Consider the following 115343-nt stretch of genomic DNA (forward strand, 5'->3'; position numbering starts at 1 on the left):
GCTTCGTACTGCTCAGCGACGGCGTCTGGTCGACCTTGGGCGATACCGCGATCGCGGCAATTCTGCGCGATCAAGCGGATCTGCCCAGCGCGGCGCAAACCTTGGTCAACGCCGCGCATCTGGCCGGCAGTCAGGACAACGCCAGTGCCCTGCTGGTGCGCGTCGATGCGCTGGGCGAAGCGAGCATTGGCGATGCGCTGGTGCAATTGCAGCAATGGCCACTGCCGCCAACGCTGAAACCCGGGCAAGCGTTTGAAGGCTGGCAGGTGCAAGGCATCATCGGCCAGAGCCAGCAATCATTGCTGTATCGCGTGCTCGATAGCCAGGGCCAGCCTTGGCTGCTGAAGACCTTGCCGACGCGGCTGGCCGACCATCCGCAAGCCGGTCAGGCGCTGCTGTCGGAAGAATGGTTCCTCAAGCGCGTGGCCGGCCGGCATTTTCCGCAAATCCATGCCTGCACTCAGCGTCAGCATTTGTATTACGTCATGCGCGAATACGCCGGGACGACGCTGGCCGACGTGTTTCAACACAGCGGCCCGTTGCCTTTGGCGCAGTGGCAGGACATCGCCGAGCGGCTGTTGCGCGCGGTCGGGTTGCTGCATCGACGGCAGATTCTGCACCGCGACATCAAACCGGAAAACCTGCTGCTGGGGGATGACGGCGAACTGCGCCTGCTGGATTTCGGCCTGGCTTATTGCCCGGGACTGTCCGAGGACGCGCCGTCGACCCTGCCAGGAACGCCTAGTTTCATCGCCCCAGAAGCGTTTCGCGGCGAACCACCGAGTGCACAACAGGATTTGTATTCTGTCGGTGTCACTCTCTATTACCTGCTCACCGGGCATTTTCCCTATGGCGAAATCGAAGCGTTTCAGCGGCCCCGATTCGGCGTGCCGGTGAATGCCAGTCGCTATCGCCCGGACCTGCCGGACTGGCTGGCGCAAAGTCTGGAACGCGGCGTCGCCGCCGATCCGCAGCAACGCTTCGAAACCGCTGAAGAGTGGCTGCTGGTGCTGGAACAGGGTGAGCGGCAAAGTTTGAGTGTGCGGCCCCGGCCTTTACTCGAGCGGGAGCCGTTGAAGGTCTGGCGGACGATGGCGCTTCTGGCATTGATGGGTAATGTGGTGCTGCTGGTTTTGTTGTTTCACAGTTGAACCGCGCCGCGCCATTCGCGAGCAGGCTCGCTCCCACAGGGAATTTGTGTCGTTCGCAGACACCTTGTGGGAGCGAGCCTGCTCGCGAAGGCATTCGGCTTCACACCGCATAACCCCAAGAATTAACGCGCCACGAACGAGCAACACGCCTCGATTCGGTGCAAAAAAATCTCCTGTCACAACCCCAATCCCCAATAAATCCGCGTCCCCCCGAGTTGGCACAACCACTGCATTACCCTTTTCACCATACATAAAGCCCAACCTTCAACGACGAAGGCTGCGCTTCCCGAGAGAACGGGACCAGGACAAAGGCGTCCTCGCTAGGCAACTAGCGGGACGCCTTTTTTTGTTTGCGCAAAATTTGTCGAGCAAGGCCCGACGGCCCACCAGAGGCCAGCCGCAGCTCCCGGAGAACCTGATGAAAAAACTCAAACTGGTGATGATCGGCAATGGCATGGCCGGGGTCCGTACCCTGGAAGAACTGCTCAAGCTGAGCGACGAGCTCTACGACATCACCGTCTTCGGCGCCGAACCGCACACCAACTACAACCGCATCCTGCTGTCGCCGGTGCTGGCCGGCGAGCAGACGTTCGAAGAGATCGTCCTCAACGACCTCGACTGGTATCTGGAAAACAACATCAAGTTGCTGCTCAACCGCAAAGTGGTGGAGATCGACCGGGTCAAACGCCGAGTGATTGCCGAGGACGGCACCGAAGCCGAGTACGATCGCCTGCTGATCGCCACCGGCTCGACCCCGTTCATCCTGCCAATCCCCGGCAACAATTTGCAGGGCGTGATCGGTTACCGCGACATCGCCGACACCCAGGCCATGATCGACACCGCCAGGACCCACAAGCACGCCGTGGTCATCGGTGGCGGCCTGCTCGGCCTCGAAGCGGCCAACGGCCTGATGCTGCGCGGCATGCACGTGACCGTGGTGCACCTCGGCGAATGGCTGCTGGAGCGGCAACTGGACAAGACCAGCGGCCAGCTTCTGCAATCGGCGCTGGAATCCCGTGGCCTGCATTTTCGCCTTTGCGAACAGACCCAAGCCTTGCACGATGCCGGCAATGGCCGGGTCGGTTCGGTGCAGTTCAAGAACGGCGACATCATTCCTGCCGATCTGGTGGTGATGGCCGCCGGCATCCGCCCCAACACCGAACTGGCAGAAAAGGCAGGAATTCCGTGCAATCGCGGGATTCTGGTCAACGACACCCTGCAAACCTACGACCCGCGCATCTACGCAATCGGCGAATGCGCCAGTCATCGCGGCATCGCCTACGGCCTCGTTGCGCCGCTGTTCGAACAAGCCAAGGTCTGCGCCAATCACCTCGCGCAACTGGGTTTCGCTCGCTATCAGGGTTCAGTGACTTCGACCAAATTGAAAGTCACCGGCATCGACCTGTTCTCCGCCGGCGACTTCATGGGCGGCGAAGGCACCGAGACCATCACCCTCTCCGACCCGATCGGCGGCGTGTACAAAAAACTGGTGATCAAGGATGACGTGCTGGTCGGCGCCTGTCTGTACGGCGATACGGCAGATGGCGGTTGGTATTTCCGGCAGATTCGTGAGAATCACGCCATAGGCGAGATCCGCGATCACCTCATGTTCGGCGAAAACGCTTTAGGCGACGTAGGACATCAGGGCCAGGACAAAGCCATGGTCATGGCCGACAGCGCCGAAGTCTGCGGCTGCAACGGTGTGTGCAAGGGCACCATCGTCAAGGCGATTCAGGAACACGGCCTGTTCAGCGTCGATGAAGTGAAGAAACACACCAAGGCTGCCAGCTCCTGCGGTTCCTGCGCCGGCCTTGTTGAACAGATCCTGATCAATACGGTGGGTGGCGCGGCCGACGTCAAACCGAAAAGCGAAAAAGCCATCTGCGGTTGCAGCGATCTCAACCACGGGCAGATTCGTCAGGCGATCCGCCAGGAACACCTGCTGACCATCGCCGAGACCATGAGTTACCTGAACTGGCGCACGCCCAATGGCTGCGCGACCTGTCGCCCGGCGCTCAACTACTACCTGATTTCCACTTGGCCGGGCGAGGCCAAGGACGACCCGCAATCGCGTCTGATCAACGAACGCGCCCACGCCAACATCCAGAAGGACGGCACCTATTCGGTGGTGCCGCGCATGTGGGGCGGCGTGACCAACCCATCGGAACTGCGGCGGATCGCCGATGTGGCCGACAAGTACAACGTGCCGATGGTCAAGGTCACCGGCGGTCAGCGCATCGACTTGCTGGGGATCAAGAAACAGGATCTGCCCGGCGTCTGGAAAGACCTCGACATGCCGTCCGGCCACGCCTACGGCAAATCCATCCGCACCGTGAAAACCTGCGTCGGCAGCGAGTTCTGCCGCTTCGGCACGCAGAACTCGACGCAACTGGGCATCGAACTCGAGCACGACCTGTTCAACATGTGGTCGCCGCACAAAGTGAAGCTGGCGGTGTCCGGTTGCCCACGCAACTGCTCGGAAGCGGGCATCAAGGACGTAGGAATTATCGGCGTCGACTCCGGCTGGGAGATGTACATCGGTGGCAACGGCGGGATCAAGACCGAAGTCGCCGAGTTCTTCGTCAAACTGAAAACTGCCGAGGAAGTCCGCGAATACAACGGCGCATTCCTGCAGCTCTACCGCGAGGAAGCCTTCTACCTCGAACGCACCGTGCATTACCTGCAACGGGTCGGCATGGAGCACATCAAGAAGAACGTGCTCGAAGACGCCGAGCGGCGCAAGGCCCTGAATGAGCGCCTGCAATTCTCCCTGTCGTTCGAACAGGACCCATGGAAAGAACGCCTGGCGCAGCCGCAACTGAAGAAAGAATTCGACGTGATCCCCGTGAAAAACCTGGAGGTGCCGGCATGAACTGGCTCGACATCTGTGCGCTGGAAGAGATCAACGCCCTCGGTTCGCGGATCATTGCCGGACCGAAAGGTGACATCGCGATTTTTCGTACAAGCGACGACGAGGTGTTCGCCCTCGATGACCGCTGCCCGCACAAGGGCGGGCCGCTGTCGCAAGGCCTGATCTATGGCAAGCGCGTGGCCTGCCCGCTGCACAACTGGCAGATCGACCTCGAAACCGGCGAAGCCCAGGCGCCGGACATCGGCTGTGCCCATCACCATCCGGCCCGGGTCGAGAACGGCCGGGTGCAACTGGCCCTGCGGGACGCCATCTGATGAACCGCCAGACGACCGCCTCGACCTGCTGTTACTGCGGGGTCGGCTGCGGCGTACTGATCGAGCATGACGGCGAGCGCATCCTCGGCGTCAGCGGCGATCCGGCGCACCCGGCCAACTTCGGCAAACTGTGCAGCAAAGGCTCGACGCTGCACCTGACCGGCGACCTCGCCGCCCGCGCCTTGTACCCGGAACTGCGCCTGGGCAAAGGCCTGGCGCGCAGCCGTACTGACTGGGATACCGCCCTCGACCACGCGGCCAACGTGTTTGCCGAAACCATCGCCGAACACGGCCCGGACAGCGTGGCGTTCTACATCTCCGGGCAGTTGCTCACCGAGGACTACTACGCCTTCAACAAACTGGCGCGGGCGCTGGTGGGCACCAACAACATCGACAGCAATTCGCGGCTGTGCATGTCCTCGGCGGTGGTCGGCTACAAACGCAGCCTCGGCGCCGACGCGCCGCCGTGCAGTTACGAAGACCTGGAGCTCAGCGACTGCGTGATGATCGTCGGCAGTAACATGGCCTACGCCCATCCGGTACTTTTCCGTCGGCTGGAGGAAGCCAAATCCCGTCGCCCGCAGATGAAAGTCATCGTTATCGACCCACGTCGCACCGACACCTGCGATTTGGCTGACCTGCATCTGGCGATTCTTCCGGGTACCGATGTCGCCTTGTTCCATGGGATTTTGCATCTGCTGCTGTGGGAAGACTGGGTCGATCGCGATTTCATCAAGGCGCACACCGAAGGCCTCGCCGAACTCAAAACCCTGGTGCGCGATTACACCCCGCAGATGGTTTCGCAACTGTGCGGCATCAGCATCGAGCAACTGCAGCAATGCGCAGAATGGGTCGGCACTGCGCCGAGCTTCCTGTCGCTGTGGTGCATGGGCCTGAATCAGTCCACCGCCGGCAGCGCAAAGAACAGCGCGCTGATCAATCTGCACCTGGCCACCGGACAAATTGGCCGCCCCGGTGCAGGACCTTTCTCACTTACCGGTCAGCCGAACGCCATGGGCGGGCGGGAAACCGGCAGTCTGTCCAATCTGCTACCGGGCCATCGCGATGCCGCCAACCCAGAGCATCGCGCCGAGGTGGCGGCGTATTGGGGCGTGGAGAGCTTGCCCGAGGCGCCGGGCCTGAGCGCCATCGAACTGTTCGAAAACCTGCGCAGCGGCAAAATCAAAGCACTGTGGATTGCCTGTACCAATCCGGCGCAATCGATGCCTGATCAGAGCGCAGTCCGCGCAGCGCTTGAGGCCTGCCCTTTTGTGGTATTGCAGGAAGCCTTTCGCACCACCGAAACCGCTGCATTTGCCGACCTGCTGTTGCCGGCCGCCAGTTGGGGCGAGAAGGAAGGCTCGGTGACCAACTCCGAGCGGCGCATATCCCACGTGCGCAAAGCGGTTGTCGCACCAGGCGAAGCGCGGCCGGACTGGGCCATCACGGTGGATTTCGCACAGCGTCTGGAGAAACGTCTGCGCCCCAGGCAGCCAAGCCTGTTCGCTTTCGATCAACCTTCGCAGTTGTTTGATGAATTCAAAGCGCTGACCCGTGGCCGGGACCTGGATCTGTCCGGGATCAGTCATGCCTTGATCGACGAGATCGGTCCGCAGCAATGGCCCTTCCCTGCCGGCGCCCGCCAAGGCACGCCACGCTTGTACGGCGACGGCATTTTTCCTACAGCCAATGGTCGCGCGCAGTTCATTGCTGATCCGTACCGCGCCGCCAAGGAACAACGCGACGCGCGCTTCCCGCTGACTTTGATCACCGGTCGCCTGCGTGACCAGTGGCACGGCATGAGCCGCACCGGCACCGCCGCGCAATTGTTCGGCCACGTCAGCGAAGCCGTGCTGAACCTGCATCCTGACGAAATGCGTCGGCACCGCTTGCAGCCCGGCGATCTGGTCAGTTTGAAAAGCCGCCGTGGCGCGGTGATTGTTGCGGTCGGCAGCGACGACAGCGTGCGTCCGGGCCAAGCGTTCCTGCCGATGCATTGGGGCGATCGCTATCTCAAGGGCGGCGTCAACACGCTGACCTTGCCAGCATTTGACCCACTGTCCAAGCAACCGGAACTCAAGCACAGCGGCGTGCGTCTGGAGGCAGTCAATCTGCCTTGGCAACTGTTCGCCTTGATCGAGGGTGATGTTCAACGGCATTTCGAGACACTACGACCGCTGTGCGAGGCGTTTTCCTACGTCAGCCTCAGCCTTGTCGGGCGTGAGCGGCCAGCGTTGCTGATACGCGCTGCACACGGCCAGGCGCCGGATCCACAGCTGCTGGGTGAGATCGACCAGTGCCTGTCACTGCTGGATGGCCCGGTTCTGGCCTACGACGACCCGCGCCGCGCCATCGGCAAGCGGGTGCGCATCGAAAACGGCCGAATCACCGCAATTCGCCTGGCCGGCGAAACCCTGGCGCAACATTGGCTGCAAAGCCTGTGGCTGGAGGGCCGCGCCGACCAACAACTGCGGCGCTGGCTGCTCGCGCCGATGAGCGCGCCGCCGGGCGCTGTCGGCGCCATTGCGAGCGACAAGACCTTGTGCAACTGCGAAAACGTCAGCCTCAACGCAGTCTGCGCCGGCATTCGCCAGGGCCTGGATCTGCAAGGCCTGAAAAACAATCTCCGATGCGGTACGCAATGCGGTTCCTGCGTGCCGGAAATCAAGCGTCTGCTGGCTGCCGAAGCGCGGCCGGTCGCGGTCATTTAACGAGGACAACACCATGAATGCGAAAGTCTGGCTGGTGGGCGCAGGCCCTGGAGATCCGGAGTTGCTGACGCTCAAAGCGGTGCGCGCATTGCGCGAGGCCGATGTGGTGATGATCGATGATCTGGTCAACGACGCGGTGCTGGAGCACTGCCCGGCTGCGCGGGTGATCCCGGTGGGCAAACGCGGCGGCTGCCGTTCGACCCCGCAGGCATTTATCCATCGGCTGATGCTGCGTTATGCCCGCCAGGGCAAATGCGTGGTGCGCCTGAAAGGCGGCGATCCGTGCATTTTCGGCCGCGGTGGCGAAGAAGCGCAGTGGTTGCGCGAGCGTGGCGTTGAAGTGGAACTGGTCAATGGCATCACCGCTGGGCTGGCCGGGGCGACCCAGTGCGATATTCCGCTGACGTTGCGGGGCGTGGCGCGCGGAGTAACGTTGGTGACTGCGCACACCCAGGATGACAGCCAGTTGAACTGGCAGGCGCTGGCGAAAGGCGGGACGACGCTGGTGGTTTACATGGGCGTGGCCAAGCTGGGCGAGATTCGTGATCAGCTGCTGGCCGGAGGGATGGCGGCGGATACGCCGGTGGCGATGATCGAAAACGCCTCTTTGGCGCATCAGCGTGAGTGTCGCAGTGATCTGAGTGCGATGGCTGAGGATGCCTCGGCGTTTGAATTGAAGAGCCCGGCGATTCTGGTGATTGGTGCGGTGGCTGCTGTCGTGGAAGAGCAAAAGATCGCAGCCTTCGGCAGCTCCTACAGGACACATATGATCTGAATGTAGGAGCTGCCGCAGGCTGCGATCTTTCAAGATCCAAAGCCAAATCGCAGACAAAGAAAAGCCCGGCCTGAGCCGGGCTTTTCCATCAGCGGCAGCTAATTACTTAGCTTGAGCTTCAACCTGCGCTTCTACGCGACGGTTTACAGCGCGGCCAGCGTCAGTTTTGTTGTCAGCAACTGGGCGGGATTCGCCGTAGCCAACAGACTGAACGCGGGACGATTCAACACCGTACTGGTTGGTCAGAACTTGCTTAACGGCGTTTGCACGACGCTCGGACAGTTTCTGGTTGTAAGCGTCAGGACCGACGGAGTCAGTGTGACCTTCAACAGTAGTGGTGGTGGATGGGTACTGCTTCATGAAGTCAGCCAGGTTCTTGATGTCGCCGTAGCTGTTTGGCTTGACTACCGACTTGTCGAAGTCGAATTTCACGTCCAGCTCAACACGAACAACTTCAGCAACTGCTGGGCAGCCATCAGCGTCAACGGTTACGTTGGCTGGGGTGTCCGGGCACTTGTCAACGTTGTCGCAAACGCCATCGTTGTCGCTGTCGGAGCAGACTTCAGCAGGTGCTGGAACTGGAGCAGCAGCTGGCTTGGAGCCGCCACCGAAGTTCACACCGATACCGACGCTAGGAGCCCACTCGGTGTCGCCCTGGTCGATGTTGTACTGAGCTTCAACGCCGGCACGGGCGTAGAAGTTCTCGGTGAAGTACAGCTTGGCACCGCCGCCAACGTTGGCGAAGGTGGAACGGTTACGACCGTTCGAACCGTTCTGGTCGATGCTCTGGTCAGAGAAACCGGCCGAAACGTATGGACGAATCATGTCGCCTGGGTTGTTGAAGTGGTACAGAGCGTCCAGAGCGGTGTTAGCGCCTTTGACGTTCTTGCCATCGTCGGCACGTACGTTGTGCACTTCGTCGTAGCCCAGACGCAGTTCAACGTCGTCGGTCAGGAAGTAACCGATCGAACCGCCGAACAGGTTGCCGTTGTTCTTGAAGTTACGAGCGCTGTCGAATTGTTCTTTCTTAGCGAAGCCTTCGATTTCAACTGCGCCTTGGCCTTGTGCCAGAGCGCCGAACGAAGTGGCGGCAATCAGAGAACCAATGGCCAAGCCCAAGGTGTTTTTCAGTTTCATCCGTTAAATCCCCATCTGGTGATTGTGAAGCAGTCCCGCAAACCGGGGGACAACTCGGCGGCAAGTCTATCAGAACTTGCCTACACGTAAGAGATATTTGCGCTGAACTAAGTTTCAGCAATGCCTGCAAATTTCTCACGCAATTTATCTAGAGCGCGTTTGTAACGCATTTTTGTCGCACTCAAACCCATGTGCATGATGTCTGCGATCTCCTGAAACTCCAGCTCTGCGACAAATCGTAGCACCAGAATTTCGCGGTCAATCGGATTCACATACACCAGCCAGCGATCAAGCCCACCCTTCTCCTCCGGCTTCGGCGCCTTTTCTTCAGACGCTTCTTCAAGAGGGTCCAGACTGAGAGCGTCCATCAAGCGACGCTTACGCCGTTCCTTCCGATACTGCGTGATGCATTCGTTGTAAGTGATGCTGTAAAGCCAGGTTTTGAACTTCGATTTCCCCTCGAAGTTCTTCAGGCCGTACAGCACCTTCAGCATCACTTCCTGACAGACATCGTCTGCGTCGCGATCGTTCCCAAGATATCTCGCGCAGACGTTAAATAATGTTCGCTGGTAACGCCGCATCAACTCTTCGTAGGCGCGCGTTACGTGAAACAGCTCGGTATGCGAGCGCGCGACCAACTCCTCATCAGAGAGCTCGCGGGGGTCGTAGCGCGTGGATAGCGGTTGGGCTTTATTCAAAACAAGTCGTGCCGACAGTCAGGTCAATGTCCGCCACAACCAGCCTCGGCTGGCATTTTGCGGCGGCATACATTAGCAGGGTTTGCCGGTTTAGCGGCTACTCACATGCTGTTCCAGCAGGATCCGATTGGAGAGAGAGACTAGCTCACCCTCATCGGTCAGCAATGTGGTTTTAACCGTGCCGATCTCTTCGATCTGGCCTTCGACCTCGCCAACACGCACTTGTTGCCCAACCTCGTACAGCTCACGCACATAGATTCCCGCAAGAATCTGACCGGCAATTTCCCGGCTTCCCAAACCCATGGCCAGCGCAACTGCCAGACCAACGGTAATCAATACGATAACAATCACATGGTTCAGCAGGTCGGTCTTGACCTCGAGCTGGCTGATCGCCACGGAGATGCTGATGATGATCACCAGCCCCTGCGCGATCCGCCCCAACCCCGAAGCGTAGTCCAGCCCTACGCCTTCTGCTGCGCCGCGCACCAGCCCGTTGGCCAGTTGCGCCAGCAGGACACCGACCAGCAGCACCAGCGCGGCGCCAAATACTTTCGGCAGATACAACGCCAGCATGTCCAGCGTAGCTGAAACTCGCTCGAGGCCAAGGGATTCTGCCGCAGAAACCAGAAAAATCAGCAGAACGAACCAGTAGACGATTTTACCGATCAGCGTCGAGATCGGCACCTGCAGCCCGGCACGCGACATCAGCTTGGTCAGCCCGGTGCCGCCCATCAGGCGATCGAGGCCCAGTTTGGCGAGCAATTTGGAAAGCAAGGTGTCGAGCAGCTTGGCCACGACGAAACCCAGCAGCAGCACAACCAGTGCGCCGAACAGGTTCGGAATGAAGTTAGCGACTTTGGTCCACAACGCAGTCATTGCAGTGACGAGGCTCTGAGTCCAGAGATCAAGTTCCATATTCAATCAGCCTTATCAGCAGTGCGAGCAGTGGTTTTACGAAGACGGGAAACCGGCGAGACATGCGCCGAGCCATTGTTCAGGGCGATCATCAGCGCGGGCAGCCAGCGGCCCAGCAGGCTGAACAGATCACCGGCGCCGACCTGGCGGTTGGCGGTTTTGAGTACGCGGCCCAGGCACGCATCGTCGTCGCGGCTGGACGGCGAAGCGTTGAGCATGTCGCGCAAAGACTGTTCAAACGGATCGTGCATACGCACCTCTCGTGATGTCTGTGAAAGACGCGGGCAGATTTACTCGGGTCACATGCGCCATGTTCACACCCAGCGCAATCGACGGAACAACCACCACTGGCCGAACGCCAGGGCGAGCACCGTCAGGCAGGCGATCAGGAAGCCATACGGGCTTTCGGCGAACGGAATACCGCCGACATTGATGCCGAGCAGACCGGTGATGAAACTCATCGGCAAAAAGATGCAGGTAATGATGCCGAAGCGATACATGGTGCGGTTCATGTGCACGCTCAAACGCCGGTCTTCGGCCTCCAGCACAAGCCCTACGCGCTCTCGGGTCAATTCGAGCTCTTCCAGATAACGGGTCAGGCTGTTGTTCAATTCGTTCCAGTAGTCGGCGTCGTCTTCGACGAACCACGGCAGTTTGATCCGCGTCAGCTGTCCGAAAATATCCCGCTGTGGGGCGAGAAAACGCTTCAGCCCAGCGGCTCTGCGGCGGATGTGCAAAATGGCCCCATGCTCCGGGGTATACCGTTCGTCGGCGTCGAGTTTTTCTTCCTCTTCATCCACCACTTCCGACAGGCACGTGACCAGATCCTGCACTTTATTGGTGAGGAACTGCGCCAGATACAGCATCAATTCCGAGGAAGTTTTCGGCCCTTTGCCCTCGCCAAGCAGCGTCATCAGCTCATCCGTGGCGCGCAACGGACGCAAGCGCAGGGAAATCACTCGCTGCGCAGAGGCGAAAATCCGCACCGAGACCATGTCTTCCGGCTCGGCGCCCGGGTTGAGATTGACCCCGCGCAGAAACAGCAACAGCTCGGAGTCGGGCAATGGCAACAGACGCGGGCGGGTATTTTCTTCCAGCAACAGATCGCAGGTGAATTCATTGAGCCCGCTGGATTTGCGCAGCCAGGTACGGGTCTGCGGATGGCTGCGATCCCAGTGCAGCCAGAGGCTTTCATGGGCCTGCAGCTGCAAATCGTCGAGCTCAGTCCGGGCTATCGAACGCGCACCGCCCTTGCCGTCCAGCACCAGGGCATGCACCAGCCCCCATTGCGCGTTTTCTTCCTCGAACATCCGCATCCCTTGTCGAAAAGCTTATTCAGGCATTTTCAGCGGGCTCGGCGATACGATCACGCCGTTGTTGTCCGCATAAATGTACTGGCCTGGGTGGAACGTCACGCCGGCGAAAGTCACCGGGACGTTGAGGTCGCCAATGCCGCGCTTGTCGGTTTTCATCGGATGGCTGGCCAGCGCCTGCACGCCGAGATCGGTCTGGGCGATGACGTCGACGTCACGGATGCAACCGTAGATCACCAGCCCTTCCCAACCGTTCTGCGCGGCCTTGGCGGCGATCATGTCGCCCAGCAGAGCGCGGCGCAGCGAACCGCCGCCATCAACCACCAGCACTTTGCCTTTGCCGTTGAGTTCGGCCTGCTCCTTGACCAGCGAATTGTCTTCGAAGCACTTGATGGTCACGATTTCGCCGCCGAAGGAATCCCGGCCGCCGAAATTGCTGAACATCGGTTCCAGCACCTGCACCAGCTCCGGGTAGGCGTCGCACAGGTCAGGCGTAAGGTAATGTTCCATCGAAAAACTCCTGTAACAAGGAAGACGATCAAGGATGCCGCATTATGATGAGACGAGTTCCGGCGGTCGCTGTTTACCTTAGTCCATGCCATGGTCGCTGAGCGAACCTGAACCGCGGCTGAAACGTTATCGCTAAACAGTCACGAAATATGACTGGAACCGCACAATGCGTCATATCTTAGCCGCAAGCCAGGCTGAACGGAACGCCCCTCACACCGCAGCGGCCAGATCCGTCGCCTGCGCCAGCAATGGCGTCTGCTGATCGTTCAACCAGCGCGCCACCAGCGGCCATACCTCCGCCTGCGCTGCTTTGCTCACCAACATTTCGACATGACCGAAATTATCCGAGAAGCCCTGCTCGCGGCCCAGGTTGATGAACTGCTTGTGCTCGGAGCCGATCTGCTCGAACAGCTTGCGGCAGGCCCACGCCGGATCCTGATGATCGCCCGCTGCCGTCACCGCCAGCACCGGCACCTGCACCTCGGCAAGTCCGGCCCACCAGTCCTTGTCCTTGTCGCCGAAGCGGCCGAACAAGCCGTACCAGCGCATGCTTTCGATGGCAAGGCCGATCGGTTCGTCTTCCGGACCGCGTTTGAGGCGTGAGCCGGACAACTGCGCGAACCGCTTGAGAATAAAGCGCCCGCCCCACTCCACCGGTGGAATCTTCAGCGGCCAATAGGTACGGCTGACCTGGGTGCCGAAAAACGCCGCCGAGGCCACGGCCGGTTCGCCGAGATATTCGCCACCGAGCGCCGCCGCCAGGGTGATGCCGCCGAGCGAATGGCCGATCCAGTGCGGGATCTGTCCGCTCTGCTCACGCACGAACGCGGCAATCGCCGGCAGATCGTAACGGGCATAATCGGCCACGCGGTTGCGCCGATAGTCTTCGTTGCGCTGGGACAGGCCGTGACCGCGCATTTCCGGAATCCACACGTCGAAGCCCAGCCGCGTCAGATACGCGCCGAGCCCGAGGCCTTTGGGGGAAAACCAGAAGCGCCGATTGGAAAAGCTGCCGTGCAACAGAATCACCGGCACGCCGCGTGGCGCCGTGTCATCGGCCATGCCCAGGCGGGTGACGGCGATCTCCACGGACCAGTCCGGGCTGTTGCCGGGTTTCAATCGATAGACGTCTTCGCTCAGATCGCCGCGCCGCTCGGCGCTGATCAGCGCGACAGGAAACAGGTTGCTGCTGCTTTGCATAATGCTCTTGCACAAAAAAGGGCGGCATCCGCTGGAGCCCGCCCTACTTCAATCTCAAGGCCCGCTCCCACATGGGGCGCGGGCCAATTACATACTGATCAAGCCTGACCTTCGGCGAGGAAGAACCAGGTTTCCAGCACGGTGTCCGGGTTCAGCGACACGCTTTCGATGCCCTGTTCCATCAGCCACTTGGCCAGATCCGGGTGGTCCGAAGGACCCTGACCGCAGATGCCGATGTACTTGCCGGCCTTGTTGCAGGCCTGAATGGCGTTGGCCAACAGCTTCTTGACCGCTGGATTCCGCTCGTCGAACAGGTGCGCGATGATCCCCGAGTCACGGTCCAGACCCAAAGTCAGTTGGGTCAGGTCGTTGGAGCCGATCGAGAAGCCGTCGAAGAATTCGAGGAATTCCTCGGCCAGAATCGCGTTGGATGGCAGCTCGCACATCATGATCACGCGCAGACCGTTCTCGCCGCGCTTCAAGCCGTTCTCGGCGAGCAGATCGACCACCTGGCTGGCTTCGCCCAAAGTACGGACGAACGGCACCATGATTTCCACGTTGGTCAGGCCCATCTCGTTGCGCACGCGTTTCAGCGCGCGGCATTCGAGCTCGAAGCAATCGCGGAACGATTCGCTGATGTAACGCGAAGCACCACGGAAACCCAGCATCGGGTTCTCTTCTTCCGGCTCGTAGAGCTTGCCGCCGATCAGGTTGGCGTATTCGTTGGACTTGAAGTCCGACAGACGCACGATGACTTTTTTCGGCGTGAACGCTGCAGCCAGGGTGCTGATGCCTTCAACCAGTTTGTCGACGTAGAAGTCGACCGGGTCGCTGTAACCGGCAATACGCTTGTCGACGCTGTCCTTGATTTCCTGCGGCAGACCGTCGTAGTTCAACAGCGCTTTCGGGTGCACGCCGATCATGCGGTTGATGATGAATTCCAGACGTGCCAGACCGACGCCGGCGTTCGGCAATTGGGCGAAGTCGAAGGCGCGATCCGGATTGCCGACGTTCATCATGATCTTGAACGGCAGCTCCGGCATGGCGTCGACGGAGTTCTTCTTGATGTCGAAGCCCAGTTCGCCTTCGAAGATGTAGCCGGTGTCGCCTTCGGCGCAGGATACGGTCACGCCCTGGCCATCCTTCAGCAGCTGGGTGGCGTTGCCGCAACCTACCACTGCCGGGATGCCCAGCTCACGGGCGATGATCGCCGCGTGGCAGGTACGCCCGCCACGGTTGGTGACGATGGCGCTGGCGCGCTTCATCACTGGTTCCCAGTCCGGGTCGGTCATGTCGGAAACCAGCACGTCGCCCGGCTGGACTTTGTCCATCTCCGAGACGTCTTTGATGATGCGTACTTTGCCGGCGCCGATGCGCTGGCCGATCGCCCGACCTTCCACCAGCACGGTGCCGGTTTCCTTGAGCAGGTAACGTTCCATGACGTTGGCCTGGGTGCGGCTTTTCACGGTTTCCGGACGCGCCTGCACGATGTACAGCTTGCCGTCGTCACCGTCCTTGGCCCACTCGATGTCCATCGGGCAGCCGTAGTGCTTCTCGATGATCATCGCCTGCTTGGCCAGCTCACTGACTTCGGCGTCGGTCAGGCAGAAACGCGCGCGTTCGGCCTTGTCGACATCGACAGTCTTGACCGAACGACCGGCCTTGGCCTCGTCGCCGTAGATCATCTTGATGGCTTTGCTGCCCAGGTTGCGACGCAGGATGGCCGGACGACCGGCCTCCAGCGTGCCTTTGTGGACGTAGAACTCATCCGGATTGACCGCGCCTTGTACGACGGTTTCGCCCAGGCCGTAAGCGCCGGTGATGAACACCACGTCACGGAAACCCGATTCGGTGTCGAGGGTGAACATCACGCCGGCGGTGCCGGTTTCCGAACGCACCATGCGCTGCACGCCAGCCGACAGGGCGACCAGTTTGTGGTCGAAGCCCTGGTGCACGCGGTAGGAAATCGCGCGGTCGTTGAACAGCGAAGCGAACACCTCTTTGGCGGCGCGGATAACGTTTTCCACACCACGGATGTTCAGGAAGGTTTCCTGCTGACCGGCGAAGGACGCGTCCGGCAGGTCTTCGGCGGTGGCGGAAGAACGCACGGCCACGGCCACATCAGGATTGCCCGCCGACAGCGCGGCGAACGCGGTGCGGATCTCGGCATTCAGTTTTTCGGGAAATTCGGCTTCCATGATCCATTGACGGATCTGCGCACCGGTCTTGGCCAGGGCATTGACGTCGTCGACGTCGAGCGCGTCGAGGGCCTTGTGGATCTGCTCGTTCAGGCCGCTCAGTTCGAGGAAGTCACGATAGGCCTGAGCCGTCGTGGCGAAGCCGCCGGGGACCGAAACACCGGCGCCTGCCAGGTTACTGATCATCTCGCCCAGGGATGCGTTCTTGCCCCCCACATGCTCAACATCGTGTTTGCCGAGCTTATCGAGGGAAACTACGTACTCTACCAAGGTGATCTCTCCACTAACTGTGTTGGAAAAGCTCAGAAACCGGCGGCCCGGGGGAGCCTTGGCCGGTTGTATGGCCTGGACCTGGAAAATAAGTGAGAATGCGGGCCAATGGCGGCCGGCAAATCGCGCCTATCATATCCAAGATTCGTTACTAGCTTAAGGCCCAAGGTGCAAATGAAACGATCTGCTTTCTTCATCTCCGATGGCACCGGCATTACCGCCGAAACCCTGGGTCAAAGCCTGTTGGCGCAGTTCGAAAACATTACCTTCAGCAAATTCACGCGGCCCTACATCGACAGCGTGGAAAAAGCGCGGGCCATGGTACAACAAATCAACAAAGCCGCTGAAACCGACGGCTTTCGCCCGATCATCTTCGACACCATCGTCAATCAGGACATTCGTGAGATTCTCGCAACGTCCAATGGTTTCATGATCGACATTTTCTCGACCTTCCTCGCGCCGCTCGAACAGGAGCTCACCGAGCATTCTTCCTACACCGTCGGCAAATCCCATTCGATCGGACACAACTCCAATTACATGGAGCGCATCGAGGCGGTGAACTTCGCCCTCGACAACGATGACGGCGCGCGCACCCACTATTACGACAAAGCCGATCTGATACTAGTGGGCGTGTCGCGATGCGGCAAAACGCCGACGTGTCTGTACATGGCCATGCAGTTCGGCATCCGCGCGGCCAACTATCCGCTGACCGAAGACGACATGGAACGCCTGACCCTGCCCACCGCCCTGCGCGCCCATCAGCACAAGCTGTTCGGCCTGACCATCGACCCCGACCGCCTGACCGCGATCCGCAACGAGCGCAAGCCCAACAGCCGTTATTCGAGCTACGCCCAGTGCGAATTCGAAGTGCGCGAAGTGGAAAACCTGTTCCGCCGCGAGAACATTCCGCACATCAATTCCACGCATTTCTCGGTGGAAGAGATTTCGGCGAAGATTCTCGTGGAGAAAGGCGTTGAGCGGCGGTTCAAGTAGTCCGGCGTTGCCTGATCTGGCGCCTTCGCGAGCAAGCTCGCTCCCACAGTGGACCTGCATCGTAACGACTGTGGGAGCGAGCCTGCCCGCGAAGAACGATAACGCGGTCTGTCAGATCACAAACAGGTCGATGAATCGATTCACCGCTGTGGCTTCCAGCCGCGCCTGATCCTCACAGAGCGCAAATATCTCAGCGCAACGCTGCCCGGCAAACCGCGTGGCCAGATTGGCCTTGAACTTGTCCTCCAGCAACGGAATGCCCTCGGCGCGGCGGCGGCGATGGCCGATCGGGTACTCCACCACGACGTTGTCGGTGCTGCTGCCATCCTTGAAAAACACCTGCACGGCGTTGGCAATCGAGCGTTTGTCGGGCTCAAGGTATTCGCGGGTAAAGCGCGGTTCTTCAACGATGAGCATTTTTTCGCGCAGCACATCGATGATCGGATGCGCCTTGTGGAAGTCGTCTTCGTAGTGCTCAGCCACCAGATTGCCGAATGCCAGCGGCACGGCGGTCATGTATTGCAGGCAATGATCGCGGTCGGCAGCGTTGGCCAGCGGGCCGACCTTGGAAATGATGCGGATCGCCGATTCATGGGTGGTGATGACGATGCGGTCGATCTCATGCAGGCGATTGCGAACCAGCGGATGCAAGGTCACCGCCGCCTCGCATGCCGTCTGCGCGTGGAATTCGGCGGGGAAACTGATCTTGAACAGCACGTTTTCCATCACGTAACTGCCGAACGGCCGGGAGAAGCTGAACGCGCGTTTTTCCTCGGGTTTCAGCGCCAGATCGTTGTTGGTGTGGCTGAACGAAACGTCATAGAAGCCCCACTGCTTTGCCGTCAGAACCCCGGGAATGCCCATCTCACCACGCATAGCGATGTCGGCCAGTCTTACGCCGCGACTCGCCGCATCCCCCGCCGCCCAGGATTTGCGCGAGCCGGCGTTGGGAGCGTGGCGATAGGTGCGCAGCGCCTGACCGTCGGCGAAGGCGTGGGACAGTGCCGACAACAGCTGCTCGCGATTGGCGCCCATGAGTCGGGCGCTGACGGCAGTTGATGCGACTTTCACCAGAATGACGTGATCGAGTCCTACCCGGTTGAAGGAGTTTTCCAGAGCGATTACGCCTTGAATCTCGTGGGCCATGATCATCGCTTCCAGCACATCGCGGACCGTCAGCGGCGCCTCACCGTTGGCGATGCGTTTTTGCGACAGGTGATCGGCCACGGCGAGGATGGCGCCGAGGTTGTCCGAGGGATGGCCCCACTCGGCGGCGAGCCAGGTGTCGTTGTAGTCGAGCCAGCGGACAACGCAGCCGATATCCCAGGCGGCTTTGACCGGATCAAGGCGATAAGGGGTGCCTGGCACTCGTGCACCGAACGGTACAACCGTGCCTTCAACGATCGGGCCGAGGTGTTTCGTGCATTCGGGGAAACGCAGGGCCAGCAGACCGCAGCCAAGCGTGTCGATCAGGCAATTGCGCGCGGTGTTCAGCGCTTCGGCGGATTCGGGCTTGAAGGTGAGGACGTAGTCGGCGATGTCCTGCAGGACTGCATCGTAATCGGGGCGGTTGTTCAGGTCGACGTTGGCGCTCATGTTCGCTTCACTCCTGTAGGAGCTGCCGAAGGCTGCGATCTTTTGATTTTGTTATTCGCGATCAAGATCAAAAGATCGCAGCCTTCGGCAGCTCCTACCTGGTTTTGTGTTAAGTCAGAAAGAATCTCCGGGCACGCGGACGTAACCTTCCATGAGCACCCGCGCACTGCGGCTCATGATGGCTTTCTTCACCACCCATTCGCCATTCTCCAGCGTCGCCTCAGCGCCCACGCGCAACGTCCCGGACGGATGGCCGAAACGCACCGCATTGCGCTCGATCCCACCAGCAGCAAGATTTACCAACGTTCCGGAAATCGCTGCCGCCGTGCCGATCGCCACCGCTGCCGTGCCCATCATGGCGTGGTGCAGCTTGCCCATCGACAACGCGCGCACCAGCAGATCGACATCACCAGCAGCGATCGCTTTACCACTCGACGCTACGTAATCCGCAGGCTTGGCGACGAACGCAACTTTCGGCGTGTGTTGCCGCTTGGCGGCTTCTTCCAGATTGGCGATCAGGCCCATGCGCAACGCACCGTAGGCACGAATCGTCTCGAACATCAGCAGCGCTTGCGGATCGCCGTTGATCGCACCTTGCAGTTCGGTGCCGGTGTAGCCGATGTCTTCGGCGTTGACGAAAATCGTCGGGATCCCGGCATTGATCATGGTCGCCTTGAACGTGCCGACACCTGGCACTTCCAGCTCATCGACCAGATTGCCGGTGGGGAACATCGAGCCACCACCGCCCTCTTCTTCCGCCGCCGGATCCATGAACTCAACCTGCACTTCGGCCGCTGGAAAGGTCACGCCGTCGAGTTCGAAATCACCGGTTTCCTGCACTTCGCCGTTGGTGATCGGCACGTGGGCGATGATGGTCTTGCCGATGTTGGCCTGCCACACGCGCACCACTGCCACGCCGTTGTGCGGAATGCGGCTGGCGTCGACCAGACCGTTGCTGATGGCGAACGAACCGACCGCCGCCGAGAGGTTGCCGCAGTTGCCGCTCCAGTCGACGAACGGCTTGTCGATCGACACTTGGCCGAACAGGTAATCGACGTCGTGATCGGCGCGGGTGCTTTTCGACAGGATCACGGTTTTGCTGGTGCTCGACGTCGCGCCGCCCATGCCGTCGATCTGCTTGTCGTAGGGATCGGGGCTGCCGATCACTCGCAGCAACAAAGCGTCGCGCGCCGGGCCTGGAACCTGCGCTGCTTCGGGCAGATCCTTGAGGCTGAAGAACACGCCTTTGCTGGTGCCGCCGCGCATGTAGGTGGCAGCGATTCTGATTTGTGGTGCGTGAGCCATGGTGCTCCTTACCGAAGGCATGGGACTTGAAATCCCATGCCCACACGTTGATTTAAACGGCTACCGCCGATCCTTCGAGGAAGTCCTGTGCGAAGCGCTGCAACACGCCGCCGGCCTCGTAGATCGACACTTCTTCAGCGGTATCGAGACGGCAGGTCACCGGCACTTCGACGCGCTCGCCATTCTTGCGATGAATCACCAGCGTCAGATCCGCGCGGGGTTTGCGTTCGCCGATCACGTCGTAGGTTTCGCTGCCATCGATGGCCAGGGTGTGGCGGTTGGTGCCGGGTTTGAATTCCAGCGGCAACACACCCATGCCCACCAGGTTGGTGCGGTGAATGCGCTCGAACCCTTCAGCGGCAATCGCCTCGACACCGGCAAGGCGCACGCCTTTCGCCGCCCAGTCGCGGGACGAACCCTGGCCGTAGTCAGCGCCAGCGATGATGATCAGCGGCTGCTTGCGCTGCATGTAGGTTTCGATCGCTTCCCACATGCGCATGACCTGGCCTTCCGGCTCGACACGCGCCAGCGAACCCTGTTTGACCTTGCCGTTTTCCACGACCATTTCGTTGAACAGTTTCGGGTTGGCGAACGTCGCGCGCTGTGCCGTCAGGTGGTCGCCACGGTGGGTGGCGTAGGAGTTGAAGTCCTCTTCCGGCAGGCCCATTTTTGCCAGGTATTCGCCGGCGGCGCTGTCGAGCATGATCGCGTTCGATGGCGACAGGTGATCAGTGGTGATGTTGTCCGGCAGCACCGCCAGCGGGCGCATGCCCTTCAACGGACGAGCGCCGGCCAGTGCGCCTTCCCAGTACGGCGGACGGCGGATGTAGGTGCTCATCTCGCGCCAGTCGTACAGCGGCGCGACTTTCGGCCCGGTGTCTTCATGCACGGCGAACATCGGAATGTAGACCTGACGGAACTGCTCAGGCTTGACCGACGACTTCACCACCGCATCGATTTCTTCATCGCTCGGCCAGATGTCCTTGAGGCGGATTTCCCGGCCATCGACCACGCCCAGCACATCCTTCTCGATATCGAAACGGATGGTCCCGGCGATCGCGTAGGCAACCACCAGCGGCGGCGAGGCGAGGAATGCCTGTTTGGCGTACGGGTGAATGCGGCCGTCGAAGTTGCGGTTGCCGGAAAGCACCGCGGTCGCGTACAGATCGCGGTCGATGATCTCTTGCTGGATCAGCGGATCGAGGGCGCCGGACATGCCATTGCAGGTGGTGCAGGCAAACGCCACAACGCCGAAACCGAGCTGTTCCAGCTCAGTGGTCAGCCCCGCTTCGTCGAGGTACAGCGCCACGGTTTTCGAGCCCGGCGCCAGCGAGGATTTGACCCATGGCTTGCGCGTCAGGCCGAGCTTGTTGGCATTGCGCGCCAACAGGCCGGCGGCGATGACGTTGCGCGGGTTGCTGGTGTTGGTGCAACTGGTGATGGCGGCGATGATCACCGCGCCGTCGGGCATTTGCCCCGGCACGTCATCCCACTGGCCGGAGATGCCTTTGGCCGCCAGATCGGATACCGCAACGCGGGCGTGCGGGTTGCTCGGGCCGGCCATGTTGCGCACCACCGAGGACAGATCAAAAGTCAGGCCGCGCTCGTATTGCGCACCTTTGAGGCTGTCAGCCCACAGGCCGGTGAGTTTGGCGTACTGCTCGACCAATTGAACCTGCTGGTCTTCACGACCGGTCAGTTTCAGGTAATCGATGGTCTGCTGGTCGATGTAGAACATCGCTGCCGTGGCGCCGTATTCCGGGGCCATGTTGGAAATGGTCGCGCGGTCGCCGAGGGTCAGCGCCGCCGCGCCTTCGCCGAAAAACTCCAACCAGGCGCCAACGACTTTCTGTTTGCGCAGGTATTCGGTCAGGGCCAGGACCATGTCGGTGGCGGTGATGCCCGGTTGCAGCTTGCCGGTCAGTTCGACGCCAACGCTTTCCGGCAGACGCATCCACGACGCACGGCCGAGCATCACGCTCTCGGCTTCGAGGCCGCCGACACCGATGGCGATCACACCGAGCGCATCGACGTGCGGCGTGTGGCTGTCAGTGCCGACGCAGGTGTCGGGGAACGCCACGCCTTCGCGCACCTGAATCACCGGGGACATTTTCTCCAGGTTGATCTGGTGCATGATGCCGTTGCCCGGCGGGATCACATCGACGTTCTTGAAGGCCTTTTTGGTCCAGTTGATGAAGTGGAAACGGTCTTCGTTGCGGCGATCTTCGATGGCGCGGTTCTTCTCGAAGGCCTGGGCATCGAAACCGCCCGCCTCGACGGCCAGCGAGTGGTCGACGATCAATTGCGTCGGCACCACCGGGTTGACCTGCGCCGGGTCGCCGCCCTGCAAAGCGATGGCATCGCGCAGGCCAGCGAGGTCGACCAGCGCGGTCTGGCCGAGGATGTCATGGCAGACCACCCGCGCCGGGAACCACGGGAAATCGAGATCGCGCTTGCGTTCGATCAGTTGCTTGAGCGAGTCGGTGAGCGTGGCCGGGGCGCAGCGACGCACGAGGTTTTCCGCCAGCACGCGGGAGGTGTACGGCAGGGTGTCGTAGCTGCCAGGCGCAATCGCCTCGACCGCCGCGCGGGTGTCGAAGTAATCCAGCGGCGTGCCGGGCAGGTTCTTGCGGAATTCTGTGTTCATCGGGTCAGGACTCGGGTCACGGTAATTTCAAGTGATGGGCGATACACCGACCTCAAGGGTCACACCGCCCCCTGTAGGAGCTGCCGAAGGCTGCGATCTTTTGACTTTGATTTTCCAGAAGCAAGATCAAAAGATCGCAGCCTTCGGCAGCTCCTACAGGGGGTCTGCGGTGTACTCGGGTCAGCCCACCATTTCAGCGACGTTCGATTGGCACGAACTTGCGCTGTTCGACGCCGGTGTACTCGGCGCTCGGGCGGATGATGCGGTTGTTGGCGCGTTGTTCGAACACGTGCGCGGCCCAGCCGGTCAGGCGCGAGCAAACGAAGATCGGCGTGAACAGCTTGGTCGGGATGCCCATGAAGTGGTACGCCGATGCATGGTAGAAGTCGGCATTCGGGAACAATTTCTTCTGCTCCCACATGGTCTTGTCGATGGCTTCGGAGACGGGGAACAACACCTTGTCGCCGACCTCGTCCGCGAGTTTTTTCGCCCAGCCCTTGATCACCTCGTTGCGCGGGTCGCTGTCCTTATAGATCGCGTGGCCGAAGCCCATGATCTTGTCCTTGCGCTCGAGCATGCCGAGGGTGCCTTTGATCGCCTCTTCCGGCGACGAGAAGCGCTCGATCATTTCCATCGCCGCTTCGTTGGCGCCGCCGTGCAATGGACCACGCAGCGAACCGATCGCCGCCGTCACGCACGAGTACAGATCCGACAAGGTCGAAGCGCATACGCGCGCGGTAAAGGTCGAGGCATTGAATTCGTGCTCGGCGTAAAGGATCAGCGACACGTTCATGACTTTGACGTGGAGTTCGCTCGGTTTCTTGCCGTGCAGCAAGTGCAGGAAGTGGCCACCGATGGTCGGCTCGTCGCTGACGCAGTCGATGCGCTTGCCGTCGTGGCTGAAGCGATACCAGTAGCACATGATCGCCGGGAACGCGGCGAGCAGACGGTCGGTCTTGTCGCGCTGTTCGGAGAAGTCTTTCTCCGGTTCGATGTTGCCGAGGAATGAGCAACCGGTGCGCATGACGTCCATCGGATGTGCATCAGCCGGGATGCGTTCGAGCACTTCTTTCAGCGCTTGCGGCAGATCGCGCAGCTTGCTCAGTTTGCTTTGATAGTCGGCCAGTTGCGCTTTGGTCGGCAGTTCGCCGTACAGCAGCAGATAGGCGACTTCTTCAAATTGCGCATCGGCGGCCAGTTCACGCACGTCGTAGCCGCGATAGGTCAGCCCGGCACCGGCCTGGCCCACGGTGGACAATGCGGTTTGCCCGGCAACCTGGCCACGGAGCCCGGCGCCACTGAGTACTTTTGCTTCGGCCATTGTGTTCTCCAATCTTCTTGAATTTGTATGGGGAAACTTGTGGGAGCGAGCCTGCTCGCGAAAGCGCTGGATCAGTCGACATCAATGTTGGATGTCAGTCCGTCTTCGCGAGCAGGCTCGCTCCCACAGGGTTTTGTTCAGCCTTTCTTCTGTGCAAACAACGCATCGAGCTTCTGCTCGAACGTGTGGTAATCGATACGATCGTAGAGCTCCATGCGAGTCTGCATGGTGTCGATGACATTCTGTTGCGTGCCATCGCGGCGGATCGCCGTGTAGACGTTTTCCGCTGCCTTGTTCATCGCACGGAACGCCGACAGCGGATACAGCACCAGCGAGACGTCGGCGCCGGCCAGTTGTTCGGTGGTGTACAGCGGCGTTGCGCCGAACTCGGTGATGTTGGCCAGGATCGGCGCCTTCACACGGCCGGCGAACAGCTTGTACATGTCCAGCTCTGTGATCGCCTCAGGGAAAATCATGTCGGCGCCGGCCTCGATGCACGCTGCCGCGCGATCAAGTGCCGATTCCAGGCCTTCCACCGCCAGTGCGTCGGTACGCGCCATGATCACGAAGCTGTCATCGGTACGGGCATCGACGGCGGCTTTGATGCGATCGACCATTTCCTGCTGGCTGACGATTTCTTTATTGGGGCGATGGCCGCAGCGCTTGGCGCCGACTTGGTCCTCGATGTGAATCGCCGCCGCGCCGAACTTGATCATCGACTTGACCGTGCGCGCCACGTTGAAGGCCGACGAGCCAAAACCGGTGTCGACATCCACCAGCAGCGGCAGGTCGCAAACGTCGGTGATACGGCGCACGTCGGTCAGCACATCATCCAGCCCGGTGATGCCCAGATCCGGCACGCCAAGCGAGCCTGCGGCCACGCCGCCGCCGGACAGGTAGATCGCCTTGAAACCGGCGCGCTTGGCCAGCAGCGCGTGGTTGGCGTTGATCGCGCCGACCACTTGCAAAGGATGCTCGCTGGCGACCGCATCGCGGAAGCGCTGGCCCGGCGTGTTCAGGTTAGAAGTCATGCATCACCTCGTTCAGTGGCTGTCTGGTTGTGGGCGCCGTCCTCGTAGTGACGGGCGATGTTGCGTTTCGAGGCGCCGATGTGGCGGCGCATCAACAATTCCGCGAGCTCGCCGTCACGGTCGGCGATGGCATCGAGAATGCGGTGGTGTTCGGCGAAGGCCTGGTGCGGGCGGTTCGGCGTGGTGGAAAACTGGATGCGGTACATGCGCACCAGTTGATACAGCTCGCCGCAGAGCATCTGCGTCAGCGTGCGATTGCCGCTGCCCTGGATGATCCGGTAATGAAAGTCGAAATCGCCTTCCTGCTGGTAGTAACCGACGCCGGCCTGAAACGCCGCATCGCGCTCGTGGGTTTCCAGGACCCGGCGCAGTTCGTCGATTTCCGCGACGCTCATGCGCTCGGCGGCGAGGCGGCAGGCCATGCCTTCGAGGGATTCACGGATTTCGTAGAGTTCGATCAATTCGGCATGGCTGAGCGAGACCACCCGCGCACCGACATGCGGCACGCGCACCAGCAAGCGCTGGCCTTCCAGACGATGGATCGCCTCACGCAGCGGACCCCGACTGATGCCATAAGTACGCGCCAGTTCCGGCTCGGAGATCTTGCTGCCCGGGGCGATCTCGCCTTTGACGATAGCCGCCTGAATGCGCCGGAAGACGTTTTCCGACAGCGTCTCGGAATCGTCGCCATTGATGACCGGGGGATCGAGTTGATCCAGCATGATTGTCGACACCTTCAAATCCAATGCGGCAAAAACTAGCCAATAAGACCGGATCAGTCAAAGGATAAATAGGTATTGTCGACAATCGTCTAATAACCGCAATCTACCGGGCACTCAACCAGTGTGGGAGCGAGCTTGCTCGCGAAAGCGGAATGTCAGTCAACGTGGCTTCGAATGGCACGCCGCCTTCGCGAGCAAGCTCGCTCCCACAGGGGCTGCCACAAGGATAATTGCTCAACGCCCATGGAGCGGCGCAAGCGCTGGCGCCATAAAACCACCGTGCTAGAATGCCGCCCGCATTTGCGGGTCTTTGTACGGCTTGCCATAAAAAGCTGCCAGGCACACGCGGGGGCTTGCGCACGGTTGCGCGGGCACCTGAACCGATAACGGAACGCTGCGCACCAGGATTTATGAGACTCAAGCCTTTCCCCACCTTTTTTGCTCTGTTTTGCCTGCCCGGCCTCGCCGCCCCGGGGGAAAAAACCGTGTATGGCCTCAACGAATACGCTTCGCTTGACGGCATCAATCTCGAAGTCGCGGCCAAACTCGACACCGGGGCGAAAACCGCCTCGCTGAGCGCCCGCGACATCAAACGTTTCAAACGCAACGGTGAATCCTGGGTACGTTTCTACCTTGCCATCGACACCGCGCATTCGCACCCCATCGAACGACCGCTGGCGCGGGTCAGCAAGATCAAGCGCCGCGCCGGCGACTACGATCCGGAAGAAGGCAAGCAGTACACCGCCCGTCCGGTGATCGAGCTGGATATCTGCATGGGTTCGGCAATGCGCAGCATCGAAGTGAACCTCACCGACCGAAGTGCGTTCCAATACCCGCTTTTGATCGGCTCCGAGGCGCTGAAACGCTTCGACGCGCTGGTCGACCCCAGTCTTAAATACGCTGCCGGCAAACCTGCCTGCACCATCGCCGCTCATACCGCCGAGTAATTTCCATGCGTTCTCTAACCTTCCACCTGAAAATCCTGATCGCCGTGCTGGTGCTGCTGGGCGTTTCGGTTACGGCCTATCAGATTTTCGTGCTCGGCATCCCGGTGACCGAAGACGCCACCGACGACCTGTGGAACATCGACGCCAAGGTCGAGTTCGTCGCCAGCACCAAAGATCCGGTGAAGATCCAGATGTTCGTGCCGCCGCTGAGCCGCGATTACGTGAGCCTCAACGAAAGCTTCATCTCCAATAACTACGGCGTAGCGGTCAACCGCATCGACGGCAACCGCAAGGTGACCTGGTCGGCCCGTCGCGCCAAGGGCAACCAGACGCTGTATTACCGTCTGGTGCTGACCAAGCGCTACACCGCGGAAAAATCCAAGGTCAAAGGCCCGACCTTCCGTGACAGCATGGTCATCGAAGGCCCGGAAAAGATCGCCGCCGAAGCCCTGCTCGCGCCGATTCGCCAACACTCGGCCGACGTCGAAACCTTTATTGGCGAGGCGATCAAGCGCGTCAACAACGTCAACGACGACAACGTCAAGTTGCTGCTGGCCGGCGATCCGTCGACTTCGCACAAAGCCAAGATCGTCGAACTGCTGCTGTCGATCGCCCACGTTCCGGTAGAAAAAGTCCACACCATCCGCCTCGTCGCCGATCAGCCTCAGACTCCCGAACTGTGGCTGCGCAGCTTCAACGGCAACGACTGGCTGTACTTCAACCCGGAAACCGGTGAGCAAGGTCTGCCAACCGACCGCCTGCTGTGGTGGACCGGTGACGAAAACCTGATCACCGTCGACGGCGGCAAGAAAGCCAACGTGACCTTCAGCCTGAACAACAGCGAGATGAACGCGATTCGTCTGGCCAAGCTGACCGACGAAAACACTGACGCCAATTTCCTCGATTACTCGCTGTACGGCTTGCCGCTACAGACCCAGCAGACCTTCATGATCATGGTGATGATCCCGATCGGGGTGCTGGTAATCCTGATCCTGCGCAACCTGATCGGCCTGCAGACCCTGGGCACATTCACCCCGGTGCTGATCGCCCTCGCCTTCCGCGAAACGCAGCTGGGCTTCGGCATTCTGCTGTTCACTGTCATCACCGCGCTGGGCCTGTCGCTGCGCTCGTATCTCGAACATTTGAAACTGCAAATGCTGCCGCGCCTGTCGGTGGTGCTGACCTTCGTCGTGGTGTTGATTGCGGCGATCAGTCTGTTCAGCCACAAGCTTGGCCTTGAGCGTGGCTTGTCGGTGGCGCTGTTCCCGATGGTGATTCTGACCATGACCATCGAACGTCTGTCGATCACCTGGGAAGAACGCGGCGCCAACCACGCGCTGAAAGTCGCGATCGGCACGCTGTTCGCCGCCTCCCTGGCGCACCTGATCATGACCGTGCCGGAGCTGGTGTACTTCGTGTTTACCTTCCCGGCGATCCTGCTGATTCTGGTCGGTTTCATGCTGGCGATGGGGCGCTATCGCGGCTACCGCCTGACCGAACTGGTGCGTTTCAAGGCCTTCCTGAAGAAGGCTGACGCCTGATGTTCGGTTTCTGGAAGACCTGGAAGGCCCTCGAGGCGCGCGGCATCATGGGCATCAACCGCCGCAACGCGGACTACGTGCTCAAGTACAACAAGCGCAGCCTGTACCCGATCGTCGATGACAAGATCCTCACCAAGGAACGCGCCATCGCCGCCGGCATTCACGTGCCGGAGCTGTACGGGGTGATCTCCACGGAGAAGGAAATCGACAAGCTCGACGAGATCATCGGCGGGCGCAGCGACTTCGTGATCAAACCGGCGCAGGGCGCGGGTGGCGATGGCATCATCGTCATCGCCGACCGCTTCGAAGGCCGTTATCGCACGGTGTCGGGCAAGATCCTCGCCCACGAAGAGCTGGAGCATCACATCTCCAGCATCCTCACCGGCCTGTACTCGCTGGGCGGCCACCGCGACCGCGCACTGATCGAATACCGCGTGACCCCGGACCAGATCTTCAAAAGCATCAGCTACGAAGGCGTGCCGGACATCCGCATCATCGTGCTGATGGGTTACCCGGTGATGGCGATGTTGCGTCTGCCGACCCGTCAATCCGGCGGCAAGGCCAACCTGCACCAGGGCGCCATCGGCGTTGGCGTCGATCTGGCGACCGGTTTGACTCTGCGCGGCACCTGGCTGAACAACATCATCACCAAACACCCCGACACCACCAACGCGGTGGACGGCGTGCAACTGCCCTACTGGGACGGTTTCATGAAACTCGCCGCCGGCTGCTATGAGCTGTGCGGGCTGGGTTATATCGGCGTGGACATGGTGCTCGATCAGGAAAAGGGTCCGTTGATTCTCGAACTGAATGCGCGGCCGGGGCTGAACATCCAGATCGCCAACGATTGCGGCCTGACCTTGCGTACCCACGCGGTGGAAGCGCGGCTGGAAGAGCTGAAGGCGCGGGGCGTAAAGGAATCGGTTGAAGAACGGGTGGCGTTTACCCAGGAAATGTTTGGGCATATTCCTGCGGTCGAGGGCTGATCCAGAATCGAGTCGCGGCCTTCGCGAGCAGGCTCGCTCCCACATTGGAATGCAATCCCCTGTGGGAGCGAGCATGCTCGCGAAAGCGGACTTGCTACCAACACGAGCCTCAAGCCTGCCGCCCATCTGCCAATCGCCGACATCCCCTCTAGGAGCAATTCCCGCAGAGGACTACAATCCCCACCCCGCCTCAACGGCCGATCTGCCCCGCCCATGCTGACCTGCTCCGTACACCCACTGCCCTACCGCGCCAATCCCGCCGACTACTTCGCGGCCATTCGCAATGCCCCCGGCGCCGTGCTGCTCGACAGCGGCCGGCCGAGCGCCGAACGCGGCCGTTATGACTTGCTCAGCGCCTGGCCGCTGGAACAACTGGCGGTGTTGCCGGAGGAAAGCGGTGCGCACTTTCTGCAGCGCCTGCGTGACCACCTCAGCCGCTTGGGCGAAGCGCAGTTGCCCGCCGGGTACGAATTGCCGTTCGCCGGCGGACTGATCGGTTATCTGAGCTACGACTTCGGCCGGCATCTGGAAAACCTGCCAAGTCAGGCGCTGGATGACCTGCAATTGCCCGATGCGCGTTTTGGCCTGTACGACTGGGCGCTGATCAGCGATCACCAAGGGCAAACCAGCCAATTGGTCTTTCATCCATCGCTTGTCGACAGTGAACGGCAGCGATTGGTCGCGCTGTTCACTCAGCCTCAAGTTGACGCGCTGGCGCCCTTCAAACTGAACGCCCCGATGGCCGCTGATCTCTCGGCTGACGATTACCGTCAGGCCTTCGAACGCATTCAGGACTACATCCAGGCCGGCGACTGCTATCAGGTCAACTTCGCGCAACGCTTCCGCGCGCAATGCCAGGGCGATCCGTGGCTGGCTTACTGCGCATTGCGCCAGGCCTGCCCGACGCCGTTCTCCGGGTTCCAGAGCCTGCCCGAGGGCGGCGCAGTGCTGAGCCTGTCACCGGAACGTTTCGTCAGAGTCAGCCAGCGCCAAGTCGAAACCCGTCCGATCAAGGGCACCCGCCCCCGTGGCGTCACCCCAGCCGAGGACGCCGCCAACGCCGCCGAACTGCTGGCCAGCCCCAAGGATCGCGCGGAAAACCTGATGATCGTCGACCTGCTGCGCAACGATCTCGGGCGCACCTGCCGCATCGGCTCGGTGCGGGTGCCGGAGTTGTTCAGTCTGGAAAGCTATCCGAATGTGCATCACCTGGTCAGCAGCGTGACCGGTGAACTGGCGGCTGATCGTGATGCGCTCGACCTGATCGCTGGCAGTTTCCCCGGCGGTTCGATCACCGGCGCACCGAAGATTCGGGCGATGCAGATCATCGACGAGCTGGAGCCGACCCGGCGCGGTCTGTATTGCGGCTCGTTGCTGTATCTGGACGTGCGCGGCGAGATGGACAGCTCCATCGCCATTCGCAGTCTGCTGGTCAAGGATGGTCAGGTGTGCTGCTGGGGCGGCGGCGGGATCGTCGCCGATTCGGACTGGCAGGCGGAGTATCAGGAGTCGATGACCAAAGTGCGGATCCTGCTCGATACCCTGCAGAACCTCTGAAGCATCTCGAGCAGCCTCCCACACCGATCGTTCCCACGCTCCTGCGTGGGAATGCAGCCCGGGACGCTCCGCGTCCCATCCAAAGCCGAACGCGGAGCGTCCGTTGAGGCATTCCCACGCAGAGCGTGGGAACGATCATCGTGTGGGAGCGAGCCTGCTCGCGAAGACGTCCTTCCAGACGACTACAAACTCAACTCTCTATTAGAGGCTCTGAGGAACTCCTGCTTGAGCTCTTCAAACGTATGCACCGCCGGAAACTGCGGAAACTCGCGAATCACGTTGTCCGGCGCATGGAACAGAATCCCCGCATCCGCCTCGCCGAGCATGGTCGTGTCGTTGTACGAATCGCCCGCCGCGATCACCCGGTAATACAGGCTCTTGAACGCCAGCACCGACTGGCGCTTGGGATCTTTCTGGCGCAGCTGATAGCCCGTCACCCGACCGCTTTCGTCAGTGATCAAGCGATGGCAGAGCAAGGTCGGGAAGCCCAGCTGGCGCATCAGCGGCTGCGAGAATTCATAAAAAGTGTCCGAGAGAATCACCACCTGAAAGCGCTCGCGCAGCCAGTTGACGAACTCCACCGCGCCATCCAGCGGTTTCAGCGTGGCGATCACTTCCTGAATGTCCGAGAGCTTGAGGCCGTGCTCATCGAGGATGCGCAGACGCTGCTTCATCAGTACGTCGTAATCGGGAATGTCCCGAGTGGTGGCCTTGAGGGAGTCGATTCCGGTTTTTTCGGCGAAGGCGATCCAGATTTCCGGTACCAGTACCCCTTCAAGATCCAGGCAAGCAATTTCCACAAGACACTCCCGTTTGTAGTGATTATTGAGTCGAGCGAGGCCGAACTCTAGCGTTTGCACCCGAGGCGCGCAACGCAGAGGACGCCCCGGCCGCGGCAGCTTTTTGTTACCATCGGCCCCCTATAGAGCGCCCGAGCGCCATTGACCTGTAGGAAGCCGCCCTGATGAGCCCAACGTTCGACGTCGTGGAACTCGCCACGACCTATGCCAACAAATCCGCTCAGGACATCCTCAAGCTCGCCTTCGCCGAGTTCGGCGATGACTTGTGGATATCTTTCAGCGGCGCCGAGGACGTGGTGTTGGTGGACATGGCGTGGAAGCTGAACAAGAACGTCAAAGTCTTCAGCCTCGACACCGGCCGCCTGCATCCGGAGACCTACCGCTTCATCGAGCAGGTGCGCGAGCATTACAAGATCGATATTGAAATCGTCTCGCCGGACTACACGAAACTCGAACCGTTCGTGAAGGAAAAAGGCCTGTTCAGTTTCTACAAGGACGGCCACGGCGAATGCTGCGGCATCCGCAAGATCGAGCCGCTGCGGCGCAAGCTGTCCGACGTCAAAGCCTGGGCCACCGGCCAGCGCCGCGATCAGAGCCCGGGCACCCGCAGCGCTGTGGCGGTGCTGGAAATCGACACGGCGTTCTCGACACCGGAACGCACCCTGTACAAGTTCAACCCGTTGGCGCAGATGACCAGCGAGGAGATCTGGGGTTACATCCGCATGCTCGAACTGCCGTACAACAGCCTGCACGAGCGCGGCTTCATCAGCATCGGCTGCGAACCCTGCACCCGCCCGGTGCTGCCGAACCAGCACGAGCGTGAAGGCCGCTGGTGGTGGGAAGAAGCCACGCAGAAAGAATGCGGCTTGCACGCGGGGAATATCATCAGCAAGAGTAAGGTTTGATCATTTGCTGAAATGAGTTCCCCTGTGGGAGCGAGCCTGCTCGCGAAAGCGCAGTTCCAGTCAACGTTTCAGTTGCCTGATCCACCGCATTCGCGAGCAGGCTCGCTCCCACATTGATATGTGCCAGGCACACAAAAGGTGTACACAAGGTTGTCACCATCGGTGCCATTTATGTGTGCACTTTCAGTTCTGACGCCCTGAAAAGTTACACACTCCAGCAGAATCCCCATCTGCTTGCCCCTCTGCAAACTCCCTCCCCTGAAAAAAATTCCTGTCCAATCGATCAATTTATATCGCCTGTTTTTCAGCCACTTATGCGGCATTGATAACTATTCGAAATGAGCCCCGCCGCTTATAGATTGGCAACTGGCACAAATCTGGCTTTATCGCATACATGTTTTGTATACAAAACTGCAAAACATGCACACTTTCGATCCGCAAGCCTGAAGCGCCCTATCCCGTACAGGCTGCAGATGCCCCGTAACCAGTGATGTTTTCACCGCCGCGACGAAGATTTGTCGAGCCTGAGCGCTCATGCACAGTCATCGCGGTGGCGAACGTCAGGAGCCTGCCGGAATGCGTACAAGTCTTTCGAATAACATCGCGCTGAATCTGCCCTCTGCCACGCTCGATCAACCGTTGCCCGATGACGGACTGAGCGAGCCGCTGCAACTGAGCCCGCGTCTGCACAACAGCGATCTGGCGCCGACCAAAGCCGAAGGCCGGCGCTGGGGCCAGTACAGCATCTTCGCCCTGTGGACGAATGATGTGCACAACATCGCCAACTACTCGTTCGCCATCGGCCTGTATGCGTTGGGCCTGGGCGGCTGGCAGATTCTGTTGTCGCTGGGGATCGGCGCGGCGCTGGTGTACTTCTTCATGAACCTGTCCGGGTACATGGGGCAGAAAACCGGGGTGCCGTTTCCGGTGATCAGCCGGATCAGTTTCGGCATTCACGGTGCGCAAATTCCTGCATTGATCAGGGCGGTTATCGCCATCGCCTGGTTCGGTATTCAGACGTATCTCGCCTCAGTGGTATTCCGCGTCTTGCTGACTGCCGTGCATCCGGGCTTCGCTGAATACGATCACAACTCGATTCTCGGCCTGTCGACTCTGGGCTGGGTGTGCTTCGTTGCCATCTGGCTGGTGCAACTGGCGATCCTTGCCTACGGCATGGAGATGGTGCGCCGTTACGAGGCATTTGCCGGGCCGGTGATTCTGCTGACCGTAGCCGCGCTCGCCGGGTGGATGTACTTCCAGGCTAACGCGACCATTGCCTGGTCGATCCGCGAGCCGCTGACCGGTGGCGAGATGTGGCGCAACATCTTCGCCGGCGGCGCGTTGTGGCTGGCGATCTACGGCACGCTGATCCTCAACTTCTGCGATTTCGCCCGTTCTTCGCCGTGCCGCAAAACCATCAAGGTGGGAAATTTCTGGGGTTTGCCGGTGAACATTCTGGTATTCGCCGCGATTACCGTGTTGCTGTGTGGCGCGCAGTTCCAGATCAACGGGCGAATCATCGAAAGCCCGACCGAAATCATCGCCTCGATCCCCAACACGTTCTTCCTGGTACTCGGCTGCCTGGCTTTTCTGATCGTCACCGTCGCGGTGAACATCATGGCCAACTTCGTCGCCCCGGCGTTCGTCCTCAGCAACCTGGCGCCAAAGTACCTGACCTTCCGCCGCGCCGGGTTGATCAGCGCGACCATTGCCGTGCTGATCCTGCCGTGGAATCTCTACAACAGCCCGCTGGTGATCGTGTATTTCCTGTCGGGCCTCGGCGCCCTGCTCGGCCCGCTGTACGGGGTGATCATGGTCGACTACTGGCTGATCCGCAAAAGCCGGATCAATGTGCCGCAGCTCTACAGCGAAGACCCCAACGGCGCTTATTACTACAGCCGTGGCATCAATTTCCGCGCGGTGGCGGCGTTTATTCCTGCAGCGCTGATCGCCATCGTCCTGGCCCTGGTACCTGGTTTCCACAGCGTCTCGCCGTTCTCCTGGCTGATCGGTGCCGGTATCGCCGGCATGCTTTACCTGATCATCGCCAAACGCCAGACGCATTACGCCGAAGTCAGCGGCGAATGCATCGCTGTGGATAACGTCAGCCACTGATCCCTTCGCGGCCCGGTTTTCGGGCCGCACCACTGCCCGCAATAAGGATTTTCCATGCGTATTCTCCTGGTCAACGTCAACACCACCGAATCCATCACCGAGGCCATCGCCCGCTCGGCGCAGGCCGTCGCTTCGCCCGGTACCGAAATCGTCGGCCTGACCCCGTACTTCGGCGCCGAATCGATTGAAGGCAATTTCGAAAGTTACCTGGCCGCCATCGCCGTCATGGACCGGGTGATGGCCTACGACCAACCATTCGATGCGGTGATTCAGGCCGGCTACGGTGAGCACGGCCGCGAAGGCTTGCAGGAATTGCTCAACGTGCCAGTGGTAGATATCACTGATGCGGCGGCCAGCACCGCGATGTTTCTCGGCCATGCCTACTCGGTGGTGACCACGCTGGATCGCACCGTGCCGCTGATCGAGGATCGGCTGAAACTATCCGGTCTGTGGGATCGCTGTGCCTCGGTGCGCGCCAGTGGTCTGGCGGTTCTGGAGCTGGAACACGAACCGCAGCGCGCACTGGAAGCGATCGTGCAGCAGGCCGAACTGGCGGTGACCCAGGACAAGGCCGAGGTGATTTGCCTGGGCTGCGGCGGTATGGCCGGGTTGGACGAGCAGATTCGCCGGCGCACCGGCGTGCCGGTGGTGGATGGCGTGACGGCGGCGGTGACGATTGCCGAATCGCTGGTGCGCTTGAAGTTGTCGACGTCGAAGGTGCGGACTTATGCGACGCCACGGCCGAAGAACATTATTGGCTGGGCGCAGCGCTTTGCTCGATAGACCGAGTTATCGTGCATCGCGAGCAGGCTCACTCCGACATTTGGAATGCGTACCCCTGTGGGAGCGAGCCTGCTCGCGAATGCAAACGACTCGGTCCCAAGCCTTACTTAGATGGCACTAAACCGCCGCCCCAGTCCCTGCTCAGCAAACTGTTCAATCACGAAATCCACAAACGCCCGGGTCTTGCCCGGCAACAATTTGTGCTCGGCGTAATAGATCGAAATGTTGCCGTCATCGACAAACCAGTCCGGCAGCACTCGCTGTAACGTCCCTGTTTGAAGATACGGGACCGCAAACGGCATGCTCACCAGCGCAATGCCCAAACCTTGCATCGCCGTCGCGCACGCCGCCTCGGAATCACTCATGGTCATCCTCGCCCGCAACGTTAGCGGACTGTGTTGCTGATCGCGGTGAGTCAGTTGCCAGGAACGCACGCGCCCGGTCTGCGGTGAGCGAATCAGAATGCCGTCGTGTTGCCTGAGGTCATCGGGATGGCTGATCGGCGCATGTTTTTGCAGATAGTCCTCAGATGCCACCAACACCCGATGCGCCGGTGTCAGCCTGCGCGCAACCACGCCTTGTGGCAGTTCAAAGCCGCCACCAATCGCCGCGTCGAAGCCCTGCCCGATCAGGTCGACCTGGCGGTTATCGAAATGCCAGTCCGGGTTGATCGCCGGATAACGCCGCAGAAACTCACCGAGCAGCGGCACGATATACAGACGGCCGAACACCGTGCCCATGCTGACTTTCAGCGTGCCGGCCGGTTGCCCACCGGCACTGGCCAGATTGGCCACGGCATTCTGGATGGTGGTCAGGCTGGCGCTGACTTCACTCAAAAACAGCTGCCCCGCTTCGGTCAGGGTCAGGCTGCGTGTACTACGCTGGAACAGCCGCACGCCAAGCCGCGCCTCCAGTTTCGCCACGCTCTTGCCGACCGCCGCCGGGGTCAGGCTCAAGCGTCGCGCCGCTTCGGCAAAGCTGCCGACTTCGGCACTGCGCACAAAGCATTCGATACTGCTGAACGTTTCCATGATCGGCACTATAAACTTCTGGTTTACACAGACTATAGCAATCATGGTCTACACGGTTGTCGATGCCACGCCGATACTCGGCACCAACACCAAGGCATTCCGCCTTGCACACTTGGAGATCGAACATGACCACTCAACACCTCAGCGGCAAAGTCGCTCTGATTCAAGGCGGTTCGCGCGGCATCGGCGCGGCCATCGTCAAACGTCTGGCCGCTGAAGGCGCCGCCGTCGCTTTCACTTACGTCAGCTCCGCCGCCAAAGCCGAAGAACTGCAGAACAGCATCACTGGCAACGGCGGCAAAGCCCTGGCGATCAAAGCTGACAGCGCCGATGCCGGCGCGATTCGCCACGCCGTCAGCGCCACCGTTGAAGCGTTTGGCCGGCTGGACATTCTGGTCAACAACGCCGGCGTGCTGGCCATCGCGCCGCTGGAAGATTTCAAACTGGAAGACTTCGATCAGACTTTGGCCATCAACGTGCGCAGCGTGTTCATTGCTTCGCAGGAAGCAGCGAAACACATGGGCGAAGGCTCGCGGATCATCAACATCGGCAGCACCAACGCCGACCGCATGCCCTTCGGCGGTGGCGGCGTGTACGCGATGAGCAAATCGGCACTGGTCGGCCTGACCAAAGGCCTGGCCCGCGACCTCGGCCCACGCGGTATCACCATCAACAACGTGCAACCTGGCCCGGTCGACACCGACATGAACCCGGCCCATGGCGAATTCGCCGACAGCCTGATTCCGCTGATGGCCGTCGGTCGTTACGGCACCGCCGATGAAATCGCCAGCTTCGTCGCCTATCTGGCAGGGCCTGAAGCCGGCTACATCACCGGTGCCAGCCTGACCATCGACGGTGGTTTCGGCGCCTGACAGACCGGCAAGAAAAAACGCCGCTCTTCTTTATAGAAGGGCGGCGTTTGTGTTTAAGCGGTCAAGCCAGTTCCAGCATCGGCAGGCCAAATACGCTGGGCGTGAAATCTTTCAGTGAGCGGATAATGCCGTCAGCGTGAGCATATTTCTCGTCTGCCATTGCTGCGTCGGGGATGGCGATTGCGGTCATGCCTGCCGCTTTCGCTGCGGTGACGCCAAACGGCGAATCCTCGAACACCAGACAATCCTTGGGCGCAACGCCCAAACGCCGGGCGGCGGTGAGGAAAATATCCGGCGCCGGTTTGGCCGCGCCGACTTCCGGATCGTCCGCCGTGACGATGAAATCGAACAGCGCAAACCACTCACGGTGCAAGGTGGTTTTCTGCCCGAACGACTGGCGCGACGAACTGGTGCCCACCGCGATCGGGATGTTGTGCGCCTTGAGGTGACGCACCAGCGCTTCGGCCCCCGGCATTGCCTGCGCCTTGGGAAAACGCTCGCGCATCAGCGGCTCGCGAATCTGCAGGAATTCTTCCGGAGTGATCGGTAGTTCCAGCGCCTGCACCACGTAATTGGCCAGGTCATTGGCACCGCGACCAATGATGTTTTGTTTGACGCTCCAGTCGAAGGTTTTCCCGTAGCGCCCGGCAATCAGCGAGGTGACCTCGGTGTAAATGCCCTCGGTATCGAGCAGCAAACCGTCCATATCGAAAATCACGGCCTTGATCGGGCCGAACGTCTTCAGCGGTGCATTCATCATCGGATCCGTTAACAAAGACATCCCGGGCGACAGGCAGCGTGCCGCAACGCGGATCTGATTAATGGGTTCAGCAGCATAGCGAGGCCGATGGACATTGAGCAACGGGCAATGCCATCGACGCCTTTTCGCATTTAGCGAAAACTCCTACAGACACTGCCTACTTCCCCGACTTCTTTCCTTTTTGATCCCCCGCAAAGTCCGCGCTCCCGTTTCTTCATATGCGCGAGCGACTGCGAATGTTTCAACCCGATCAGCTCCTGGCCCTGAACAACAGCATCGGACTGCTGGTGGTGGCCGCCCTGAATCCGAAGCAGCCAGATTTTGAAGCGCTGATCGATGAGTTCCGCCTGTGCCTGAACAACTACGACGCCTGGGCCGAGCAGTTCTGGACCGGGACCGCGCTGGACATCGAGCAGGTGTTCAAGGTTGGCAATGACGTACAACTGAGCGCGCCGATCACCTCGCGCGCACCTGTCAGCTCATCGGTGGTCATGTGTCCGGCCAGCGGGCCGCTGACCCTGGTGCATTTGTTCGAAACCGCGCGCTTCGTGCCGATCGGCGACACCCCGGTGACCCTCGAACCGCTGCTCAGCGACGTCGACGGTGTGCTGACCTTCGGCGAACCACTGCGCTACACCATCGGCCCGAGCGGGATCCTCGAGGTCACCGATTGCGTGCGGAGCCAGCGCTACCGCGTCACCTTCTTTCCCGATGTTTCTACCGACCATGTCCGCGCCCTGTATGCCTCATATGAAGGCGTGATTGCCGGTCTTGAAGGCTGGCTGCGCAGCGAATGGACAGGCTTCCAACCGCAATGGACGGAGTTTTCCAGCGCCGGCTTTCTTGATCGTTACGGACAGTTGCAACGGGCCGATTGGCGCGGCCTGGAAAAAGCTTTGAATGGCGTCTGGGATGACATTCAACAACTGTTCGCCCTACTTGCCGATCTGCAGGAGCACAGCGCGAAGCTCCTGGAATACCTGAGCGAAGTCGAACTTGAGGCGCTGCTGGCGGCTTCCAGCGAGGCGATTGCCAACGCTTTGTTGATGCTCAGCGACGAGCCGTTGCTGTTCATTCATCTGGCCGCGTTCACCAGTTGGCTGAAGATGCTGCCGCCGCAATACCTCGCCGAGGTGGTGGCCGAAGTTCGCACCGAGTTGCTCATCAGTTTCCTGTTGATGCGCGTCGCCGGGGGTGCCGGCGTATCGCTGCGCTTGAGCAGCAAAGTCCTGGCCAAGATCAAGTCGCCTCGGGCGCGAGAATGGCTGGCCGCCTCAGCCTTGCGTCTGGCTGAGCTGACTTCGACGCCGGAGCTCAAGCAGCACGCGAGCACGCTGAAGCCGCTGATGTTTCATGCGCGCGAGGTGGAGCTGAAGCCGACACCGTCGATTCCACTGAACATTCGCCAGGCGGACGCGGTGGTACTGAGCGTGCCGAATCCGGCGCCACTCGCGCGGGACAAATCTCAAAACATGGCGCGCCTTGAGCGCCATGAGCCCCACGACGACGCCCCTGACCAGGCGAAGAACCCCAACGGCGATGCCGCCGATTGCGTGCCCAAAACCTGTACCAACGGCTGTCCGGTGTCGATGGTCACCGGCGAAGAACTGCTGACCCTGACCGACGCGGTGCTCGATGGCGTGCTGCCGTTCGAGTTCACCCGCTTGTACCGCAGCAGCGCGGTCGAGATCGACATCGGTTTGGGTTTTGGCTGGAGCCATTCCCTGGCCCATCGGCTGTCCTTCGACGGCGATGGAGTGATCTGGATCGACCACGAGAACCGCCGCACCCGCTTTCCCCTGCCCAGCGTCGCGCGCCCGGCGATTCACAACAGCCTGTCGCGGGCGGCGATCTTTCTCGGTGATGAGCCGGAAGAACTGATTCTGGCGTTGGCCGGCGACAGTGCGCGGTTTTACCACTTTCGCGCCGGCCGGCTGACCGCAATCAGCGATGTCTACGGTAATCGTCTGACCCTGCAACGCGATCGCTCCGACCGCATTCAGCGTCTGGACAACGGCGCCGGGCGCGCGCTGCTGTTGCGGTATGACCGCGCGCAACTGGTGGCGGTCGATTATCAGGTGTTCGTTCAGGGCGAGTGGACCACCGAGCAGAACCTCGCCACCTACAGCTTCGATGTCCGGCAACGGCTGCTGGTCGCGACCAACGCGGTCGGCGACAGCGAGCGCTACGACTACGACGACCATCACGTCATCCTCCAGCGCCAGTTGACCGGCGGCGCGAGCTTCTTCTGGGAGTGGCAGCGCGAGGGCAAAGCGGCGCGCTGCGTGCGCCACTGGGCGTCGTTCTCGCAGATGAACACCCGTTACGTCTGGAACGATGACGACGCCAGCGTGACCGTGCATTACGTCGACGGCACCGAAGAGGTCTACGTCCACGACGAGCGCGCGCGGCTGGTGCGCCAGGTTGCGGCCGATGGTGGTGAACAGCTCAAGGCCTATGACCAGCAGGGGCGCTTGATCGCCGAGCAGGATGCGTTGGGCGCGGTCACCGAATACCGCTACGACGAAGTCGGACGGCTGATCGCGCTGATTCCGCCGGACGATGCACCAACGTCCTACGAGTACCGCAACGGTTTTCTCTACAAGCGTTGCCGTGGTGATGCGGTGTGGATCTACCGGCGCAACGCTGAAGGCGCCGTCACCGAAGCGGTCGATCCCGACGGCCAGGTCACTCATTACTACTACAACCTGCGCGGGCAATTGCTGTCGCTGCGTTATCCGGACAGCAGCCGCCATCGCTGGGTGTGGAACGAGCTGGGCCAGCTCATCGAAGAAACCCTGCCCGATGGCGGCGTGCGCCGCTTTTCCTACGACGCGCTGGGACGGCGGATTACCACTCAGGACGAATTTGGTGTTGTCAGTCGTCAGCAGTGGGACGCGGCCGGCCGACTGATCCTGACGACTTCTCCTACGGGCAGCACGCGCGCCTACAGCTACGGCGCCTACGGGCAGATCACCGCTGAGCGCGACGAGCTCGGTCGTATCACCCGCTATGAATATGACGATGACCTGCACCTGGTCTCGCGGCGGATCAACCCCGATGGCACCCGCGTGCAGTATCGCTATGACCATGCGCGGTTGCTGCTGACCGAGATTGAAAACGAATCGGGCGAAAAGTACCGACTGGATTACACGCCGACCGGATTGATCCGACAAGAAACCGGGTTTGATGGGCGGCGCACGGCTTATGCCTACGACCTTAATGGGCATCTGCTGGAAAAGACCGAGTTTGGTGATTTCGGTCCAAGTCTGGTCACCCGCTACGAGCGCGACAAGGCCGGGCGTTTGCTGGTCAAAACCCTGCCCGATGGGATCAAGGTACGTTATGACTATGATCGCCTTGGCCGGTTAGTTGCCGTTGACGACGGCCAGAACCATCCGCTGGCCTTCGAGTATGACCGTCAGGACCGGCTGATCAACGAGCATCAGGGCTGGGGCACCTTGCGCTACGCCTATGACGCCTGCGGCCAGCTCAAGCGGATGCGCCTGCCGGACAACAGCAAGCTCGACTATCACTACGCCAAGGGCGGTGCGCTGTCAGCCATCGACCTCAACGGCACGCCGCTGACCCGGCATGTGTATCAGTCCGGTCGCGAACAGCAACGCCAGCAGGGTCTGCTGCTCAGCGAATACTCCTACGACGATCAGGGCCGCTTGCTCGCCCACGCTGTAGGCCATCGCCACGCCTCGCTGTACCGCCGCGATTATGCCTACAGCGCCAACGGCAATCTCGAGCACATTGCCGACAGCCGCCACGGCCAGCGCACCTACGGCTACGACGCCCTCGACCGGTTGATCCGCGTACGTCATTCGCGCGACGAACTGCCCGAATCCTTCGCCCATGACCCGGCCGGCAACCTGCTGATGCAGGACCGCCCCGGTCCCGCGCAGATCAAAGGCAATCGCCTGTTGATGCAGGGCGACCGCCATTACGACTACGACGCCTTCGGCAACCTGATCCGCGAACGTCGTGGCCACGGCCAGACCCTGGTCACCGAATACCGCTACGACTGCCAGCACCGCCTCATCGGTCTGACCCGCCCGGACGGCCAGACCGCCACTTATCACTACGACGCCTTCGGCCGGCGCATCCGCAAAACCGTCGACGGCGCCGTCACCGAATTCTTCTGGCAAGGCGAGCACCTCGTCGCCGAAAGCAGCGCCACGCAATACCGCAGCTTCCTCTACGAACCCGGCACCTTCCGCCCACTCGCGATGCTCGACGGCAAAGGCCCGAAAAAGGCCTGCCCGTTCTACTACCAACTCGACCACCTCGGCACCCCACAGGAACTCACCGACTACAGCGGCGAAATCGTCTGGTCCGCGCAATACGACGCCTACGGCAAAGTCGCCGCCGTCACCTTGGCCGGCGAAGACTACCTCGACCAACCGCTGCGTTTTCAGGGGCAGTATTTCGATGTTGAAAGTGGGCTGCATTACAACCGCCATCGGTATTACGACCCTAGGTTAGGGCGGTATCTGACGCCGGATCCGGTGAAACTCGCGGGTGGGTTGAACCAGTACCAGTACGTGCCGAATCCGACGGGGTGGGTGGATCCGTTGGGGTTGAGTTGCACTCCGTGTCCTGGGGAAATACGGGCCGATGGACCGTTTAGCGAAATTGTCCCTGGTGGAGGACTAGCAACGCATGAGGCTCAGGGTGGACATCTGATCGCCAGACATGTTGGGCGTACAGACGCTCAACTGGCGCAACGATTAGCAGCAGAGCCCAACATTCCGGCTGCGTCTACATTTTTGAATCGTGCAGAGGCTGAGGCCGCCGCGTCGGAAGCTTTAGCTGCCAATACGCAAGTAGTGCAAGAGTTTTTAGAAAGTAACAAAGTAAAAACGAGCTTTACTCACACTTTTAGCCGGCCAGTGGGCGTGAGTATGATCAATGGGCAGACACAATCCCAGCCAGCATCAAGCCTACTTTTAGTCTTGAAAAAAAATGCCTCTTCCTCATTGGGCTACTTCTTGTTAACGGGATTTCCAGAGCTATGAATAAAGACTTTCCTGAAATCCGAGATTTTTTTGGTGCTTACTTCCACCAGGATTGGCCGGTTGAACACGATACGGCAGACCAGGTTATAGATGAGTTTTTGGACGCATCGAATAACGAAATACTGATCCAAACCTCTCACGAACTAAAGACCTTGCTTAGCAAGGACCTCAGCGAAACGGAGTTGCGAGCTTATTTGCTGAAAGAGCTCAACTGTTACTACTGCTACTGGAACGAATGGATATCTGGAAAGGCATGGCTATGTGAAATCGAAGGAAAACTAAACAGAAAGCTAGCTGGTCGGTAACAGGCGTTATCAAGGGCCTGAAGCACAGGCCCCTTTGGCTAACAGTGGGGCGAAGACTGGTTGAAACAAATTCATATTGATCACTGCTCATCCCCGTCCTCCTCATACTCCATATCCGCCTCATCCGCATCATTCAACGGCACCGTCGCATCATCCATCAGCGACCCGGGATCTTCATTCCCCGGATCATTGATAAAGGGTAATCCACTCGGGCCCTTCTCTTCTTTGCCTTCGGTTTCGGGAGTCATGGCGCACCTCTTGAGCGTGTGGGATGTATCACTTTCGAAAAGCCCTATCGCCAATCGTTCCTCTGCCGGACGGCCAGACACGAAAAACCCGGCGCCAGACCGGGTTTTCGTTGATCAATCAGCGATGTTTATTTTTGTGTTTGTTCTTGTGCTTGTGGCCACCGGAATGAGATCCGCCGTCGTCGTCGCCAAGATTGTTACCTACCGCGCCGCCTGCTGCGCCGCCCAGGCCCGCGCCGATGGCAGAGCCGGTGGAGCCGCCGAGGCTGTTGCCGACGACCGAGCCGCCTGCCGCGCCAAGGCCGCCGCCAATCGCGGCTTCGGTGCGGTTGCGTTTGTTCGCGCCTACGGCGCTGCCGGCGGCGCCGCCGACACCTGCGCCGACCGCTGCGCCCGTGCTGCCGCCGAGTTGTCCGCCAACCACATTACCCAGCGCACCGCCGAGACCACCGCCTACGGCAGCGGCGCCGTCTCCGGCCGCCATCGCGCCCTGCGCCACGACCAAGCCAAAAAACAGTGCAGATAATGACAATCGCATATGAACCTCGCAGTTCCCGAATCGGGACAGTCCGCCCAAGCGGGGCGTATGCAGATTGGAGATGATTTCGCACGAAACGTTCAGCCATGAAAAAGCCCGACATCGAGTCGGGCTTCTTCTCACAGGCCATCAGTCTCAGTGGCGCTTGTGACCTTTGCCCAGGTTGCTGCCGACGGCACCGCCGGCCGCGCCGCCCAGACCTGCACCGATGGTGGCGCCGTTGCGGCCGCCCAGGCTGTTGCCGATCACCGAACCACCGGCTGCACCGACACCGCCGCCAATGGCCGCTTTGGTACGGCTGCCCTTGCGTGCGGCGACGGCACTGCCCGCTGCACCCGCAACGCCAGCGCCAATGGCGGCACCGGTGCTGCCGCCCATTTTCTGACCGACCACGTTACCCAGCGCGCCACCCAGGCCACCGCCCAGCGCTGCGGTGCCGTCACCGGCAGCCATTGCACCTTGAGCAACCAGAACGCCAAGAACCAGAGCAGGCAGTGTTAAACGCATGACGAAAACCTCAAATAAACGGGATGACGAGAAGGAGCGGGATTTAATGCGCTCGGCGCAGGAAAGTCCAGACGCCGGCGACAGCGTCGATTGGACCGCGATCAGGGAAAAGGTTTTATGCCGGGCAAAAAAAAGCCCGCTGGGGAGACGGGCTGGAGACTTGCTTTCTAACGGATGGCTTCACACTACGTTGGCCAACGTGAAAAGTTTGTGAAAAAAAACCGACATTAATGTCAATGCCCGCCCCCTCATTCTTGCGCCCATAAAAAACCCCGTTCAGTGACGGGGTACTGGATGAAATCACTTTCTGGTCCTTGCCGTGACCTTGGGCAGGAATTTCGATTTCGGCCCTTTCGGGGCTGTAGATTTGATTTTGCCGATGCTGACCGGATCCTCGCCAAACCCCGACTGATACTCCGACTGACCGCAGCGCACACAGTTGTTGAATGAAAACTCAGCGCCATCATCTTCGATAAATGGACCTGCCATAGCCTCTCCCCTGCGGAACCGGGCCGATACCGGCAAAACTGTTTTGCCTGGAAAATATCGACCTCCGAGGATTTTGAGACTAGCCGGTCATTCCGGGACTAGCCGCACACAAAGCTTGGTCTCCGACGAGCGGAGGATCCGCCCCGAGTAGCACAATTGGAGCCCTATCGCCCAAGACCGATGGCCTTGGAGACGATGTCCTCTACGCAGGCCGAGACTGACATTTGGCTTGCATCGAAAACCAATGCGGGAGACTCAGGCACCTCGTAAGGTGCGCTGACCCCCGTAAACTCCGGGATCAGACCAGCGCGGGCCTTGCGATAAAGTCCCTTCGGATCCAGCCGCTCACATACATCGAGTGGCGTGTTCAGATAGACCTCGAGAAAACGCTCGTCGCCAATGATGGATCGGGCTTTTTCACGGCTCAGTCTGGTCGGAGAAATACATGCCACCATCACGGAGATACCCGCGTCATTCATCAAACGCGCTACTTCAGCGATACGGCGAATATTTTCGGAGCGATCCTCAGCACTGAAACCCAAGTCGCTGCAAAGTCCGTGACGAACATTATCGCCATCCAGCACGAAGGCAGGCTTGCCACTTTCGATCAGCATTTTTTCAATCGCGAACGCCAGCGTCGATTTGCCTGAACCGCTCAATCCGGTAAACCAAATGGTAAAAGGCTTCTGCGCCACGACACGCTCTCGATCACTGGGAGCAACTTGCGTAGGGTGCAAAACGACATTCTCAGGCACGCTGTTTTTTTCGCTTGTCATACGCATCCTCATCTCGCGTAGAGTCTGAGTTCAAAAACGTTAGTCTTGAGCGGCAACTCGCCGCTCAAAAGCCGTAGATCGGGCCAGATATAATGATCGACCGCTATTCGATAAACCGGCTGATAGTCGAACCGATCCAGCGAATACCCAATGAGCCCTCGAGAAAAGGCAGCCTGGCTGCGTCTACTGTAAGACGCCATTCGTCATTCAGATAAAATTCCAGGCCTGCCTCACTCGCTACCACGCGAACGTCACCTCTATGAGGAAGTCCCGTAACCTGCACATCGGGCTCGGGATTCCAGTGCGCGCCATCATTTGTCCAAAGTACCAGTCCGGCCTCGACATCATTGATAGGCTGTATCAGCAGTGCGTTCATATCCGTGTCACCGCCACTGCCCTGATAAGTCACCACCGCAACGTGAGAATCGGTAGATGGCGTGTCCAACGAATAACTGAACGCTAGGCTGCGTTGTGCTTGCGAAACGTCTTCGGTCTTCTTGATCAGACACAGGTTACCGAGGATAGCCTCTTTGCCGCCGTCTTCGAGTGTCTTAGGCACGCCGTAGACGAGTTCCACGCCAGCCCACTCCTGCTGAATGTTTTTCGAACGCTGGCAAGCAGCCAGACGCTCTTCAGACTTACGGTTGAACAGACTTCGCTCGAACAACTCCGATACAAACGGAAAAGTATGGCCGTGGTGTGCATAGTCTTTTACGTTCAACAAGCGAACTTCGTTGACGGCGCCGTAAGGACCAAGGCAGATGTAGTCCAGTGCTCTATAGGTGCCCCGTTCCAGAACCCACAAACCGCTCATGGAACTGCGGCGCAAATCACGTCCGGTCATCTGGCTTTCTCCCACCAGCATAATGTCGGACGAAACCGCCAGGCCTCGCGTATAGATTGGACTCCCCGACTCCCAGAGAACTTCGTTGCTTTCCAGATCGATCAGCGCACCGATATTGCTGTGGCAGGCAATTTTCTGCCCTTCGTCCGATACCCACACATTGTGCAGGCCCGTACGTCGCTCAATGGGCGTGACACTGACCATCTCCAATGCCGGATAAGTCAGTACTGCCATTAACGAACCGTTATGGTGGCCGTGAGCGATGACATAAAGATGACCATCTTTTTCGAATACGGAATTGAGATGATCGCCGGTGATTTCTTCCAGTGAAAGACGATCCCAGCGAACGTTGCTCAGCCGCTTTTCCTGAAAATGCCCGGGCTTTTCCAGGTCGAACACAGTGATCGCGTTACGTCCGGTGTTGGTACACACCACGCGACCGTCAGATGCGCAGAGCAACTGGTGTGGTTCCGAGAGAAAGGTTTCGGAATGGAAATTGCCGTGCGAAAGAAATCCCACTTCTGAGGTAGCGTAGGTCTGAATGTCCTTCAGCTTTACGTTATCCAGCCCAGAGTGGCTGAGCACAAAATCCTTGCCGCCCGGAAACCATGAAATGCCGTAATATTCAGTGCGATCGTTCTCGAGCGGAATAACTTTTCTGGAATGCACCTCGACGAGGAGCAAATATCCTGTGGTCGCAACGACTGCAAATAGCGGTTCCACTACTCTCTACCTCAGAAATGTAAATCTCGACCCTTTTTGATGCAGCGAGTGACGCAGAGCCATGAATTCGGCCATTCTAACTGGTCAGTACAATAGTTCAATGCCAACAAAACCGGATTTCGGCCCCCGCGCGCAGCTGATCGATGCGCAGCAAATGATGCCCGAGCAATTTTCGAACACGCAGAAAGCAAAAAACCCGACTTCTTTCGAAGTCGGGTTTTTTGATATTCAATTTGGCGGTGAAGGAGAGATTCGAACTCTCGATACAGTTTCCTGTATACACACTTTCCAGGCGTGCTCCTTAAGCCACTCGGACACTTCACCGTATCTCTGCAGACATGTTCTGTCTGTCGAGGCGCGCTAATGTAGTCGAAAGCTTTTCCGATGGCAAACTTTTTTTGAGAATTTTCATGCGCTTAAGAGAGGCCGCCGCGCTCAGCCAGAGCGGACGATGGCTAACCCGCCAATCTCGGGTAAGCCGTGCGCTTCCTTTTATAGCAGGCAACAAGCGCGCGACGCTGGCCGAAGCGCAAAACGGTGACTGGCAGGTCAGTCACGGCGCTTTACCTGGCCTGCGGCGGTGGGTAACGTCTGCCCATCTTTCTAATAAGGAATAGCGTCATGAGCGAGTTGATTGCCTACCACCTCGAAGACGGTATCGCGACCCTGACCCTGAACAATGGCAAGGTCAACGCGATTTCTCCGGATGTGATTGCGGCGTTTAACGCGGCGCTGGATCAGGCGGTGGCGGATCGCGCGGTGGTGATCATTACCGGGCAGCCGGGGATTCTCTCCGGTGGTTATGACCTCAAGGTGATGACCGCCGGCCCGAAAGAAGCCGTTGCGCTGGTGACAGCCGGTTCGACGCTGGCCCGCCGCCTGCTCTCTCACCCGTTCCCGGTGATCGTTGCTTGCCCGGGACACGCTGTGGCCAAGGGTGCTTTCCTGCTGTTGTCCGCCGATTACCGCATCGGTGTCGATGGCCCGTTCAGCATCGGTCTGAACGAAGTGCAAATCGGCATGACCATGCACCACGCCGGTATCGAGCTGGCGCGTGATCGCTTGCGGCGTTCGGCTTTCCATCGCTCGGTGATCAATGGCGAGATGTTCGATCCGCAAAGTGCCGTTGATGCAGGCTTCCTCGACAAAGTCGTCACAGCCGAAGAATTGCAGGGCGCCGCGCTGGCTGCCGCGCGGCAGTTGAAGAAGATCAACATGCTCGCGCACAAGAACACCAAGCTGAAAGTGCGCAAGCAACTGCTGGAAACTCTTGACGACGCCATCCTGCAGGATCAGCAACATCTGGGGTGACTCGTCCAGGATCTGCCTGTAAGTGAATAGCCCGACCCTCGTGTCGGGCTTTTTCTTACGTCACACGTCGAAGATTCGCGGAAAGCTCTAGGACGCGCCTGACAGGCAAGACTGAAATATGCGCTTAAACATCGGCCATCTCCGGACTCTATAGCGGCAATTGCCGAAAACAGTGCACATCCGTACACTGCGCCACCTTTTGTCCCGGTGGGCCTGCAAAAATGCTGTTTGTGTTTCGTATGTTGTTGATGGGCCTGCACTTTATTCTGGCCGGCGTGCTCGGCGTGATCCTTGGACTGTGCCGCCCGTTCAACCCGGACAACAGCCGACTGTGCGCCCGCCTCTACGCTTTGCCGGCGATGTGTATCTTGCGTTTGCGGGTCAGGTCCGAGGTCAACGGCTTGATGAACAAGCCCGACAGTTGCGTGATCATTGCCAACCATCAGTCCAACTACGATCTGTTCGTCTTCGGCAATGTCGTCCCCCGCCGCACCGTGTGTATCGGCAAGAAAAGCCTGAAGTGGGTGCCGTTGTTCGGCCAGTTGTTCTGGCTGGCCGGCAATGTGTTGATCGACCGTGGCAATGCGCACAAGGCGCGGCAGTCGATGCTGACGACCACCCACACCTTGCAGAATGAAGACACCTCGATCTGGGTGTTTCCGGAAGGCACCCGCAACCTCGGTAAAGATTTGTTGCCGTTCAAGAAAGGCGCGTTCCAGATGGCAATTGCCGCCGGCGTGCCGATCGTTCCGGTGTGCGTGAGCAGCTATATAAAACACATGCGCCTGAATCGCTGGCGCAGCGGCAACGTTCTCATACGTTCCTTGCCGGCGATTCCTACAGTCGGATTGACCATGGATGACATGCCTATGCTGATCGAGCGATGCCGCGAGCAGATGCGCGAGTGCATCGAATCGATGGATCGGCAACTGCAAGCCACGTGAAACCAAACCCGCCCTGTGCGGGTTTTCTTTTGCCGGCTGAACTGTAGAAGTTTCACTGACTCTCAAGCAGCGACACGGCTAAGCTGAAGCTTTGCTCCCCTGCCATCTGCCAAGAAGAAGTGAATCACCACCATGGGTCGAGTTGTTGCTGCTGCGGTGTACAGCGAGGGTAAGAAAGTCACCAATATTGCGCTGGACGAAGGTGCTGCCTGGGCGGCCAAACCCGGCCACTTCGTCTGGATCGGCCTGGAAGAACCGGACGCACAGGAATTATCCAACCTGCAACGTCAGTTCAACTTGCATGAACTGGCCATCGAAGACGCGCTGGAAAAACACAGCCGACCGAAACTGGAAACCTTTGGTGACGCTCTGTTTATCGTCACCTACTCGCCGGTCCGCGAAAACGGCGTTTTGCAATTCATCGAAACGCATATTTTCGCTGGCAGGGGTTACATCATCACTGCTCGCAACGGCCACTCCGCGTCGTATGCCTATGTGCGCCAACGCTGTGAAGCGCGCCCGCTGTTGCTTGAGCACGGGGAGGATTTCGTCCTGTATGCGCTGCTCGATTTCGTCATCGAAAATTATCAGCCGGTGGGCGAAGCGATCCACGCCGAGATCGATGAGCTGGAGCGCAACGTCTTGTGTAGCGCCCTCAACGAGCGAGACATTCAGAAGCTGCACGGTCTGCGCCGTGACGTGGTGCGCTTGCGCCGGTATGCGGCGCCAATGGTGGAAATCGGCGAAGAGCTGCAAAAGCTCAGTTTCCCGTTCATCGACAAGAACATGCGTCCGTACTTTCGCGATGTGCAGATTCACGTGACCCGGCAGATGGAAGACCTGAGCACGCTGGCGGACATTGCCAGCCAGACCATCGAGATTGGCGTGTTGCTCGAGGCATCACGGCAGAGCGTGGTGCAGCGCAAGTTTGCGGCGTGGGCGGCGATTCTGGCGTTCCCGACTGCGGTAGCGGGGATCTACGGGATGAATTTCCAGAACATGCCGGAATTGACCTGGCACTACGGTTATTTTGCGGTGCTGGGGTTTATTGCGGTGGGGTGTGTGAGTTTGTGGGCGAGCTTCAAGCGGTCGGGGTGGCTGTAGCCGGGACCGCGTTGCCCCGGCAATTCGCGAGCAGCCTCGCTCCCACAGGGATTGTGGGGGCAGGCCCTTTCAGCGTTGAGCCGTTTCTGGCTTGTGCGCCACGAACCGCATCATCCACTCCGCAACCGTAGCGCCATGATGCTCCTGCTCAAGGCTCGCGACACCCTTGCTGTAGATCTGCGAACCCAGCGCTTCCTGGCGCAGATCGAGCAGCGCGCGCGAATAATCGTGAATGAATTCCGGGTGGCCCTGGAAGCACAGCACTTGATCGTTGATGTGATACGCCGCGAACGGGCAGAAATCGCTGGAGGCGATCACAGTCGCGTTTTCCGGTAGTTCGGTGACCTGATCCTGGTGGCTGATCAACAGTGTCAGCTCTTCGCGCACCGGGCTCATCCACGGCGCCTTGGCTGCCAGCTGGTAGCTGTGAGTGCCGACACCCCAGCCTTGGGATGCACGCTCGCTCTTGCCACCAAGCAGCAGTGCCAGCAATTGATGACCGAAACACACGCCGAGCAATTTGTCGCCGCGTTCGTAGCGATTCAAAAGGTAGGTCTTGAGGGTCTGGATCCACGGATCCGTGCCGAACGAATCGGCCTTGCTGCCAGTGACCAGGTACGCATCGAAAGTCTCATCGTCACTTGGATACTCACCCTTCACCACGTTATAGACAGTGAACTCAGCGGCAATCGGTTGCTGCGAGAACAGGCGCTGGAACATCTGCCCATAGCCCTGATATTGGTCAATCAGTTCGGGCCGCAGGATGTCGGTTTCGAGAATGCAGATGCGCAGCGACATAAAAAATACCTGACACGTGATGGGAATAATGAACACCCCAGAGCCTGCCTTGAAACACGTGGCCAAAGCAAGCCCCGAAATGCTCGCTGGCCTTAGAACATTTCACCTTTCGCCGCTTTGTCCAGCAGCAGCGCTGGCGGGGTATAGCGCTCGCCGTACTGCTCGGCCAGATACTGCGCGCGGGCGATGAAGTCCTTCAGGCCATACTGGTTGATGAACTGCAGCGCCCCGCCGGTCCACGCGGCGAAACCGATGCCGAAGATCGAGCCGACGTTGGCATCCGCCGTCGAGGTCAGCACGCCCTCCGCCACACAGCGCACGGTTTCGATGGCCTGCACAAACAACAGCCGATCACGCACATCCTTCGCAGAGATCTGTCCGTCTGCCTTCTCGAAGCGAGTTTTCAGCTCCGGCCATAAATGCTTCTGGGCACCGGCTGGATACTCATAAAAACCGCCTCCGGCAGCTTTACCCGCTCGCTTGAATTCATTGAGCATCAAGTCAATCACGGCAAAGGCCGGGTGCTCAATCAGCGGTTTCCCTTCAGCCTGTAGGTCCTTGGCCGTCTGTTGACGGATATGGCTCATCAGGCTGAGGGAAACTTCGTCGGAGATTGCCAGAGGCCCGACCGGCATCCCGGCCTTGCGCGCTTCGGTCTCGATCATCGGCGCACTGACGCCCTCGCCGAGCATGGCAATGCCTTCGTTGGTGAACGTGCCGAACACCCGCGAGGTAAAGAAGCCGCGACTGTCGTTGACCACGATCGGAGTTTTCTTGATTTGCAGAACGAAATCGAAACCGCGAGCGAGAGTTTCGGCGCTGGTCTGCGCGCCCTTGATGATTTCCACCAGCGGCATTTTTTCTACCGGACTGAAGAAATGCAGGCCGATGAATTTGCTTTGATCGGGCACCGCCGTCGCCAGACCGGTGATCGGCAGCGTCGACGTATTGGAAGCAATGACCGCTTCGCCGCCCACGACCTGTTGCGCGGCGGCGGACACCCTGGCTTTGAGTTGGCGATCCTCGAACACCGCTTCGATGATCAGATCGCAACCGGCCAGATCGGCATCACTTTCGCTCGCAACGATTCGCGCCAGCACCGCTTCGCGCCGTTCGGCAGTCATTTGGCCACGGGTAACTTTCTTGTCCAGCAGCGCTGCGGAATGCGCTTTGCCCTTCTCGGCAGCGGCAAGGTTGATGTCCTTGAGGACGACGTCGATACCGGCCGAGGCGCTGACGAACGCGATGCCTGCGCCCATCATTCCGGCGCCGAGCACACCGACTTTGCGGGTTTTATAGGGCGCAAAACCTTGCGGCCTGGAACCGCCGGCGTTGATCTCGTTCAACTGGAACCAGAACGTACCGATCAGGTTTTTTGAGATTTGCCCGGTCGTCAGCTCGGTGAAGTAGCGGGTTTCGATCAGGTGCGCGGTGTCGAAATCGACCTGAGCGCCCTCCACCGCCGCGCACAGAATCTTCTCCGGCGCCGGCAGAGTGCCTTGGGTTTTCGCGCGCAGGATCGACGGCGCAATCGCCAGCATCTGCGCTACTTTCGGGTTCGATGGCGTGCCGCCAGGAATCTGGTAACCCTTGACGTCCCAGCGCTGCACTGCCGCCGGATTGGCGAGAATCCAGGCGCGCGCCTTGGCCAGCAGCTCATCGCGATCCGCTGCCAAGTCATCAATCAGCCCGGCCTGCAACGCCTGTTGCGGGCGCACCTTCTTGCCTTCAAGCAAGTACGGCAGCGCTTTTTCGATGCCGAGCATGCGCACCATGCGCACCACCCCGCCGCCGCCCGGCAACAGGCCAAGGGTCACTTCCGGTAGACCGAGTTGCACCGAGGCGTCATCAACAGCAATGCGGTGGTGACAGGCCAGACAGATCTCCCAGCCGCCGCCCAGCGCAGCACCGTTGATCGCCGCGACCACCGGTTTGCCGAGGGTTTCCAGGCTGCGCAATTGCGCCTTGAGGGTCAGCACCATGTCGTAGAAAGCTTTGGCTTCGGGCTTGCCGACCTTGATCAGTTCATTGAGGTCGCCGCCGGCAAAAAAGGTTTTCTTCGCCGAGGTGATGATCACTCCGGCAATGCTGTCTTTCTCGACCAGCAAGCGGGCGACGCAAGCGGCCATGGCCTCGCGGTACACGGCGTTCATGGTGTTGGCGCTCTGGCCCGGCATATCCATGGTCAGCACGACGATACCGTCCTGGCCTTTTTCGTAACGAATGGCTTCGCTCATAACAGGTTTCCTTGAAGTCGGGGCTCAGAGGCGTTCGATGATGGTGGCAATGCCCATGCCGCCGCCGACACACAGCGTCGCCAGGCCGTAGCGCAGATGCCGCGCTTCCAGTTCATCAAGCAGGGTGCCGAGGATCGCGCAACCGGTGGCGCCCAGCGGGTGGCCCATGGCGATCGAGCCGCCGTTGACGTTGACCTTGCCTGGATCGACGGCCATGTCCTTGATGAACTTCAATACCACCGAGGCAAACGCTTCGTTGACCTCGAACAGATCGATGTCCTCCACCCGCAGTCCGGCCTTGGCCAGCGCTTTGCGGGTCGCCGGCGCCGGGCCGGTGAGCATGATGGTCGGGTCGGTACTGGTGACGGCCGTGGCAACGATGCGCGCACGAGGCTGCAGCCCCAACGCGCGGCCCTTGGCTTCGGAGCCGATGAGCATCAGCGCCGCACCGTCGACAATCCCGGAACTGTTGCCCGGCGTGTGCACATGGTTGATCCGCTCGACATGGCTGTAGACCCGCAACGCCGTGGCGTCAAAGCCCATTTGCCCGATCATTTCGAAACTCGGCTTGAGCTTGCCCAGGCCTTCGAGGGTCGATTCGGCGCGGATAAATTCATCGTGATCAAGCAGGATGATGCCGTTCTGATCCTGTACTGGCACCAGCGACTTGTTGAAGGAGCCGTCGGCCCGCGCTCTTGCGCCTTTTTGCTGCGAGTGCAGCGCGTAGGCATCGACGTCCTGCCGGCTGAAGCCTTCGAGGGTGGCGATCAGATCGGCGCCGACCCCTTGCGGGGTGAAATGGCTGTGCAGGTTGGTCTGAGGGTCCAGCGCCCAGGCGCCACCATCGCTGCCCATTGGCACCCGCGACATCGACTCGACGCCGCCAACCACCACCAGATCCTCGAAGCCCGAGCGCACTTTCATCGCGCCAAGATTCACCGCTTCCAGACCCGAAGCACAGAAACGGTTGATCTGCACACCGGCGACGCTGACGTCCCAGTCTGCCACTTGCACCGCCGTCTTGGCGATGTCCGAGCCTTGATCGCCGATCGGCGTGACGCAGCCGAGGACGACATCATCGACCTGACTGGTGTCCAGCGCGGTGCGCGCCTGCAACGCGCTCAGCAAACCGGCCACCAGGTTGACCGGCTTCACGCTGTGCAGCGCACCGTCTGCCTTGCCTTTGCCACGCGGGGTGCGCAACGCATCGAAAATCAAAGCTTCAGTCATGACGTCCTCGAACCTGATTTATTGTCACTTCACTTTCGCCCTGTGCCGGCTGGCAAGCAATGACCACATTGCTCAAAGCGCTTGACGCGCACGCTCAGACGGACGGTCATCCGTCATCAGGTGAACCGGTTCAGGTCACCGAGTTGTCTAGCCAGCGGGCGGCAAAGAAGCTGGCAATACGCCTCATGCCGTTTTAAGAGCTTTTGCAAAGAACTCCATATGAAATGGATCTAAGCGAAGGGAGACGCGGGCTCTAAGGTGAAGATGTACGCCATCGTCGTCGGGTTTTGCCGAGACGGGCGTCCTTCAACAGGAAGTGCAACGCGTGCCGTCAGGGATATGCAGTCAGGCATGCATCAGGAAATAACAATAAAGGCGGTCAAGCCATGTTCAAACAACCGAAAGTACGTCAAGCAGGACTCATTCTTTTCGCCACGACGCTGTTGTTGATCTTGCCGAATCTGACCAAGGTCATCGGCTGATTCAACCGTCGCCTGCTGTATATCGCCACTGAAAATGTGACTGGCCCGCTACCCGGGCCAGCGTGGTTGTGCCAACCTTTGCGCACTCCCACGACATGGATGGCGATCATTTGAAAACCCTCATTGCGCTCGGTGCCTTGCTGCTGAGCTTGCCCTTGTCCGCCGCACAACTGGATCTGCAGTTGGGCGCAAACAGCCGCACCTGGCAGACCGAAGAGCTGCTCAAGCATCCTCAGCTGCAAACTCTCACGATCAACAATGATGTTTCCTACAAGAAGGACATGACCTATCAGGCCGTGCCGCTGGCCGCATTGCTGACGGGGGTCAAGCCGGAGGATCACTTGCAGGCGGTGGCGCTGGATGGCTTTGCCGCAGAGTTGGCCGCTGCGCCCTTGCTGAACAAGGACGGCGCACGCGCATGGCTGGCAATCGAGGACCCGGCGCGGCCGTGGCCACCGCTGTCTGCCGGCAAGCACAGCGCCGGGCCGTTCTATCTGGTCTGGACCGATCCGCAGGCCGGTAATATCAGCCCCGAACAGTGGCCGTTCGAAGTCGCCAGCATCAAGCTGATGGCGCCAGTGGCCCAACGCTTTCCTGCCCTGCTGCCCGATCCTGGCTTGAAGGCCGATGATCCGGTGAACAAGGGTTTTGCCCTGTTTCAGAAAAACTGCCTGGCCTGCCACCGGCTGAATGGTGCCGGAGACGCGCAGTTCGGGCCGGATCTGAATATTCCGTATAGCCCGACCGAGTATTTCGGGGCGGATTTCTTGAAGCGCTACATCCGCGATCCGCAGAGTTTGCGTCAGTGGCCGCAAGCGAAGATGCCGGGGCTTTCGGCGCAGGTGCTGCCGGATGGAGACCTTGAAATGCTGGTGGGCTATCTCAAGCACATGGCTGAACGCAAAGCCAAGCCTTGACGCAGTCCCCTTGTAGGAGCGAGCCTGCTCGCGAAGGCGGAGTGTCAGTCGCTGATTGGCTGGCTGATGGACCGCTTTCGCGAGCAGACTCGCTCCCACAGGGCTTGGGAGCGTCGAGCTATTGTTGCTGGACGGAAATCACCGGCGTCGGCGAGACGAACACCTTCGCATGCATCTGCTCACAGCCGCCGCCCCGGCGCATGCCACGGACCGGGCAGGCATCGAGATAATCCAGGCCGACCGCCAGCTTCAAGTGTCGCTCCGGACGCGCCAGTTGGTTGGTCACGTCGAAGCTGTACCAGGCGTCATCCAGCCACGCTTCTGCCCAGGCATGACTGGCCAGATGCTCGCAATCTTCGCTATACAGATAACCCGACACGTAACGCGACGGCACGCCGAGGCTGCGCGCGCAGGCCAGAAACGCATGGGTATGATCCTGACAAACCCCGGCGCGACCGGCGAAAGCTTCGGCGGCGCTGGTGTCGACTTCAGTCGAGCCCGGCGTGTAGGTCATGTGCTGATTCAGACCGTGCATCAAGTCGATCAGCGCGGTGCGATCACGCCGTTGCTTGCAGTTCTTCGCGGCAAATTCGCGCAAGGCTTCGTCGGCTTCGGTCAGGCGCGTGAAGCGCAGGAACGGCAGCGCCGACTGGCTCTCATGTTCGGCCTCGCGCAATTCGTCAATATCGACCTGACCACGGGCGCCGATGATGATCGCTTCGTGGGGCTCGTCCATGGTCAGCACATGCAGAATGTTGCCGAACGGATCGAGCTGCGCACGCACCGGACGCGGCAGGTCGAGTTGCCAACTGAGGACATGCTGGCGCTCGCTGTCGTGGGGCGTCAGGCGCAGGTACTGGATGCTCGCGCGCACCTGATCTTCGTAGTGATAGGTGGTCTCGTGGCTTATGGAAAGTCTCATGCAGCCTCCAGATAGGAACTGTGAATGGCGTTGCCCAACTGGCGCACCAGCGGGATGAATTCGGTCAGCCAGGCGTGCAGGCCTTCTTCGAGGATTTCGTTGATGCCGGTGTAGCGCAGGCGCGCGTCCATTTCCGCCGCCAGGCGTTGTGCCGGTCGGCCGTTGGCGCCTGGCAGTTGCGCGAGGATCTGGTCGATTTCTTCGGTACAGGCACGCAGCGAACGCGGCACGTCGGCGCGCAACAGCAGCAGTTCGGCGACATGCCGGGCGCCGGGCGCGTCGCGGTAGATTTCGGTGTATGCCTCGAATGAGGACAAGGCGCGCAGCAGCGCACTCCATTGGTAATAGGCGTGCGCCGTGCCGTCGCTGACTGCTTCGGCCTGATCGCCGGCCATTTCGTAACGGGCATCGAGCAGGCGCAGCGTGTTGTCCGCGCGCTCGATAAACGTGCCCAGACGAATAAAGCGAAACGCGTCGTTGCGCATGATCGTGCCGTATGAGGCGCCACGAAACAGGTGCGAACGTTCCTTGATCCATTCACAGAAACGACTCATGCCATAGCGGCTCAAGCCCTGTTCGGCAATGCCGCGAATTTCCAGCCAGGTCGCGTTGATGTTTTCCCACATGTCCGCGGTGATTCGCCCGCGTACCGCATGAGCACTGGCCCGCGCTGCACCAAGGCAGCTGTAGATACTGGCCGGGTTGGCCGCATCCAGTGCGAAGAAATGCAGCAGGCGCTCTGCGTGGAGGTCGCCGTGGCGTTCAAGGTAATCGTCCAGGGTGCCGGTGATCAGCAACGGCATGGCGAGTTCGTGCAGACCGTCGCCGCGCCCGTCCTGCGGCATCAGCGACAGCGAATAACTGATGTCGAGCATGCGCGCGAGATTCTCCGCACGCTCCAGGTAACGCGACATCCAGTACAGATCCGAGGCAGTTCTACTTAACATGGCAAGCTTCCTTCAATCCTCGACTACCCAGGTGTCCTTGGTGCCGCCGCCCTGGGAGGAATTCACCACCAGGGAGCCTTCACGCAACGCGACACGGGTCAAACCGCCAGGCACCACACGGGTTTCGCGACCGGACAACACAAACGGACGCAAATCGATATGGCGCGGTGCAATGCCGTTTTCGACAAAGGTCGGACAGGTCGATAGCGACAGCGTCGGCTGCGCGATGTAGGCATGGGGTTTGGCTTTGATGCGCTCACGAAAGGCATCGATTTCCGCCGTCGTCGCGGCCGGCCCGACCAGCATCCCGTAACCGCCGGAGCCCTGGGTTTCCTTGACCACCAGTTCCGGAAGATTGGCCAGCACGTGGGACAGCTCGGACGGGTTGCGGCACTGCCAGGTCGGCACGTTTTTCAGAACCGGTTCTTCGTCAAGGTAGAAGCGGATCATGTCCGTGACAAACGGATACACCGATTTATCGTCCGCCACTCCGGTGCCGATGGCATTCGCCAGCACCACGTTGCCGGAACGATAGGACGACAGCAGCCCCGGCACGCCGAGCATCGAGTCCGGGTTGAATGCCAGAGGATCGAGGAAGGCATCGTCGAGGCGGCGGTAGATCACGTCGACCGCTTTCGGGCCATCGGTGGTGCGCATGAATACCTTGTCGTCACGCACGAACAGATCCGCGCCTTCCACCAGTTCCACGCCCATTTCCCGCGCCAGAAACGCGTGTTCGAAGAACGCGCTGTTGAAGCGTCCCGGCGTCAACACCACCACGCTCGGGTTGTCGATCGGGCTTGAGCTTTTCAGGGTGTCGAGCAGCAGATTGGGGTAGTGATCGATCGGGGCAATGCGCTGGGCGGAGAACAGTTCGGGGAACAGACGCATCATCATCTTGCGGTCCTCGAGCATGTAGCTGACGCCGCTGGGTGTGCGCAGGTTGTCTTCGAGAACGTAATAAGTGCCATCGCCATCGCGCACCAGATCGACGCCGGAGATGTGCGAATAGATATCGCGGTGCAGATCCAGACCTTGCATCGCCAATTGGTATTGCTCGTTGGCCAGCACCTGTTCGGCGGGAATAATCCCGGCCTTGATGATGCGCTGCTCGTGGTAGAGGTCGGCGAGAAACATGTTCAACGCTTTGACCCGCTGGATGCAGCCGCGCTCGACAATCCGCCATTCACTGGCCGGAATGCTGCGGGGAATGGTGTCGAACGGAATCAGGCGCTCGGTGCCCTGCTCGTCGCCATAGAGCGTGAAGGTGATCCCGGCACGGTGGAACAGCAGATCGGCCTCGCGGCGGCGCTGCGCGAGCAGCTCGTCGGGCGTATCGGCCAGCCAGCGGGCAAATTCCCGGTAATGCGGGCGGACCAGGCCGCCGGCATCGTACATCTCGTCAAAATAGGTGCGGATCATGCCGTACTCCTTGTCACTCCGGACATACAGGCCTTCGCAAGGCCCGTGCCATCGGCATAAACGCTTTGATTTCAATCGGTTGTAGATCCACGCCGAAGGCTGCGCACCATTCCTGTGCGGCAAATGCCCCGGCCCGATTGCCCCCGCTTCATTGCGACGCACTGCATCGCCTATCACCAGCATAGTCAGAGTTGATTTCACTGCCCGGCCGCGACTGCGGATAATCCGCGCATTCGCTGCAAAACTTCCCCGGCACGCCGCCGCAAAGTAGACAGCTCAACTGATCTGAACTGCCTTGGCAGCCCCGTCCCGACAGGACTTTATTGCATACCCGTCTTCCCTTTTAGCCACCCTCTCCGGTGGCTTTTTTTTGCCCTGGATTCTTGTTTCAGGGTTTTGCCACTGCGATGTGCAGAAGCCAGAAACGACAACGGCCGACCCGAAGGTCAGCCGTTGCCCGACAGACAATGCGCAATATCAATTCAACCGGTAACGATTGCGCACCTCCTGCTTCACGCCCCAACCCTCGATAATGCCGCCCAGCGGTTCGACCACGGCAGAAAAGCCTTGCTCGAAATCGCCGATATCGTCATAGGTTGCGTACATCACTTTGCTCAATTCCAGCGACCAGGCGCCGTCGTCGCGCGCACTGACTTGGGCATTGATGGATTCACCGCGAAATTTGCCTGCTGCCCTGCGCGCCCGCTCCTCGTCCGGGAAAATCGCGTAGAACTCGATGGGATGGAACCGGGAAAAATCGAAACCGCCTTCTTTCATGCGGCGCAGAACGTTGCTGCTGATGTCTTCTTGATAGGCTGTGCTCATGAATCGTCCCCCTCGATTGATGGATAGACTTTCCGTATTCCCGCCCCGGGCCTTTTGGCCTAAGTACTACGGCAACGTGGTTGCGCGCGGGAAACAAGCATGTAGCTGACAAGACCAGACCTTAGCGATCCATTCGCTGATCTCGCTTGCAGAGTAGCCCCAAGAGAGCGCCGCTGCCAAGGCCTGGTTTACGAGATGACAGGAAGTGTTCAGACAGGAGTGATGCTGCGGATTTCGATGCCGTTCTGGGTCTTGAGGTTTTTCACCCCGGCATCGGCGGTGCGCCCTTCCAGATCGTTGAGATCCAGCTGGGCGGCGACCGGAAGAAGCCGCTCTTTGACGAGCCGCGCGGCTTCATCATCGGACGGGCATTCCTCACGTTCGAAGACTTCATCGACAATTTCACCGTGATCATCCACGAAAGTGACTTTCCACTTTTGCATCAGTGCCTCCTCGATCAACCCGTAAATGGGCTTACCTCTATCTCGACTTTTTTCCGCGACAGTTGGTTCAAAAGGATTACAGCCGACAACGGTGAAAATAACCATCCGATCGATAGGGCGGACTCTGTGGCGTGGGGATTTCTCCCCGTCCGGCTGCGCAGCAGTCGTAATCCCCGCCCATTGCGGTTTAACGGAGACACCGCGCAGGCCGGTTCAGGGATGCTGCGCATCCCAACGGCGATAAATCCCCTCGCCGCAAGAGCTCCCTTGTAGAGTGACGTCAAGGTGATCAGTCGTTGCTCGGCTTGTTGACCGCTTGCAGCACGTATTGCGGCAAGGCGAACGCGCCGATGTGGATTTCCGGGTTGTAGTAACGGGTGACGATGCCGCTGCCGATGAAGCGCTGTTGCAGGGTTTCACGGCTGAGCTTGCGGTAGGCCGGGTTGGTCGAGCCCCAGGCGAAGGTCATCGAACCGCCGATGTAGGTCGGCACGGCGGCCTGATAGAAATGCCAGTCCGGGAACAGGCTGCGCAGGCGACCGGCGGTGGTTTTGACTTCGTCGATCTGCATGAACGGCGTGCCGTTCTGAGTGACGAGAATGCCGCCTTCGTTCAGGCAGCGGTGGCATGCCTGGTAGAAGTTCTCCGAGAACAGCACTTCGCCCGGGCCGATCGGGTCGGTGGAGTCGGAGATGATCACGTCGAATTTTTCAGTGGTGGTGGCGACGAAACGCATGCCGTCATCGATCACCAGGTTCAGGCGCGGATCGTCGTAGGCACCGGCGGAATGGTTCGGCAGGAATTCCTTGCACATGTCGACCACGGTGCCGTCGATCTCGACCATGGTGATGTGCTCGACGCCGGCGTGCTTGGTCACTTCGCGCAACATGCCGCCGTCACCACCGCCGATGATCAGCACGCGCTTGGCAGTGCCATGGGCGAGGATCGGCACGTGGGTGAGCATTTCGTGGTAGATGAATTCGTCGGCTTCGGTGGTCTGGATCACGCCGTCCAGCGCCATGACGCGGCCCATGCGCGGGTTCTGGAAGATCACCAGATGCTGGTGTTCGGTGCGCACTTCGTGCAGCAGTTTTTCCATGCGAAAACGCTGGCCGTAGCCTTCGTAGAGGGTTTCCAGGTACTCGCTGGTCTTGGTGACGGTCATGGTCAAGTGCTCCGATAAATGCGCGGGCGCCATCGTGGGGACGATTGCCCGGGAAAGGCGCGCATTCTACGTTGCCGAAGATGACAGGTCGAACCTCAGGTTGTTTTTTACCAGCGCAAATTACTGTGGGAGCGAGCCTGCTTGCGAAAGCGCAGCATCAGTTGCCGGTGATGGCGACTGACCCAACGTCTTCGCGAGCAGGCTCGCTCCCACAGGGATGACCGTGTGATCGAAAATCAGCTCAGATCCGGACGTTGCCCCGTGGCCCGGCAATCGCCCAGATGATCAGGCCCAGCACCGGCAGGAGGATGATCAGCAACACCCAGACGATTTTCATTCCGGTGGAGGCGCCGCTTTTCAGCACGTTGATGATGGCCCAGATGTCGAGGGCAAGGATGATCAGGCCAATCAGACCGTTGAACGTGGAACCCATGGTGTCGCTCCAGAATAGTGGCATGCACTTTTAGGATAGACGGTCGCGCGCAGGGCTCCCTTTTATTGCGTTCAGACGTGAACAGCAACCTTCAAGGCTTCCAGCGCTGGCGCGGCGGCGATGCCAACCTCGGCGCATAACTCCAGCACGCGGGGCACGTCGTTGCCGTAGACCAGGACCATTTGTTGCTCATCGTCGAGCAACTGGCTGAAGTTCATCAACGTGTAACCGCCGTTCTCCTTGTTCAGGCTGCTCATCTGCACCTGAATACGGTTGAGTGCGGTCAGTGCTTCGGTCTTGACCAGTTGTTTGGGCTTGAGATTGAAATCGACGCCCGGGCCAAACGAGGCAACGATTTGTGCGAACAGATCGACGTAGGTATCGGCCTGAAACAGCACGGTTTCCGGCAGGCTGCCGACCACTACCCACTCACCCAGCGGGATCGGGAAAGTGTCGTCGTAGTTGATGTCCGGATTGGCGGCCAGAAAAGCCTCGGCATCGGCGTAGGCCTGAGCGGCTTCGTCGGCCACCTTCAGGATCTCGTCCTCGCCCATGCAGCCGGAGCTGATTTTGCTGATGAGTTCGACGAGTGCGGCTTTCATGAGGGCGGATCCTGTGGCGGAGGTGAATTTTCAGGGCGCGAAGGATAGCGCATTCTGCCCTTCGCCACAGTCCGTGGACTTTACGCCAGCAACTTTTCCAGCTGCGCGGTGGTATCGACTGCGCCCATGGTCCGCGCCGCATCCAGCGCGGTCACGCCGTTGGCGTCCTTGGCTTTCGGGTCAGCGCCCTGGCCGATCAGGTAGTCGACGATTTCAACGCGGTTGAACATTGCCGCCATCATCAGCGCGGTACGGCCGTCGAAGGAAGAACCTTCGATTTCGGCGCCCGCCTCGACCAGCGCCTTGACCACCGCCAGATCGCCCTTGAACGCAGCGCCGGCAATCGGGCTCTGGCCGTTGCCATTGCGCATTTCCGGATCGGCCTTGTGTTTAAGCAGGACCTTCACCGCATCGACATGGCCGTAGTAGCTGGCGAGCATCAACAAGGTGTCGCCCTTGCTGTTTTTCAGGTTCACCGGCAGCCCGGCGGTGACCAGGCGATCAAGCATCTCGGCATCACCGTCGCGCGCCTTGTTGAAAACCTGCTCGGTGAATTCGGCAGCTTCTTCAGGGGTCATCTGGCGGCTTTGGTCGGACATGGGGCACTCCATTTCGGTCTATCGGAAAGCCGACAGTTTCCCGAGCGCGACGGTGGCTGTCACTCGGTTTTTTCCGAGCGTCCCGATAGCCACACTCAATATCGATGTTTGCCCTGTTGAATTTCAGCGAGGATTTGCTCACTGACATGCACATAGGTTTCGCTGCCCGGCAGCCAGGCGAAGATCGGGTCATCGCCGGTGAGCCCGGGGTCAAAGCCTTCTGTTTTCAAGCGTGTCTTCTGATATTTGAAGGTCCCGGTGGTTTCCATTTTCACTTTCACCCGCAAGAACAACGGCACGGCATAAGCCGGCATGCGTTGCCGGACGAAACTCAGCAGTTCAGCGAAATCCAGCGTGGCCAAGGATTCGGCGGGAGTAATTGCAGCCATCCCCGCACGCCCGTTGGTGTTGGGGATTTCCACACCGTAGGCCACGGCTTCAGCGATCAGCGGATGTTGCAGCAACAAATTCTCGACTTCGGTGGTCGACACGTTTTCACCCTTCCAGCGATAGGTATCGCCGAGGCGATCAACAAATTGCGCATGGCCGAAACCGATATTGCGCAGCAGGTCGCCGGTGTTGAAAAAGCGATCGCCCTTGTTGAACACATCGTGGAGGACGACGCGGGCGGTTTTCTGCGGGTCGGTGTAACCGTCCAGCGGTGCCTTGTCGTCGATCCGCGCCAGCAGCAGGCCCTGCTCGCCCTTGCCGACCTTGCGCATGAAACCATCATCGCCGCGCAATGGCTCGCCACTGTCATGGTCGTAAGCGACCAGTTCCCACGCCATCAGCGAAAAACCGACGGTGTTGTCGAAATTGAGGATGTTGGTGAAACCGATGTTGCCGTCGCTCGCCGCGTACAGCTCACAAATGTGCTCGACGGCAAAACGCGTCTTGAACTCGGCCCAGGCACCAGGACGCAAACCATTGCCGATCATCTTGCGCACGTCGTGGCGGCTGTCATCGGCGCTGACCGGTTGCTCGACCAGGTAGCGACACAGCTCACCGACATAGCCGATGGTGGTTGCGCGATAGCGGCGCACGTCACCCCAGAACTGGCTGGCGCTGAACTTGCGGCGGATGGCGAAACCCGAGGCGCCGTTGATCGCCGATCCCCAGCACACGCACAGACCCGTGGCGTGATACAGCGGCAAGGTGCAGTAAACGACATCATCCGGGCGCATATCGAGGGCGATCATGCCGAAGCTCGCTGAACTGCGCATCCAGCGTCCATGCTTGAAAACACCGGCCTTGGGCAGGCCGGTGGTGCCGGAGGTGTAGATGTAGAAACACGGATCGTCGAAGAAAATTTGCGCGCTGCTCGGCGGGTTATCGCTACTGGCGTCAGCACTGGCGCTGATCAGATTGACGTAGCCCTCAGGCGCGATGCCCGGATGGCTGTGGGTGTCCTGATCGGCGACGAACCAGGTGCGCGGCGCTGCGATCGCAACCTGATCACGCACGGCGGCATAGGCAGCGGTCAGTTCTTCGCCAACCACAATAGCCACCGGCGCAACCAGATTGATGCTGTGAACAAGCGTGTCGCGCATCAACGAGGTATTGAGCAGCGCACTCACCGCGCCGAGCTTGGCCAGCGCCAGGATTGTCACCAGTAATTCCGCACGGTTCTCGATGAACACCGCGACCACATCGCCCTTGCCGATGCCTTGCTCGCTCAGGTAATGCGCAATGCGATTGGCCCACTGATTGACCTGCGTATAGGTCAACGCCACGTCGCCCTGCACCAACGCCACACCATCGGGATTGCGCCGCGTCGCCTGCTCGAACGTCCAGCCCAGACCACACGTTTGGGTCGGATCCGTGACATTGGCCACCTTCATGCCTTTGACCACCCGGGGTATGGCTTTGGCGATCATCGGCAGTTTGCGGAGCATCATGCCCCAGGTAATCGTGTCGCTTGGTGCGTGACGCATGAAATCTCCCCGTTCGATCTTGACGTGCAGACCGCTGTTCTTGTTATCGGGTAATGACTGCGACCGACGCGTTTACGCCGTGGGTCGAGAAGGAAAGTACGTCAGTGCTCGCGGGGCTGTACACGCGGTTTTTGCAATGATTTGTATCCCATCGCGCCGACGGGGAAGAGCGGATTCTGGTACGGACGTTTGGTTCCGTTGTACGGAGAAAAATCACGCAAAATGCAGGATGCACGATGGCCATTCATGCAGATTGCACGACGCCTGCAAAATGCAATGCCTTCAAATTATTGATTTTAAAGGGATTTTTTTCGAATCAATACTGGCACAAACGCTGCAACTACCTCCGCATGCTTGCCATTCAAGTACATACGGAGCTGATGACATGAGCCTGATTCAAGAAAAATTTACATCGCTATTCTCCAACTACGAAGTCAGCACTGCCCCACGTCCTGACGGTGGCATCCTGCTCACTCTGCGTAGCAGCGACGGCAAAGTCTTCAAACGCGCCCTCTCGTATCAGCAACTGCATGCCGGTGACCAACTGTCGTGGGCAATCAGCGCGATCCGCCGCGACCTGGCCGAACAAGCCAGCGAGCTGCCGCAAATTGCAATGCTGCAGAGCCAGCAGCGTTTCGCTCTGCCGACGTATCACTCGCTGTAATTTGCTTTAAACAAAAATAGGCCGCGGAGCATGTGCTTCACGGCCTGTTTTTTGTGCGCATGATTTTTGTAGGAGCTGCGGTACGCTGCGATCTTTTGATCTTGATGTCATGCCTAAATCGAAAGATCGCAGCCTCGTTTCACTCGACAGCTCCTACAGGGATGTGTGCAATGGTCAAAACGCTTCCGGTTCGATTCCAGTAAAGCTGTCAACCGTCACGTGCCCTGCCAACTCACCGCCTTCACGCGCCAGACCGCAGGTTTTCATGCCGGCTGACTGGGCAGCGTCGAGCTCTTCGGCGATATCCGAGAGGAACAGGATTTCATCGGCTTCAACACCCACCGCCTGCTGAATGTTGCGGTAGGACTGCGCCTCACGCTTCGGCCCCGATGTGGTGTCGAAATAGCCGCTGAACAGCGGTCTCAGATCCCCCGCTTCCGAGCAACCGAAAATCAGTTTCTGCGCCTGAATCGAGCCGGATGAGTAAACAAACAGTTGATAACCGGCCGCATGCCAACGTTGCAGCGCTTCAACGGCATCCGGATAAACATGCCCTTTCAGCTGCCCTGCCTGATAGCCCTGCGCCCAGACCATGCCTTGCAATGCCTTGAGCGGCGTGGCTTTGCGGTCTTCGGCGATCCAGCTCAAGAGGATTTCAACAACCCGTTCAACATCGGCCTGCGCCTCGTTGCTCTCGCGACGCACGGCGTCGAGCTGTTCGGCGACATCAGCACGCGATGCGGTCTGGCGCACAAAGTCGGGCAAATGTTTGGCGGCGTAGGGAAACAGCACGTCGAAGACGAAACTCACCGCGCTGGTGGTGCCTTCAATGTCGGTGAGGATGGCTTTGATCGACACGGTTTCAGTCCTCCAGACGCGGGAAGCGATCGGCGATGTCTTCGCCGGTGAAATTGGCAACCCAGCCTTCCGGGTTGTTGAACAGACGGATCGCCACAAAGTGTGGATGTTCGCCCATGTCGAACCAGTGCTTGGTGCCGGCCGGAACCGAGATCAGGTCGTTCTTTTCACAGAGCACGGCATAGACGTAATCGTCGATGTGCAGGGTAAACAAGCCACGACCGGCGACGAAAAATCGCACTTCGTCTTCGCCGTGACGGTGCTCTTCGAGAAACTTCGCGCGCAGTTCGGCTTTTTGCGGATGGTCGCTATTGAGGCTGATCACATCGACCGTGATGTAACCGCACTCGGTCATCAGTTTGTCGATCTGCTCTTTATAAGCGCTGATGACCTCTTCCTGACTGGCGCCGGGCTGGATCTTCGCGGCGGCCTGCCAGCGGTCGAAACGCACGCCCTGCTCGGCCAGCGTCGAGGCGATGTCCTCGAAATGGGTCAGCACCTTGTTGGGAATCTCAGGGCTGGAAACGTGATAAACGGACAGGCTGCTCATGGGCAATTCCTCGGTAGCGGCGGCGCCGTCCGGCTCTTCAAGACCGGTCGGGCGCCGCATGGCATCAGGCAAACGGGCTGTTTCTGGTGAACTCAGCCTTGGCGGTTCATGACGCTGCGGGTTTTCAACTCGCATTCAAACAGGAATTCAAAGGCCTCGATCTGCCGCAGCGCGTCGCTCATCTGCGCGCCCCAGGTGTAGAGACCATGGCCGCGAATCAGATAACCGACGCAATCGGGATGGGCGTCGAGCCAAGGCTGCACCTTGGCGGCGAGGCGCGCAATGTCCTGATCGTTGTCGAAAATCGGCACACGCACCCGCGATTCATGAGTCGAGATGCCGCTGAAGGCTTTCTGCAATTCGTAATCTTCGAACTCGATGAAGTCTTGCGGAGTCAGGCGCGACAGCACCGTGGCGTTGACCGAATGGGTGTGCAGCACCGCACCGATCTCTGCGCGCCAACTGTAGAGCTGGGTGTGCAGCAAGGTTTCGGCGGAGGGTTTCTTGCCCGGCTCCAGGCTATTGCCGGACAGATCGGTAGCGAGCACGTCATCCACACCCAACTGGCCCTTGTGCTTGCCCGATACGGTCAACAGCGCTTCGCTCGGCGACAGGCGCGTCGAATAGTTGCTGCTGGTGGCTGGCGACCAGCCACGGCCATATAGAAAACGCCCGGCGTCAACGATCTGCTGGGCGAGCTGTTCACGGCTAAGGCTCATGGCCTGTCCTCTTGCATACATGTGGCAATGATAACGGCAGCGGCAAGCGCTGCGAGACTGGCAATACTAAAGGTCAATGTCGCGCCGAGGGCATTCCAGCTGTAGCCGGAATACAGCGCACCGAGCGCCCCGCCGGTGCCGGCCAGTGCCGCATACAGCGCCTGGCCCTGGCCTTGTTGGCGGGCGCCGAAACTACGTTGCACGAAAGCGATGGCAGCCGCATGAAAGCTGCCGAAAGTCGCTGCGTGCAGCACTTGGGCGAACAACAGCACCCAGAGAAATTCAGCGAACGACCCAAGCAGCACCCAGCGCAACGCCGCCAGCAGGAAACTCGCCAGCAGCACCCGACGCAGGGAAAAGCGCGCCAGAATGCGGCTCATGGCCATGAACATCAGCACTTCCGCCACCACGCCCACGGCCCAGAGCATACCGATGACGCCACGGCTGTAACCGAGGCGTTCAAGGTGCAGAGTCAGAAAGGTGTAATACGGCCCGTGGCTGACCTGCATCAGCGCGACGCAAGCATAAAACGCCAGCACGCCGGGATGGCGCAATTGCTTGAGAAAGCCCTCGCCCGTCGGCCGATTGCCTTGCGCCGGCTGCGCATTCGGCACCCACAGGCTGCTGAGAACGATACCGGCCATGATCAGCACCAGTGCCGCCGGGTAGATGTCCAGACTCAGCCATTCGAACAGCCGCCCCAGCACCACCACGGTGATGATGAAACCGATCGAGCCCCACAGGCGAATCTGGCTGTAGCGCGACGTTTGCCCCTGCAGATGCGCGAGGGTGATGACTTCGAACTGCGGCAGCACCGCGTGCCAGAAGAATGCATGCAGGGCCATGACCATCGCCAACCAGGCGTAGGTCTGACTGACGAAGATCAGCGAAAAGGTCAGCAACGTGCACACCGCGCCAAAGCGCACGATGGCCAGACGCCTGCCGGTGTAATCGCCGAGCCAGCCCCAGATGTTCGGCGCCACGCAGCGCATCAGCATCGGAATCGCCACCAGCTCGCCGATGCGCGCGGCACTGAAGCCGAGGTGATCGAAGTACAGCGCCAGAAACGGCGCTGTCGAACCGAGCAAGGCGAAATAGAACAGATAGAAACTGGACAGCCGCCAGTAAGGAAGCGCCGCCACGCCGGTTATGCCGCGACGGCTTTGAGCGCAGCCATCAGAGCTGGCCCAGCACCGGCGTGCTCACGCGCACATCGGCGTTCTGCCCACGGTGGCGCAGCAGGTGATCCATCAGCACGATGGCCATCATCGCTTCGGCGATCGGCGTCGCGCGGATGCCGACACAGGGATCGTGACGACCCTTGGTGATCACGTCGACCGGGTTGCCATTCACATCGATCGAGCGGCCCGGCGTAGTAATGCTTGAGGTCGGTTTCAACGCCAGATGCGCAACGATTGGCTGACCGGACGAGATGCCGCCGAGGATGCCGCCGGCGTTGTTGCTGAGAAAACCCTCCGGCGTCAGTTCATCGCGGTGTTCGGTGCCGCGCTGGGCGACACAGGCGAAACCGGCGCCGATCTCGACGCCCTTGACCGCGTTGATGCTCATCAGCGCGTGGGCGAGTTCGGCGTCGAGGCGATCAAAAATCGGCTCGCCAAGACCCGGCATCACGCCTTCGGCGACCACGGTGATCTTCGCCCCGACCGAGTCCTGATCGCGGCGCAACTGATCCATGTAGGCTTCCAGCTCCGGCACCTTGTCCGGGTCAGGACTGAAGAAAGCGTTTTCTTCGACACAATCCCAGGTCTTGAACGGAATTTCGATCGGGCCGAGCTGGCTCATGTAACCGCGAATGACGATGCCCTGACTGGCCAGATACTTCTTGGCGATCGCACCGGCCGCTACGCGCATGGCGGTTTCCCGCGCCGAACTGCGGCCACCGCCGCGATAATCGCGCTCGCCGTATTTGTGGTGATAGGTGTAGTCGGCGTGGGCCGGGCGGAACAGGTCCTTGATCGCCGAGTAGTCCTTGGACTTCTGATCGGTGTTGCGGATCAGCAGGCCGATCGCGCAACCGGTGGTGCGGCCCTCGAACACGCCGGAAAGGATTTCGACTTCATCGGCTTCCTGGCGCTGGGTGGTGTGGCGGCTGGTGCCAGGCTTGCGGCGATCGAGGTCGCGCTGCAGATCTTCCAGGGAAATCTCCAGACCCGGCGGGCAGCCGTCGACAATGGCGACCAACGCCGGACCATGGCTTTCGCCAGCGGTGGTGACAGTGAACAACTTGCCGTAGGTATTGCCGGACATGCAGGACGCTCCGTGAAATCAAACCCGAATTCTTGATGCGCGCCAGTATACGCAGGCTAACCGAGTAGTTCATCCTCGAACCTTAGTGGTGCCGGCGAGTCCAACCGGCACCTGGACCAATGATGGCGTGATGATGCTGCGAGTTCTGATCTTGAGTCTTACCCTCTTTACCGGCTTTGCCCAAGCGACAGTCCTACAGCGCCCGGTCACTCTGGACACCGGCAGCGGCGAACTTTTCGGTTCGCTGTTGCTGCCCAAGTCCGACAGCCCGGTGCCGATTGTTCTGATGATTTCTGGCTCGGGTCCTACAGATCGCGACGGAAACAACCCCGACGGCGGGCGCAATGACAGCCTCAAGCGCTTGGCCTGGGTACTGGCCAAACACAACATCGCCAGCGTGCGCTACGACAAGCGTGGCGTTGCGGCGAGCCTGGCGGCCGCTCCCGATGAACGTGATCTGTCAGTAGAAGGCTATGCGGCGGACGCGGTGGCGTGGGGGCAGAAGCTCAAGGCCGATCCGCGTTTCGGCAAACTGATTCTGCTCGGCCACAGCGAAGGCGCGCTGATTGCCAGCCTCGCTGCGCCGAAGCTGGACGCAGCGGCGGTGATCTCGCTGTCTGGCAGCGCGCGGCCGGTCGATGAAGTGATCCGCGAACAGTTGGCGCGCAGCCTGCCGCCGCCACTGATGCTGCGCAGCAACGAACTGCTCGACAGCCTCAAGGCCGGCCACGCCGATGACAACGTGCCGCAACCGTTGCAGGTGATCTTCCGCCCGAGCGTGCAGCCGTACCTGATTTCGCTGTTCCGTCAGGACCCGGCGCAAGCCTTTGCCCAGCTGAAAATGCCGGCACTGATCGTTCAGGGCAGCAACGACATTCAGGTCGGCACCGAAGACGCGAAGCTGCTCAAGGCGGCGAAACCGGACGCGCAACTGACGGTGATCGAAGGCATGAATCATGTGCTGCGCATCGTCCATAACGATATGAAGCGGCAATTGGCCTCCTACAAGGACCCGAATTTGCCCCTGGCCGCCGAACTCGGCGCTGCCGTCATCGAATTTATTGACGGAATTCGTGCAAGTTAACTGCGTTTTACCCTCCAGCCTCACAGAAAACGGCCGATAAGCCTTTGTCGCCAGCGCAACGTCTGGCGGCAAGCAGGGCTTGGACAGGATCTCGCCGTTATGACTGAAACCCAGACTTCACCCGACACCAGCGCTGAAAAAGACGCACCGCCAGCGGTCGAACTGCCGTGGACGGATGTCCAGGCCGAGCACCACAAGATGCTCCGCCTGGCGCCGCTGCAGACCGACCGCAACACCGGCGGCCGGCCGTTGCGCTTTGTCGAATTCGGTTACGCCGAGCGCAACAGCAGAGAGCGCAGCCTGATGCGCATGGCGATCAAGCTGCCCAACCAGCGCGTGCGCAAAGAGCAGAATCATCTCGATGTGTGGGTCGACCACGCGAGCAAACGAGTGAGTTTCGGTCCCGACAGTGGCTTGCAGATCGAACCGCTGAATCGCGGTATCGGCCGCTTCATGGCTGCGCAAGGCATCAATTGGGCGAAAAAGCGCTGGCCCGGCTACACCGTCGAAGGCATGGACCTGAACAACAAGGACGCGCTAAACGAAGACACTCGCTTGCGTCGCGACCATTTCCTGCGCGTGCACGGTTTCGATGTGGTTTACGCCGACGCCCAGCATTTGAAAGGCAGCATCAAGGCGGTTCAGGTCGGTGATCTACTGGGTGACTGGAACAGCGAAAAACTGCAGATCGTCGAGATTCTTGAAGCCGCGCAGATGCTGCAGCAGGCCGAACAGAATCTCGCTGAGCAGGAAGTGAAACTGAAGAAGCAGGAAGAGAAAGTCAGCAAGTTCAAGCGTGAAGACGCCGGCCTGCGTTTCACCATTACATGTCTGGTGGCGTTTGCGGTGTTTCAGGCGGGGTTGTTGATCTGGATTGCTACGCACCGCTGAGGGCTTGAGCGCGTACTGATCGTTCCCATGCTCTGCGTGGGAACGATCTGTCACAACCTTAGACGCGGGACGCGAACAGGGCCTGATGCGCGCGGCACTGCTCGGCGGTCAGCATGAACACGCCATGCCCGCCGCGCTGGAACTCCAGCCAGGCGAAATCGACTTCCGGGTACAACGCCTCGACGTGCACCTGGCTGTTGCCCACCTCGACAATCAACAAACCTTTCTCGGTCAGGTGATCCGCCGCTTCGGCGAGCATGCGCCGGACCAGATTCAGACCATCATCACCGCAGGCAAGGCCGAGTTCCGGCTCGTGCTGATATTCGTCCGGCATGTCGGCGAAATCTTCGGCGTCGACGTAGGGAGGGTTCGACACGATCAGATCGAAACGCTGACCCGGCAAACCATCGAAGCCATCACCCTGCACGGTGTAGACGCGCTCATCGACGCCATGGCGCTCGATGTTCTGGTTGGCCACTTCCAGCGCTTCGAACGACAGGTCCGCGAGCACCACTTCGGCATTCTGGAATTCGTAAGCGCAGGCAATGCCGATGCAGCCGGAACCCGTGCACAGGTCGAGAATCCGCGCCGGTTCGTTGCCGATCCACGGCGCAAAGCGGTTTTCGATCAGTTCACCGATCGGCGAACGCGGGATCAGCACGCGCGGGTCGACGATGAACGACATGCCGCAGAACCACGCCTCGCCGAGCAGATAGGCGGTGGGAACGCGATCTTCGATGCGCCGCTTGAGCAGTCGCTGCAGATTGACCAGTTCGTCATCTTCCAGCGCGCAATCAAGATAGCTGTCGGCGATTTCCCAAGGCAGGTGCAAAGCGCCCAGTACCAACTGGCGCGCCTCATCCCAGGCGTTGTCGGTGCCATGACCGAAAAACAGATCCTCCCCATGGAAGCGGCTGACGGCCCAACGGATATGGTCGCGCAGGGTACGAAGTCGGGAAGTGATCACGGCGTAGAACTCCAGAAAAAACGACTGGCGATTCTAGCAGCCAAAACGCGCGACGACGACGCAGGAAAAACCGTGTGGCAACGGTAGGAGATTTCTTTTTTTTGCATCAGGCATTGAACGGAACGTGTAACTTGACAAGGCTGCAGGCCAAGAACGACGGCGCCTACGATGGTAGCGATTCACAGAACCGCTCAGCCAGAGGACAATGTCGCAAAAGCCCCACCCCGAGGAGCCCCAGAATGTCCGTTCCAAAAACGATGTTTCAACTCAGCGGTCGCGGTTACGCAGCGGCCACCCTGAGCCATGCCACCGTGGTCATCATCGATGCCCAGAAGGAATACCTCAGTGGCCCGCTGGCCCTGAGCGGCATGGACGCGGCCGTCGCGAACATCAAACAAGTGGTTGCCGCAGCCCGTGCCGCCGGTCGGCCGATCGTGCACGTGCGTCATCTCGGCACCGTTGGTGGCCTGTTCGACCCGCAGGGCGAACGTGGCGAATTCATCCCCGGTCTGGAACCGCAAGGCGATGAAACCATTATCGGCAAACTGCTGCCGAGCGCATTCCATGGCACCGAACTGCTCGAGCGCCTGCAGAACCTCGGCTCGCTGGATCTGATCGTTTGCGGTTTCATGAGTCACTCCAGCGTCAGCACCACCGTGCGCGCGGCAAAGAATCTCGGTTTCCGCTGCACCCTGGTCGAAGACGCCTGCGCGACCCGCGATCTGCCGTTCAAGGGCGGCGTGCTCAGCGCCGAACGCGTGCAGGAAGCGGAAATGGCGATCATGGCTGACAACTTCGCCACGCTGGCCAAGACTCAGGACCTGATCTGATCCTGCCCTTGTGAGCGGTGCATTGGCGCCGCTCATCCGCTATATCCGCTGATTTGCCGCAAATGCCATAGCCTCAGGAACAACCCGGTCAACTCCCGGTCGAAGGGCCGATACCATTGAGGAAGGTCGGAATGAAGTTATCCGATGGATTTGACGCACGCCGTTTGCGGCCCAAAGGCCAAAGCAACTGGCGTTTTCGATTTGGCGCGGCGATCTCGGCCATTCTGGCGACGTTCGGCGTGCTGCTGGCGATGGCCGGCGCCGCCAGCCTGCTCGGCCGCCCGCCGGCGCTGGGTGACCTGAACGCATCACCGCTGGGCTCGGCAATCATGCTTGCCGTCGGCTTGCTGTTTCTGTATTTCGGCGTTGCCCTGTGGCGCCGCTGCCGCCGTCGCGCACGGCAATCGCGGGAGCTGAACATGTCCCCGCATCTGATGAAAAAACACGACTGACCCAACGGCCTGGCTTTTTGCCGGGCCGTTTTCTGTCGACTTGGGTAAACTGGCCGCCCTTCGCGGAGGCTGACATGCAAGACGACGATTTTTCTCTGTTCAAAAGTGCGATCCAGGGCGTCAAGCCGATCAAGCACGACCGCGCCGACACCGGCAAACCCAAGGCTGACCGCGCGCAGATCGCCAAGCTGCGTCAGTCCGCCACCGTGCGCAGCGACACCACTATCATTGACGGCTTGTCCGACCAGTTCGTGATCGACGTCGGCCCGGAAGACGAGCTGATGTGGTCTCGCGACGGCGTCCAGGAAAGCCAGATGCGCAAGCTCAAGGTCGGGCAGATCCCGTTCGAAGGCAGTCTCGACCTGCACGGCATGAGCGTGGAAAAGGCCCGGGAGACGCTTTGGGCCTTTCTCGCCGAAGCAACCAAATTCGAAATCCGCTGCGTACGCGTGACGCACGGCAAGGCTGTGCGCCTGGATGGCAAGCGGCCGATGATCAAAAGCCACGTCAACACCTGGCTGCGCCAGCATGCGCAAGTGCTCGGTTTCTGCTCGTGCCAGGCCAAACACGGCGGTGCCGGCGCGGTTTATGTGATGCTGAAACGGACGATGATGGAAGGCCGCGACGAATAAAGCCGTCACACCGAACTTGCAGGGTTGTGTCCGCCACCGTACCCTTGCCCTTTGCGAAAATCCCCACAGGTAGTTTCATGTCCCTGGAACAGAATTACACCGCGATTCTCGGCCAATTGGGCGAGGACGTGTCCCGCGAGGGCCTGCTCGACACGCCAAAGCGTGCCGCCAAAGCCATGCAGTACCTCTGCCGCGGTTATGCACAGACGCTCGAAGAGGTCACCAACGGTGCCCTGTTCAGCTCCGACAACAGCGAAATGGTGCTGGTCAAGGACATCGAGCTGTATTCGTTGTGCGAACACCACCTGCTGCCGTTCATCGGCAAGGCGCATGTCGCCTATATCCCGAGCGGCAAAGTGCTGGGCCTGTCGAAGGTTGCGCGGATCGTCGATATGTACGCCCGCCGTCTGCAGATTCAGGAAAACCTCAGCCGCCAGATCGCCGATGCCGTGATGCAAGTCACCGGCGCGCTGGGCGTGGCCGTGGTGATCGAGGCCAAGCACATGTGCATGATGATGCGCGGCGTCGAAAAGCAGAATTCGTCGATGATCACTTCGGTGATGCTCGGTGAATTCCGTGAAAACGCGGCAACCCGTAGCGAATTCCTCAGCCTCATCAAGTAATTCGCAACAGAAAAGAGCCGGCGTTGATCGCCGGTTTTTTTTCGCCCGTGAAAAATCGGGTAAGCTGCGCGCCTTTCTTCATTTGCACCGTGAGGCTTTCAACGTGTTCGTCAAAGCGCTTCGTGTCGGCCTCGGCCAACTGGTTATCTTCATCGATTTCATCACCCGCCCGGGCAAGACAAAACGCCCCGCTGCTGCTCAGGCACAAGTCGACGCTGCCGCGAAAGATCTGACCCTGTATCAATTTCACGCCTGCCCGTTCTGCGTGAAAACCCGCCGCGCCCTGCATCGCCTGAATGTACCGGTGGCGCTGAAAGACGCGAAGAACAACGAGCAGGATCGCCAGACCCTGCTGGAACAGGGTGGCCGGATCAAAGTGCCTTGCCTGCGTATTGAAGAGAACGGGCAAACCACTTGGATGTATGAATCCAAGGTGATTATCGATTATCTGGATAAGCGGTTTGCGGCGGTCTGATGTTAACGGGTTGGAGCGCTAGCCTCCTTCGCGAGCAGGCTCGCACTGACAACGCCGGCCCTTGAGCCGGCGTTTTTGCTAGGCCGCCCTCTCCATCTGCGCCCGCCGCACCACCGCCGCCAACCGCTTCAACCCCTCATCCAGCCGCGCCGGATCAATGTGGCTGAAGTTCAAGCGCAAATGCCCATGATGCTTGTCCGGCTCAGGAAAGAACGGCTCACCGGGCATGAATGCCACATCATTGGCCAACGCCTCATTGAGCAATGACCGGGTGTCCAGCGGTTGCTTCAACGTCAGCCAAAAAAACAGCCCGCCCTGGGGCATGTTCCACTCAGCCAGGCCGGCAAAATGCTCTTCCAGCGCCAACTGAAACGCATCGCGCCGCTGCCGATAGAAATCCCGCAACTCGCTCAAATGCTGTTGATACTTCTGCGAGCCGATCCATTGCAGCGCCTGCCACTGGCCGATGCGATTGGTGTGCAGGTCCGCCGATTGCTTGAGTCTGAGCAGGTGCGGGAACAGATCCGGACTGGCGATCAAGTAACCGACACGCAAACCCGGGAGCAAGGTTTTCGACACGGTGCCGGTGTAGATCCAGCTGGCTTTTTTCAGGCGCGCCGCAATAGGTTTAGCACTGCCACCATCGAAAGTCAGTTCGCGGTACGGCTCGTCTTCAATCAGCGTGACGCCAAATTCATCGAGCAATGCCGCGACTGCGGCGCGCTTGGCCTCGCTGTAGCGCACGGCGGAAGGATTCTGGAAAGTCGGGATCAGGTAGATAAACGCCGGGCGATGTTGTTCCAGACGCTTGCGCAGTTGCGCCAGGTTGGGTCCGTCGGCTTCTTGCGGCACGGTCAGGCAGTCGGCGCCGAACAGCTGGAAGATTTGCAGCGCGGCCAGGTAAGTCGGCGCCTCCAACAGAATTTCCGTGCCCTTGTCGATGTACAGCTTGGCCGCCAGATCCAGGGTTTGCTGCGAGCCGCTGACCACCAGCACCTGACTCGCCTCGCATTCAAGGCCCAGCGCCCTCGCCTCTGCCGCCAGCGCCTCGCGCAAGGCCGGCTCGCCTTCGCTCATGCCGTACTGCCCCAGCGACAGCGGCATCTCGGCCCATTCCACCTTCGGCAACATCGTCTCAGCGGGCAAACCGCCGGCAAACGACATCACCTCTGGACGCTGGGCGGCGGCGAGGATTTCTCGGATCAAAGAACTTTTCAGGCGCGAGACACGTTCGGAAAAAGCCATGGTGGTCACCGTAGCGAGGCAGGTAAAAAATGAGTCAAACTGGTTGACTGAAACTACGACAGCTTGAGCGAGTACATCAACATGGTTGACCTTAAAAACCCCACTAGTCAGCAACAGGCCATGGAAGCGTTTTTCTTCGGCTATCAGGCGTTCACGGCCAAGGCTGATGAAATGCTCGAGCGCCGCGGCCTCTCGCGAGTGCATCAACGCATCGTGTTTTTCATCGCGCGCTATCCGAACCTGAGTGTGAAAGAGTTGCTGGCCCTGCTGGGCGTGAGCAAACAGGCGTTGAACATGCCCCTGCGTCAGTTGCAGGAAATGCATCTGGTCGACAGCGTCGCTTCACAGACGGACAAGCGTAAGCGTCTGCTTGAGCTGACGGCGGAAGGCGCGAAGTTCGAGCAGGCGCTGCGCCGTGAGCAGGTGAAATTGCTTGAGCGGGTGTTTGCCGAGGCAGGGGAAGCGGCGGTGAATGGGTGGTTGGCGGTGAATCTGGCGCTTGGGGGCAGTCAGACGCATCTCGATTGACAGGACCGCCCTCTTCGCGAGCAGGCTCGCTCCCACATGGGAATGCTTTACAAAGGTGGGAGCGAGCCTGCTCGGGAAGCCATCCTGGATGGCCATATATCCCTATCAGCAAAAAAATCGGCGACAAAAACCAAAACAATATTTGCTTTATTTGTACACAAAAGCATAATCCACTGCGTGCGAGTTCCTGACTACACGGTCAACAAATTCGCGTATGCCTCAAAGGGCCGCTGCCACCCCTCATGGGTCCGGCCCTGGAAATAACAATAAAACTCTTGAGGAGTACTCGCTGTGGAAAGCCGCAAATCCGAAGCACCGCCGCTCGAGCTCACGCCGCCATTACGCAATGGCCTGCTGGAGCGTCTGTTCAAACTCAGCTTGCATGGCACCACGGTGAAGACCGAGCTGATTGCCGGTCTGACAACCTTCATCACCATGGCTTACATCATCTTCGTCAACCCGAACATCATGGCCGATGCCGGCATCGATCACGGTGCGGCCTTCGTCGCCACCTGCATCGCCGCCGCGCTCGGCTGCCTGTTGATGGGGCTCTATGCCAATTGGCCGGTCGGCCTGGCGCCGGGCATGGGCCTCAATGCTTTCTTCACCTACACCGTGGTCGGCACCATGGGCTACAACTGGGAAACCGCCCTCGGCGCGGTGTTCGTCTCCGGCGTGCTGTTCATGTTCCTGACCTTTTCGCGGATTCGCGAGTGGCTGCTCAACAGCATTCCGGTCAGCCTGCGGTTTGCCATGGGCGCCGGTGTCGGTCTGTTCCTCGGCCTGATCGGGCTGAAGACTGCCGGCATCGTCGTCGACAGCCCGGCCACCCTGATCAAACTTGGCTCGCTGCGCGAACCCGGTCCGTTGCTCGCCGCGATCTGTTTCCTGATGATCGCGATCCTCAGTTACCACCGCGTGTTCGGTGCGATCCTGATCAGCATCATCACCGTCACCCTCGCCGGTTGGGGCCTGGGTCTGGTCCACTACGAGGGCATCATGTCCGCGCCGCCGAGCCTGGCGCCGACCTGGATGGCAATGAACGTCGCCGGCGTGTTCAACGTCAGCATGATCAGCGTGGTGCTCGCCTTCCTCTTCGTGCACATGTTCGACACCGCCGGCACCTTGATGGGCGTGGCCCAGCGCGCCAACCTTGTCGCCGCTGACGGTCGCATCGAGAACCTTTCCCGAGCCATGAAGGCCGACAGCGCATCCAGCGTATTCGGCGCCGTGGTTGGCGTGCCCCCGGTCACAAGTTACGTGGAAAGTGCCGCCGGCGTAGCCGCTGGTGGTCGGACTGGTCTTACCGCCGTCACCGTGGGTGTGCTATTTATAGCGGCGATGTTTTTCGCACCGCTGGCTGGCATGATTCCCGCTTATGCCACAGCAGGTGCCCTGATTTACGTGGCGATGCTGATGATGGGCGGTATGGCCCACATCGAATGGGACGAAGCGACCGATGCGATTCCGGCGATCGTCACGGCGATCATGATGCCGCTGACCTTCTCCGTCGCCGACGGCATCGCGCTGGGCTTCATCACTTACGTCGCGTTGAAGGCCGGCACCGGCAAGTACAAGGAAATTTCCGTCAGCCTGTGGGTGCTCTGCGCGATCTTCATCGCCAAGTTCATCTTCCTGTAAGCGCTGCGCGGTTCAGGCTTCAAACAGCCTCACCCTCACCGGTGGGGCTTTTGCACATCTCGATAACAACAAAGGAGCAAAACGATGAGTCTGGAAACCTGGCTGCTGTTCAGTGGCGCTGCACTGGTGGTGATCCTGATCCCGGGACCGCTGTCCTTGCTGATGATCAGCAACAGTCTCAATTACGGTTTACGCAGGTCGTACCCCGCATTCCTCGGCGGGGTGATTGCCTCGATCTGCCTGCTCAGCGCTTCGGCACTAGGGCTTGGCGCGTTGCTGCTGGCTTCGGAGCAGTTGTTCAGCGCACTGAAAATCGTCGGCGCGCTGTACCTGTTCTACCTCGCCTGGCAGAGCTGGCAGCAATCGCGACAGCCATCCACGGGCGCCGAAGTACCCGAGGCTGCACCGGTGCCGCGTTTTCGCACATTGTTCGGACGCGCTTTTGTACTGGGTGCGAGCAATCCGAAGGACATTCTGTTTTTCGCCGCGTTTCTGCCGCAATTTCTCCGCGCAGACCAACCTTTTATGCCGCAATTGCTGATCATGATCGCGACCTGGGTGGTGCTTGATCTGTGCTGCAAACTTGCCTACGGCCTGGGCGCCCACGGCGCCGCTCGTTATCTGCGCAGCGGCAAAGGCCAGAGTTGGTTCAATCGGGTCAGTGCCGGACTGTTTGGTGGTGCTGGCGCTGCCTCGTTGCTTGGCAGCCACTGACTGAAAAGCGCCACTATTGATTATCCTGCCGGAATGGATCTCGGGCAGGATCATGTTGTTCATGAATCAATTAAGTGCAACATCCAATCCCTGATATGCAATAGATAGCAACAACCCATCGATATACAGGTCTCGAAAGGCCAACGTAATATCCTTGGCCTTAACAACAATTGCCGGAACAAGGAAGTTCTAATGGCCACACTTATACGCGAAGCAACAGCACAAACCGACCCTGCAATACATACGGACACGCAACCTGTGTCCGATATGGTCGTAGTCATGGATCTGGGCTACGAATCCAACGAATACAAGTCCTCTACCATCGATCAGCGTCAGACCAATGAAAAATCGAGTCAATTGCAAATGGCGGACGATATATTCGGCCCCTTGGAAATTGGCGATATTTCGATCACTCGTACAGCGCTCGACGAACTGGGCGCGACCATTGATGGTCAGCGGTTGAATGGCAAAAACAGCTTCTTTCGCCGACCCAAATCCTCTTTTATCAATGGCCTGCAGTTCGATGCCAATAAAGTTGAACACTTTCTGAAGACCTCAACGGGCAACGATAGCTACTTGTTACCCACGCTCTTGTTTGAAATGGCCAGCCAGCGCCCGCTTACCGCCCCTCAGCTATTGCGGGCGAACAATGCCAATGAAAAGGTATCCGGCAATTATCGCGACAAACTGGCAAGACTTCTAAGTGCAGCACAGACGCTCGATCTGCAACATGTGCATGTTCCCACGCATCATCCCCGATGGGCGCAATTGACCAAAAGCTACGCGACGCTGGGCTCCAGCCTGGGGATTCAGGGTTTCGGCATTTTCATGGGGATTCGCGGCGTGATCGATGCGATCAAAGCCGATAACCGGGCTGAAGTAGCGATAAACAGCGCGGGCATTGCATCGGAGCTGGCCTCCATCGCGGCCGATGTCACGGTCAGTAAAATAGCCACGCAAATGCTCACGGCCGGGCAGATTGCTTACCGGGACTTCGCCAGAACACGCTTCGCCCTCAGACTGGGTCGATCGGGAGGTTTGGTCGGCGGCATGCTGACGCTACCCTTCGACATCTATACCGCCGTCAGGTCCATAAATGCCGCTGAGAATGCCACCGGCAAGGAGGCTATGGATCATTACGTCAGCGCTGGCCTCAGCATTACCAGTGCAGCCATGACTGTCGTCCTCGGCACTGCCGCGATGGCCGGGTTCTCGCTTGCCGGCCCCGTCGGACTTGCAGCCGGCGCGATTCTCGCCATTGGCTCGCAGGTCTACGGTGCGGTACGTATCGTTGACGATATAGATGACTACATCGAATTGACCGTCGATGAACGGTGGCGTAGCGGATGGTTTTCGTTCTGCATGATGGACGTCGATGAAAGCGTCCAAAACCGCTATATCAAAGCCAAAACGCTACTTCAACACTCATTGCAGTTAAAAAAGACCGCGAGAACGTTACTCGATGGCCCCTTGAAAGAAAGCACCGAAGCCATCGTCAATGGCAAGTTTGATGTACGCCTGAAACCAACGCGGGTGTGGAAGCGAAACTGGTGGACGAAACAGGATGCGTGGGAGTCGGTCAATGTTCCTGAAGTGGTCGGCACCGATGACAACATTGATGCAAGCGCAGGGGTTACAAAAGATACACCCGGCGCGGAATTGGGAGTTGCAGCAGAGGGCAAGCACATTCTCTGGTTTCTCAGCGAGGGCAACGACTCGATCAAAGGTGTAGAAAAAAAGCCCAACACTTTCCATTACAAATCAGGAAAAAAACAACTGTCGGGCGGGGAGGGAAATGATCAGTTCCTGTTTGAGAACGCAGCCGACTTCCTCGAAAAGGATAGTCATGTCACAGAGCATTCCACGCTGAGCGGAGGCGCAGGAAATGACACACTGGTACTCGGCGGCAATTACTCCTCTCGTGATACGAACAGAACTGGCTATGACATAGATTTGCTGGCCGGAACATTGCAGATCATCACTAGCGATGTCGATACCGACAATAACAAGATATCCATCCTGCACAGTTTGCTGGACAGTATCGAAAATATCGAAACAGTTCATCGCGCAGCAAGCGTAGTAACCGGCACTGCGCAAAACAACGTCATCAAATCACGGGGCAGTGACATCATTGAAGCTGGCGCCGGAGACGATCAGATATTCCTCTCCCACGAAAAAGCCAAAGCGTCGGGAGGCGCCGGTGCGGATCAATATTACATTGCGCATGTCGCTGGCAGTTTTTCAATCGTCGACGATGGCGAACAGATCAGCTATATCGTCATGAATTGGCGCAAGGATCTGATTGAGTCCTGGGATATCGAGGGCAATGACTTGGTCATCCGCTCAGGCTTCGAAATTCATGACAATCCCAAAAACGTATTGACCATTCATGATGTTTACAAGAAAAACGAAGACGCAAGAAAGCTGAGCAACAAAAACCTGATTTTCATAACCAGTGATGATTGCTATTTCAGACTTGACCTGCCTGAAACAATCCCGGATGGCCACACCGCTGATATACCTGAAATTTTCATCAAACGTGGGAAACCGGTAACACCGATCATTATTTATGCGCCGGAATGCTGGATCCGACACCGCAAGGATGCGAGCTATTACGTACCGAGAACCGGAAAGAGCACCACTTTTTACGCAGTTTTACGTTCAGATGTCATAACCAGGATCTATCTGGATTTCAACAGTGATGAGCTGACAAAAGCCGAGGCGCATTTTTTCTCAGACAAACCCAAATCCTATCGATTGACTGTCGGCTGCCATCTCGTCTATCACTTCGGCGCAAAGACCATCAAGCTGAATTATTATTCGGCTGCGCGTAGCGAAGACGATCACGACAATATTACGAAAATCCTGCGAACCATGGCCGTTCGACCGTTCGGCCGTTATGTGCTGATTTTCAAGGACGGTGTCGTTGCAAACGCTGGCCTTACAGCGGAAACCGACATCCCGCCTGCCTTCACTGACTTCTCGGTATCGAGGGATTGGGTGACCCAGATCAAAGTGCCTCTCAAGACTCGCTCTCGGCGCGACTTTTATGCCCTGCCTGAGAAAAAGGGTTACCCGCTTGACGGTACAACGGGTTGCTTAGGGCCTATACCAATGGCCGTGCAAACCAGCATGGACCCCTATGAAGGCGCGGGTGGAACTTATCTCATCCACGTCCTCCCTGACATGACAATCAAACTCTCGACGCCTGGCGCGCTCGCCAATGCCAAAGAGCGGCTTCCCTGCTCGTCCACGTGGGAACTTGATGCAACGCAGCTCGGCGAGGTCGAAATAAAACTGGAAGAAAACCGGCTCTCCATCGGCACTACCACTTTTTATCTGCCTGTCTATGGAAGCGAGGATTTGATAGACCAGATCCGCGTTATCACCACCGGTGGAGTTGTGCATACAGTCGACCTGGTCTTTGACCGTGTTTACCTGGATGGTCTCGATGCACGTTTTTTCGAAGAGCCTGACGCTTCCAAAGCACTGCCGCAAGCTCTTGCGGCATTGGCCAACGACGAAGTCAAAGTCCGGAACATCATTTGCCTCAACGACCAGACCGCGCGCGTGGGCTACAACTTTGCCGCGCATGGCTGGGTATTGCGTGCCGACAAATCCCGCATCGAAAAGTCTGCTTTAAGGGTGGTGAATCGCTGCAACCACCAAACCAACATTTTCGGCCCCGTTTCTGTGATGAAAGTGCCTCCCGCGTAATTCGCCGGTCGTTCGTCAATAAACCCATTTTTTCGAGCGTTGCTGTCTACGCGGCACTTGTACGCGTCTGCGCGCTCTTTTACCGAGCATTCCCCATGGCCAAGTCACCCAAAAAAGTCCCTGCAGTAAAACCACCCGATGCCCCCGATGCTGGACATTCCGGCTCACCGCCTCTCGTCAGCCGTATGGGCCTGGACATGCCTGACGCCCTGCTTCTGGGCATCGATTTACCGGCCGTCAGTCAAGCGGCAAGCACATCTGCCGCAGCCAGCACACTGCCCACGGTTACTGTTCACGCCTTGCCGGATGCAACGGAGAACTTCAGCGCCACTCGTAACGCAATCGCCTGGCCGCAGGAGCGTTTTCACGAACTGGTGCCAGTGGCGCAGAACGATGGCTTGTTCACCGGGCCGGATCAGCGCACGTACGCTCAGATCGCTGATGAAGGCCAGTTCGTCGTCGAGCAGGACGGGCATGGCAATTATCATGTGCCTCTGACCTTTGCACCCGGAGTGCCCGGCCTGCCCCTGTCACGACTCGAGGGTCAGACGACCTGGCAGATACGGCGACCCGAGAGGCTATCCAACCGGCCTGCATCCGCCACCCCCAACCTGCCCTCATACATCTCGCCGGCCGACGCCATCACGCTGACCAAGCCCGAACTGGCAACGGAGGGCCTTCGATACAACAGGCTCAGGCAGACCTTCGTAACGACGGTGGACGGCACGGTCATGGTGCGCAAAAACAAGGATGGCGAATACCAACAAGCGTTTGCCTCGACGAGCAATGCACCCGACGTTTTCTTCGAGCAAATCCCCGGCACTGTTTTCTGGCGACAAAAACCGCCCGGGGCGAAGCCATCCGAAACGCAGGCCCAATCCAGCCAGCCAGGCGAACAGACCGACCAGGCAACACCTGGCCCGAGCAAGCGTCCCCGACTTGCCGAAGCCGCAGAGACGCTAACCGCGTCGACAGCCAAGCCGTCCTCCGACAACGACCAGACGCCGTATTTCTGGCTTCCCTGGGGGCATCTGAACATACCTGCGCACACCGAATCGGTACAGCTTGGCTGGCTGCATTATCCAATCGTTCCGGTTGGCTCGAATACGGCGCCCACAGTCTATTTCGTATGTCATCCAGAGTTTTTCCCGAGCGGTTTCGACGCTTTCGAGAACATGCTGATAAACACGCCCGAGCGACAGCCGGTAGCGACTTTTCGCATCGGCAGTGATCCGGGTGAAGTCCATCCGGGCAAACGCTTTTTCGAAGAACCGATAGCAACGTCCGTGGCTCGCGCGTTCCCTGATTTTTCGCAAGCGACAGCGAGAGCCGTTGCCCGCAGGTTATTCGAACTCGCCGATCATTCCCCAACGATTACCGGCACCGGCCTGATCAACGTTCAGGCCGTCTTGCATCAATGGAAACAACTGCCGTTTTCCACAGCACCTGATTTTGCCGACCCGCTGAATATGCTCGCCATAGCGCCGGACATCGACTTGGGGGGCAAGCGGCTTATCCCGATGCCTTCCCAGACCGACAGCGAATTGCAACGCCTGACCTTTGATCCACAGCACTTCTCCTCCGCCTGGAATCATTACAAGACCTATCCATCAGATCTGAATCTGCGGCGATTGCTCGGCGCGTTGCTGGTCGGCTGTGGTTACGAGCTGTTTCCACTGACTTATGAGCACAGAATGCCGACGCTGGTATTCAAACGAGCCGGCCACGATCAAATCTTCTTTTTGAAACTGGGAGCAATCAGTCAAGCCGGCCTGACTCACGTTCCTGGCAACGAACTGACGGAACCGAGCTTACCTGCCAGAATCGGTCAGGACGCCTTCACCGCACTGACCGATGCAGCGACGCGGAACAGGGTGGTATGGCTGATAGGAGGCGTATTGAAGGTCGCGTCCACGCCAGACTCGGTGTTCATTATTCGCGAGCGCTGATCCGAGACTCGACTGCGCCGGCAGTTGCGCCGTAAACATGCATAAAAAAAGCCCGCAGTGTGAGCGGGCGAAAGACCAAAGAAGCTATATGCGCAGTCGCTTCCCGGTGGGGGCAGCTGCTTGGGGGTCAGCTGCCCCGATATGTGGAATAGCTGTAAGGCGAAATCAGCAGGGGTACGTGGTAGTGCTCCTGCTCGGCGGAAATGCCGAAACGCAGTACGACGACATCGAGAAACGCCGGCTCGGGCAGTTGTACGCCACGGGCGCGGTAGTAATCGCCGGCATGGAACTGCACCTGATAAACCCCGGTGCGATAATCGTCGCCTTGCAGCAACGGCGCATCGACCCGGCCATCGCTGTTGGTTGTCGCACTGGCGACCAATTCCAGGTGCGACCCTTCAACGCGGTACAGCTCGACCTTGATCGAGCTGCCCGGGCAACCGTGTGCAGCGTCCAAAACGTGTGTTGTCAAACGTCCCATTGATTCTGCGCGCCCGGCCGCAACAAGCGGTCAGACTTCGCGCCTCCCGAAGTCAGTTGAAAAGGAGACCGCACCGTTTCGGAGCATGAAACGCTGCGGCGAGTGACTGATTAAGACACTTTTCAAAAAAATTGTACACAATAAAAACGACATTTTTCGCTTCACCCCCGCCATCCGGGCGTTTATCGCCAATCAACCAGCAAAGCGCCTGATCATTGAACCTTCTATTCATTAGCTGACTGGTCAGGCAGGTTTCTTGCAGGCTGGAACCGTTAGCAGCAAAAGATGACGGCCGGTGAAAAATGCGAAAATTCAGGCTTACAAAATGTAAATAAAGTTGTATACAATCAGCCCATCGCTGTGACGCCAGCCTGCCAGGCCGCCACACCAATCTGTCAACGTACAAGAAGGAAGACTGCAGTGAGCGCTGACTACCCACGCGACCTGATCGGTTACGGCAGTAACCCTCCTCACCCACACTGGCCGGGTAATGCCCGGATCGCCCTGTCCTTCGTACTCAATTACGAGGAAGGTGGCGAGCGCAACATTCTGCACGGCGACAAGGAATCCGAAGCCTTCCTGTCTGAAATGGTCGCCGCTCAGCCGCTGCAAGGCGCGCGCAACATGAGCATGGAATCGCTTTACGAGTATGGCAGCCGCGCCGGCGTCTGGCGGATTCTGAAGCTGTTCAAGGAATTCGACATTCCGCTGACCATTTTCGCCGTGGCCATGGCCGCCCAGCGTCACCCCGACGTGATCCGTGCGATGGTCGAGGCCGGCCACGAGATCTGCAGCCACGGCTATCGCTGGATCGACTACCAGTACATGGACGAAGCGCAGGAACGCGAGCACATGCTCGAAGCGATCCGCATCCTCACCGAACTGACCGGCGAACGTCCGCTGGGCTGGTACACCGGCCGCACCGGGCCGAACACCCGTCGCCTGGTGATGGAAGAAGGCGGTTTCCTCTACGACTGCGACACCTACGACGACGACCTGCCCTACTGGGAACCGAACAACCCGACCGGCAAACCGCATCTGGTGATCCCGTACACCCTCGACACCAACGACATGCGCTTCACGCAAGTGCAGGGTTTCAACAAGGGTGACGATTTCTTCGAATACCTCAAAGACGCGTTCGACGTGCTCTACGCCGAAGGTGCCGAGGCGCCGAAGATGCTTTCGATCGGTCTGCACTGCCGCCTGATCGGCCGTCCTGGTCGCCTCGCTTCGCTCAAGCGCTTTATCGAATACGCCAAAAGTCATGAACAGGTGTGGTTCAGCCGTCGCGTTGACATCGCGCGTCACTGGCAAGAAACCCACCCGTACCAAGGGACTGCAAAATGAGCCGCTTTCAAACCCTGCAACCGTCGACCCTGAGCCGCGACGCTTTCGTCAAAGCCTTCGCCGACATCTACGAACATTCGCCATGGGTGGCCGAAAAGGCCTACGACCTCGGTGCGGACGCTTCGATCGACGAGATCGAAACCCTGCATCAGCGCATGAGCGATATCCTGTTGAGCGCCGATCGTGCCAGCCAGCTGGCCCTGATCAACGCTCACCCGGACCTGGCCGGCAAAGCTGCCGTCCAGGGCCAACTGACCGAAGCCAGCACCAATGAACAGGCTGGCGCCGGTATTCACCAATGCACGGCCGAAGAGTTCCAGCGCTTCACCGAGCTGAACGACGCCTACAAAGCCAAGTTCAAGTTTCCCTTCATCATGGCGGTAAAAGGCAGCAACCGGCATCAGATCCTCGCGGCGTTCGAAACGCGCATCAACAATTCGGTGGAAGCCGAGTTCAAATGCGCGCTGGCGGAGATCAACAAGATTGCCCTGTTCCGTTTACTGACTCTTTAGCAAGCCTGGCCCGAGCGTGAATGAACGCGCAAACGCCCAGGGCCCTGCGAGCATCCCCAGCCACTAATTCAAAGGCAGACAAGAAGAATGAAAGCTTACGCCGTACCTTTCGAAAAATACGTCAACCTGGCCGACGCCCGTCTGGGCACCAAGATCATTTCGGTCACCGATGACTGGTTCGCAGACGCCAATCGTCTGTTCCAACCGACCCCGGCCGTATGGAAGGAGGGCGTGTTCGATGACAACGGCAAGTGGATGGACGGCTGGGAGTCGCGCCGCAAGCGCTTCGAAGGTTTCGACAGCGCGGTGATCCGTCTGGGCGTACCGGGCTCGATCAAAGGCGTGGACATCGACACTTCATTCTTCACCGGCAACTACCCGCCATCGGCCTCGCTGGAAGCGTGCTTCCTGGCCTCGGGCGAACCGGATGAAAACACCCAGTGGACCGAAGTGCTGTCGGCCGTCGAGCTGCAGGGCAACAGCCATCACTACCATGAAATCAGCAACGACAAAGCGTTCAGCCACCTGCGCTTCAACATCTACCCGGACGGTGGTGTTGCCCGTCTGCGCGTATACGGCATTCCGTTCCGCGACTGGTCCGCTGTGGGCGACAACGAGCAAGTGGACTTGGCAGCAGCCCTTAACGGTGGCCGCGCTCTCGCCTGCTCGGACGAACACTTCGGCCGCATGAGCAACATCCTCAACCCGGGCCGTGGCATCAACATGGGCGACGGCTGGGAAACCGCGCGTCGTCGCACGCCGGGCAATGACTGGGTGATCGTGGCCCTGGGTCATCCGGGCGAGATCGAGAAGATCGTCGTCGACACCCTGCACTTCAAAGGCAACTACCCGGACACTTGCTCGATCCAGGGCGCGTTCGTGAAAGGTGGAACTGACAGCCAGATCGAAACCCAGTCGCTGTTCTGGCGCGAACTGCTGCCAAGCCAGAAGCTGGAAATGCACGCCGAACACACCTTCGTCGAGCAGATCAAGGCACTCGGCCCGATCACCCACATCCGCCTGAACGTGTTCCCGGATGGTGGCGTGAGTCGCCTGCGTGTACTCGGCAAGGTCGCTAAATAGGGTTGAACCCGTTCGCGAGCAGGCTCGCTCCCACAGGGAATAGCATTCCAAAGGTGGGAGCGAGCCTGCTCGCGAAAGCGTCAGAACCAACAAAACAGAATTCGGAAAAGAAGAACAGCATGCGCACACTGACGATTGAACCGCTGACCAAAGAAGCCTTCGCCCCTTTCGGTGACGTGATCGAAACCGACGGCAGCGATCACTTCATGATCAACAACGGTTCGACCATGCGCTTCCACAAACTGGCGACGGTCGAAACCGCGACGCCTGAGGACAACGCAATCATCAGCATTTTCCGCGCCGACGCGCAGGACATGCCGCTGACCGTTTGCATGCTGGAACGCCATCCGCTGGGCAGCCAGGCTTTCATTCCGCTGCTCGGCAACCCCTTTCTGATCGTGGTCGCGCCAGTTGGCGATGCACCTGTATCAGGCTTGGTCCGCGCCTTCGTCACCAACGGCAGGCAGGGCATCAATTACCATCGCGGCGTCTGGCACCACCCGGTGCTGACGATCGAAAAGCGGGATGACTTCCTGGTGGTTGATCGCAGTGGCACAGGCAATAACTGCGATGAGCATTTTTTCAAAGAGGATGAGCGGTTGATCCTCGCCCCCCACCAATAAGAGAAGGTCTGATCACTCGACAACAAGAGTGACAGGCGAGAGGTAAAGACTGTGGAAGCACATCTGTTGGAATGGCTGAACCTGAGCGTGCGCTGGGTTCACATGATCACTGGCGTGGCCTGGATCGGCGCGTCGTTCTACTTCGTCTGGCTGGAGAACAACCTCAACCGCGTCAACCCGAAAACCGGTCTGGCCGGTGATCTGTGGGCGATCCACGGCGGCGGCATCTACCACCTGGAAAAATACAAACTGGCCCCACCGTCCATGCCGGACAATCTGCACTGGTTCAAGTGGGAAGCCTACTTCACCTGGATGTCGGGGATCGCGCTGCTGTGCGTGGTGTTCTACTCAAATCCGGTGCTCTACCTCGTGGCACCCGGCAGTGGCCTCAGCGGTCCTGAAGGCGTGGCCATCGGTATCGGCTCGCTGATCGTCGGCTGGTTCGTCTACGACTTCCTCTGCGATTCGGCCCTGGGCAAGAAACCCGCCCTGCTCGGCTTCATCCTGTTCGTGCTGATCATTGCCGCCGCCTATGGCTTCAGCAAAGTGTTCAGCGGTCGTGGTGCGTACCTGCACGTCGGCGCGATCATCGGCACCATCATGGTCGGCAACGTGTTCCGCATCATCATGCCGGCGCAACGGGCACTGGTTGCTGCGATTGCCGAGAACCGTACGCCGGATCCGGCCCTGCCGGCCAAAGGCTTGCTGCGTTCGCGTCACAACAACTACTTCACCCTGCCAGTGCTGTTCATCATGATCAGCAACCACTTCCCGAGCACTTACGGCAGCCAGTACAACTGGTTGATCCTCGCCGGGATCGCGGTGTTGGCGGTATTGGTGCGTCACTACTTCAACACCCGTCACGACAGCCACAAGTTTGCCTGGACCCTGCCGGTGGCAGCGGTGGGCATGATCTGCCTGGCCTACGTCACCGGCCCGACGCCGATGTCGACTGCACCTGAAGTGGCCAAGGCACCGGCGAAAATCGAGTACCAACCGCTGCCGGAAACGGCACTGGGTGGTGGCGCGAAACCGGCCGAAGCGGCGCAACCTGCGGCACCCGCTGCCCCTGCGGCGGCGCCCGCGCAAGCCTCGAATGCCGACCCCGGTTTCGACAAAGTGCACAACGTGATTCAAGAGCGTTGCACGGTGTGCCACTCGTCCAAGCCGACCAGCCCGTTGTTCAGCGCAGCCCCGGCCGGTGTGATGTTCGACACCCCCGAGCAGATCCGCCAGAACGCCGCGCGCATTCAGGCGCAAGCCATCACCACGCAGATCATGCCACTGGGCAACATCACCCAGATGACCCAGCAGGAACGTGACCTGATCGGTGCCTGGATTGCCCAGGGAGCGCAAACCAATTAATCGTTAAAAGCATCGCGAGCAGGCTCACGCCTACAGAGATCCTGTGGGAGCGAGCCTGCTCGCGAATGGCCGCCGCAACGCGGTTTCCCCTGATGCAAAGAAACAGCTGCAAGCAACCCGGCAGCTGTTAATCACAAGAATAAAAAAGATCCGAGGTGTTGCATGTCCGAGCTGTCCAAAGCGCGCATCCCCGACGCACCCGCCATTCAGCGTTTGCCCCTTTTGCAACTGATCCTGGTCGGTCTGCAACATGTTCTGCTGATGTACGGCGGTGCCATCGCGGTGCCGCTGATCATCGGACAGGCCGCTGGCCTGAGTCGTGAAGAAATCGCCTTCCTGATCAACGCCGACCTGCTCGTCGCCGGCATCGCCACTATCGTGCAGTCGCTCGGCATCGGCCCGATGGGCATTCGCATGCCGGTGATGATGGGTGCCAGTTTCGCTGCGGTCGGCAGCATGGTGGCCATGGCCGGCATGCCCGGCATCGGTCTGCAAGGCATCTTCGGTGCGACGATAGCTGCCGGTTTCTTCGGCATGCTGATCGCGCCGTTCATGTCCAAGGTCGTGCGTTTCTTCCCGCCGCTGGTGACCGGCACGGTCATCACCTCGATCGGTTTATCGCTGTTCCCCGTGGCCGTGAACTGGGCCGGTGGCGGGGTCGACGCCGCGCAATTCGGTTCGCCGATTTATCTGGCCATCGCCGCGCTGGTGCTGGCCACCATCCTGTTGGTTCACCGCTTCATGCGCGGATTCTGGGTCAACATTTCCGTGCTGATCGGCATGTGCCTGGGCTACGTATTGTGCGGCGTGATCGGCATGGTCGACCTCAGCGGCATGGCCAGCGCACCGTGGATTCAGTTCGTCACCCCGTTGCATTTCGGCATGCCGAAATTCGAGCTGGCGCCGATTCTGTCGATGTGTCTGGTGGTGGTGATCATCTTCGTCGAGTCCACCGGGATGTTCCTCGCGCTGGGCAAAATCACCGGCCAGGAAGTCTGCCCGCGCATGCTCCGTCGCGGCTTGCTGTGCGATGCCGGCGCGTCGTTCTTCGCCGGTTTCTTCAACACCTTCACTCACTCCTCGTTCGCGCAGAACATCGGCCTGGTGCAGATGACCGGTGTGCGCTGCCGATCGGTGACCATCGTTGCCGGCGGTCTGCTGATCGTCCTCAGCCTGTTGCCGAAAGCGGCGTTTCTGGTGGCATCGATTCCACCGGCGGTGCTGGGCGGCGCGGCGATTGCGATGTTCGGCATGGTCGCCGCGACTGGCATCAAGATCCTCCAGGAGGCGGACATCGGTGACCGCCGCAATCAGCTGCTGGTCGCGGTGAGCATCGGCATGGGCCTGATCCCGGTGGTACGTCCGGAATTCTTCGCCCACCTGCCGCTGTGGATGAGCCCGATCACCCACAGCGGCATCGCCATGGCCACCCTCAGCGCGCTGACCCTGAACCTGCTGTTCAACATCCTCGGCGGCAAGGAGCGTGCGGCGATCAATGATTGCCATGCGCACTGATTGAAACCACCACACCACCTGTGGGAGCGAGCCTGCTCGCGAAAGCGCTGTGTCATTCAACATTGATGGCGACTGACACAACCGCTTCGCGAGCAGGCTCGCTCCCACAGGGACTACGCAACTGCTTGTGCCTCAAACAATAAAAACAACAGGGAGCAACAGATGATCCGCACGCAAAGCAACGTTCTGTTGAGTGGCGGCCTGCTGGCCGCGAGTCAGGCCATGGCCGGCGATCTGCTGCTGTGGCAGAGCAACAGCCTCAGCTATCTGTACGGCAAGAATTTCGCGATCAACCCGTCGTATCAGCAGACGGTCACCTTCGAGCACGCCGACAAGTGGAAGTACGGCGACAACTTTCTGTTCGTCGACAAGATCTTCTACAACGGCAAGGAGGACCCGAACAAAGGTCCGCACACCTTCTACGGCGAGTTCACCCCGCGCCTGTCGTTCGGCAAGATCCTTGATCGCAAGATCGAGTTCGGTCCGATCAAGGATGTGCTGCTGGCAATGACCTACGAGTACGGCGAAGGTGAAAGCGAGGCCTACCTGATCGGTCCCGGCTTCGATCTGAAAGTGCCCGGCTTCAACTACGTCACCCTGAACATTTTCCGTCGCCAGACCGAAGGCCCGCGGCCCGGCGACGGTGTCTGGCAGATCACCCCCGCGTGGTCCTACAGCTTTCCGTTGGGCAATTCCGATGTGCTGATCGACGGCTACCTCGACTGGGTCGTCGACAACGACGAAAACTCACGCGGCACCTACCACGCTAACCTGCACATCAATCCGCAGATCAAATACGACCTCGGCAAAGCCCTGGGCTGGAGTCAGAAGCAAGTGTACGTCGGCACCGAGTACAGCTACTGGAAGAACAAATACGGCATTGAAAACAGCCACTCGTTCGATACCAACCAGAACACTGCCAGCCTGCTGCTGAAGGTGCACTTCTGAAATGGTCCGCAACCGTGCGCCATGCCTGTCGTCGGTGCTCTGTTGCGGGGCACTTGAGCCTTGGCCGAGGAGTCAGTATTCTCCGCGGCCTTCCGAATTCGCTTTAAAAAAAAGCCCGAATTCAATTTCTGACCGAAAAGCCAACTTATCCCGGCTGCGGTCAGTCCTGAGGCATCCCGAAAACACGCTCGTCGACTGTTTTTCAGCAGCCGAACGGGCGTTTTTTGGTTTTTCGAAAGCCTTGGCGCAGCTTTTGCTACCAGCATTCAAAGCTGACCGATCGGATGAAATTTGCGGTACGAAAAAAGGCGCCACATCAGAGCGCCGAACTAAAAAAATAACGTGGAACACCTACTTTGGGAGCAACCGAATGAAACGTATGTGCACCAGCCTGATGCTGGCCGGATCGATGTTCGCCGGCGGCCAGGCGATGGCCGAAGGCCTGCTGCAGTGGCAGAACAACAGCCTGACCTACCTGTATGGCAAGGACTTCCAGGTCAACCCGCGCATTCAGCAGACCGTGACCTTCGAGCACGCCGATGCCTGGAAGTATGGGGACAACTTCCTGTTCATCGACAAGATCTTCTACAACGGCAAGGATGATGGCGGCGTCGGCTCCAACACCTACTACGGCGAGCTCAGCCCGCGTCTGTCGTTCGGCAAGATCTTCGATCAGAAACTGGCCTTCGGCCCGGTGACTGACGTGTTGCTGGCCATGACCTACGAGTTCGGTGAAGGCGATACCGAGTCGTACCTGATCGGTCCGGGCTTCGACCTGGCGATCCCGGGCTTCGACTACTTCCAGCTGAACTTCTATCAGCGTCACACCCAGGGCGCACGCGCCGGTGACAATGTCTGGCAGATCACCCCGGTCTGGTCCTACACCATCCCGGTGGGCAAATCGAACATCCTCATCGACGGCTTCATGGACTGGGTGGTCGACAACGACTCCAATTCCAAGGGCGACTACCACGCCAACCTGCACTTCAACCCGCAGGTCAAATACGACCTGGGCAAGGCGCTGAATTTCGGCGAGAAGCAGTTGTATGTCGGTGTGGAGTACGACTACTGGTCGGACAAGTACGGGATCAAGGACAGCCAGTACTTCAAGACCGATCAGAGCACCACGAGCTTCCTGGTCAAGTTCCACTTCTGACCCTAAAAGCTTCGCGAGCAGGCTCGCTCCCACATTCAGACCGAGTTCCAATGTGGGAGCGAGCCTGCTCGCGAAGGCCTCACCGCAGATTTCAGGCCGGAGCCACCGCTTCAGATATCCGCAAAAACCGGCAAAGCTCCTCGCGCTTGGCCAACGCATCGCGCCGCCCCAGCTCGATCAACTCGCTGCAATACCCCGCTTCGAACAGCAGATAACTGAGCACCCCCGCCCCGCTCGTCTTCGTCGCGCCCGGCCCGCGCAGAAACAGGCGCAACGCCGCTGGCAGCTCCTGGCGATGCCGCGCGGCGATTTCGTCGATCGGCTGACTTGGCGCAATCACCAGCACTTCCACCGGCGCCACACCCAGCGCACGAGTAGGTGTGCCGGCCGGGAGCAAATGACTGAACTGATTCAGACGCTGCAGCAACTCGATATCGCTCTCCAGACTGTCGATGAACGTGCTGTTGAGCATGTGCCCGCCGATCTGCGCCAGCGTCGGTTGCTGGCCGCTGTAGGCGCGCTCAAGCGGCTGCTGCGGATCAACGCCGCGCGGGTTGCCGCTGACGCCCACCACCAGCACGCGACTGGCACCCAGATGCAGCGCCGGGCTGATCGGCGCCGATTGGCGCACCGCGCCGTCACCGAAATATTCCTCGCCGATTTTCACCGGCGCGAACAACAGCGGAATCGCTGAACTGGCCAACAGATGATCAACCGACAGCTGCGTCGGCACACCGATGCGGCGGTGCCGCAGCCAGGCGTCGATGGTGCCGCCGCCCTGATAGAACGTCACCGCTTGCCCCGATTCGTAGCCGAACGCGGTCACCGCCACCGCATGCAATTGCTTGCGCGCGATGGATTCGGCGATGCCGGGCAGGTGCAGTTTTTCCTCGAGCAGTTCGCGCAGCGGCGAACTGTTGAGCAGCGCCACCGGCATCTGTCGACCGAGGCCGAGCAGGCTGTGGCTGACGAAGCGGCTGGCTTGATGGATCACGCCCGGCCAGTCGCTGCGCAACACGCGGTGGCTGCGAAAGCCCTGCCAGAACTGGGTCAGGCGTTCGATGGCGACTCGAAAGTCCGTGGCGCCACTGGCCAGGCTGACCGCATTGATCGCCCCGGCCGAGGTGCCGACGATCACCGGAAACGGATTGTCCGCGCCGACCGGCAGCAACTCGGCAATCGCCGCCAGCACCCCGACCTGATAAGCCGCCCGAGCCCCGCCGCCGGAAAGAATCAAACCTGTAACCGGTTCAGCAGGACTCATCGCAACACTCCACGGTGCTTGTCAGATCGGCTAATCAACGACGCTTGGGATAAAGCTTCGGCTCGCCCGGCGGGCGACTCTTGAAGCGCCGATGCGCCCATAGATATTGCTCGGGGCACGCACGCAAAGCGCTCTCGACCCACTGATTGATGCGGATGCAATCGGCCTCTTCGCTCTCGCCGGGGAAGTCTTCCAGCGGCGGATGGATCACCAGGCGATAACCACTGCCGTCGGCCAGACGTTCCTGAGTGAACGGCACCACCAAGGCTTTACCCAGGCGCGCGAACTTGGTCGTCGCAGTGACAGTGGCGGCCTGAATGCCGAACAGCGGCACGAAGACGCTCTGCTTGGCGCCGTAATCCTGATCCGGCGCATACCAGATCGCCCGTCCCGAGCGCAGCAGTTTGAGCATGCCGCGCACGTCATCGCGCTCCACCGCCAGCGAATCGAGATTGTGCCGCTCGCGGCCACGGCGCTGGACGAAGTCGAACAAGGGGTTTTTGTGTTCGCGGTACATGCCGTCGATGGTGTGCTGCTGGCCGAGCAGCGCCGCGCCGATTTCCAGCGTGGTGAAATGCGCGGCCATGAGGATCACGCCTTTGCCTTCGCGCTGGGCCTTCTGCAGATGTTCAAGGCCTTCGACGTGGGCCAGTTTCGCCAGACGCTCGCGCGACCACCACCAGCTCATCGCCATTTCAAAAAAGGCAATGCCGGTGGAGGCGAAGTTTTCCTTGAGCAGGCGTTTGCGCTCGGCGGCGGATTTTTCCGGGAAGCACAATTCCAGATTGCGCCGGGCGATGGTTCGCCGGTCGCTGGCGACGCGATACATCAACGCGCCCAAAACTCGACCGATGGTCAGCAGCGCCGGATACGGCAACTGCACGATCAGCCACAAAAGCCCCAGGCCGCACCAAAGCGGCCAGAAGCGCGGAGCAAGATATGCTTTTCGAAAACGCGGGCGATCCATTAAAGCTTCCGTAAATACAGTGGCCGCGCATTCTACATCGTTCGACCCGGCTTGCGGCTCGCGGGCGTTCTCGTTATAAGTCTCGGCACTTTTAGTGACAAGCCGTTGTATGCCGACATGAGCCAAACCGACCCGTTAGACCAAGATCCCGTATTCCAGCTCAAGGGCAGCATGCTGGCCATCACTGTGCTGGAACTGGCCCGTAACGACCTCGAAAGCCTCGATCGGCAATTGGCCGCGAAAGTCGCCCAGGCGCCGAATTTTTTCAGCAATGCACCGCTGGTCCTGGCGCTGGACAAACTGCCGCCGAATCAGGGCGCGGTTGACCTGCCGGGGCTGATGCGCGTCTGCCGTCAGCACGGTCTGCGTACCCTGGCCATTCGCGCCAGCCGCATCGAAGACATCGCCGCTGCCATCGCCATCGACATCCCCGTGCTGCCGCCCTCCGGCGCCCGCGAGCGCCCGCTGGAGACGCCGGAAGCCGAAGTCAAAAAGAAGCCGGAAAAGCCACCTGAGCCGAGCGTCAAACCGACCCGCGTAATCACCACGCCAGTACGTGGTGGCCAGCAGATATATGCCCAGGGTGGCGATCTGGTCGTGGTCTCTTCGGTCAGTCCGGGGGCGGAACTTCTCGCCGATGGCAACATCCATGTATACGGCCCGATGCGCGGCCGAGCACTGGCCGGCGTCAAAGGTGACACCAAGGCACGGATTTTCTGTCAGCAATTGAGCGCTGAACTGATCTCCATCGCCGGTCATTACAAGGTCTCCGAGGATTTGCGTCGCGATCCGATGTGGGGCTCGGGCGTCCAGGTCAGCCTGTCAGGCGACGTGTTGAACATCATTCGGCTTTAACGGATACTGCCGCATTTTCCAAGCATCTCTAAAACGTAGCGAAAACGGCTCAAACGAAGTAGGAAAAAGGCCCAAAGCCAAATTCCAGCCAAGGCTGTCCGACTGCAGTAGTTTTCAAGAGATGTTTTTCAGGGGCTGAACAGTCCTTCTTCCTTAGGGGTGAAACACCTTGGCCAAGATTCTCGTGGTTACATCCGGCAAGGGTGGTGTGGGTAAGACCACCACCAGCGCCGCTATCGGTACCGGTCTCGCTCTGCGCGGCCACAAAACAGTGATCGTCGACTTCGACGTGGGCTTGCGTAACCTCGACCTGATCATGGGTTGCGAGCGCCGCGTGGTGTATGACTTCGTCAACGTGGTAAACGGCGAAGCCAACCTGCAACAGGCACTGATCAAAGACAAGCGTCTGGAAAACCTCTACGTACTGGCGGCCAGCCAGACCCGCGACAAAGACGCGCTGACCGTCGAAGGCGTGGAAAAAGTCCTGATGGAGCTCAAGGAACAATTCGAGTTCGTCGTCTGCGACTCCCCGGCGGGCATCGAGAAAGGTGCGCACCTGGCCATGTATTTCGCCGATGAAGCGATCGTTGTGACCAACCCGGAAGTGTCCTCGGTACGTGACTCGGACCGCATGCTCGGTCTGCTGGCAAGCAAATCGCGCCGCGCCGAACGTGGCGAAGACCCGATCAAGGAACACCTGCTGATCACCCGCTACCACCCGGAGCGTGTTGAAAAGGGCGAGATGCTCGGCGTTGAAGACGTCAAGGAAATCCTCTCGGTGACCCTGCTCGGCGTCATCCCGGAATCCCAGGCGGTGCTCAAGGCTTCCAACCAGGGCGTGCCCGTTATTCTCGACGACCAGAGCGATGCCGGTCAGGCTTACAGCGATACCGTCGACCGCCTGCTGGGCAAAGAAAAAGCCCACCGATTCCTCGATGTCGAGAAGAAGGGATTCTTCGAGCGCCTGTTTGGAGGTAGGTAATGAACCTTTTTGACTTCTTTCGTGCCAACAAAAAGCCAAGTACCGCCTCGGTAGCGAAAGAGCGTCTACAGATCATCGTGGCGCATGAGCGCGGCCAGCGCAGCACGCCGGATTACCTGCCAGCCTTGCAGAAGGAACTGGTCGACGTGATCCGCAAGTACGTCAACATCGGCAACGACGACGTACATGTTGCACTGGAAAGCCAGGGCAGTTGCTCGATTCTGGAACTCAACATCACCCTGCCCGATCGCTGAGTCGATTTGGCAGTCGCTACGGCAGCTCCTACAGGGTTATCGGCAGCTCCGAGCCGCCGTTGGCATTTGTTACGAGGCTGTTTTAATGCCGCTGTCCAACATCCGCATCATTCATGAGGACGCCGCCGTTCTGGTGGTCGACAAACCGACCCTGCTGCTCTCGGTGCCCGGTCGCGCTGACGACAACAAGGACTGCCTGATTACCCGCCTGCAGGAAAACGGCTACCCGGAAGCGCGCATCGTCCATCGCCTGGACTGGGAAACCTCCGGCATCATTCTGCTGGCCCGGGATGCCGACACCCATCGCGAGCTGTCGCGGCAGTTTCATGATCGCGAAACCGAAAAGGCCTACACCGCTTTGGCCTGGGGTCAGCCGGAGCTGGACAGCGGCAGTATCGATCTGCCCCTGCGCTACGATCCGCCGACCAAACCACGGCATGTGGTCGATCACGAATTCGGCAAGCATGCAATGACGTTCTGGAAGGTGCTGGAACGTTGCGGCGACTGGTGCCGGGTCGAATTGACACCGATCACCGGGCGCTCGCATCAATTGCGCGTGCACATGTTGTCGATCGGCCATCCGCTGCTCGGTGACGGACTCTACGCCCACGAGCAAGCGCTGGCGGCCTGGCCACGTCTGTGTCTGCACGCGAGCATGCTTAGCTTCACTCATCCGCAAACCGGCGAACGCCTGCGCTTCGAGTGCCCGGCCCCGTTCTGACAGCAGCACCGGCCCCATGGGGGAGCGAGCCTGCTCGCTCCCCCATGGGGCCGGTCCGGATTCAATTCCCCGGCCAATACGTTAAACTGCCGCCCATTGCTGTCTGGAGTTTCTTATGCGCGCAGAGTTGAACCAGGGCCTGATCGACTTTCTCAAGGCCTCCCCTACCCCGTTCCACGCCACCGCCAGCCTCGTTCAGCGTCTGGAGGCCGCCGGTTATGTGCGCCTCGACGAGCGCGAGCCATGGTCCACCGAGGCCAACGGCCGCTATTACGTCACCCGTAACGACTCCTCGATCGTCGCGATCAAAATGGGCCGCAACTCGCCACTGCACGACGGTATCCGTCTGGTCGGCGCCCATACCGACAGCCCGTGCCTGCGGGTCAAGCCGCAACCGGAACTGCAGCGTCAGGGTTTCTGGCAGCTGGGCGTCGAAGTCTACGGCGGCGCGCTGCTGGCGCCGTGGTTTGACCGTGATCTGTCGCTGGCCGGCCGCGTGACCTTCCGCCGTGACGGCAAGGTCGAGAGCCAGTTGATCGACTTCAAGGCACCGATCGCGATCATTCCCAACCTGGCCATTCACCTCAACCGCGAAGCCAACCAAGGCTGGGCGATCAACGCGCAGACCGAACTGCCGCCGATCCTGGCGCAATTCGCCGGTGACGAGCGCGTCGATTTCCGCGCCGTACTCACTGATCAACTGGCCCGCGAACACGGCCTGAACGCCGACGTGGTGCTGGATTACGAGCTGAGCTTCTACGACACGCAAAGCGCGGCGGTGATCGGCCTGAACGGCGATTTCATTGCCGGTGCGCGTCTGGACAACCTGCTGTCGTGCTACGCTGGCCTGCAAGCGTTGCTCACCGCCGAAACCGACGAAACCTGCGTGCTGGTCTGTAACGACCACGAAGAAGTCGGCTCCTGCTCGGCATGCGGTGCCGACGGCCCGATGCTCGAACAGACTCTGCGCCGCCTGCTGCCGGAAGGCGACGAGTTCGTCCGCACGATTCAGAAATCCCTGCTGGTCTCCGCCGACAACGCCCACGGCGTGCATCCCAACTACGCGGACAAGCACGACGCCAACCACGGGCCGAAACTCAACGCCGGCCCGGTGATCAAGGTCAACAGCAATCAGCGCTACGCCACCAACAGCGAAACCGCCGGTTTCTTCCGCCATCTGTGCATGGCCGAAGAAGTCCCGGTGCAAAGCTTCGTGGTGCGCAGCGACATGGGCTGCGGTTCGACCATCGGCCCGATCACCGCCAGCCATCTGGGCGTGCGCACCGTCGACATCGGCCTGCCGACCTTTGCCATGCACTCGATTCGCGAACTGTGCGGCAGCCATGACCTGGCGCATCTGGTCAAAGTGCTCAGCGCGTTTTATGCCAGTCGTGAATTGCCGTAACGGCTGACAAGCTTCGCGAGCAGGCTCGCTCCCACAATTGAACTGCATTTTATTGTGGGAGCCAGTCATCTCCACTTGGAATGCCAATCAACCTGTGGGAGCGAGCCTGCTCGCGAAAGCGCCTGTGCAGACAGCAGAATCCTCTCGGCCTGATGCATTCCTGAGCCACATCACACCCTGCCTCGAAAACCCGCCTAGACTGCAAGAATCCTCTACAGACAAGGCAGTCTTCATGATCTCGATGTCCTCCTTCCACGCCATGCTCATTCCCATCCTCAGCGGAATGATCCTGCTGGCCATCGGCTTCAACTTCCGCGACAAGAACGCCGGCGTGTTCGCCATGTGGATCGGCATGCTGATGATCCTCGCCACGGTGGTCTACAAGATCCTCGCCAAACTCAACGAATGACCGCGCCCGGCTCGCATTGCGCCAAGGGGCCTCGTACACTCCAGCGCATCCGCCTATCGCGAGGTTGTCTTCTGGTGTTTGCTCGTCTTTTTGCTTTGCCCGGTCTGCTGCTTGTCTGCCTGATGACGCTGCTGCCGCTGGCGCCCGCCCAGGCAGTCGGTCTGCCCGGCCTGCTCAACACTTCCAAACCGCAGCCTGAAGCCGTGGAACCCCTCGACCAGTCGCTGGACGAAGTGATCAAGGCGCTGGAAAACGACAAGCAACGCGCGCAGTTGCTCAGCGATCTGAAGAAGCTGCGCGACGCTACGAAGAAAGCTCAAGCCACCCCGGAAGAAGGCGTGCTGGGCCTGATCGGCGGCACCCTCGCCAGCTTCGAAAAACAGTTTTCCGGCGCCGACAGCCCGATTACCCGCTGGTCCAACGAATTCGATCTGGCCAAGGACGAACTGACCAGCAAGCTGCTGCCGGCCAATGAATGGCTGCCGATCATCTTCGGTTTCGCGGTGATCCTGATGGTCTGGAGCCTGCTCGCCGCCGCGCTGATCTGGCTTGGCCACCGCGTGCGTCTGCGCTTCGGCCTCACCGAAGAACTGCCGCAACACCCCAAGGCCCTCGACATGCTGCGTTTTGCCCTGCGCAAGCTCGGGCCGTGGCTGATCGCGTTGGTGATCACGGTGTACATGAGCTACGTGCTGCCGTCTTCGCTGGGCAAAAGCCTGGCGATGGTGCTGGCGTATGCCTTGGTGGTCGGCACCTGTTTCTCGGCGATCTGCGTGATCGCCTTCTCCCTGCTCGACGGCCCGCACCGTCATCGCGCGCTGTACATCCTGCGTCATCAGGCGTTTCGGCCGCTGTGGCTGATCGGCAGCTTCGCCGCGTTCGGTGAAGCGTTGAGCGATCCGCGCTTGGTCGAGAGCTTGGGCGTACATCTGGCGCACACCGCCGCGACCACGGCCAATGTGCTGGCGGCACTGTCGACCGGCCTGTTCATTCTGCGTTTCCGTCGGCCGATCGCGCACCTGATCCGCAACCAACCGCTGTCGCGGCGCCTGACACGCCGCGCCCTCAGCGACACCATCGAAATTCTCGGCACCTTCTGGTACGTGCCGGCACTGGTGCTGGTCGGCATCTCGCTGTTCGCCACGTTTGTCTCCGCCGGCGACACCAGCACCGCGCTGCGCCAGTCGCTGATCTGCACGGTGCTGCTGGTGTTGTGCATGGTCATCAACGGCCTGGTGCGCCGCCATTCACTGAAACCGCAACGCGGGCCGAAACGCCATGCGCTGTACTCGGAGCGCCTGAAAAACTTCTTCTACACCCTGACGCATTTGCTGGTGTGGCTGATCTTCATCGAATTGGGCCTGCGCGTCTGGGGCCATTCGCTGATCGCGTTCGCCGAAGGCGATGGCCATGACATCAGCGTCAAACTGTTCAGCCTGATCGGCACGCTGATTTTCTCCTGGCTGATCTGGATCCTCGCCGACACCGCCGTGCACCACGCCCTCACCCGCTCGCGCAAAGGCCTGGCGAATGCGCGGGCGCAGACGATGATGCCGCTGATCCGCAACGTGCTGTTCGTGGCGATTTTCATCATCGCGCTGATCGTCGCCCTAGCGAACATGGGCATGAACGTCACGCCGCTGCTGGCCGGTGCCGGCGTGATCGGTCTGGCCATCGGTTTTGGTGCGCAGTCGCTGGTCGCTGACCTGATCACCGGCCTGTTCATCATCATCGAAGACTCCCTGGCCATCGATGATTACGTCGACGTCGGCGGCCACCTCGGCACCGTCGAAGGCCTGACCATCCGCACCGTACGCCTGCGCGACATCGACGGCATCGTCCACACCATCCCGTTCAGCGAGATCAAAAGCATCAAGAACTACTCGCGGGAATTCGGCTACGCCATCTTCCGCGTCGCCGTGCCGTACAACATGGAAATCGACGACGCGATCAAACTGATGCGCGACGTCGGCCAGAAGATGCGCAGCGATCCGCTGCAACGCCGCAACATCTGGTCGCCGCTGGAGATTCAGGGCGTGGAAAGTTTCGAGTCCGGCAGCGCGATTTTGCGCGCACGGTTCAAGACTGCGCCGATCAAGCAGTGGGAGGTTTCCCGGGCGTTCAATTTGTCGCTGAAGCGGCAACTGGATGAGGCGGGGCTGGATCTGGCGACGCCAAGGATGAGTGTGCAGGTGATTACTGCCGGCGGCGGTCAACCGAAGGAATAGCACTCAAGCGCGCGGATGCAGTCACAGGCAAGGAAGCCAACAACAATAATCAAGGAGAAGCCCATGCAACTGACGCGCATTGCCCAGACCCTTTTGCTCACCCTGGTCGCCAGCCACGCCAGCGCCGCGACGATGGACAGCGCCCGCACGCGCATCGCCGAGCAGGCGCAGAAGCTCGAACCGGAGCTGCTGGAAACCCGCCGCGACCTTCACGCTCATCCAGAACTTGGCAACACTGAAAAACGCACCGCTGAACTGGTCGCCAAACAGCTGCAAGCCATGGGCCTGGAAGTGAAAACCGGCGTCGCCCGCACCGGCGTTGTCGCCATTCTCAAAGGCGCCCTGCCCGGCCCGACCGTGGCCCTGCGCGCCGACATGGACGCGCTGCCGGTCAAGGAAGTCTCCGACTTGCCGTTCGCTTCGAAAGCCAAAGGCACGTATCTCGACAAGGAAGTCGACGTCATGCACGCCTGCGGCCACGACGCCCACACCGCAATCCTGCTCAGCGCAGCGAAAATTCTGACCGGCATGCGCGACACCCTGCCCGGCACCGTGGTGTTCTACTTCCAGCCCGCCGAGGAAGGTCCGAGCGATTTTATTCCCGACGGCAAAAATACCTGGGGCGCGAAGATGATGGTCGAGGAAGGCGTGATGAAATCGCCGAAACCCGACGCGGTGTTCGGCCTGCACGTCTGGGCGGGCGTCCCCGCCGGCCAGATCGCCTACCGCCCCGGCCCGACCCTGGCCAGCTCCGACGACCTGCGCATCAAGATCCACGGCAAACAAACCCACGCCGGCCGCCCCTGGGACGGCATCGACCCGATCACCGTGGGCGCGCAAACCATCGTCGGCCTGCAAACCGTGGTCAGCCGCCGCACCGACATTTCCTCTTACCCGTCAGTGGTCAGCATCGGCACCATCAACGGCGGCACCCGCTACAACATCATCCCCGAATCGCTCGACATGACCGGCACGATCCGCTCCTACGACTACGGCATCCGCCAGAAACTGCACAGCGACGTGCGCCAGACAGTCGAGAAAATCGCCGAAAGCGGCGGCGCGAAAGCCGACGTCACCATCATCGAAAAATACGACCCGACCATCAACAACCCGGCACTGACCGAGAAAATGCTGCCGACATTGAAGTGGGCCGCCAAGGATGACGTGGTGCAGGGACCGCTGGTGGGCGGCGCGGAAGATTTCTCGTTCTTCGCCAAAGAAGCGCCGGGGTTGTTTGTATTTCTTGGCGTGACACCGCGGGATCAGGACATGAGCAAGGCCGCGCCGAATCACAATCCGGGATTCTTTGTAGATGAGTCGGCGCTGGTGGTTGGGGTGAGAACATTAGCGTCCTTGGCGACGGATTATTTGTATGGGAATGCGGCGGTGGGCAATTAGAGAGGGGGTGACTGTGGGAGCGCAGCGACCAGAGGATCAAACCACATCAACCCCTACATGAATCGCATCATGCCGCCAAAACTCCAGATCACAATCGATCAACCGCCCATGCTGATCATAATTGACCCGAGCAATCCTCAGTCCTGGACTCCCCACCGACACCCGTAAAGCCGCCGCCGCATCGACAGATAAAGACGTAGGCACGATCTCAAACCGCACCCGCCCATAGTGCAAATCGAAATGCCGCGCATACAACTCCGTGATCGACTGATTCAAATCAAACTCGAGGATCCCCGGAAAAAACTGCGGATTCAGATAGTGCTCCACATACAACACCAGTCGCCCATCAATGCGCCGCGAGCGGCAAATCTGAATCACGCTCGACAACGCCGGCAGCTGCAACCACGCACACACCGCCGCCGAAGCCGGCTGCAACCGCGCCGAAATCACCTCGGTCGAAGGTTCGCGCCCCTGCGCACTTACCATGGCGTGGAAATGACTGCGCTGCATCAGGTTATAAGCCAGACGCGGCGGCGACACGAACCAGCCGCGCCGCTCCTCGCGATAAATCTGCCCTTGCGCCTCCAATTGCAACAGCGCTTCACGCACAGTGATCCGCGTCGTCCCGAATAACTCGCTGAGCTTGCGTTCAGCGGGCAACTTGCTCCCGGCCGCCAGCAAACCATGATCGATCTGCTCTTGCAGCACTTGGCCAATCGCTGTCACCGCTTTCGTTGCCTCATCGCGCATCAACGTTACCTATCTGGACTAGACCAGCACTGTTTCGGGGCAAATCCGAACGCCGATCAAAGCGCCTTCGTATGGTGCAAGCCTAGGCAGTGCAGATGACCGACAGATGACAAAACTACCGAACGGTCGCTTTCACGACTTGCAATACATCGGCCAAGTCCCCTGCCTTACGGGGCTTTGGGCATGGTCTACGCTGATCTGGCACCTTCCTGACAATGGTTGATAAAAGATCAACCACGAGGCCATCGACATCAAAATGTCATCCAGCCGACCTAAATTGGCTCAGGTATTGCTGACCTAGACCAACATCAACCGCAATCGCAGCGTTGAACACGACCAAGGAGCTTCGGAATGAAACAGCTTTTCCTGGCAACACTGTTAGGCTCGACCATCGCTATGTGCACCGCCGCCATGGCGGCCGACACCGATCTGAAAACCCTCGAAGCCGCTGCGAAGGCGGAAGGCGCCGTGAACAGCGTCGGCATGCCCGATGACTGGGCCAACTGGAAAGGCACCTGGGAAGATCTGGCCAAGAAATACGGCCTGAAACACATCGACACCGACATGAGCTCGGCCCAGGAAATCGCCAAGTTCGCTGCTGAAAAAGACAACGCCACCGCTGATATCGGCGACGTCGGTGCCGCCTTCGGCCCGATCGCGGTCAAGCAAGGCGTGGTGCAACCCTACAAGCCAAGCACCTGGGATCAGATTCCGGACTGGGCCAAGGACAAGGACGGCAACTGGGCGCTTGCCTACACCGGCACCATCGCCTTCATCGTCAACAAAAAGCTGCTGAACGGCTCCGACGTGCCGACCAAATGGGCGGACCTGAAAACCGGTAAATACAAAGTCTCCATCGGCGACGTGAGCACTGCTGCCCAGGCCGCCAACGGTGTCCTCGCTGCCGCACTGGCCAATGGCGGTGACGAGAAAAACATCAAGCCTGCCCTGCTGCTGTTCGCCGACCTTGCCAAACAGGGTCGTCTGTCGATGGCCAACCCGACCATCGCCACCATGGAAAAAGGCGAGATCGAAGTCGGCGTGGTCTGGGACTTCAATGGCCTGAGCTACAAAGCCAAGATGGCCAACCCCGATGATTACGTAGTGCTGATTCCATCGGACGGCTCGGTGATTTCCGGCTACACCACGATCATCAACAAGTACGCGAAAAACCCCAACGCCGCCAAGCTGACCCGCGAATACATCTTCAGCGACGCCGGCCAGACCAACCTTGCTCGCGGCAACGCCCGGCCGATCCGCGCCGAACACCTGCAACTGCCGGAAGACGTGAAAGCCAAACTGCTGCCAAACGAGCAGTACAAGAAGGTCACGCCGGTCAAGGACGCCGAGGCGTGGGAAAAGACTTCCAAAGCCCTGCCACAGCAGTGGAACGAAGAAGTCATCGTCGAGATGAAGTAATCCTTCATCTGTAGGAGCTGCCGAAGGCTGCGATCTTTTGATCTTGCCTTTTAAAAGCAACATCAAAAGATCGCAGCCTCCGGCAGCTCCTACACAGATTGGTTCCAGATTTGTTTTCGGAGTTCTTGCCCCTATGAAGCACAACGTCATCCTTGTCGTGCTCGACGGCCTCAACTATGAGGTTGCGTGTCACGCCATGGGGCATCTGCAGGCTTATGTTGGCGCAGGACGCGCGGCGCTCTATCAACTGGAGTGCGAACTGCCGGCCCTGTCCCGACCGCTTTACGAATGTATTCTCACCGGCGTGCCGCCGATCAACAGCGGCATCGTCCACAACAATGTCTCGCGCTTGTCCAACCAGCGCAGCATCTATCACTACGCCCGCGATGCCGGATTGAAAACCGCCGCTGCGGCGTATCACTGGGTCAGCGAGTTGTATAACCGCTCACCGTTCGTGGCTGCGCGCGACCGCCACACCAACGATCCGACGCTGCCGATCCAGTACGGTCACTTCTACTGGAACGATCATTATCCGGATTCGCACCTGTTCGCCGACGCCGAAAGCCTGCGCCTGCGCCACGCGCCGGATTTCCTCCTGATCCACCCGATGAACATCGACGACGCCGGGCACAAGCACGGCCTCGACAGCTCGCAATACCGCAACAGCGCGCGCTCGGCTGACGTCATCCTCGCCGACTATCTGCAGAGCTGGCTCGACGCTGGTTATCAGGTATTGGTGACCGCCGACCACGGTATGAACAACGATCGCTCGCACAACGGCCTGCTGGCGGAAGAACGTCAGGTGCCGCTGTTCGTTCTCGGCAATGCGTTCAGCCTCAACCCTGACGCCACGCCGACGCAGACCGAGCTCTGCGGCACGGTCTGCGAACTGCTCGGCGTACCCCACGACAAACCTGTGTGCCGGGAGCTGCTCAAGTGAATGTCATGAATCGCGGCAAATGGCTCGCGGCGCTGTGTCTGGTGCCCTTCGCGCTGTTCTTTATCGTCTTCGAAATCGCCCCGCTGGTCTGGGTGATGATCAACAGCCTGCAATCGGAAGAGTCCGGCTGGGGCCTGGCCAACTTCAGCAAGATCTTCGGTTCGAAGTTCTATCGGCAGGCAATCCAGTACAGCCTGGAGATCAGTTTCTGGTCGAGCGTATTCGGCATCATCATCGCCGTGCTCGGTGCGTACTCGTTGCGCCGAGTGGATTCGAAGCTGCGCAACTTCGTGAATGCCTTCGCCAACATGACCAGCAATTTCGCCGGCGTGCCATTGGCGTTCGCCTTCATCATCCTGCTCGGTTTCAACGGCAGCATCACCATCATGCTCAAGCAGTCGGGGATCATTCAGGACTTCAACCTGTATTCGAAAACCGGCCTGATCATCCTCTACACCTACTTCCAGATCCCGCTCGGCGTGCTGCTGCTCTACCCGGCTTTCGACGCTCTGCGTGAAGACTGGCGCGAGTCCGCCGCACTGCTCGGCGCCAACGGCTGGCAGTTCTGGCGGCACATTGGCCTGCCGGTATTGACCCCGGCGTTGCTCGGCACCTTCGTGATCCTGCTGGCTAACGCCCTCGGTGCTTACGCCACGGTTTACGCGCTGACCACCGGCAACTTCAACGTTCTGCCGATCCGTATTGCGGCGATGGTCTCCGGCGACATTTCCCTTGACCCGAACCTGGCCAGCGCCCTGGCCGTGGTGCTCGTGGCGCTGATGACCATTGTCACCGTCGTGCATCAATTGCTGTTGAAGAGGAGCTACCATGTCTCGCGCTGAATCCGGCCCGGCCGGCCTCTACCACCGCGTCGTGGTTTATCTGCTGTTCGCCATTCTGCTGTTGCCGCTGCTGGGCACGCTGGTCTATTCGATCGCCAGCAGTTGGTCGGCAACGATTCTGCCCAGCGGTTTCACCTTCAAGTGGTACATCCAGCTGTGGAGCGATCCGCGCTTTCTGCATGCATTCGGTCAGTCGCTGATCGTCTGCGTCGGCGCGCTGGTGTTATCGGTGGTGCTGATCCTGCCGTTGCTGTTCGTCGTGCATTACTACTTTCCGAAACTCGATGCGCTGATGAACATCCTCATCCTGCTGCCCTTCGCGGTACCGCCGGTGGTGTCCTCGGTGGGGCTGTTGCAGCTTTACGGTTCCGGGCCGATGGCGATGGTCGGCACACCCTGGATTCTGATCGGCTGCTACTTCACCGTGGCGCTGCCATTCATGTACCGCGCGATCACCAACAACCTGCAAGCGATCAACCTGCGCGACCTGATGGACGCCGCGCAACTGCTCGGCGCCAGCACCTTTCAGGCGGCGTTTCTGGTGGTGCTGCCGAATCTGCGCAAAGGCCTGATGGTGGCGCTGCTACTGTCGTTCTCGTTCCTCTTCGGTGAATTCGTGTTCGCCAACATCCTCGTCGGCACGCGCTACGAAACCCTGCAGGTGTACCTGAACAACATGCGTAACAGCAGCGGCCACTTCACCAGTGCGCTGGTCATTTCGTATTTCTTTTTCGTGCTGGTCCTGACCTGGATCGCCAACATCTTGAACAAGGACAAAAGCGAATGAGCTACGTCAGCGTCCAACACCTGCAGAAAAGTTATGCCGGCACCACGGTGTTCAGCGACATCGATTGCGAAATCAACAAAGGCGAGTTCGTCACCCTGCTCGGCCCGTCCGGGTGCGGCAAGTCGACTTTGCTGCGTTGCATCGCCGGGCTGACCCCGGTGGATGGCGGCAAGATCCTCCTCGACGGCGTCGACATCGTGCCGTTGAGCCCACAGAAACGCGGGATCGGCATGGTCTTTCAGAGCTATGCACTGTTCCCCAACATGACCGTCGAACAGAACGTCGCCTTCGGCCTGCGAATGCAAAAGGTCAACGCCGATGACAGCCACAAGCGCGTGGCAGAAGTGTTGAAACTGGTTGAACTGCACGACTTCGCCAGCCGCTATCCGCATCAACTGTCCGGTGGTCAGTGCCAGCGCGTCGCCCTCGCCCGCTCACTGGTAACCCGCCCGCGCTTGTTGCTGCTGGATGAGCCGCTGTCGGCGCTCGACGCACGGATTCGCAAACACCTGCGCGAACAGATTCGTCAGATCCAGCGCGAACTCGGCCTGACCACGATCTTCGTCACCCACGATCAGGAAGAAGCGCTGACCATGTCGGACCGGATTTTCCTGATGAATCAGGGAAAGATCGTCCAGAGCGGCGACGCCGAAACCCTCTACACCGCGCCAGTCGATGTGTTCGCCGCCGGCTTCATCGGCAACTACAACCTGCTCGACGCCGAGGCTGCGTCGAAGCTGTTGCAACGACCGGTCAACCACCGCATCGCCATCCGCCCGGAAGCCATCGAACTGAGCCTCGACGGCGAACTCGACGCGCAGATCCGCAGCCACAGCCTGCTCGGCAACGTCATTCGCTATCGCGTCGAAGCGCGCGGCGTGGAACTGGTGGTCGACGTACTCAACCGCTCCGCCGCCGATCTGCATCCCGACGGACAGCGCCTGGCACTTTCCATCGATCCAACGGCCCTGTGCGAAGTAGCATAAAAGCAGCTGCAAGCTTCGAGCTACAAGCTTCAAGTTGTAGACTGCGGTGCACCTGATTTTAATTCTTGCAGCTATTAGCTCGTAGCTTGCAGCTGTTCTCGGAGAGAACCCGATGGCTTTGGCAATTTTTGATCTGGACGAAACGTTGATCCACGGCGACTGCTCCTCGCTATGGAGTGAGCAGATGGTCCGCCTTGGCTGGGTCGATGGCGAGTCGTTCATGCAGCGCGACAAGGAACTGATGGATGCCTATGGCCGCGGACATCTGGCGATGGAGGACTATATGGCCTTCAGTCTCGAACCATTGATTGGCCGTACCCCTGAGGAAATCGAGCACTTGGTTGCCCCGTGGGTGGAAGATTTCATTGAGCCGATCATCTTCAGCGACGCGACCAAAACCATCGCAGCCCACCGCAAGGCCGGTGACCGGATTCTGGTGATTTCGGCATCCGGTGCGCACCTGGTTCGCCCGATCGCCGATCGTCTGGGCATCGACGAGATATTGGCCATCGAACTGGAAGTCGCCCATGGCGTGTACAGCGGCAACACCGTCGGCACGCTGACTTACCGCGAAGGCAAGATCACCCGCTTGCTGGAATGGCTGGATGCCGAAGAAGAAAACCTCGAAGGCGCGAGTTTTTATTCCGATTCGCGCAATGACTTGCCGCTGCTGTTGAAAGTGGATTTTCCACACGTGGTCAATCCGGATCCGGTGCTACTCGAGCACGCCGAAAAGGCCGGCTGGCCGATCCACCTCTGGAAATAAAAGCAAAAGATCGCAGCCTTCGGCAGCTCCTACTTTTGGAATGCGTGCCTCTGTAGGAGCTGCCGAAGGCTGCGATCTTTTGACCTTGTTTTGCTGTCAGCTCAAACCCTCATTGATCACCAACACCAACTTGCCCGCCACCGTATTGCTCGCCAGTTCGGCAAACGCTGCTTCGGCATCCTTCACCGCAAACGCTTTGGCCAATTGCGGACGCAAGCGGCCCTCGGCAAACAGCGGCCAGACATGCTGGCCCAGGTCACTGAGCAGATCCGCCTTGAACTGATCGCCACGACTGCGCAACGTTGAACCGAGCAGCTGCACACGCTTGGCCAACACCTGCGCCAGATCCAGTTTCGCCTCGCGCCCGCCCATCAAACCGATCAGCACCCAACGCCCGTCCAGCGCCATCAGCTTGAGGTTCAATGCTGAATAATTGCCGCCCACCGGATCGAGAATCACGTCGAACGGCCCGAAGTCGCGCAGGCTCTCCAGATCATCGGTGCGCACCACGCCGCCCTGCGCACCCAGCGCTTCACAGTAAGCCAGGCGCTCGGCGGAACCGACGCTGACCCAGCACGGGTTGCCGAAGGCTTTGCACAGCTGAATGGCGGCTGAACCGATTCCACTTGCGCCGGCGTGCAGGAGAATTTTCTCACCGGGCTTCAACGCTGCAAGTTGAAACACATTCAGCCAGACGGTGGCGTACACCTCGGGCAATGCCGCCGCCTCGATCAGCGAAACACCTTCAGGCACCGGCAGCACGTGCCGTCCGTCGACGACCACCTCTTCGGCCATGCCGCCCCCGGCCAGCAAGGCGCAAACCCGGTCGCCGACTTGCCAGGACGAGCCCGCACCGACTTCGCTGATCACCCCGGAGCACTCAAGACCGAGCACGTGGCTGGCACCGGGGGGCGGCGGATAAAGCCCTGCCTTCTGTAATAAATCGGCGCGATTGAGGCCGGCTGCCGCCACCCGGATGCGGACTTGTCCTACATCGCAGGTAGGACTCGGCTCTTCAACCCATGCCACTTGACCTTCAACGCCTTGCAATGCCTTCACACTGCCTCCATAGTGAGTCTGGACTGAGCCCGAAGCTGTAGCGCCGGGCTTTTTGCATTATGCGACCGGCTCTCAAAGAACCGGCGACTTCAAAGACGGCCTAATATGCGTTATCAATTGTCCCCGCGTCGAATCAGCATGAAGCATCTGCTCCCCAGCACCGCCCTCGCTCTTTTCATCGGTATCGGTCTGTTGCCGGTGTCGGGCACCACATTCGCAGCCAACAGCTGGGACAAGTTGCAGCCTGATCGCGATGAAGTCATCGCCAGCCTGAACGTCGTCGAGTTGCTCAAGCGTCACCACTACAGCAAGCCGCCGCTCGACGATGCGCGCTCGGTGATCATCTACGACAGCTACATCAAGCTGCTCGACCCATCGCGCAGCTATTTCATGGCCAGCGATATCGCCGAATTCGACAAGTGGAAGACGCAGTTCGACGACTTCCTCAAAAGCGGCGACCTCAACGCCGGGTTCACCATCTACAAGCGCTACCTGGACCGCGTCAAAGCGCGTCTGGACTTCGCCCTTGCCGAGCTGAACAAAGGCGTCGACAAAATGGACTTCAACACCAAGGAGACCTTGCTGATCGATCGCAAGGACGCGCCTTGGCTCAAGTCCACCGCGGAACTCGACGACCTGTGGCGCAAACGCGTCAAGGATGAAGTGCTGCGCCAGAAGATCGCCGGCAAAGAGCCGAAGCAGATCCAGGAAACCCTGACCAAGCGCTACAAGAATCAGTTGGCGCGTCTGGACCAGACCCGTGCCGAGGACATCTTCCAGGCGTACATCAACACCTTCGCCATGTCCTACGACCCGCACACCAACTATCTGTCGCCGGATAACGCGGAAAACTTCGACATCAACATGAGCCTGTCCCTCGAGGGCATCGGCGCCGTGTTGCAGAGCGACAACGATCAAGTGAAAGTCGTGCGTCTGGTGCCGGCAGGCCCGGCGGACAAGACCAAGCAGGTCGCTCCGGCCGACAAGATCATCGGCGTTGCCCAAGGCAATAAAGAGATGGTCGACGTGGTCGGCTGGCGCCTGGACGAAGTGGTCAAGTTGATTCGCGGTCCGAAAGGCACCGTGGTGCGCCTGGAAGTGATCCCGGCGAGCAATGCGCCGAACGATCAGACCACCAAGATCGTGCCGATCACCCGTGAAGCGGTGAAGCTCGAAGACCAGGCCGTGAAGAAGTCGATCCTCAGCCTGAAACAGGACGGCAAGGACTACAAACTTGGCGTCATCGAGATCCCGGCCTTCTACCTCGATTTCAAGGCATTCCGTGCCGGCGATCCGGATTACAAGAGCACCACTCGCGACGTCAAGAAGCTGCTCACCGAGTTGCAGAAGGACAAAGTCGACGGCGTAGTCATCGACCTGCGCAACAACGGCGGCGGCTCCCTGCAGGAAGCCACCGAGCTGACCAGCCTGTTTATCGACAAAGGTCCGACCGTACTCGTGCGTAACGCCGACGGCCGTGTCGACGTGCTCGAAGATGAAAACCCGGGCGCGTTCTACAAAGGCCCGATGGCGCTGCTGGTCAACCGCCTGTCCGCCTCGGCCTCGGAGATCTTCGCCGGCGCCATGCAGGACTACCACCGCGCGCTGATCATCGGTGGCCAGACCTTCGGCAAAGGCACCGTGCAGACCATTCAGCCGCTGAACCATGGCGAACTGAAACTGACTCTGGCCAAGTTCTACCGTGTCTCCGGGCAGAGCACCCAGCATC

The 115343-nt window shown here is 59.7% G+C and carries 104 protein-coding genes and 1 tRNA gene (1 of these 105 running past the window's edge); 56 read left to right on the forward strand and 49 right to left on the reverse strand.

Annotated elements, in window-relative coordinates:
- The 5 genes from AC0IXA_RS22650 to cobA form a co-directional block, all read left to right on the forward strand.
- Positions 1-1151: protein kinase domain-containing protein (locus AC0IXA_RS22650; RefSeq protein ID WP_471814535.1), on the forward strand; the 1151-nt coding region annotated here is incomplete at its 5' end.
- A gap of 418 nt (positions 1152-1569) precedes the next feature.
- A complete protein-coding gene (gene nirB, locus AC0IXA_RS22655; protein WP_471814536.1) occupies positions 1570-4023 on the forward strand; it encodes a nitrite reductase large subunit NirB in 2454 nt (817 codons plus the stop codon).
- Positions 4020-4337 (forward strand): nitrite reductase small subunit NirD, encoded by a 318-nt coding sequence (gene nirD / locus AC0IXA_RS22660; protein WP_016773836.1) that lies wholly within the window; start codon positions 4020-4022, stop codon positions 4335-4337. Before nirB ends, nirD begins: the two co-directional genes overlap by 4 nt.
- On the forward strand, positions 4337-7048 hold the full coding sequence (locus AC0IXA_RS22665) for a nitrate reductase (RefSeq protein WP_341638002.1): 2712 nt from the start codon (positions 4337-4339) through the stop codon (positions 7046-7048). The genes nirD and AC0IXA_RS22665 overlap by 1 nt, the downstream gene beginning before the upstream one ends.
- A 13-nt stretch (positions 7049-7061) precedes the next feature.
- The gene (gene cobA / locus AC0IXA_RS22670; protein ID WP_341638003.1) at positions 7062-7823 is read left to right on the forward strand and encodes a uroporphyrinogen-III C-methyltransferase; all 762 of its coding nucleotides are present in this window, start codon (positions 7062-7064) and stop codon (positions 7821-7823) included.
- 102 nt (positions 7824-7925) lie between these two features.
- Here the strand turns inward: cobA and AC0IXA_RS22675 are convergent, their stop codons facing one another.
- The 8 genes from AC0IXA_RS22675 to ppsA all read right to left on the reverse strand — a co-directional run bounded on the left by AC0IXA_RS22675 (position 7926) and on the right by ppsA (position 16064).
- Positions 7926-8960 carry an OmpA family protein gene (locus tag AC0IXA_RS22675; protein ID WP_016773833.1) on the reverse strand — a complete coding sequence of 345 codons (1035 nt, stop codon included), beginning with the start codon at positions 8958-8960 and terminating at the stop codon, positions 7926-7928.
- A 107-nt stretch (positions 8961-9067) separates the two neighbouring features.
- On the reverse strand, positions 9068-9658 hold the full coding sequence (sigX, locus tag AC0IXA_RS22680; RefSeq protein ID WP_016773832.1) for an RNA polymerase sigma factor SigX: 591 nt from the start codon (positions 9656-9658) through the stop codon (positions 9068-9070).
- Between the two features lie 90 nt (positions 9659-9748).
- Positions 9749-10573 (reverse strand): mechanosensitive ion channel family protein, encoded by an 825-nt coding sequence (locus AC0IXA_RS22685; RefSeq protein ID WP_016773831.1) that lies wholly within the window; start codon positions 10571-10573, stop codon positions 9749-9751.
- A gap of 2 nt (positions 10574-10575) precedes the next feature.
- Entirely contained in the window at positions 10576-10824 is a 249-nt protein-coding gene (locus tag AC0IXA_RS22690; RefSeq protein WP_003223293.1) for a hypothetical protein, read from the reverse strand.
- Between the two features lie 63 nt (positions 10825-10887).
- The gene (locus AC0IXA_RS22695) at positions 10888-11883 is read right to left on the reverse strand and encodes a zinc transporter ZntB (RefSeq protein ID WP_341638004.1); all 996 of its coding nucleotides are present in this window, start codon (positions 11881-11883) and stop codon (positions 10888-10890) included.
- A 21-nt stretch (positions 11884-11904) separates the two neighbouring features.
- The gene (gene rraA / locus AC0IXA_RS22700; protein WP_016773829.1) at positions 11905-12396 is read right to left on the reverse strand and encodes a ribonuclease E activity regulator RraA; all 492 of its coding nucleotides are present in this window, start codon (positions 12394-12396) and stop codon (positions 11905-11907) included.
- A 210-nt stretch (positions 12397-12606) separates the two neighbouring features.
- Positions 12607-13596 (reverse strand): alpha/beta fold hydrolase, encoded by a 990-nt coding sequence (locus AC0IXA_RS22705; RefSeq protein WP_160769590.1) that lies wholly within the window; start codon positions 13594-13596, stop codon positions 12607-12609.
- A gap of 98 nt (positions 13597-13694) precedes the next feature.
- The gene (gene ppsA / locus AC0IXA_RS22710; RefSeq protein WP_122506517.1) at positions 13695-16064 is read right to left on the reverse strand and encodes a phosphoenolpyruvate synthase; all 2370 of its coding nucleotides are present in this window, start codon (positions 16062-16064) and stop codon (positions 13695-13697) included.
- Between the two features lie 174 nt (positions 16065-16238).
- Here ppsA and ppsR point away from each other — a divergent pair, with 174 nt between their 5' ends.
- The gene (gene ppsR, locus AC0IXA_RS22715) at positions 16239-17057 is read left to right on the forward strand and encodes a posphoenolpyruvate synthetase regulatory kinase/phosphorylase PpsR (RefSeq protein WP_016773826.1); all 819 of its coding nucleotides are present in this window, start codon (positions 16239-16241) and stop codon (positions 17055-17057) included.
- A 111-nt stretch (positions 17058-17168) separates the two neighbouring features.
- Here the strand turns inward: ppsR and prpD are convergent, their stop codons facing one another.
- The 6 genes from prpD to AC0IXA_RS22745 form a co-directional block, all read right to left on the reverse strand.
- A complete protein-coding gene (gene prpD, locus AC0IXA_RS22720) occupies positions 17169-18653 on the reverse strand; it encodes a 2-methylcitrate dehydratase (protein WP_341638005.1) in 1485 nt (494 codons plus the stop codon).
- A gap of 114 nt (positions 18654-18767) precedes the next feature.
- A complete protein-coding gene (prpF, locus tag AC0IXA_RS22725; protein ID WP_341638006.1) occupies positions 18768-19958 on the reverse strand; it encodes a 2-methylaconitate cis-trans isomerase PrpF in 1191 nt (396 codons plus the stop codon).
- Positions 19959-20010: 52 nt separating this feature from the next.
- A complete protein-coding gene (gene acnD / locus AC0IXA_RS22730) occupies positions 20011-22605 on the reverse strand; it encodes a Fe/S-dependent 2-methylisocitrate dehydratase AcnD (protein ID WP_076566884.1) in 2595 nt (864 codons plus the stop codon).
- A gap of 193 nt (positions 22606-22798) precedes the next feature.
- Positions 22799-23926, reverse strand: a complete 1128-nt coding sequence (gene prpC / locus AC0IXA_RS22735) for a bifunctional 2-methylcitrate synthase/citrate synthase (RefSeq protein WP_217851015.1) — start codon at positions 23924-23926, stop codon at positions 22799-22801.
- A 137-nt stretch (positions 23927-24063) separates the two neighbouring features.
- Entirely contained in the window at positions 24064-24957 is an 894-nt protein-coding gene (gene prpB / locus AC0IXA_RS22740; RefSeq protein WP_341638007.1) for a methylisocitrate lyase, read from the reverse strand.
- Complete coding sequence (locus AC0IXA_RS22745) at positions 24954-25676, reverse strand: GntR family transcriptional regulator (protein ID WP_178084508.1); 723 nt, start codon at positions 25674-25676, stop codon at positions 24954-24956. Before AC0IXA_RS22745 ends, prpB begins: the two co-directional genes overlap by 4 nt.
- 413 nt (positions 25677-26089) lie before the next feature.
- Between AC0IXA_RS22745 and rloA the strand changes: the two genes are divergently transcribed.
- The 4 genes from rloA to pabB all read left to right on the forward strand — a co-directional run bounded on the left by rloA (position 26090) and on the right by pabB (position 30710).
- Positions 26090-26626 (forward strand): retropepsin-like aspartic peptidase RloA, encoded by a 537-nt coding sequence (gene rloA, locus AC0IXA_RS22750; protein WP_471814538.1) that lies wholly within the window; start codon positions 26090-26092, stop codon positions 26624-26626.
- Between the two features lie 5 nt (positions 26627-26631).
- Positions 26632-28167, forward strand: coding sequence for an osmotic stress tolerance membrane protein RloB (gene rloB / locus AC0IXA_RS22755; protein ID WP_016773818.1), 1536 nt, complete (start codon positions 26632-26634; stop codon positions 28165-28167).
- Entirely contained in the window at positions 28167-29153 is a 987-nt protein-coding gene (locus tag AC0IXA_RS22760) for an alpha-L-glutamate ligase-like protein (protein ID WP_016773817.1), read from the forward strand. The genes rloB and AC0IXA_RS22760 overlap by 1 nt, the downstream gene beginning before the upstream one ends.
- 213 nt (positions 29154-29366) lie before the next feature.
- Positions 29367-30710 (forward strand): aminodeoxychorismate synthase component I, encoded by a 1344-nt coding sequence (gene pabB / locus AC0IXA_RS22765; RefSeq protein WP_341638008.1) that lies wholly within the window; start codon positions 29367-29369, stop codon positions 30708-30710.
- 182 nt (positions 30711-30892) lie between these two features.
- Here pabB and thrH read toward each other — a convergent pair whose 3' ends face one another.
- Positions 30893-31510 (reverse strand): bifunctional phosphoserine phosphatase/homoserine phosphotransferase ThrH, encoded by a 618-nt coding sequence (gene thrH / locus AC0IXA_RS22770; protein ID WP_341638009.1) that lies wholly within the window; start codon positions 31508-31510, stop codon positions 30893-30895.
- Positions 31511-31674: 164 nt separating this feature from the next.
- Here thrH and AC0IXA_RS22775 point away from each other — a divergent pair, with 164 nt between their 5' ends.
- The 3 genes from AC0IXA_RS22775 to AC0IXA_RS22785 all read left to right on the forward strand — a co-directional run bounded on the left by AC0IXA_RS22775 (position 31675) and on the right by AC0IXA_RS22785 (position 35313).
- A complete protein-coding gene (locus tag AC0IXA_RS22775; protein ID WP_041479156.1) occupies positions 31675-32415 on the forward strand; it encodes a phosphoadenylyl-sulfate reductase in 741 nt (246 codons plus the stop codon).
- Positions 32416-32991: 576 nt separating this feature from the next.
- Positions 32992-34530, forward strand: coding sequence for an NCS1 family nucleobase:cation symporter-1 (locus AC0IXA_RS22780; RefSeq protein ID WP_341638010.1), 1539 nt, complete (start codon positions 32992-32994; stop codon positions 34528-34530).
- 54 nt (positions 34531-34584) lie between these two features.
- Positions 34585-35313: an aspartate/glutamate racemase family protein gene (locus AC0IXA_RS22785; RefSeq protein WP_471814539.1), complete on the forward strand. Its 729-nt coding sequence runs from the start codon at positions 34585-34587 to the stop codon at positions 35311-35313.
- Between the two features lie 107 nt (positions 35314-35420).
- Here AC0IXA_RS22785 and AC0IXA_RS22790 read toward each other — a convergent pair whose 3' ends face one another.
- Entirely contained in the window at positions 35421-36344 is a 924-nt protein-coding gene (locus AC0IXA_RS22790; RefSeq protein ID WP_341638011.1) for a LysR family transcriptional regulator, read from the reverse strand.
- Positions 36345-36469: 125 nt separating this feature from the next.
- On the opposite strand from AC0IXA_RS22790, the gene AC0IXA_RS22795 reads away from it, so the two are divergent.
- Positions 36470-37216 carry a 3-oxoacyl-ACP reductase family protein gene (locus tag AC0IXA_RS22795; protein ID WP_016773811.1) on the forward strand — a complete coding sequence of 249 codons (747 nt, stop codon included), beginning with the start codon at positions 36470-36472 and terminating at the stop codon, positions 37214-37216.
- 61 nt (positions 37217-37277) lie between these two features.
- Here the strand turns inward: AC0IXA_RS22795 and AC0IXA_RS22800 are convergent, their stop codons facing one another.
- On the reverse strand, positions 37278-37973 hold the full coding sequence (locus tag AC0IXA_RS22800) for an HAD-IA family hydrolase (protein ID WP_038861408.1): 696 nt from the start codon (positions 37971-37973) through the stop codon (positions 37278-37280).
- Positions 37974-38212: 239 nt separating this feature from the next.
- Between AC0IXA_RS22800 and AC0IXA_RS22805 the strand changes: the two genes are divergently transcribed.
- Positions 38213-43000 carry an RHS repeat-associated core domain-containing protein gene (locus AC0IXA_RS22805; protein WP_471814540.1) on the forward strand — a complete coding sequence of 1596 codons (4788 nt, stop codon included), beginning with the start codon at positions 38213-38215 and terminating at the stop codon, positions 42998-43000.
- Positions 42997-43305 carry a contact-dependent growth inhibition system immunity protein gene (locus tag AC0IXA_RS22810; RefSeq protein ID WP_341639486.1) on the forward strand — a complete coding sequence of 103 codons (309 nt, stop codon included), beginning with the start codon at positions 42997-42999 and terminating at the stop codon, positions 43303-43305. Before AC0IXA_RS22805 ends, AC0IXA_RS22810 begins: the two co-directional genes overlap by 4 nt.
- A gap of 80 nt (positions 43306-43385) precedes the next feature.
- Here the strand turns inward: AC0IXA_RS22810 and AC0IXA_RS22815 are convergent, their stop codons facing one another.
- From AC0IXA_RS22815 to AC0IXA_RS22845, 7 genes are all read right to left on the reverse strand, one after another.
- Positions 43386-43553, reverse strand: coding sequence for a hypothetical protein (locus tag AC0IXA_RS22815; protein WP_016773805.1), 168 nt, complete (start codon positions 43551-43553; stop codon positions 43386-43388).
- A gap of 118 nt (positions 43554-43671) precedes the next feature.
- On the reverse strand, positions 43672-44091 hold the full coding sequence (locus AC0IXA_RS22820) for a glycine zipper domain-containing protein (RefSeq protein ID WP_471814541.1): 420 nt from the start codon (positions 44089-44091) through the stop codon (positions 43672-43674).
- Positions 44092-44226: 135 nt separating this feature from the next.
- Positions 44227-44598 carry a bacteriocin gene (locus AC0IXA_RS22825; protein WP_341639485.1) on the reverse strand — a complete coding sequence of 124 codons (372 nt, stop codon included), beginning with the start codon at positions 44596-44598 and terminating at the stop codon, positions 44227-44229.
- Positions 44599-44898: 300 nt separating this feature from the next.
- Positions 44899-45087, reverse strand: a complete 189-nt coding sequence (locus tag AC0IXA_RS22830) for a hypothetical protein (RefSeq protein WP_341639484.1) — start codon at positions 45085-45087, stop codon at positions 44899-44901.
- Positions 45088-45251: 164 nt separating this feature from the next.
- The gene (cysC, locus tag AC0IXA_RS22835; RefSeq protein WP_341639483.1) at positions 45252-45863 is read right to left on the reverse strand and encodes an adenylyl-sulfate kinase; all 612 of its coding nucleotides are present in this window, start codon (positions 45861-45863) and stop codon (positions 45252-45254) included.
- Between the two features lie 103 nt (positions 45864-45966).
- On the reverse strand, positions 45967-47430 hold the full coding sequence (locus tag AC0IXA_RS22840; protein WP_471814542.1) for a hypothetical protein: 1464 nt from the start codon (positions 47428-47430) through the stop codon (positions 45967-45969).
- 234 nt (positions 47431-47664) lie between these two features.
- Positions 47665-47754, reverse strand: a tRNA-Ser gene (locus AC0IXA_RS22845).
- 297 nt (positions 47755-48051) lie between these two features.
- Here AC0IXA_RS22845 and AC0IXA_RS22850 point away from each other — a divergent pair.
- The 3 genes from AC0IXA_RS22850 to AC0IXA_RS22860 all read left to right on the forward strand — a co-directional run bounded on the left by AC0IXA_RS22850 (position 48052) and on the right by AC0IXA_RS22860 (position 50789).
- Positions 48052-48741 (forward strand): crotonase/enoyl-CoA hydratase family protein, encoded by a 690-nt coding sequence (locus tag AC0IXA_RS22850; RefSeq protein ID WP_076566844.1) that lies wholly within the window; start codon positions 48052-48054, stop codon positions 48739-48741.
- A 221-nt stretch (positions 48742-48962) separates the two neighbouring features.
- A complete protein-coding gene (locus tag AC0IXA_RS22855) occupies positions 48963-49685 on the forward strand; it encodes a 1-acylglycerol-3-phosphate O-acyltransferase (RefSeq protein WP_341639481.1) in 723 nt (240 codons plus the stop codon).
- A gap of 132 nt (positions 49686-49817) precedes the next feature.
- A complete protein-coding gene (locus AC0IXA_RS22860; protein ID WP_016773794.1) occupies positions 49818-50789 on the forward strand; it encodes a magnesium and cobalt transport protein CorA in 972 nt (323 codons plus the stop codon).
- A gap of 69 nt (positions 50790-50858) precedes the next feature.
- On the opposite strand, the gene AC0IXA_RS22865 is transcribed toward AC0IXA_RS22860, so the two are convergent.
- From AC0IXA_RS22865 to AC0IXA_RS22875, 3 genes are all read right to left on the reverse strand, one after another.
- Positions 50859-51587: an amidotransferase gene (locus tag AC0IXA_RS22865; RefSeq protein ID WP_130887530.1), complete on the reverse strand. Its 729-nt coding sequence runs from the start codon at positions 51585-51587 to the stop codon at positions 50859-50861.
- 92 nt (positions 51588-51679) lie between these two features.
- On the reverse strand, positions 51680-53824 hold the full coding sequence (locus tag AC0IXA_RS22870; protein WP_341639480.1) for a 3-hydroxyacyl-CoA dehydrogenase NAD-binding domain-containing protein: 2145 nt from the start codon (positions 53822-53824) through the stop codon (positions 51680-51682).
- Between the two features lie 24 nt (positions 53825-53848).
- Entirely contained in the window at positions 53849-55054 is a 1206-nt protein-coding gene (locus tag AC0IXA_RS22875) for an acetyl-CoA C-acetyltransferase (RefSeq protein ID WP_341639479.1), read from the reverse strand.
- 577 nt (positions 55055-55631) lie between these two features.
- On the opposite strand from AC0IXA_RS22875, the gene AC0IXA_RS22880 reads away from it, so the two are divergent.
- Complete coding sequence (locus tag AC0IXA_RS22880) at positions 55632-56453, forward strand: c-type cytochrome (protein WP_471814566.1); 822 nt, start codon at positions 55632-55634, stop codon at positions 56451-56453.
- Positions 56454-56571: 118 nt separating this feature from the next.
- Here the strand turns inward: AC0IXA_RS22880 and AC0IXA_RS22885 are convergent, their stop codons facing one another.
- The 10 genes from AC0IXA_RS22885 to AC0IXA_RS22930 all read right to left on the reverse strand — a co-directional run bounded on the left by AC0IXA_RS22885 (position 56572) and on the right by AC0IXA_RS22930 (position 65745).
- Positions 56572-57375 carry a transglutaminase family protein gene (locus AC0IXA_RS22885; RefSeq protein WP_016773789.1) on the reverse strand — a complete coding sequence of 268 codons (804 nt, stop codon included), beginning with the start codon at positions 57373-57375 and terminating at the stop codon, positions 56572-56574.
- The gene (locus AC0IXA_RS22890) at positions 57372-58322 is read right to left on the reverse strand and encodes an alpha-E domain-containing protein (RefSeq protein WP_016773788.1); all 951 of its coding nucleotides are present in this window, start codon (positions 58320-58322) and stop codon (positions 57372-57374) included. Before AC0IXA_RS22890 ends, AC0IXA_RS22885 begins: the two co-directional genes overlap by 4 nt.
- A 12-nt stretch (positions 58323-58334) precedes the next feature.
- The gene (locus AC0IXA_RS22895) at positions 58335-59744 is read right to left on the reverse strand and encodes a circularly permuted type 2 ATP-grasp protein (protein WP_471814543.1); all 1410 of its coding nucleotides are present in this window, start codon (positions 59742-59744) and stop codon (positions 58335-58337) included.
- 477 nt (positions 59745-60221) lie between these two features.
- A complete protein-coding gene (locus tag AC0IXA_RS22900) occupies positions 60222-60569 on the reverse strand; it encodes a ribonuclease E inhibitor RraB (protein ID WP_003223226.1) in 348 nt (115 codons plus the stop codon).
- Between the two features lie 209 nt (positions 60570-60778).
- Entirely contained in the window at positions 60779-61012 is a 234-nt protein-coding gene (locus AC0IXA_RS22905) for a hypothetical protein (RefSeq protein WP_016773786.1), read from the reverse strand.
- Between the two features lie 289 nt (positions 61013-61301).
- Positions 61302-62177 (reverse strand): polyamine aminopropyltransferase, encoded by an 876-nt coding sequence (gene speE / locus AC0IXA_RS22910; RefSeq protein WP_016773785.1) that lies wholly within the window; start codon positions 62175-62177, stop codon positions 61302-61304.
- 241 nt (positions 62178-62418) lie between these two features.
- Entirely contained in the window at positions 62419-62610 is a 192-nt protein-coding gene (locus tag AC0IXA_RS22915) for a PLDc N-terminal domain-containing protein (RefSeq protein ID WP_016773784.1), read from the reverse strand.
- Between the two features lie 71 nt (positions 62611-62681).
- Positions 62682-63212 carry a hypothetical protein gene (locus AC0IXA_RS22920; RefSeq protein WP_341639477.1) on the reverse strand — a complete coding sequence of 177 codons (531 nt, stop codon included), beginning with the start codon at positions 63210-63212 and terminating at the stop codon, positions 62682-62684.
- An 80-nt stretch (positions 63213-63292) separates the two neighbouring features.
- Complete coding sequence (locus AC0IXA_RS22925; RefSeq protein ID WP_039763836.1) at positions 63293-63811, reverse strand: ankyrin repeat domain-containing protein; 519 nt, start codon at positions 63809-63811, stop codon at positions 63293-63295.
- A 95-nt stretch (positions 63812-63906) separates the two neighbouring features.
- On the reverse strand, positions 63907-65745 hold the full coding sequence (locus AC0IXA_RS22930; RefSeq protein WP_471814544.1) for a long-chain-acyl-CoA synthetase: 1839 nt from the start codon (positions 65743-65745) through the stop codon (positions 63907-63909).
- Positions 65746-66130: 385 nt separating this feature from the next.
- On the opposite strand from AC0IXA_RS22930, the gene AC0IXA_RS22935 reads away from it, so the two are divergent.
- Positions 66131-66409 (forward strand): DUF3509 domain-containing protein, encoded by a 279-nt coding sequence (locus tag AC0IXA_RS22935; protein ID WP_016773780.1) that lies wholly within the window; start codon positions 66131-66133, stop codon positions 66407-66409.
- Positions 66410-66583: 174 nt separating this feature from the next.
- Here the strand turns inward: AC0IXA_RS22935 and mtnC are convergent, their stop codons facing one another.
- The 5 genes from mtnC to aroC all read right to left on the reverse strand — a co-directional run bounded on the left by mtnC (position 66584) and on the right by aroC (position 70804).
- Entirely contained in the window at positions 66584-67267 is a 684-nt protein-coding gene (gene mtnC / locus AC0IXA_RS22940; protein WP_471814545.1) for an acireductone synthase, read from the reverse strand.
- A 4-nt stretch (positions 67268-67271) separates the two neighbouring features.
- A complete protein-coding gene (locus AC0IXA_RS22945) occupies positions 67272-67817 on the reverse strand; it encodes a 1,2-dihydroxy-3-keto-5-methylthiopentene dioxygenase (protein ID WP_471814546.1) in 546 nt (181 codons plus the stop codon).
- Between the two features lie 92 nt (positions 67818-67909).
- A complete protein-coding gene (locus AC0IXA_RS22950) occupies positions 67910-68536 on the reverse strand; it encodes a methylthioribulose 1-phosphate dehydratase (RefSeq protein WP_016773777.1) in 627 nt (208 codons plus the stop codon).
- Positions 68533-69678, reverse strand: a complete 1146-nt coding sequence (locus AC0IXA_RS22955; protein WP_024012224.1) for an MFS transporter — start codon at positions 69676-69678, stop codon at positions 68533-68535. Before AC0IXA_RS22955 ends, AC0IXA_RS22950 begins: the two co-directional genes overlap by 4 nt.
- A gap of 34 nt (positions 69679-69712) precedes the next feature.
- Positions 69713-70804, reverse strand: a complete 1092-nt coding sequence (gene aroC / locus AC0IXA_RS22960; RefSeq protein ID WP_341639473.1) for a chorismate synthase — start codon at positions 70802-70804, stop codon at positions 69713-69715.
- A gap of 130 nt (positions 70805-70934) precedes the next feature.
- On the opposite strand from aroC, the gene AC0IXA_RS22965 reads away from it, so the two are divergent.
- Together AC0IXA_RS22965 and AC0IXA_RS22970 are read left to right on the forward strand one after the other, a co-directional pair.
- Positions 70935-71888, forward strand: coding sequence for an alpha/beta hydrolase (locus AC0IXA_RS22965; RefSeq protein ID WP_341639472.1), 954 nt, complete (start codon positions 70935-70937; stop codon positions 71886-71888).
- 99 nt (positions 71889-71987) lie between these two features.
- Complete coding sequence (locus AC0IXA_RS22970; RefSeq protein WP_471814547.1) at positions 71988-72779, forward strand: hypothetical protein; 792 nt, start codon at positions 71988-71990, stop codon at positions 72777-72779.
- A gap of 58 nt (positions 72780-72837) precedes the next feature.
- Here AC0IXA_RS22970 and prmB read toward each other — a convergent pair whose 3' ends face one another.
- Positions 72838-73746 (reverse strand): 50S ribosomal protein L3 N(5)-glutamine methyltransferase, encoded by a 909-nt coding sequence (prmB, locus tag AC0IXA_RS22975; RefSeq protein WP_016773773.1) that lies wholly within the window; start codon positions 73744-73746, stop codon positions 72838-72840.
- A 239-nt stretch (positions 73747-73985) separates the two neighbouring features.
- Here prmB and AC0IXA_RS22980 point away from each other — a divergent pair, with 239 nt between their 5' ends.
- From AC0IXA_RS22980 to AC0IXA_RS23000, 5 genes are all read left to right on the forward strand, one after another.
- Entirely contained in the window at positions 73986-74576 is a 591-nt protein-coding gene (locus AC0IXA_RS22980) for a cysteine hydrolase family protein (RefSeq protein WP_016773772.1), read from the forward strand.
- A gap of 131 nt (positions 74577-74707) precedes the next feature.
- Positions 74708-75028 (forward strand): hypothetical protein, encoded by a 321-nt coding sequence (locus AC0IXA_RS22985; RefSeq protein ID WP_016773771.1) that lies wholly within the window; start codon positions 74708-74710, stop codon positions 75026-75028.
- Between the two features lie 74 nt (positions 75029-75102).
- Entirely contained in the window at positions 75103-75660 is a 558-nt protein-coding gene (locus AC0IXA_RS22990; RefSeq protein WP_071171525.1) for a Smr/MutS family protein, read from the forward strand.
- Positions 75661-75737: 77 nt separating this feature from the next.
- A complete protein-coding gene (folE, locus tag AC0IXA_RS22995; RefSeq protein WP_016773769.1) occupies positions 75738-76283 on the forward strand; it encodes a GTP cyclohydrolase I FolE in 546 nt (181 codons plus the stop codon).
- Positions 76284-76386: 103 nt separating this feature from the next.
- Positions 76387-76758, forward strand: a complete 372-nt coding sequence (locus AC0IXA_RS23000; protein ID WP_041479340.1) for a glutathione S-transferase N-terminal domain-containing protein — start codon at positions 76387-76389, stop codon at positions 76756-76758.
- 78 nt (positions 76759-76836) lie between these two features.
- Here the strand turns inward: AC0IXA_RS23000 and AC0IXA_RS23005 are convergent, their stop codons facing one another.
- Entirely contained in the window at positions 76837-78003 is a 1167-nt protein-coding gene (locus tag AC0IXA_RS23005) for an aminotransferase-like domain-containing protein (protein WP_471814548.1), read from the reverse strand.
- A gap of 81 nt (positions 78004-78084) precedes the next feature.
- Between AC0IXA_RS23005 and AC0IXA_RS23010 the strand changes: the two genes are divergently transcribed.
- From AC0IXA_RS23010 to AC0IXA_RS23030, 5 genes are all read left to right on the forward strand, one after another.
- Positions 78085-78531, forward strand: a complete 447-nt coding sequence (locus AC0IXA_RS23010; protein WP_471814549.1) for a MarR family winged helix-turn-helix transcriptional regulator — start codon at positions 78085-78087, stop codon at positions 78529-78531.
- 291 nt (positions 78532-78822) lie between these two features.
- A complete protein-coding gene (locus tag AC0IXA_RS23015; RefSeq protein ID WP_024012217.1) occupies positions 78823-80172 on the forward strand; it encodes an NCS2 family permease in 1350 nt (449 codons plus the stop codon).
- Between the two features lie 84 nt (positions 80173-80256).
- On the forward strand, positions 80257-80886 hold the full coding sequence (locus AC0IXA_RS23020; protein WP_122602859.1) for a LysE family translocator: 630 nt from the start codon (positions 80257-80259) through the stop codon (positions 80884-80886).
- Positions 80887-81078: 192 nt separating this feature from the next.
- A complete protein-coding gene (locus tag AC0IXA_RS23025; RefSeq protein ID WP_471814550.1) occupies positions 81079-84603 on the forward strand; it encodes a calcium-binding protein in 3525 nt (1174 codons plus the stop codon).
- A 95-nt stretch (positions 84604-84698) separates the two neighbouring features.
- The gene (locus AC0IXA_RS23030) at positions 84699-86552 is read left to right on the forward strand and encodes a hypothetical protein (protein WP_471814551.1); all 1854 of its coding nucleotides are present in this window, start codon (positions 84699-84701) and stop codon (positions 86550-86552) included.
- Between the two features lie 127 nt (positions 86553-86679).
- Here AC0IXA_RS23030 and uraH read toward each other — a convergent pair whose 3' ends face one another.
- Positions 86680-87033 carry a hydroxyisourate hydrolase gene (uraH, locus tag AC0IXA_RS23035; protein WP_041479332.1) on the reverse strand — a complete coding sequence of 118 codons (354 nt, stop codon included), beginning with the start codon at positions 87031-87033 and terminating at the stop codon, positions 86680-86682.
- 420 nt (positions 87034-87453) lie between these two features.
- Between uraH and puuE the strand changes: the two genes are divergently transcribed.
- From puuE to AC0IXA_RS23075, 8 genes are all read left to right on the forward strand, one after another.
- The gene (puuE, locus tag AC0IXA_RS23040) at positions 87454-88380 is read left to right on the forward strand and encodes an allantoinase PuuE (protein ID WP_024012213.1); all 927 of its coding nucleotides are present in this window, start codon (positions 87454-87456) and stop codon (positions 88378-88380) included.
- On the forward strand, positions 88377-88892 hold the full coding sequence (gene uraD, locus AC0IXA_RS23045; RefSeq protein WP_471814552.1) for a 2-oxo-4-hydroxy-4-carboxy-5-ureidoimidazoline decarboxylase: 516 nt from the start codon (positions 88377-88379) through the stop codon (positions 88890-88892). The genes puuE and uraD overlap by 4 nt, the downstream gene beginning before the upstream one ends.
- An 87-nt stretch (positions 88893-88979) precedes the next feature.
- Positions 88980-89975: an allantoicase gene (gene alc / locus AC0IXA_RS23050; RefSeq protein ID WP_016773759.1), complete on the forward strand. Its 996-nt coding sequence runs from the start codon at positions 88980-88982 to the stop codon at positions 89973-89975.
- Positions 89976-90094: 119 nt separating this feature from the next.
- A complete protein-coding gene (locus AC0IXA_RS23055; RefSeq protein WP_039763801.1) occupies positions 90095-90598 on the forward strand; it encodes an ureidoglycolate lyase in 504 nt (167 codons plus the stop codon).
- 51 nt (positions 90599-90649) lie between these two features.
- The gene (locus tag AC0IXA_RS23060; RefSeq protein WP_471814553.1) at positions 90650-91963 is read left to right on the forward strand and encodes a urate hydroxylase PuuD; all 1314 of its coding nucleotides are present in this window, start codon (positions 90650-90652) and stop codon (positions 91961-91963) included.
- Between the two features lie 162 nt (positions 91964-92125).
- Entirely contained in the window at positions 92126-93478 is a 1353-nt protein-coding gene (locus AC0IXA_RS23065) for a nucleobase:cation symporter-2 family protein (protein ID WP_039763799.1), read from the forward strand.
- 162 nt (positions 93479-93640) lie between these two features.
- Positions 93641-94426 (forward strand): outer membrane protein OmpK, encoded by a 786-nt coding sequence (locus tag AC0IXA_RS23070; protein ID WP_125918590.1) that lies wholly within the window; start codon positions 93641-93643, stop codon positions 94424-94426.
- 370 nt (positions 94427-94796) lie between these two features.
- Positions 94797-95582: an outer membrane protein OmpK gene (locus AC0IXA_RS23075; RefSeq protein WP_056784020.1), complete on the forward strand. Its 786-nt coding sequence runs from the start codon at positions 94797-94799 to the stop codon at positions 95580-95582.
- A 91-nt stretch (positions 95583-95673) separates the two neighbouring features.
- Here AC0IXA_RS23075 and AC0IXA_RS23080 read toward each other — a convergent pair whose 3' ends face one another.
- Entirely contained in the window at positions 95674-96846 is a 1173-nt protein-coding gene (locus AC0IXA_RS23080; protein WP_016773753.1) for a patatin-like phospholipase family protein, read from the reverse strand.
- Positions 96847-96880: 34 nt separating this feature from the next.
- Positions 96881-97813: a lipid A biosynthesis lauroyl acyltransferase gene (locus AC0IXA_RS23085; protein WP_016773752.1), complete on the reverse strand. Its 933-nt coding sequence runs from the start codon at positions 97811-97813 to the stop codon at positions 96881-96883.
- 117 nt (positions 97814-97930) lie between these two features.
- Here AC0IXA_RS23085 and minC point away from each other — a divergent pair, with 117 nt between their 5' ends.
- The 8 genes from minC to AC0IXA_RS23125 all read left to right on the forward strand — a co-directional run bounded on the left by minC (position 97931) and on the right by AC0IXA_RS23125 (position 106065).
- The gene (gene minC / locus AC0IXA_RS23090; protein WP_024012205.1) at positions 97931-98668 is read left to right on the forward strand and encodes a septum site-determining protein MinC; all 738 of its coding nucleotides are present in this window, start codon (positions 97931-97933) and stop codon (positions 98666-98668) included.
- Between the two features lie 169 nt (positions 98669-98837).
- A complete protein-coding gene (minD, locus tag AC0IXA_RS23095) occupies positions 98838-99650 on the forward strand; it encodes a septum site-determining protein MinD (RefSeq protein WP_007913953.1) in 813 nt (270 codons plus the stop codon).
- A complete protein-coding gene (gene minE / locus AC0IXA_RS23100) occupies positions 99650-99904 on the forward strand; it encodes a cell division topological specificity factor MinE (protein ID WP_003223146.1) in 255 nt (84 codons plus the stop codon). The genes minD and minE overlap by 1 nt, the downstream gene beginning before the upstream one ends.
- An 85-nt stretch (positions 99905-99989) precedes the next feature.
- The gene (locus tag AC0IXA_RS23105) at positions 99990-100625 is read left to right on the forward strand and encodes an RluA family pseudouridine synthase (RefSeq protein WP_471814554.1); all 636 of its coding nucleotides are present in this window, start codon (positions 99990-99992) and stop codon (positions 100623-100625) included.
- 115 nt (positions 100626-100740) lie between these two features.
- The gene (locus AC0IXA_RS23110; RefSeq protein ID WP_016773748.1) at positions 100741-102030 is read left to right on the forward strand and encodes a M18 family aminopeptidase; all 1290 of its coding nucleotides are present in this window, start codon (positions 100741-100743) and stop codon (positions 102028-102030) included.
- A 232-nt stretch (positions 102031-102262) separates the two neighbouring features.
- The gene (locus AC0IXA_RS23115; protein ID WP_016773747.1) at positions 102263-102439 is read left to right on the forward strand and encodes a hypothetical protein; all 177 of its coding nucleotides are present in this window, start codon (positions 102263-102265) and stop codon (positions 102437-102439) included.
- A 74-nt stretch (positions 102440-102513) separates the two neighbouring features.
- Complete coding sequence (locus AC0IXA_RS23120) at positions 102514-104667, forward strand: mechanosensitive ion channel family protein (RefSeq protein ID WP_471814555.1); 2154 nt, start codon at positions 102514-102516, stop codon at positions 104665-104667.
- A 63-nt stretch (positions 104668-104730) separates the two neighbouring features.
- Positions 104731-106065 carry an amidohydrolase gene (locus AC0IXA_RS23125; protein WP_471814556.1) on the forward strand — a complete coding sequence of 445 codons (1335 nt, stop codon included), beginning with the start codon at positions 104731-104733 and terminating at the stop codon, positions 106063-106065.
- 36 nt (positions 106066-106101) lie between these two features.
- Here AC0IXA_RS23125 and phnR read toward each other — a convergent pair whose 3' ends face one another.
- Positions 106102-106815, reverse strand: a complete 714-nt coding sequence (gene phnR / locus AC0IXA_RS23130; RefSeq protein WP_016773745.1) for a phosphonate utilization transcriptional regulator PhnR — start codon at positions 106813-106815, stop codon at positions 106102-106104.
- Positions 106816-107166: 351 nt separating this feature from the next.
- Between phnR and AC0IXA_RS23135 the strand changes: the two genes are divergently transcribed.
- From AC0IXA_RS23135 to AC0IXA_RS23160, 6 genes are all read left to right on the forward strand, one after another.
- Positions 107167-108234 (forward strand): ABC transporter substrate-binding protein, encoded by a 1068-nt coding sequence (locus AC0IXA_RS23135; protein WP_341639460.1) that lies wholly within the window; start codon positions 107167-107169, stop codon positions 108232-108234.
- A 133-nt stretch (positions 108235-108367) separates the two neighbouring features.
- Positions 108368-109174, forward strand: coding sequence for an alkaline phosphatase family protein (locus AC0IXA_RS23140; RefSeq protein WP_471814557.1), 807 nt, complete (start codon positions 108368-108370; stop codon positions 109172-109174).
- A gap of 5 nt (positions 109175-109179) precedes the next feature.
- Positions 109180-110016 carry an ABC transporter permease gene (locus tag AC0IXA_RS23145; protein ID WP_161984092.1) on the forward strand — a complete coding sequence of 279 codons (837 nt, stop codon included), beginning with the start codon at positions 109180-109182 and terminating at the stop codon, positions 110014-110016.
- Positions 110003-110803, forward strand: coding sequence for an ABC transporter permease (locus tag AC0IXA_RS23150; protein ID WP_016773742.1), 801 nt, complete (start codon positions 110003-110005; stop codon positions 110801-110803). Before AC0IXA_RS23145 ends, AC0IXA_RS23150 begins: the two co-directional genes overlap by 14 nt.
- Positions 110800-111789 carry an ABC transporter ATP-binding protein gene (locus tag AC0IXA_RS23155; RefSeq protein WP_471814558.1) on the forward strand — a complete coding sequence of 330 codons (990 nt, stop codon included), beginning with the start codon at positions 110800-110802 and terminating at the stop codon, positions 111787-111789. Before AC0IXA_RS23150 ends, AC0IXA_RS23155 begins: the two co-directional genes overlap by 4 nt.
- A 112-nt stretch (positions 111790-111901) precedes the next feature.
- On the forward strand, positions 111902-112555 hold the full coding sequence (locus tag AC0IXA_RS23160) for an HAD family hydrolase (RefSeq protein WP_471814559.1): 654 nt from the start codon (positions 111902-111904) through the stop codon (positions 112553-112555).
- 96 nt (positions 112556-112651) lie between these two features.
- Here the strand turns inward: AC0IXA_RS23160 and AC0IXA_RS23165 are convergent, their stop codons facing one another.
- On the reverse strand, positions 112652-113614 hold the full coding sequence (locus AC0IXA_RS23165; protein WP_133340149.1) for a zinc-binding dehydrogenase: 963 nt from the start codon (positions 113612-113614) through the stop codon (positions 112652-112654).
- 138 nt (positions 113615-113752) lie between these two features.
- Between AC0IXA_RS23165 and AC0IXA_RS23170 the strand changes: the two genes are divergently transcribed.
- Positions 113753-115343, forward strand: partial view of a carboxy terminal-processing peptidase gene (locus AC0IXA_RS23170; RefSeq protein WP_161806099.1) — the 5' portion only. Its footprint extends 494 nt past the window's final position; 1591 of the gene's 2085 nt are visible here — the first part of the coding sequence; it begins with the start codon at positions 113753-113755; its stop codon lies beyond the right edge, outside the window.

It is taken from the genome of Pseudomonas sp. AC083 (assembly GCF_979253165.1).

Excerpts from the sequence above, each read along its gene's own strand:
- nirB (WP_471814536.1), top strand. The coding sequence starts at position 1,570 with ATGAAAAAACTCAAACTGGTGATGATCGGCAATGGCATGGCCGGGGTC.
- nirD (WP_016773836.1), top strand. The coding sequence starts at position 4,020 with ATGAACTGGCTCGACATCTGTGCGCTGGAAGAGATCAACGCCCTCGGT.
- AC0IXA_RS22665 (WP_341638002.1), top strand. The coding sequence starts at position 4,337 with ATGAACCGCCAGACGACCGCCTCGACCTGCTGTTACTGCGGGGTCGGC.
- cobA (WP_341638003.1), top strand. The coding sequence starts at position 7,062 with ATGAATGCGAAAGTCTGGCTGGTGGGCGCAGGCCCTGGAGATCCGGAG.
- AC0IXA_RS22675 (WP_016773833.1), bottom strand. The coding sequence starts at position 8,960 with ATGAAACTGAAAAACACCTTGGGCTTGGCCATTGGTTCTCTGATTGCC.
- AC0IXA_RS22685 (WP_016773831.1), bottom strand. The coding sequence starts at position 10,573 with ATGGAACTTGATCTCTGGACTCAGAGCCTCGTCACTGCAATGACTGCG.
- AC0IXA_RS22690 (WP_003223293.1), bottom strand. The coding sequence starts at position 10,824 with ATGCACGATCCGTTTGAACAGTCTTTGCGCGACATGCTCAACGCTTCG.
- AC0IXA_RS22695 (WP_341638004.1), bottom strand. The coding sequence starts at position 11,883 with ATGTTCGAGGAAGAAAACGCGCAATGGGGGCTGGTGCATGCCCTGGTG.
- rraA (WP_016773829.1), bottom strand. The coding sequence starts at position 12,396 with ATGGAACATTACCTTACGCCTGACCTGTGCGACGCCTACCCGGAGCTG.
- AC0IXA_RS22705 (WP_160769590.1), bottom strand. The coding sequence starts at position 13,596 with ATGCAAAGCAGCAGCAACCTGTTTCCTGTCGCGCTGATCAGCGCCGAG.
- ppsR (WP_016773826.1), top strand. The coding sequence starts at position 16,239 with ATGAAACGATCTGCTTTCTTCATCTCCGATGGCACCGGCATTACCGCC.
- prpD (WP_341638005.1), bottom strand. The coding sequence starts at position 18,653 with ATGAGCGCCAACGTCGACCTGAACAACCGCCCCGATTACGATGCAGTC.
- prpF (WP_341638006.1), bottom strand. The coding sequence starts at position 19,958 with ATGGCTCACGCACCACAAATCAGAATCGCTGCCACCTACATGCGCGGC.
- acnD (WP_076566884.1), bottom strand. The coding sequence starts at position 22,605 with ATGAACACAGAATTCCGCAAGAACCTGCCCGGCACGCCGCTGGATTAC.
- prpC (WP_217851015.1), bottom strand. The coding sequence starts at position 23,926 with ATGGCCGAAGCAAAAGTACTCAGTGGCGCCGGGCTCCGTGGCCAGGTT.
- prpB (WP_341638007.1), bottom strand. The coding sequence starts at position 24,957 with ATGACTTCTAACCTGAACACGCCGGGCCAGCGCTTCCGCGATGCGGTC.
- rloA (WP_471814538.1), top strand. The coding sequence starts at position 26,090 with ATGAGACTCAAGCCTTTCCCCACCTTTTTTGCTCTGTTTTGCCTGCCC.
- rloB (WP_016773818.1), top strand. The coding sequence starts at position 26,632 with ATGCGTTCTCTAACCTTCCACCTGAAAATCCTGATCGCCGTGCTGGTG.
- AC0IXA_RS22760 (WP_016773817.1), top strand. The coding sequence starts at position 28,167 with ATGTTCGGTTTCTGGAAGACCTGGAAGGCCCTCGAGGCGCGCGGCATC.
- pabB (WP_341638008.1), top strand. The coding sequence starts at position 29,367 with ATGCTGACCTGCTCCGTACACCCACTGCCCTACCGCGCCAATCCCGCC.
- AC0IXA_RS22775 (WP_041479156.1), top strand. The coding sequence starts at position 31,675 with ATGAGCCCAACGTTCGACGTCGTGGAACTCGCCACGACCTATGCCAAC.
- AC0IXA_RS22780 (WP_341638010.1), top strand. The coding sequence starts at position 32,992 with ATGCGTACAAGTCTTTCGAATAACATCGCGCTGAATCTGCCCTCTGCC.
- AC0IXA_RS22785 (WP_471814539.1), top strand. The coding sequence starts at position 34,585 with ATGCGTATTCTCCTGGTCAACGTCAACACCACCGAATCCATCACCGAG.
- AC0IXA_RS22790 (WP_341638011.1), bottom strand. The coding sequence starts at position 36,344 with ATGGAAACGTTCAGCAGTATCGAATGCTTTGTGCGCAGTGCCGAAGTC.
- AC0IXA_RS22795 (WP_016773811.1), top strand. The coding sequence starts at position 36,470 with ATGACCACTCAACACCTCAGCGGCAAAGTCGCTCTGATTCAAGGCGGT.
- AC0IXA_RS22800 (WP_038861408.1), bottom strand. The coding sequence starts at position 37,973 with ATGAATGCACCGCTGAAGACGTTCGGCCCGATCAAGGCCGTGATTTTC.
- AC0IXA_RS22805 (WP_471814540.1), top strand. The coding sequence starts at position 38,213 with ATGTTTCAACCCGATCAGCTCCTGGCCCTGAACAACAGCATCGGACTG.
- AC0IXA_RS22810 (WP_341639486.1), top strand. The coding sequence starts at position 42,997 with ATGAATAAAGACTTTCCTGAAATCCGAGATTTTTTTGGTGCTTACTTC.
- AC0IXA_RS22815 (WP_016773805.1), bottom strand. The coding sequence starts at position 43,553 with ATGACTCCCGAAACCGAAGGCAAAGAAGAGAAGGGCCCGAGTGGATTA.
- AC0IXA_RS22820 (WP_471814541.1), bottom strand. The coding sequence starts at position 44,091 with ATGCGATTGTCATTATCTGCACTGTTTTTTGGCTTGGTCGTGGCGCAG.
- AC0IXA_RS22825 (WP_341639485.1), bottom strand. The coding sequence starts at position 44,598 with ATGCGTTTAACACTGCCTGCTCTGGTTCTTGGCGTTCTGGTTGCTCAA.
- AC0IXA_RS22830 (WP_341639484.1), bottom strand. The coding sequence starts at position 45,087 with ATGGCAGGTCCATTTATCGAAGATGATGGCGCTGAGTTTTCATTCAAC.
- cysC (WP_341639483.1), bottom strand. The coding sequence starts at position 45,863 with ATGACAAGCGAAAAAAACAGCGTGCCTGAGAATGTCGTTTTGCACCCT.
- AC0IXA_RS22850 (WP_076566844.1), top strand. The coding sequence starts at position 48,052 with ATGAGCGAGTTGATTGCCTACCACCTCGAAGACGGTATCGCGACCCTG.
- AC0IXA_RS22855 (WP_341639481.1), top strand. The coding sequence starts at position 48,963 with ATGCTGTTTGTGTTTCGTATGTTGTTGATGGGCCTGCACTTTATTCTG.
- AC0IXA_RS22860 (WP_016773794.1), top strand. The coding sequence starts at position 49,818 with ATGGGTCGAGTTGTTGCTGCTGCGGTGTACAGCGAGGGTAAGAAAGTC.
- AC0IXA_RS22865 (WP_130887530.1), bottom strand. The coding sequence starts at position 51,587 with ATGTCGCTGCGCATCTGCATTCTCGAAACCGACATCCTGCGGCCCGAA.
- AC0IXA_RS22870 (WP_341639480.1), bottom strand. The coding sequence starts at position 53,824 with ATGAGCGAAGCCATTCGTTACGAAAAAGGCCAGGACGGTATCGTCGTG.
- AC0IXA_RS22875 (WP_341639479.1), bottom strand. The coding sequence starts at position 55,054 with ATGACTGAAGCTTTGATTTTCGATGCGTTGCGCACCCCGCGTGGCAAA.
- AC0IXA_RS22880 (WP_471814566.1), top strand. The coding sequence starts at position 55,632 with ATGGATGGCGATCATTTGAAAACCCTCATTGCGCTCGGTGCCTTGCTG.
- AC0IXA_RS22885 (WP_016773789.1), bottom strand. The coding sequence starts at position 57,375 with ATGAGACTTTCCATAAGCCACGAGACCACCTATCACTACGAAGATCAG.
- AC0IXA_RS22890 (WP_016773788.1), bottom strand. The coding sequence starts at position 58,322 with ATGTTAAGTAGAACTGCCTCGGATCTGTACTGGATGTCGCGTTACCTG.
- AC0IXA_RS22895 (WP_471814543.1), bottom strand. The coding sequence starts at position 59,744 with ATGATCCGCACCTATTTTGACGAGATGTACGATGCCGGCGGCCTGGTC.
- AC0IXA_RS22900 (WP_003223226.1), bottom strand. The coding sequence starts at position 60,569 with ATGAGCACAGCCTATCAAGAAGACATCAGCAGCAACGTTCTGCGCCGC.
- AC0IXA_RS22905 (WP_016773786.1), bottom strand. The coding sequence starts at position 61,012 with ATGCAAAAGTGGAAAGTCACTTTCGTGGATGATCACGGTGAAATTGTC.
- speE (WP_016773785.1), bottom strand. The coding sequence starts at position 62,177 with ATGACCGTCACCAAGACCAGCGAGTACCTGGAAACCCTCTACGAAGGC.
- AC0IXA_RS22915 (WP_016773784.1), bottom strand. The coding sequence starts at position 62,610 with ATGGGTTCCACGTTCAACGGTCTGATTGGCCTGATCATCCTTGCCCTC.
- AC0IXA_RS22920 (WP_341639477.1), bottom strand. The coding sequence starts at position 63,212 with ATGAAAGCCGCACTCGTCGAACTCATCAGCAAAATCAGCTCCGGCTGC.
- AC0IXA_RS22925 (WP_039763836.1), bottom strand. The coding sequence starts at position 63,811 with ATGTCCGACCAAAGCCGCCAGATGACCCCTGAAGAAGCTGCCGAATTC.
- AC0IXA_RS22930 (WP_471814544.1), bottom strand. The coding sequence starts at position 65,745 with ATGCGTCACGCACCAAGCGACACGATTACCTGGGGCATGATGCTCCGC.
- AC0IXA_RS22935 (WP_016773780.1), top strand. The coding sequence starts at position 66,131 with ATGAGCCTGATTCAAGAAAAATTTACATCGCTATTCTCCAACTACGAA.
- AC0IXA_RS22945 (WP_471814546.1), bottom strand. The coding sequence starts at position 67,817 with ATGAGCAGCCTGTCCGTTTATCACGTTTCCAGCCCTGAGATTCCCAAC.
- AC0IXA_RS22950 (WP_016773777.1), bottom strand. The coding sequence starts at position 68,536 with ATGAGCCTTAGCCGTGAACAGCTCGCCCAGCAGATCGTTGACGCCGGG.
- aroC (WP_341639473.1), bottom strand. The coding sequence starts at position 70,804 with ATGTCCGGCAATACCTACGGCAAGTTGTTCACTGTCACCACCGCTGGC.
- AC0IXA_RS22965 (WP_341639472.1), top strand. The coding sequence starts at position 70,935 with ATGATGCTGCGAGTTCTGATCTTGAGTCTTACCCTCTTTACCGGCTTT.
- AC0IXA_RS22970 (WP_471814547.1), top strand. The coding sequence starts at position 71,988 with ATGACTGAAACCCAGACTTCACCCGACACCAGCGCTGAAAAAGACGCA.
- AC0IXA_RS22980 (WP_016773772.1), top strand. The coding sequence starts at position 73,986 with ATGTCCGTTCCAAAAACGATGTTTCAACTCAGCGGTCGCGGTTACGCA.
- AC0IXA_RS22985 (WP_016773771.1), top strand. The coding sequence starts at position 74,708 with ATGAAGTTATCCGATGGATTTGACGCACGCCGTTTGCGGCCCAAAGGC.
- AC0IXA_RS22990 (WP_071171525.1), top strand. The coding sequence starts at position 75,103 with ATGCAAGACGACGATTTTTCTCTGTTCAAAAGTGCGATCCAGGGCGTC.
- folE (WP_016773769.1), top strand. The coding sequence starts at position 75,738 with ATGTCCCTGGAACAGAATTACACCGCGATTCTCGGCCAATTGGGCGAG.
- AC0IXA_RS23005 (WP_471814548.1), bottom strand. The coding sequence starts at position 78,003 with ATGGCTTTTTCCGAACGTGTCTCGCGCCTGAAAAGTTCTTTGATCCGA.
- AC0IXA_RS23010 (WP_471814549.1), top strand. The coding sequence starts at position 78,085 with ATGGTTGACCTTAAAAACCCCACTAGTCAGCAACAGGCCATGGAAGCG.
- AC0IXA_RS23020 (WP_122602859.1), top strand. The coding sequence starts at position 80,257 with ATGAGTCTGGAAACCTGGCTGCTGTTCAGTGGCGCTGCACTGGTGGTG.
- AC0IXA_RS23025 (WP_471814550.1), top strand. The coding sequence starts at position 81,079 with ATGGCCACACTTATACGCGAAGCAACAGCACAAACCGACCCTGCAATA.
- AC0IXA_RS23030 (WP_471814551.1), top strand. The coding sequence starts at position 84,699 with ATGGCCAAGTCACCCAAAAAAGTCCCTGCAGTAAAACCACCCGATGCC.
- uraH (WP_041479332.1), bottom strand. The coding sequence starts at position 87,033 with ATGGGACGTTTGACAACACACGTTTTGGACGCTGCACACGGTTGCCCG.
- uraD (WP_471814552.1), top strand. The coding sequence starts at position 88,377 with ATGAGCCGCTTTCAAACCCTGCAACCGTCGACCCTGAGCCGCGACGCT.
- alc (WP_016773759.1), top strand. The coding sequence starts at position 88,980 with ATGAAAGCTTACGCCGTACCTTTCGAAAAATACGTCAACCTGGCCGAC.
- AC0IXA_RS23055 (WP_039763801.1), top strand. The coding sequence starts at position 90,095 with ATGCGCACACTGACGATTGAACCGCTGACCAAAGAAGCCTTCGCCCCT.
- AC0IXA_RS23065 (WP_039763799.1), top strand. The coding sequence starts at position 92,126 with ATGTCCGAGCTGTCCAAAGCGCGCATCCCCGACGCACCCGCCATTCAG.
- AC0IXA_RS23070 (WP_125918590.1), top strand. The coding sequence starts at position 93,641 with ATGATCCGCACGCAAAGCAACGTTCTGTTGAGTGGCGGCCTGCTGGCC.
- AC0IXA_RS23075 (WP_056784020.1), top strand. The coding sequence starts at position 94,797 with ATGAAACGTATGTGCACCAGCCTGATGCTGGCCGGATCGATGTTCGCC.
- AC0IXA_RS23080 (WP_016773753.1), bottom strand. The coding sequence starts at position 96,846 with ATGAGTCCTGCTGAACCGGTTACAGGTTTGATTCTTTCCGGCGGCGGG.
- AC0IXA_RS23085 (WP_016773752.1), bottom strand. The coding sequence starts at position 97,813 with ATGGATCGCCCGCGTTTTCGAAAAGCATATCTTGCTCCGCGCTTCTGG.
- minC (WP_024012205.1), top strand. The coding sequence starts at position 97,931 with ATGAGCCAAACCGACCCGTTAGACCAAGATCCCGTATTCCAGCTCAAG.
- minE (WP_003223146.1), top strand. The coding sequence starts at position 99,650 with ATGAACCTTTTTGACTTCTTTCGTGCCAACAAAAAGCCAAGTACCGCC.
- AC0IXA_RS23105 (WP_471814554.1), top strand. The coding sequence starts at position 99,990 with ATGCCGCTGTCCAACATCCGCATCATTCATGAGGACGCCGCCGTTCTG.
- AC0IXA_RS23110 (WP_016773748.1), top strand. The coding sequence starts at position 100,741 with ATGCGCGCAGAGTTGAACCAGGGCCTGATCGACTTTCTCAAGGCCTCC.
- AC0IXA_RS23115 (WP_016773747.1), top strand. The coding sequence starts at position 102,263 with ATGATCTCGATGTCCTCCTTCCACGCCATGCTCATTCCCATCCTCAGC.
- AC0IXA_RS23125 (WP_471814556.1), top strand. The coding sequence starts at position 104,731 with ATGCAACTGACGCGCATTGCCCAGACCCTTTTGCTCACCCTGGTCGCC.
- phnR (WP_016773745.1), bottom strand. The coding sequence starts at position 106,815 with ATGCGCGATGAGGCAACGAAAGCGGTGACAGCGATTGGCCAAGTGCTG.
- AC0IXA_RS23135 (WP_341639460.1), top strand. The coding sequence starts at position 107,167 with ATGAAACAGCTTTTCCTGGCAACACTGTTAGGCTCGACCATCGCTATG.
- AC0IXA_RS23140 (WP_471814557.1), top strand. The coding sequence starts at position 108,368 with ATGAAGCACAACGTCATCCTTGTCGTGCTCGACGGCCTCAACTATGAG.
- AC0IXA_RS23145 (WP_161984092.1), top strand. The coding sequence starts at position 109,180 with ATGAATCGCGGCAAATGGCTCGCGGCGCTGTGTCTGGTGCCCTTCGCG.
- AC0IXA_RS23150 (WP_016773742.1), top strand. The coding sequence starts at position 110,003 with ATGTCTCGCGCTGAATCCGGCCCGGCCGGCCTCTACCACCGCGTCGTG.
- AC0IXA_RS23155 (WP_471814558.1), top strand. The coding sequence starts at position 110,800 with ATGAGCTACGTCAGCGTCCAACACCTGCAGAAAAGTTATGCCGGCACC.
- AC0IXA_RS23160 (WP_471814559.1), top strand. The coding sequence starts at position 111,902 with ATGGCTTTGGCAATTTTTGATCTGGACGAAACGTTGATCCACGGCGAC.